A 115,343-nucleotide genomic window follows, 5' to 3' on the forward strand; every position below is an offset into this window, starting at 1 on the left:
CGGCCGCAAGAAGAGCGCACGGGTCACGGCCCGGCTGATCGTGCGCCGGGTCCGTGACCTGGCCGAACCCGCCGTCGTGGGTGAACAGGGCGAACTGTTCCCCGTCTGGCGCTACCACCCGTTCTTCCACGCCAACGCGGCCTGGCTGACCCTGTGGGCGATGACCTACAACCTGCTGCGGGCCACCGGTGCTCTGACCTCCGCCTTCCACGCCAAGGCCACCACCGCCACCCTCCGCGCCCACCTGATCCACGTTCCCGCCCGGACCGCCCGCTCCGCACGGCGCATCACCCTGCACCTACCGAACAACTGGCCCTGGCAGCACGCCTGGACACACCTCTTCGACACCGTCCACGGCCCAGCCGGCTGACCCGAACGTCCCTGCCCACCCCGCCCGCAAGGGCCCAACCGGAACCCAACACGTGGAAACGCTGGGCAGACCAGCCGCTACAGGCTGCCCAATCCAACGGCCGTCCCCCGGACCTCAGCCAGAAGATCACCCTCAGACCACATCGGTGGATCGAGGCTTAGGTGGCTGCGGGGTGCTGTTTGATCAGGGCTCGCGAGAGGATGCCTGCGACTTCCCCGGCACCGGTGTCCAGCGCGGCCAGGTTGGTGGACTCGTCCGGCTCGGTTTGCAGCGTGAATGAGCGCATGTAGCCGCCGAGTTCAGCACGCGTACGTGACTGGTGCGGGTCGAACCTGTCGATCTGGGTCAGTCTGGGATTTGACACACCGATTGCCACGACGATGGGCTCATGCTGGATCAGATCCAGTGCGCCCGTGAACCTCAGCAGGTCGGTGATCTGCTGAGGTAGTGCGTCGTGATCCAGGATTGAACCCAAGCCGTCTCGGGGGAGTGTGGCCCGCAGGGAGATCTGGCCGGTCTTGTGCAAGCGTACTTCCACCAGTTCCCCGGGCTGTGGGGCATCCCACGCACGGGGTCGGCTGGCGGGGATGCTGACGGCTGCATGCGCTTGGGAACTGGACGGCGTCAGGGCAACGTCGTTCTTGACCGCCCCGGTCCGGCGAATCCGGTCCACCAGCGATGTGCCGAACTGCTCTAGTTCCCGGGCCGAGTAGCCAGCGAACCCCACCGGAAGAACATGTACTTCCAGCAGAGGGACGCTAGCGCTGGCTCCGTCACGGGCGTCGTCGAGGCTCCAACGCAAAGAAGCGGGTTGCGTCAACGGCGTGAAGGACAGTGGAGACGGGCCTGACTCCAACTCCTTCACCTTCCGCACGACTTTAGTCATTAGTTCGGCGGTGTCGTGAAAGGAGTCACGGAACACTCCGGTGGCGTAGGCCTGCACGATGCGAGCGAAATTCTGCTGATCGTCCTCGAACGTGACGCCCAGCTTGCGGTAGACCAGACGGGGCTTGCCCGCTGTTTGGGCTGCCACCCACTCGTCGTGCGTGGCCGACTGCCCTGTCTCGGGGAAGACGTGACCGTAGGACGGCCCGAGCAAGAAGAGGCAGACATCTGCAGACTCGAGAGCTGCCAGGCAGGCTTCCCGGCTGGGCGTTGTCTGCGCGGAGAAGTCCTCGAACTGGACTGGGGTGTGCCCGAGAGCGCGAATGAGGCCGCCAAGGGCGTCGCGCTCCTCCTCAAGCCCCTTGCGGACACTGCTGATGAAAATCCTCACGCTACGGTGTCTCCACTGCTCAGGGGTTCCCCGTTGATAGGGAACCGGATGTCTGGTGACTGCGGTATACGGGGGTGCTTCATGGCTGAAGTCTCGGAAGAGGCGATACGCGCCTATTGGAAGGAGCACCGGGAACAGCTACGGCAGTGCGAGGTCCAACGCTCGACGCTCACCAACCTCCTGCTCGTCATCACGGCTGCGTTGAGTGCTCTAATTGTCCAGCAAAAGTTTTCGACTTACGTCATGCCTTTGTGTCTCTTCGTGGCCATGGCCGGAGGGTACGGGGCTGTGGCTGTGTCCAAGTATTACGAGCGGGCCTCTTATCATCTCTGCCAGGCGCGGGCCTTGACTCAAGATCTGGTAGACCGCGGAGTGCTGGGGTCTGACGAAAGACTGGTGCGTGCCAGGGCGGAGCACTACCGCCGATTTCCCCGACTGCATCGCATCCGCCTTCATAGCTTGTGGATGATTTTGCACCTGGCCATCGTTCTGTATGGGCTGTGCCTGCTCAGCGTGTGTGTGGCAGTGGCCTGATGCTGCCCGAAGGACGGAGCGGGCACGAAAAGGGGGTTCACCTTTGCGCGCGTGGCCGGTCGCTGCTCGCAATCTGCCTCGGCCCTGGCTTCTGCTTCGCAGGGAGGACAGTCCGCACAGCGCGTGCGCAAGCCTTCCTCCCGCACAACGTTAGCGTGTACGCCGGGGGCAGGAACTGCAAGTCACCATGGTCTTCACCCTCTTCGGCTGTGTCGTCACGGGCTCCGGGGGGAGGAGATCCATTGACGTGTTGTGGTCGAGTCCTCCCACTGAAAGTCGGTCTCGGCGGGGGGGGGGGGGGAGAGAGAGATGGTCATCGCTCACACTCCGTTCCACAGGCCGCCCGGCGTGAGCCCACCAGGGGCGAAGCCGCGAAGCGTGTCCTGGGCAGAGGTTGGTGGCAGGTGGTGCGACCGACGACGCGGTCACAGCGCTAGCGTTCGATGTGGTAGCGGCTTTGGGAGACGACGGCTTGGCGGAGTTTGGTGGTGAAGTCGGGGGTGCGGGCGATGCGGTCGACGCCGCCGGCCTTGCTCTGGCGCAGTGCGCTCTTGAAGTTCTGCTCCAGGGTGCCCGTCATGCGGGACATGAGCTCGTCGCTGAGGTGGTCGAGGTCGATGTTGAGCAAGTCCCGCGGGCTGGGCTGCCGTAGCCGGGTGAGGGTGTAGGCGGACATGGCAGCCAGCGGGTAGAGCCAGTTCTCGAGGGTTTCGCCCAGGAGCGGCCGGTCTTCGGCATATTGGGTGAGGAAGCCGCGCAGTCGCGTGTGGACGTCGAGGCAGAGGCGGTAGATGTCGAGGTCCTGGCGAGTGGAGAAGATCTTGGCGTAATGCTGGTCGTCCAGGAGCAGCGCGTCCGAGTGGCGTAGCGCGGTGTGTGGCTCGCGCAGGGCGAAGGCGGTGAACTCCCTCGCCATGCGGGCCATGCTGACGACGCGGTCGAGAGGGAATCCGAGGTTGCGGTAGTAGCCGGCGCGGCGTTCGTAGTAGTAGCTGCCAGCGTGCGTGAGGCTCTCCTCGATGTCCTTCTGGATGGATTCGGTGGCCCGTAGGGCGCCGGCCGGCAGCTGGGTCTGGCTGTTGGTGGCTCGGATGATGCGGTCGCGGGCGGTGCCAGATTCGGGCGCGACCACAATCTTGACCAGGAGTGAGCGGTCGCGGTGCTGGCCGCTGCTTTGAATGTAGCTGTAGATCTCGTGGCTGGTCTGCAGTCCGTTGACGATCTGGGGTTCCTTGATGACGATCTTCTTGCCCGCGATCTGGGCGGCATCGGCGACGACGGTGACGCCGTTGTTGAACCACCAGAAGTCCTCGCCAGTACCGGACTTGAGAGTCTGGCCGATGGCGTTGTTCACCGCGGTGGATCCGGCGTAGTCGCGCACGTTGGACTCGAACAGCTCCAGTCGCAGCGCCTCGTTGTCGGAGGTGATGAAGCGGTAGTACTCGTCCAGCCGGGCCAGGCACACGTAGCCCTCACCAAGTGAGGTGCTCATCGGGGTTTCGGTGAACACGAGCTGCGCGACTGCCTTGGCGCCGCGTGCGGTTCGTTCGCGAAGATCGGCAGCGTTGAGGTATTCGAGGTCGGCCGTGGTGTCGGACGTGATCTTCGCGAGTTCCCTGCGTAGCCGGTCTCCCTTGGCCTTGACGTTGGGGTGCGGGGTCTCGGCTGACTTGTTGGCATAGATGACCTTGATGCGGACCTGGGGAAAGGAGGAGGCGAGTTCCTCGAGGACGTGCAAGAAGCGTCGTGTGCGGTCCAGCAGTTTGGCGTTGGTGTGAGCGACCAGCTCCTCCTCATCCCGGTTCATGTCCAGCAGCGTCGGCAGATGGAAGTGCAGCTTCTCGATGACCGTTTCCTGGTAGCCCGAGTTGTTCTTGGCTTGCAGGATCACCAGCTCGATCTTGTCGGCCCGCGGCGACAGGAACTGATGGGCATCTGCGGTGATGTAGCGCTTATCCACGAAGGTCCAGATGCCGTCGATGCCGCAGTCGTGGGCCCCGTCCACGATGCCGTCTGCGATCTCGTCGTTATCGAGATCCCAGTCCTGCAGGGCCTTGTCGGCGGCGAAGAACGTGAAGAAGTCGTCCCTGCCCGTGCCCGGCGCCAGCTTCCGGTGCTGGTCCTCCAGGATTCGGTCCAGCAGCCGCTGGTCGTTGTTCTGCACCGACGTCATGCAACACCCCCACCGCACCATCAGAACCCGGACAAAAGGATGTTGGCAGGTTCGTGCGACGGTGAACACCCCGCGTACTTAGGCGAGTTGACGGGAAACATCTCCATGGAGCTGAGGGCGCAACATGCTGGCACCGGAAAACGGCCGCGTTGAAAGGACAGGCCGCGGTCGCCTTGTGGGATGACTGACGATCGACTGTGGACGGTTCAACCGGGAGGCTGCCTGCGCCGAGCCTCGAGCGGATGGCGCAGCGCGCAATGACCCGGTAGGTGCTTCTACTTGATGGCTCTTGGCCGAAGCGCGACGATGGAGGCAACGGAGCTCGCAACAGCTCCCCTCGATCAGTGAAAGGCGGTGCGTGAGGCGACGAGGCGGTCCGGCGGAGGCCTGAGTTCACAGACTCCTTTACTCGGCCGAGTACGCTCGACACTGACCTCGAAGAACGACCCGTCGTACGCCGCTCGGACCCCACCTGACTGGGGGTCAAGGGGTCGCAGGTTCAAATCCTGTCGTCCCGACCAGCTTAGATGCAGGTCGGAGGCCGTTCTCTCGTTTACGGGAGGGCGGCTTTTCGCCTTCCTGGAGGGCTGGTGGTCGCACTGTGGTCGCAGGCCGGGTTCGGGACTGGCTGGCGGTGGTGCAGGAGCCGGGTGGGGTGGGGGAGCGGAGCCGGTTGAGGGCTTCGCGGAGTCGTTGGATGTGGTCGCGTGGTGGTCGCAGTTGCTTCAGCCGGGCCTGTCGGCCAGCTTGTTGTTCGGCGGCGCCCAGGTGCGTCCCTTCGGTGGCCTCAACCTCTGGCCCGTCTCGTCCTCGAAGCAGATGTGGGCGCCCAGGTGGGCCGCGGTTCTTTTACCTGCGGCCACACCTCGGCCTTCCAAACCTCGATCGCCTCCCCGTCGCGCTCCAGGGCCCGCCGCACGGGAACCTGGGCACTCCAGCCGTGCCGCCGCAGCAGCTTCCACAACGCCCTGGATCGTGTAGCCGACGTGGAACATCCGCCGGATAACAGCTTGACCCGCTTCAGCGTCCAGCCCTGGAACCCGTCGTCGAAGCCGTGCGCGAGCGGACCGCGCCGTAACTCCCGCTCCAGCCGCCCCCACTGCGCAGGACTCAGCCGCTCCACCGACGCCGGCCCCGCCGAACGCAACGCATCGGCACCGCCCTGCTCCCACGCCCGCCGACAGCGCCGCACCGACAGCGCCGTCACCCGCAGAGGGCTCGCAGAAGAACAACATGCGGGCGATCGGTGCGTTGGCCTGCGAAGTCAAGTCTCAGAACCCACAAGTTAATTCCCTGCGAGCCCCGATCCCTCGCAACGGCCTCGGTCTTCTCGCCACGAGCGAACCGCTCAGTCGCCTCGAGGCGCACCCTCTGCCGCTTCTCCTGCCCCCTGGGCGTCAGCCCGCCCCCATGCGCGTACCGCATGACGACGTCGTACCGCAACGATCAAGAACCGTCACACGCGCGGACTCCACGAGTTCAACCGGAGTGATCGTCCCCATTCCCTGCCCGCAGGTTCGCCGAGTCGGCCCCAGTGATGGGGCCGCGTTGGGTGATTAAGTGCTATATGTTCTTGATCGTGCCTTATGTAGCCTTTAGTGTTCGCCGGGAGGGAAGCGCTGCGAGGTCCGAGTCCCGTGCCACCGTCCGGAAGCGAGGTGTGGAGCGCGTGCACGCGAGGTGCGGCTGCCGGCCCGTTTCGGGTCAGAATGGACGTCCCAGAGGGACGCGATGGCTGCGGGCGTTCGCTGTACTGCCGTTGCTGGCGTCGGTGCTCGCCGCTTGTGGCAGTGACGAGGGCTCCGATAGACCCGTCCTCAACTGGTACAACTTCCCCGACGACTCCGGTGCGCTCCAGAAGGCGGCCGACCGGTGCAGCCAGGCATCGGGCGGCCGCTACAGGATCAGCTACAACAAGCTCCCGCGTGCCGCGGACGGCCAGCGCCAGCAGCTCGTACGCAGACTCGCCGCCGAGGACGACTCGCTCGACATCCTGGGCCTGGACGTCACCTGGGCGGCGGAGTTCGCCGAGGCGCGCTGGATCAGGGAATGGACGGGGGCGGCGAAGCAGCAGGCTGTCGAGGGCACGCTGCGCGTACCGCTGCAGACCTCGACCTGGAAGGGCAAGCTGTACGCAGTCCCGTACAACACCAACACCCAACTGCTGTGGTACCGCCAGGACCTGGTGCCCACCCCACCCAGGACCTGGGCCGAGATGCTGGGCATGGCCGACGCCCTGGCCCGGCAGGGCAAACCGCACTTCGTGGAGATCCAGGGCGCCCAGTACGAGGGCCTGACCGTCTGGTTCAACACGCTGATCAACAGTGCGGGCGGCTCCATCCTCAACGCGAGCGCGACCGAGCCCTCCCTCGGTCCTCCTGCCGCGCGGGCCGCCGGGATCATGCGTGATCTGGCGAAGTCCCCGGCCGCGGACCCCTCCCTGCCCAACCAGATGGAGGACCAGAACCGCCTCGCCATGGAGTCGGGGGTGGCGGCGTTCGAGCTCAACTACCCGTTCGTCTATCCGTCGATGAAGGCGAACAACCCCGCACTGTTCAGGAACTTCCGCTGGGCGCCGTACCCCCGGGTCGACGCGAACCGCCCGGCGCGGCCCACCATCGGCGGCATCGATCTGGCCGTGAGCGCCTACTCGCGCCACCCCGACCTGGCCTTCGAAGCGGCCCTGTGCCTGCGCAACCGGGAGAACCAGCTCACCGCCGCCCTCGAGGGCGGTCTGCCGCCCACCCTGCGCGCCCTCTACGACGAGCCCGCGTTCATGAAGGAATACCCCTTCTCCAGGGAAGTGCTGGCCGCCCTGGAGTCGGCGAGCGTGCGCCCGCTCACTCCGGCCTACCAGAACGTGTCGATCGCGGTCTCCCACACGCTGTCTCCGCCGTCCGGGATCACACCGGAGAGCTCCATCGACACCATCAGGGAACAGATCGACGATGCCCTGCGATCCGAGGGTGTGATCCCGTGAACCACCTCCTCCCGCACGACTCCGTCAGCCGGCGCCGCGGTGCTCGGGCCTCGTCCTCGGAGGGCCCGAGATGAGCACGCGGGCGCAACCGGCCGGAGCTCCGCCGCCCCCCGAGGCGGAGACGCAGCAGGCAGGGCCGGACCGGGCGGCACTCTCGGCGGGCGCCAGGCAGGAGCGGCGGCTCGGCTGGCTGCTCTGCGCGCCCGCCGTCGTCGTCATGATCGCGGTGACCGCCTACCCCATCGGGTACGCCGTCTATCTGTCCCTCCAGCGGTACGACCTGCGCTTCCCCGGACGGGCGGAGTTCGTGGGCCTGAGCAACTACGGGGCGGTGCTGTCCTCCCCGTTCTGGTGGGACGCCTTCTGGGTCACGCTGTTCATCACCGCCGTGTCCGTGGCGATCGAACTGGTCCTCGGCATGGGGCTCGCCCTGGTGATGCACCGCACGATCTTCTGGCGCGGCACCGTACGCACCTCAGTCCTCGTCCCGTACGGGATCGTCACCGTCGTCGCCGCCTTCTCCTGGCAGTACGCCTGGACCCCGGAGCTCGGCTACCTCGCCGAGCTGTTGCCCAGCGGAGAGGCCCCCCTGACCGAGCAGTGGCCCGCCCTGTGGCTGATCATCCTCGCCGAGGTGTGGAAGACGACGCCGTTCATGGCCCTGCTGCTGCTCGCGGGCCTCGCGCTGGTGCCCGAGGAGACCCTGAAGGCGGCCATGGTGGACGGTGCCACCGCCTGGCAGCGCTTCACCAAGATCATGCTGCCGCTGATGAAACCGGCCATCCTGGTGGCACTGCTCTTCCGCACCCTGGACGCGTTCCGGATCTTCGACAACATCTACATCCTGACCGCCGGCGCCCAGGACACGGGCTCCTTGTCGATCCTCGGCTACGACAACCTGTTCACCGCGCTGAACCTGGGCATCGGGTCGGCGATCTCGGTGCTGATCTTCATCTGCGTCGCGATCATCGCCTTCACCTTCGTCAAACTGTTCGGCGCCGCCGCACCGGGCGCGGAGGTGAAGCGCTGATGGCCGCAGTAGGAAAGACACATGCCGCCCGATGGGGTGTCATGAACGTGGTGGTGGTGCTGTACGCCCTGTTCCCGGTGTGGTGGATCGCCGCGCTGTCGTTCAAGGATCCCAGCACCCTCACGGACGGCAACTACATCCCCAGGGACTGGACCCTGGAGAACTACCGGGGCATCTTCGACACCTCCGAATTCACCCGCGCACTGATCAACTCGATCGGTATCGCCCTGATCGCCACGGTGATCGCGGTCGCGCTGGGCACCATGGCCGCCTACGCGGTGGCCAGGCTGCGCTTCCCCGGCAAGCGGGTGCTCATCGGCATGTCACTGCTGATCGCCATGTTCCCCCCGATCTCCCTGGTGTCACCGCTGTTCAACATCGAGCGGATCGTGGGGATCTTCGACACCTGGGTCGGGCTGATCATCCCGTACATGACCTTCTCCCTGCCGCTGGCGATCTACACCCTGTCGGCTTTCTTCCGGGAGATCCCCTGGGATCTGGAAAAGGCCGCCAAGGTCGACGGGGCGACACCCGCACAGGCCTTCCGGATGGTCATCGTGCCGCTGGCCGCGCCGGGCGTGTTCACCACCGCAATTCTCGTGTTCATCTTCTGCTGGAACGACTTCCTGTTCGCGATCTCGCTGACTTCCACCGAGTCCGCGCGCACCGTGCCCGCCGCGATCGCGTTCTTCACCGGGAGCTCGCAGTTCCAGCAGCCCACCGGGTCGATCGCCGCCGCCGCTGTGGTCATCACCATCCCGATCATCGTTTTCGTCCTGTTCTTCCAGCGGCGGATCGTCGCCGGACTGACCTCCGGGGCAGTCAAGGGATGAACGGGCCGACCCGGAAGGCATGAAGGCAAGGAGGCACCACCCATGGCCGAGATCATCCTTGAGGGAGTCACCAAGCGTTTTCCCGACGGGGCCCTCGCCGTGAAGGACGTGGACCTCGACATCGCCGACGGCGAGTTCGTGATCCTGGTCGGTCCGTCCGGATGCGGCAAGTCCACCACCCTGAACATGATCGCCGGACTTGAGGACATCACAGAGGGCACCCTGCGCATCGGAGACCGAGTCGTCAACGACCTCGCTCCCAAGGAACGCGACGTCGCCATGGTGTTCCAGAGCTACGCCCTGTACCCGCACATGAACGTCCGGGAGAACATGGGCTTCCCGCTGCGCCTGGCCAAGGTGGACAAGGCCACCATCAACACCAAGGTGGAGGAAGCCGCCCAGATTCTCGATCTGTCCGAGCACCTGGACCGCAAGCCCGCCAACCTCTCGGGCGGCCAGCGCCAGCGGGTGGCCATGGGGCGGGCGATCGTCCGTGACCCCAAGGCGTTCCTGATGGACGAGCCGCTTTCCAACCTGGACGCCAAACTCCGGGTACAGATGCGTACCCAGATCTCCCGGCTGCAGCGGAGTCTCGGCACGACCACCGTGTACGTCACCCACGACCAGACCGAGGCGATGACGCTCGGCGACCGGGTCGTGGTCATGCGGCAGGGCCTGGTCCAGCAGATCGGCGCACCCGCCGAGCTGTACGACTCCCCGCGCAACATCTTCGTCGCGGGCTTCATCGGCTCCCCGGCGATGAACTTCCTGAACGCCACCCTGGAGGCCGGCGTCCTGCGCTCTCCCGTAGGCGATCTGCCCCTCGACGACCGTATGAGGCAGGCACTGGAACGGCAGAACGCGCCCCGCGACGTCATCATCGGGCTGCGACCGGAGGCATTCGAGGACGCGGCCCTGGCGCACGACCGGGACCGGAAGGGCCCGGCCTTCACCGCCACCGTGGAGGTACTGGAGTCGCTGGGCTCCGATGTGTACGTCTACTTCACCGCGGAGGGCGGGCCCGCGACGACAACTGAACTGGAGGAGCTCGCCACGGACTCGGGGCTGCGTGACACCGGCGCCCAGGCCGGGCAGCAAATCGTGGCCCGCCTGGACGCCGCCACGCGTGCCCGCGAGGGCGAACCGGTAGAGCTGCAGGTCGCCATGGCCAAGGCCCACGTGTTCGACCCGGCGACCGGAGCGAACCTTACGCATCCAGTGAGGGCGGACTGACGACGCACGAACGACGACAGCAGTGATCACCTGACGCCTCGTCGGCATCGCCCGACCCTGCCCGCGAGGTCATTCCGATGTCCTGAGACACCTCATTCCGATGCCCTGAGCGACCACATTGTCGTCCGCCAGCGCGAAGGGTCTTCGCAGGCGAGAGCCTGTGGGGGCCCTTTTGCCCACGGGTCGGCCGAGAAAAATGCTTGGACGCCGCGTACGCAGTCGCGGGACACTCCGTTCCCGGTCCGCTCTATTCGTACAGTGACGTGGGCGCCACTCTGTGTGTCCTTCCTGCCGGAGGACTCCCGAGCGGATGCACTCGCGCGAACCGATGCCGTGCGCGGGCGAAGACCACGGCACCTGCCCGCTGGAAAGCACTTGGCGGGCTGCCGTACGACAACACGGGATGGGGATGGAATCGCCTGCATCGCGCGAGGTCCCGCCGGGCAAGGGCCCGGTGCTCCTCGCGCTTCGTCATTACGGACGGGAACTGGCCCGGCTCCGGCGGCTGACGGTGCCGGGCATGCTGCTGCCCGCGCTGGGCAACATCGGCCTCTACTACATCGCGCCGCTGGTCGTCGCGAAGCTCGTCGGCCGTATCGCCGACGACGCCGGCAGCACCGTCGGCTCGGCGCTGCCCTACGTCCTCGGTTTCGCCGGAGTCATGCTGCTCGCGGAGACGCTGTGGCGCATCGGCCTGCACTGCCTGAACCGGCTCGACGCCCTCGGCATCGAGCACCTGTACATCATCGGCATGGACGAACTGTTCGCCAAGGACGCCGCCTTCTTCCACGACAACTTCGCCGGGTCGCTGACCAAGCGGGTGCTGAGCTTCGCCTCCCGCTTCGAGCAGTTCGTCGACACGCTGACGTTCAACGTCGTGGCCAACTTCGTGCCGCTGCTGTTCGGGGCGGTGGTCCTGTGGCGCTACGAACCGCTCCTCGTCGTCGGGCTGTTGGTGATGATCGCGGTGACGGCGCTGTGCGTGGCGCCCCTCATCCGGCGCCGCCAGGTGCTCGTCGGTCAGCGCGAGGCGGCGATCGCCCGGGTGTCGGGTCACGTCGCCGACAGCCTGATGAACATGGACACGGTCCGGGCGTTCGCCGCCGAGGAACGTGAGGCCGCGGAACACCGCTCCCGCGTCGCCGAGTCACGGCGGCTCTCACTGCGGTCGTGGGACTACGGCAACCTGCGCATCGACACGCTGGTCGCGCCCTTGTCCGTGCTGACCAACGTGCTGGGCCTGCTGCTCGCGGTCACGCTGGGCGGGGGTGGGAACGGCGTGGAGGCGGTCGTGGTCGCCTTCACGTACTACACCAACGCGACCCGGATCATGTTCGAGTTCAACCAGATCTACCGGCGGCTTGAAAGCTCGATGACGGAGGCCGCGCAGTTCACCGAACTGCTGCTGACCCCGCCGACCGTGCTCGACCCCGTCTCGCCGGAGCCGCTGCTGCCCCGCGGCGCCGACGTCTGCTTCGACAAGGTGACGTTCGCGCACGCGGGAGCGGAGACGCTCTTCAAGGGCCTCGACCTGACCGTGCCCAGCGGGACGAAGATCGGTCTCGTCGGCCGGTCCGGCGGAGGCAAGACCACCCTCAGCCGGCTGCTGCTGCGGATGACGGACATCGACGCCGGCCGGATCCTGATCGGCGGTCAGGACATCAGCAGGCTGCGCCAGGCCGACCTGCGCAGCCTGATCGCCTATGTGCCGCAGGACCCGGCGATGTTCCACCGCACGCTGCGGGACAACATCGCGTTCGCCCGGCCGGACGCCACCGACGCCGAGATCCGCCGCGCCGCCGAGGCCGCGCACGTCACCGAGTTCGCCGACGCGCTGCCGCACGGCTTCGACACCATGGTGGGCGAGCGTGGCATCAAGCTGTCCGGCGGACAGCGCCAACGGGTCGCCCTCGCCAGGGCGATCCTGCGCGACGCGCCGATCCTGCTGCTCGACGAGGCGACCAGCGCGCTGGACTCCGAGAGCGAACTCCTCGTCCAGGAAGCGCTGTGGCGGCTCATGGAGGGGCGCACGGCGCTCGTGGTGGCGCACCGGCTGAGCACCGTCGCCGGCATGGACCAGCTCGTCGTCCTCGACCGCGGACGGATCGTCGAGCAGGGAACGCACCAGGAGCTGCTCGCGTCGGACGGCGCCTACGCGAAGCTGTGGCAGCATCAGTCGGGCGGCTTCCTCGACGACAGCCCCGCCCGGGCCGACCTGCTGTGAACACGAGCCAGAGGGCTGGCCGAGGGCGAACAGCCGTCCGCCGCCAGCCCTCCAGGTGCCGAGGAGCACGGTCATCTCCACGGTCACGTGGTCGCCCGCCGCAGGGCCCCGCGGCTTGCGCACGGCGTTCCTGAGCGGCAACAGGCAGACGCGGTCCTTCGGAAACTGCGAGGTGGTGAAGTCGATTCCGCCGATCCGGGCCTCGACCGGGATCGCATCCCGGCCTGGTCGCAAAGGTTCACTCGGCCACCCACGTGAGTCCGTCCTCCGAGGCCACCAGACCGCCGGGGCGCAGCGGGGTCTCCTCCTCCAACGGGCCGCCGAAGAGGCCCCGTTCCTGCAGGACCGTGCCCTCCTGGAAGACCTGGCGGATCGAGGCGGACTCGAAGAGCGGATTGCGCAGGCCGTCGGAGTCCGGGAGCCGGCCGACGGCATGGTCGAGTTCCGAGGCGGTGGTCGTCAGCCGGGCACCCGCCTGTCCGGGCCCGGCGAGGGACGTGTCGCCGGAGGCCAGTCCGCCCACCAGGTCGACGAACGCCTCCAGTTCCGTCGAGTCGACGTGGGTGACCTTGCGTGCCTTCCAGAAGTACGACCGTTCGTCCTGATGCATGTCGTAGAAGGAGACCAGGAACTCGTGGAACAGGCCGTACTCGTGCCGGTAGCGGGCCTCGAACTCGTCGAAGAGGCGGCCCTCGTCGAGCGTTCCGGCGAGGCCGCTGTTGATGGAGCGGGCCGCGAGCAGGGCGCCGTACGTGGCGAGGTGCACTCCGGAGGACAGCACCGGGTCGACGAAGCACGCCGCGTCGCCGACCAGCACCATGCCGGGCCGCCACAACCGTGACTTCCAGTACGACCAGTCCTTGCGGACCCGCACCTGGTCGTACGGCGCCTCGGTGGCCTGCGGCACCCCGTGCAGGAGGTCCCGGACCTCCGGGCAGGAGTCGATCAGCCCGCGCCAGGCCGTCACCGGGTCCTGCTGGATCGCGGCGGCGTTGTCCCGGCCGACCACCGCTCCGACGCTGGTGAGGTCGTCCCTCAGCGGGATGTACCAGAGCCAGCCCTCGTCGAAGGCGGCGCAGAAGATGTTGCCGTCGTTCGGCTTCGGGAGCCGCGCGCCGCCGGCGAAGTAGCCGAACACCGCGATGTTCCGGAAGAAGTCGGAGTACGTCCGCCTGCCGCCGACCTCGGCGTGGATCCGGCTGCCGTTGCCGGACGCGTCCACGACGTAACGGGCCCGGGCCTCGCGGATCTCCCCGGCGGGGCCCGTCCAGTTGACGCCCCTGACGCGTTCCTCGTCGGCGAGTACGCCCTTGACCCGGCAGCTCTCCCGTACGTCGACGCCGACCCGGCGGGCGTTGTCCAGCAGGATCGCGTCGAACCGGGACCGCTCGACCTGGTAGGCGAACGAGGTCGGGTCGGCCAGCCGCGGGGACAGGGCGAAGGAGAACTGCCACGGGTCCCGGTTCCGGCCCCAACGGAAGGTCCCGCCGCGCTTCGGCTTGAAGCCCGCCCGCGCGACCTCCTCCTCGACGCCCAGGATGCGGCACACCCCGTGCACGGTGGACGGGAGCAGCGACTCGCCGATCTGGTACCGGGGGAACGTCTGCTGCTCCAGCAGGAGGACGCGGTGGCCCCGCAGGGCGACGGCCGTGGCGGCGGTCGAACCGGCCGGGCCGCCGCCCACGACGATCACGTCGAACTCCTCGCTCTCCCAGGTCTCTCCGGTCTCATGGTCGGGGTTCACTGCTCTCCTCCTGCGGTCGGCGCCGACGGAGCCTCCGTGCGGCCGAGGGAATTGATCCAGGTGCGGACGGCCGCCGCCGTGGTCCGGGTGTGTTCCCGCATGAACGAGAAGTGGTCGCCGGGGACGTCGACACGGGTGTGCGGCAGCGGCCAGGAGGTCCGCCACTCGTCCGGGGCCGCGCCCGCCTCCATCGCGGGCGTCGGCCGGGTGGCCCGAACCAGCAGGGTGGGGGTGGCGACCGGCTCCGGCTCCCAGTCCAGGAACATGCGGGTGTACGCGCCCAGCGCCGCCACCCCGGTGTCCTCGTCCCCGGTGAACTGGTTCCCGCCCAGGCGCGGCGCGATCACAGCGGGCAGGGACAGCAGCCAGTCCTTGTCGCTGTTGCCGTCGTTGATGAGGTACGTGTCGAGCAGCACCTGTCCGACGGGCGGGCTCCCCATGGCTTCGAGTCGCCGGGTCACCGCGTGGGCGACCGCGCCTCCGGTGCTCACGCCGACGATCACGAAGGGCCGGTCGCCGACGTGCCGCAGCACCGTCTCCGCGTGCGTCCGGGCGAGCGTGTCCCGGTCGGCCGGCACGGCACGGCCCGCTCCGATGCCGGGGTGCGGGAGTTCGAGGACGTCCAGTTCGCCCTGGAAGTGGGCGTGGAATCCGGCGAATTCACCACTGGGCGCGGCGAAGGGCGGGTGGTACCCGGTGAGGAAGACGAGTACCGGCCCCTCAGGGGAACCGTCGGCGCGCCGCAGCGGAGGCAGGGCGTGCTCCCGGCCGGAGTCAGGGCCGAAGGTCGGCATCGCCCAGGAGGCCGTGACCAGCATGTGCATCGCCGCGACCACCTGCCCGGCCTCACAGACCCGCCGGTAGAGCGAGGAGAGCGTCTGCGCCGGCCGGTCGTCCGTAGGCGCGCGCTCCGGTTCCGGTGCGACGTCGGGCAGGTCGTCCAGCAGACCGAGTACGTGGCGGGCCAGCCCGCGGGCCGTCGGGTGCTCGAACACCACGGCGGCGGACAGCCTCAGCCGCAAGGCCATGCTCAGCCGGTTGCGGACCTGGACCGCCATCAGGGAGTCGAAGCCCAACTCGGCGAAGGACTTGCCGGTAGGCAGCGCGTCGGCATCCGGGTAGCCGAGGACCGCCGCCACGTCGGCGCTCATCAACTCCGCGAGGGCGTCCTCCCGTTGGGCGGCGGGCAGCCCGGCCAGCACCTTGCGCCACGCACCCGGCTCCGAGAGCTGCTCTGCACCGGGCGAAGAGTCGGTACCGGCACCATCCCCGGTTCCGGCGGCCGGCCTGCGTGGCGGCACCAGTCCGCGCAGCAGCGGCGGCAGGGGTCCCCGGGCAGACCTGAGAGCCCCCCGGTCCAGCAGGATCGGCGCCAGCACGGGCTCGCCCGCGCGCAGCGCCGCGTCGAACAGGGCCAGGCCCTGCCCCACGGAGAGCGCCCGGAGCACATCAGCGGCCGCCCGGTTCGGGACACCTGAACCCGCACGTGCACCAGCCGTCCGGCTCGGGACCCCTGCGTCCCCACCGGCCATGCCGGCCCCGTGCTCCCACGGTCCCCAGGCCAAGGACACGGCGGGCAGCCCCAGTCGGGAGCGGTGCCGGGCCAGGGCGTCCAGGAAGACGTTCGCCGCCGCGTAGTTGCCCTGGCCGGCGCGGCCCAGCAGGCCGGAGACCGAGGAGAACAGGACGAACGCCGACAGGTCCAGGTCCCGGGTCAGCTCGTGCAGATGCCAGGCCGCGTCCGCCTTCGGCCGCAGCACCGCCGCCATCCGCTCGGGTGTCAGCGCGGCAAGGACACCGTCGTCCAGCACCCCCGCCGCATGCACCACGGCGGTCAGCGCGGGCGAGCACCCCTTGATCACCTCGGCGAGCGCGGCGCGGTCGGCCGCGTCACAGGCCACGATCCGCACCTCGGCGCCCAACTCCTCCAGCATGACGCGCAGTTCCTCGGCATTCGGCGCCTGTGGCCCCTGCCGACCGGTGAGCAGCAGGTGCCGTACGCCGTGGGAGGCCACGAGATGGTGGGCGACTTCCGCGCCCAGAGCGCCGGTACCGCCGGTGATCAGGACCGTGCCGTCCGGCCCGAAGCTGCCGCTCCTGGCGGAGAGGTCGCCGACGCCGATCAGGCGCGGCACCGCCAAGTGCCCGTTACGAACAGAGAGTTGACTCTCATCGCCGGCCACCGCCGCAGGGAGCAGCCGCAGCGATTCCGGCCGCCCGTCCACGTCGACGAGGACGACACGCCCCGGCAGCTCCGCCTGTGCCGCACGCACCAGCCCCCACACAGCAGCCCCGGCCGGATCCGGGTCGGGTGCGGTCGCGTCCCGCGTCACCACCAACAGCCGGGAGCCCGCCGTCCGAGGGTCGCCCTGCCAGTCCTGGAGGGTACGGAGCACCTTGCCGGTCAGCCGGTGTACGGCGGGCAGTGGATCGGCATCCGTCACCGGGCCGCCGTCGACGGCCGTGACGACGACGGTGTCCGGTTCGGGTGCGTCGGTCCCCACGACGTCGGGGAGCGACCCGCGCAGATCCAGCTCGTCCGGGCCCACCAGCGCCCAGCGTCCGCCGGTCACGGGCCGCCGCTCGTCCTCCGATTCCTCGACCGCGGTCCACTCGGGGCGCAACAGGGCCCGGCGCACGACGTCGGCCGCCGATTCGACCGTCTCGGCGGGGAGTGCACGCGTGGTCAAGGAGTCCACGTGCGCCACCGGGCGCCCCGACGGGTCGGTCAGGGTGACCGAGACCGCGTCCGTCCCGCTCGGAGTGATCCGTACGCGTACCTCCGACGCACCCGTCGCGCACAGGCGTACGCCGTTCCACGCGAAGGGCACCCGGACCGTGTCGGAGTCGGGTGCCGAGTCCGTGAGGAGCGGGGCGTGCAGGGCCGCGTCCAGCAGTGCCGGATGGATCCCGAACCGGTCGGCGTGCCCCAACTCGACGTCGGGCAGGCGGACTTCCGCGAATATCTCGTCGCCGCGCCGCCAGGCCGCGCGTACGCCCCGGAAGGCCGGGCCGTAGGCGAGGCCGCCGTCCGCGAGGCTGTCGTACGCGTGGGCGAGGTCGACCTCGGTCGCGTCCTGCGGTGGCCACACCGCCGGTTCCGTCTCCGGCCGGGCGGTCTCCGTGCCGCCGAGGAGCCCTGTGGCGTGCCGGGTCCAGCCGGGCTCGGAGTCGTCCGTGGCGGGCCGGGCGTAGCAGTCGACCGGGCGTCGGCCGCAGTCGTCCGCCGGGCCCACGACGACTTGGACGCGAACGCCCGTGGCCGCGGGCAGGATCAGCGGGGCCAGGACCACGAGTTCGTCGAGCGTGCCGCAGCCGACCTCGTCGCCCGCCCGTACGGCCATCTCCACGAAGCCCGTCGCGGGGACCAGGGCCGTCCCGCCGATCACATGGTCGGCGAGCCACGGGTGGGTGGTGGCGGAGAGCAGGCCGGAGAACACCGTCCGGTCGGTGTCCGGCACGGTGAACGCCGGGCCCAGCAGCGGGTGTTCGCGCGGATCCACGGCGGGGGCGGGGCTGCGTGGCGCGTCCAGCCAGTACCGCTGCCGTTGGAAGGCGTACGTCGGCAGGTCGTCCACGTGCCGTGCACCGCTGCCCGCGAACACGGCGGGCCAGGCGACGCGCGTTCCACGCACATGGAGCCGGGCCACGGCGGCGAGCAGGGTCTTCGGTTCGGGATCGCCACCGCGGGTGGCGGCGGCACACACCGGGGCGGGGCCCTCGTCGTCCGGGCCGGTCAGACAGTCCTCGGCCGCGGCGGTCAGCGCGGGACCCGGGCCGATCTCCAGGAACGCCGACACCCCGTTGTCCCCGAGCCATCGCAGGGCGTCGGCGAACCGTACCGGCAGACGGGCGTGCCTCACCCAGTACTCCGGTGAACACAGTTCCCCGGCCTCGGCCGGGCGGCCCGACACGGCCGAGACGACCGGGATCCGCGGCGGCCGGAAGGTCAGCCCCTCGGCGACCCGGCGGAAGTCGTCGAGCATCGGTTCCACGAGTGGCGAGTGGAAGGCGTGGCCGACCCGCAGACGTACGGTCCTGCGACCTCGCGCCTCGAACACCGCCGCCACGGCCAGCACCGCATCCTCCACTCCCGAAATCACCACCGAGCGTGGCCCGTTGACCGAGGCGATCGCCACCTGGTCGCCGAGCGTGGGGAGTACGGCGAGAACTTCCTCCTCCGTCGCGTGCAGCGCCACCATCGCACCGCCATCGGGCAGGGCGTGCATCAACCTGCCCCGGGCCGCGACGAGTTCCGCCGCGTCGGCCAGGTCCAGCACTCCGGCGACATGGGCCGCCGCCAGTTCCCCCACGGAGTGCCCGGCCAGGAAGTCGGCGCGCACTCCCCAGGACTCCAGCAGCCGGAACAGCGCCACCTCGAACGCGAACAGACCGGCCTGGGTGAAGTCCGTACGGTCGAGCAGGGCGGCCTCCGGCGCACCCGGCTCCGCGGACAGCACCACGTCGAGAGGGTGTTCCAGGCGGCCGTCCAGAGCCCGGCAGACCTCGTCGAAGGCCGAGCCGAAGGCGGGGAAGGCGGCACGCAACTCCGCACCCATACGGGTACGTTGAGAGCCCTGGCCGGTGAACAGGAAGGCCGTACGGACGCCGGTATCGGCGACGGCACGTTCCGCGCCCGTGCCGTCGGCGAGCGCCTCCAGCGCGGTCAGCATCCGCGCCCGGTCGTCGGCCGGAACCATCGCCCGGTGGGCGAGCGGGGACCTCGACACGGCCAGGGAGAAGCCGACGTCGGTGGACGACAGGTGGGGCCGGGCCGCCAAGTGGACGGCGAGACGGCGGGCCTGGGAACGCAGGGCGGCCTCATCGACGCCGGAGAGCAGCCAGGGCACCGGCACCTCTGCGGTGCTCGGTCCGGTGTCGGGCGGCCGCGGGGCCTCCTCCAGGATCACGTGGGCGTTGGTTCCGCTGATGCCGAAGGCGGACACGCCGGCCCGGCGCGGCCGGGAGGCCGTCACCGGCCAGGGGCGGGACTCGGCCAGCAGTTCCACCCGGCCTGCCGACCAGTCGACGTGCGGGGTGGGTTCCTCCGCGTACAGCGTGCGCGGGAGCTGCTCGTGCCGCATGGCCTGCACCATCTTGATGACCCCGGCGACACCGGCGGCCGCCTGGGTGTGCCCCAGGTTGGACTTGACCGAGCCCAGCCACAGCGGTGGCCGGTCCTCGGCCCGCCCCTGTCCGTACGTGGCCAGCAGGGCCCCCGCCTCGACGGGGTCGCCGAGCGTGGTGCCCGTGCCGTGTGCCTCCACCACGTCCACGTCGTCCGCGCTGAGTGCGGCGTCGGCCAACGCCCGTGTGATCAGGCGCTGTTGGGCCTGGCCGTTCGGTGCCGTCAGGCCGTTGGAGGCGCCGTCGGAGTTGACGGCGGAGCCGCGCAGCACGGCCAGGACCGGGTGGCCGTTGCGGCGGGCGTCGGACAGCCGCTCCAGCAGCACCAGTCCCGCGCCCTCGCCCCAGGCGGTGCCGTCCGCCGAGGCCGAGAACGACTTGCAGCGGCCGTCGGGCGAGAGAGCGCGCTGTCGGCTGAAGGCCGTGAACGGCTTGGGCGTCGCCATCACAGTGACGCCGCCGGCGAGGGCCAGGGAGCACTCGCCGGAGCGCAACGCCTGCGCCGCCCAGTGCAGGGCCACCAGCGAGGACGAGCACGCGGTGTCCAGCGTGATCGACGGCCCGCGCAGGCCGTACACGTACGAGATCCGGCCGGAGGCCACGCTGCCCGCCGAGCCCAGGGCCAGATGGGCCTCCAGCTCGTTCCGGGTCAGGCGGGCGGAGTAGTCGCCGTGCATCACACCGACGAACACACCCGTGTCGCTCTCGCGCAGCGCCGCCGGGGCGATGCCCGCCCGCTCCCAGACCTCCCACGAGGTCTCGAGCAGCAGCCGCTGCTGCGGGTCCATGGCCAGCGCCTCGCGCGGCGATATCCCGAACAGGCCCGCGTCGAACTCCGCGGCCCGGTGCAGGAATCCGCCGCTGCGGGTGTACGACGTGCCGACCCGGTCCGGGTCCGGGTCGTACAGGGCGGGCAGGTCCCAGCCCCGGTCGGCGGGGAAGCCCGAGATCGCGTCCCGGCCCTCCGTCACCAGGTGCCACAGATCGTCGGGGGAGTGCACGTCGCCGGGGTAACGGCAGCCCATGGCGACGATCACCACGGGGTCGTCCGCTCCCGTTCCCGCGGCGAGGTGCGGCACAGCTGTGGGCGCCGGGGTGAAGAGAATGTCGTGCACGTGCCGGCTCAGGGCGGCCGGAGTGGGGTGGTCGAAGATCAGCGTCGAGGGGAGCCGCAGCCCGGTCGCCTCGCCGAGCCGGTCGATCAACGTGACGGCTCCCGCGGACGTCAGCCCGAGATCGGTGAACGGGCGGTCGGCGTCGGGCCGTTCGTACGGTCCCTCACCGCACACCCCGGCCGTCTCCGCGAGCACCGCCTCGCGCAGGGCGCGTTCCCGCCCCTCTTGCGGGAGGGCGAGCAGTCGTCGGCGCAGGGCACCCTCGGCCGCCGTCGGGGAGGCGGGGCGGACCTCGGTCGCCGGGCGGGCCAGGTCCGGCAGGACCGCGTGGCGGGCGATCTTGCCGGACGCCGTACGTGGGACGGCCGCGATCTCGCGGATCTCGACGGGCAGCTTGTACGCGGCCAGGCGCCCCCGGCACGCGGCCAGTACCCGCCGCGGGTCGAACCCGTCCGGTCCCGGAACGACGTAGGCCACCGGGACCTCACCGAGGACGTCGTGCGGCCTGCCCACCACCACCGCGTCCCGCACGCCGGGACAGTGCAGCAGGGCCTGCTCGATCTCGGTGGGGTGGATGTTCTCCCCGCCCCGGATGATCAGCTCGCTGACCCGGCCGGTAAGGGTGAGATGGCCGTGCGCGACGCGCCGCCCCAGGTCACCGGTGCGGTACCAGCCGTCCCGCAGCGCGGCCGCCGTCGCCTCGGCCTGGTTGTGGTAGCCGGTCATCAGACTCGGACCCCGCGCCCAGATCTCGCCCTCGTCGCCGTCCGCGACATCGTTGCCAGAGGCCGGATCGACCAGCCGTACGTCCATCCCCGGGACCGGCGGCCCACAGGACCCGTCGACCCTCGGCCCGTCCGGCCGGTTCACCGCGATCATCCCGCAGGTCTCGGTACTGCCGTACGCGTCGAGCAGCGGCGCCCCCAGAAGGTCCTCCACCGCCCGCCGCAGGGCCGGCGCACTCGGGGCGCCGGCCACGACGCACGTCCGCAGACCCGCCAGGGGTGAAGTGTCCTCGGCTGCCGACGCCACCAACTGGTGGTAGACGGCGGGCACCCCGGCCAGGACGGTGTAGGAGCCGCCGAGGGATGCGTGAGGTGTGCGCAACTCCCTCAACAGGCCCCCGGGCGGCAGCAGTTCGCCGGTGATCCGGGCGCTCGCGCCGACCGCGGCGACCCCCAGGATCGCCAGCGAGTGCCCGAAGCTGTGGAACAACGGGAGCGGCCAGAGCAGCCGGTCCTCGGGCGAGAGCCCGAAGATCGGCGCGTAACAGGCAGCCACCGACCACAGGGCCGCGCGCTGCGTGGACAGCACACCCTTGGGCCGGTGCGTGGTGCCGGAGGTGTAGAGCATCCAGGCCGGCTCGTCGAGCCCGAGGTCGTCCCGGGGCGGCACGGCGGGCTCCGCCTCGGCCACCTCCTCGAAGAGAACCGTGCCCTCGGGGGCGTCCGACGGGACCGGATCCGTACCGGTGAGCAGGACGCGCATACGGCCGGGCACGGCACCCGCGCGGTGCAGCCGGGCGAGGTGCGCGCGGTCGGTGACGACGACCGAGGCCCCGCTGTCCTCCAGGAAGTGGTCGAGTTCGGCGTCCGAGGACCGGGGGTTGAGAGGGACGCCAACCGCCGCCGCCCGGACGGTGGCGAGGACGCTCTCCACCATCTCCACGCAGTTGCCCAGGCAGATCGCGACCCGGTCCCCGCGCCGCACACCCGCCCCCGCGAGATGCGCGGCCAGCAGACCGGTGCGCCGCTCCAACTCGGCGTAGGTGACGTCCCGTGCGTCGTCGGCGTACGCCACGCGCAACGGTGACCTCTCGGCATGCGCCTTCAGCAGTTCCGGCAACGGCCGGATCAGCTCGTCGCGCGTCATGTACCCGCCCCTCCGGCACGTGCCGCAGCACGGCCGCCGTCAATCCCCTTGCAGAGCAACGGTATTGAGCGTAGGGGCAGGTCGGCCGGATGATCGAATGTTTCGACGACCGGCGTTGCGGCATACCGACTCACAGCACCACCACCGAGCGCAGGATGTCGCCGCACCAGGACGACTCCAGCGCGCCGCCGCGCCCGAACACATCGGGCAGGGGCAGTTCGAGCTTCATCTCCGGGGGACCCCCGGACCACCGTGCCGGCCAGGTCGCGGGCGTAGAAGGCCTGCTTGTAGGTCTCCGGGCGGCCACCGCCTCGATCAGTACGTCCGCGCCGAACCCGCCGCTGGGGGTCAAGGCGAAGACCTCCATGTGGTGCACCCAGGCGTGGATGACGGTCTCGGCGAGGGGGAACGGTTCGTCGCGGTCCGGGGCCGATGCCCTTGCCCTCGGCGGGGTCGCAGGTAGCCGCCGCCTGTGCGCCCTGCGACCGCTGTGTTGGCGATCGGCTTGCTGACGGGAGGCGGCCTCCCCCTGCCATTTCGGAACGGAAGCGTGGAGAGGGCCGATCAGAACTACTTGATGAAATCGCCAAACTGAGGGGGTGTTGGGGCGGCCGGACACCGCCAGGGCGGCGGCGAAGAAGAAGCGGATGCGCACGCGGCTGGTCGACGGGGAGAAGGCGAACCGGAAAGCGGGTGTGGGGCTGGCGGCCGACTACGGCGCGTTACTGTCTCCAAGCGCGTTGGACAAGCCCCGCCGGAGCGGAAGGAGCATCACCATGCTTCAACGGGCAATGACTGGGCCCTCCGGTGCGCAACGGCCGTCCAAGTCTTCAAACCGAGATCGCCCGCATTGCTGGGGGTCAAGGGGTCGCAGGTTCAAATCCTGTCGTCCCGACAGTGTGAAGGGTCTTCGCAGGCGAGAGCCTGTGGGGGCCCTTTTCGTGTGGGTCGTTCCCGATCTTCGGGGTTGAGCACGCCGCTCATCGGCGCCTTTACTCGGAGGTTTGCGAGGATGCCGCTGCTGGACCTGGACCAAGATCACTGCGGGGCTGTCGACGAACTGGTCGGGGTTCCTGCGCGACTGGGACCGCTCGCTGCGCTCGGGGAACTACCCCGAGACTCCCCGGTACAACTATCTGCTGGCGGCCGCCCAATTGGGCCGCTATCTGGGGGAGTACTCGCCGGATCCGGACGCCGACGCGGCGGCCCCTGGCGACTCGGGCCGTGGCCGAACCGGCGTGGGAGAACCACGGCCAGGTCCACGTGGTCGATTCGCTCTTCGACGCCTACCGGCTCGCCGACCTCTTCGACTCGGTGTTGCCGACCCTCGGCGCCGCCCGCTACACCGGCGGGTTGTGGGTGGGCAAGTTCCTGAAAACGGTCACCTACCAGGAGGTCCGCAACCTCGACGGCAGCGCGATGCTGGGCGAGGCACGCGGTCGCCTGTCCCGGCTGGAACGCTTCGAGGGACATGCTCGCTCGGATGATGTGCGCGCGGCCAAGTACGGCGCGGCTCCGCTGAGTTGGGCGCCGCGGGCCGTCCAGAACCAGAGTCCGTCTTCGAACCTGGTTCAGACCGACCGCATCACGGCGGACATCGAGGGTCGGGACGCGTGAGACGCGGTGAGAAGAGCGCCGTGCACGGCTGAGGACGCCGCCCGGGTGGCATAGCGAGCGGTGTCCGGGGGCCATGCGTCACGTTCCTGGTGGATCAGGAGACAAACCGCGCCGTGCACGCCGGCACACAGCAGCCTGGCGGTTTCGGTGGTGCTCTCCACCGGTACTCCGGCATCGACACAGGCTGCGACCTTGTCCCGGAAGTAGCGGAAACACGCGTCCTCGTTCTGGCGACTGGCCTCGGTGGCCTCGCCATCCATCACCAGTCGGTACTGGGAGGGATGGCGAAGCCCGAATGCGATGTAGGCGACGCAGGTTTCGTAGAGCGCCGTCACCGGATCCGGGCCCCCCCGGGACACTGCTTCCAACTCGACGAACAGTGAACTCCACACACGGAGGCACGTGGCGTGGACGAGTTCCCTCTTCGAGGCGAAGTGGAGGTAGACGGCCGGCGGGGTGACTCCCGCGCTTGTCGCCACCGCGCGAATCGTAAGAGCGTCGGCGCCACCGTCTTCGAGCAGCTGATCGGCGATGTCGAGAAGCTGGTCGCGGAGCAGGCCGCCCTGGCCCTTGGGGGCACGAACGCGGGAGCCGGTCACAGAAAGGGGCCTCCGGACGACAGCGGCATCAGGATGTCTTCGGTTTGACGGCGGTGACGACCTGGGTCACCCGGGCGCACAGTTCGCCTTCGGTATCGTGCACGTCGACCTCGATGACGGTGTTGCGACCCACACGCAGGGGACGAGCTGTCGCGACGACGTCTGTGTGCGCCGGCCGAAGGAAGTGCGTGGTCGACTCCACGGTGGCCGGTGCGGCGCCGGCCGGACCGTTGAGGGCGGCGCACACGGCACCGCTCACATCGGCCAGTCCCATCAACGCGCCCCCATGGAGGCCGCCGCCCACCGTGGAGAGCGAGAGGTCGTGCGCCAGCGTGGCTCGAACGCCGGCTGCCGTCATCTCGTCGAACACGACTCCGAGGGTTTTGGCGTACGGCGCGAGTGCGTAGACGTCTTCGGTTGCGAGTGTGGGCACGGGCTGCTCCCATCTGAGTTAAGGACGATAAGTTATCGACGTTAACTCAGGCAGTCAACCCGGGACTTCCGACCGGCCGGCCGCCTGACACGGCGAATCGGGCATCTCCCCTTGCCGGGCAACCCCGGCCCCGTCCTCCTCGCCTGCACGGCAGGTTCGCGTGCTCCACACCGTGCACGACTGACGTACGACGGCTACGAGGAAGTCCTCTTGCGAAGAGCGGGGGCCGTGTCGCCAGGTGTTGTGCCGACGCGGCCCAGCGACCGGTCGGCCGTGCAGAGGACCAGGAACACAGCGGCCACACCGATGAGCACCCAGGCCATGGCATGCAGTCCGGAACTGGTGGCGCCGTCGCGGAAGAACACGGCGCTCGCCGCCGCCGCGAACAGTGCGCCGATGTACATGAACGTGCGCAGCAGTCCCGCGGACGAGCCCATGCGGGCTGGGTCGGCCTGCGCGTACAGGGCATTCTGGTTGGCCAGCCCGATCAGTCCGTGAGGGAGGCCGGCGACCGCACTGAGTACGACGAGCAGCCAGACCGGACTGTCGGCACGAAGGAGCAACAACGCCGCGCAGCCGAGGCATTGGAAGAGCGCGCCGGTGGCGAGTCTGCCCCGCACCCGGCTACGGCGTCCCGTGAGTGCGGTGACACCGATGGCCGTCGCCGACAGCGGCAGCAGAAGCAGCCCGGCCTGCGACGCGCTGAGTCCTCGGCCCTCTTGGAGCCACTGGCCGTAGCCGTAGAAGAAGGCGTACGACGTGGTGTAGGCGAGGCACTGTCGGGTGAACGTGGCGAGCAGCGGTACGTTCCCGCCCAGGACTCGAAGATCTATGAACGGCTGTTCGGTGCGGAGTTCGCGGCGGACGAACACGCAACCCGCGGCCAGGCCCAGCACCGGCAGATTCCAGTGTGCGACTGCCGGGTTCATCAGGAAGAGCATGAACGCGGTCAGTGAGCCGGCGAACCACAGCATGCCCGGTACATCGATGCGGGTCGCCCTGCCGGGGGGCGTCGCGCGTGGCAGCCACAGTGCGCCCAGGACAAGGCACATGAGGGACAGCGGCACGTTGATGCCGAAGATCAGATGCCAGCCACCCGTACCGATCAGCAGGCCGCCGAGGGCCGGGCCGACGACCGCGATGACCTGGTTGGAGATCGACAGCGCGGCGAGGACGCCACTCGGGCTCTTCCGGCCGGTGCGCTCGGACTCGGAGCGCAACAGCCACATGGACGCCGGGAAGGCCGCCGAGGTTCCGAATCCCAGGAGGACGCGGGAGGCGACCAGTACCCACAGGTTCGGAGCGAGAGTGCCGAGCAGTCCGGCCAGGCCGGCCAGCGCGGTGCCCAGCAGGTAGAGCCGACGCGGACCGAACGCGTCGACAAGTCGGCCGATCACCGGCTGGCCGACAGCCGTCGCGAGGTAGAGGCCGGAGACGAGCCATGCCGTCTGCGAGGGCGGCACGCCGAAGGCGCGGCCGATGGGGACCAACGCGACCGCGAGCATCGAGGAGTTGATGGGGTTGAGAATCGAGCCCAGGATCATCGGTGCGATCAGGCGACGGTCGAAGCCGGCCTTCTCCTCGCGACGCTGTCTGCGCGCGGCTGTCCGAGTCACGCCTGCGCCACCTTGTCGAGCAGAGCCATGGCGGTGATGACCGCCCGTACCTCCTCCTCGGTGCCGTGCTCTTGCCCCTGCGAGGTCGGACCGTATCCCTCCGCGAACGCTGTACGCGAGGGCGTCGCGAGACCCCCATGGAGGACGGGACAGGCGAGGAGTTGGACCACTTGCGCGGACGGGGTGTGCGCCAGTGCGAGTGCGGCGCCGACGGCGAGGTCGGCTCCCGCGCTGGTGTCGGCCACCGCGATTCTGGTCGGCCGGGAGGAGTGGCCGGTCAGCGCGGCCGCGTTGGCCCGCACCCACTGGACGGCGTTGACGGCATCGTCGTAGGCGCACGGGAACCGGTGCTCGGGCGCGAGGTGGTAGTGGACGGAGACGACGCTTCGCCCGGTCACATCGCGCAGCATCCGCGCCTGCCCGTCGTGTGTGTCGAGGTCGCCCTTCACGAAGCCGCCGCCGTGGAAGAAGAGCACGACGCAGTCGTCGCGTGCGCCGGGGTGGACGCGGATGGGGAGTGAGCGCCCGTCGAGTGGTGCGACTCTGTCGCGGGAGTCGTTCGCTCGCGGCGGTGTATCGGTCGGCACCGGCTGCGGCGCTGGTTGCCGCGCGTAGCGCCCGGAGGTCGGGCGGACCGGCCCGCCCCCGTTTCACGGTCGGCCATCAGCTGGGCGACCTGTGGATCGAGTCGATGGTGGGTCACAGCTGTGGGACCTCCGGTGCACGGGGGCGCGGAGACGCGGACACATGCGTTTCGAGGAACCGCTGGACCGCGGGGAGGACCGCGAAGTGGTTGTGGCCGGTGCCGGGCACGATGTCGAGGCGTACGTCGATGCTGTGTTCGCGCCAGTTGGCGCGCAGCGCGTTGATACGTTCGATGCGGTTGGTCCCCGCGGTCACGGGCCGGCGCTCGCCGTCCGGCGCGAGTTCGGCCGCCTCGGTGTCGTTCTCGCCGATGACCAGTTGCACGGGAAGGCCGCGCAGAGCTGCCGGGTCGGCGTCGGTCCCGAACTGTTCCTTCATGTCGGCCGTGCCGTGCCACCACGCGGTCGTGGGGTCGAGGAGGCTGACGCGCCCGGGGGCGCCCACCGACAGGGACGCCAGTCGTCCGGGGTGGAGGTAGGCGAAGCGGTGGGCGAACTGGCCTCCGCCGGAGAAGCCGTGGAGGTGGAAGCGGTCGGCGCGCACATGCCAGCGGGCCGCGGCCTCGTCGACCATGTGGAGCAGGGCTTCGTCGGGGCGGAATCCGGCAGGGGAGAGGAGCTTGTAGCTGTCCACGTCGTTCGGGCCGGTGATCCCGGCGGGGAAGAGCGGGGCGAGAACAACGCAGTTGTGGCGGTCGGCGAAGTCGGCGAAGGCATCGCGGAGTGCTTCGGCGCGGCGCCGTGTTCCGTAGACGGTGACCACCAGGGGGAGGGGTGGGCCGTCGGGGGCGTGGTCGGTGGGGACGTAGAGGCAGTAGGAGAAACGGGGGTCGCGGGCGAGGGCGAAGAAGGCGGTGCGGCCGGTGAGGAAGGTGATTCCAGGGTGCCCGACGGGCAGGTCCCAGGGAGCCAGGGGGCGCTCGGCGGTCATGCGTGGTGCTCCTCGTCCACGTCGCTCACGGCGAGGTCCATCAGGGGGGCGTACTGCTGGCCCGCGTAGCAGTCGCTGTCGTGCAGGTCGCCCTGGACTGTCGGGCGGCGGAAGGAGACCTTCACGGCGAGAGCCAGCGGGTGGTTGACGAGCAGGATGTCGGCGGGGTCGGCGCCGTAGAGGTCGGCGAAGAGGTCCCTGCTGAGGAAGCCGCTGGCGACGAGGGCGTCATAGGCGGCCTGGTCGTGGCACATGAAGTCGAAGGTGAGGGTGAAGGGGCCGGCGTTCTTGGAACGCACCAGGGAGCAGTAGTCGAGCAGAGTGGTCATGGGTTACAACTCCTCGGTGGTGGTGCGGAACAGTTCCGTAGGACTGACGCCGGGGACGACGTGGTTGAGGGTGAACCTGTAGAGGGGGCCGCGGTCCATCTCGGGCGGGGAATACGGGTAGGCGAGGGTGGAGACCAGCCCGTCGTACTCCGGTATGGGCAGGTGGCTGCTTGCATGCGCGACGAAGGTGGCGACCGCGTGGGCGGTTGCCTGGTCGGGTGCCGTCACCGTGATGAGGACGCCGAGTTCGCGGGGGCGCAGCGATTCCGGTTCTGCGGTGGCCAGTACGGCCCCGTCGCCGTAGAGACGGAAGTCGATGTTGACGTCGTCGGGGTCCACGACGCCGCCGAACACGTCGAGGATCTTGTCCGCGAAGTACTTCTTGGCGAAGGGGAGCAGGTCGGGCAGGCGCCGGATGACCACCTGGTCGCGCACTCCTGCGACGATGACGGTCTGGTAGCCGACGAGTTCGGCTCCTTCGAGTTTGTTGCTGTAGCCGTCCGCGGGGACGAAGCGCGCTCCGCGTGCCCGGACGGTGCGTTCGTCGACCGCCTCATAAGTGGCGTCGCTGGTGTCGAGGGTGCCCGACGGCTCCGTGACGCGATACGGGTCGGCGTTCTCGTACAGCGTGTGGGCGGCTACGGACCGGGGGGTGAGGCGGCTGCCTTCGGCGAGCGTGGTGACATCGAAGTGGTCGTCCCGCAGGTGCACGAGCAGGCCGTTGGCGGAGGGGGGTATGGCGCAGGCGGCGCCGCATTCGATGGTCTTGGCCATGTGCCAGGTCAGGCCGGGGTCGGCGCCGAGCATGCGGGGGAGTGCGGCGAAGAGCGCGGTGTCGCTGGCGCGTCCGGCCAGGATGACTTCGCAGCCGGCCCCCAGAGCCTCCTGGATGGGCTCGACACCCATCATGGCGACTGTGTGACTGCGAGTGAACAGCTCCCGGTCGATCTCGGGGGCGTGCGGCAGCGGCTGGAGACGGCCGGTGTCGTACAGGTGCTGGAGACGTTCGACCGGCTGGTCGGAGTAGATCAGCGCGAGTTTGAAGTGCAGGTTCTCCGCCGCGGCGATGTCGCGAACGAGGGTGGCCACGCGGTCGACTCCCGTGTCACGGCCGCTGGTGCCGCAGGATCCGATGATCAGCGGCACACCCAACTCGTCGCGGGCGGTGAGCAGCAGGCGCAGGTCGCGGGCGACGGCCTGGTCGGAGAGCTTGGGGCTTCCCGAGCCGAGTGCGGCCGGCCCGGAGTCGGTCGATCCGGCGTCACAAGCGATGACGTGCGGCCGGGCCTCGACGCCGCGTTGGAAGGCGGCGGCGTCGAAGCCGGCGCCGAGTGCTCCGGTGGGAGCGAGGATGCGCAACTCCATGGGGTCTGTGTCCTTCGTGAGGGGTGAGGGATGACTGTTCAGTGCGTGGAAGGAGCGATACGGCGGGCCAGGCGGGTGAAGACGGCGAAGGTGACCGTGGCGAACACCGCGCCGTTCAGGAGCATGAAGCGCCATCCGGTCGCGTCGACGGTGAGGCCGAGCAGGGCGGGGCCGAGTGCCGCACCGGTGGACGAGGCGACGGTGTACAGGCCGGTGTAGGTGCCCAGGACGTGTCTGCTGGGAGCGAGGTTCCACAACGCGACGAGGGCGTTGACGGCGAAGGCCGCGTAGCCCACGGAAGCGATCACCATGGCGATGACCGTGCCGGGAACCGTGGGGACACAGAAGCCGATGAGCAGGCCGACGATGAACACGCCGACGCCGTAACGCATGGCGCGCACCTGACCCAGCCGGGACGAGGCGTAGGCGAGGGGGACGACACAGACCAGGAAGGCGACGGCGCCGGGGAGCGCGAGCCCACCGGCCGAGCCGCGGGACAGGCTCAGTGCCTCGGTGCCGTACGGGGTCAGCAGCGCGCGCAGGGCGGACCACATGCCGGCGAAGCAGAAGATGCCGAGCATGAGCAGGGACCGGGCGCGGGACGGGTCGCGCACCATGTCCTTGATGACGGCCCAGGGTGAGGCGAAGTCGGCGGATGGTGGCTTCGCGACGGGGTGCGTCTCGGTGGCGGAAGGCTGACCGGTGTGCGACAGCGTGGCGGTGTGGTGCCGGCGGCCCAGGAAGAACCAGGACGTGGTGAGCAGCAGCAGCATGAGGACGGGCGGGATGGCGAACGCCAGGGTGATGCTGCGGTCGACGACGAGCAGGCTGATCAGGGACGAGACGACGATCGTGAGACTGACGCCGGCCTTCACGAATCCCTGGGCCCTGCCCCGGTGGGAGGGGGCGACGTAGTCGGAGACCAGGGTCTCCGTGATGCCCTTGAACGCGTTGGCCATGGCCGCGAAGCCGACGACGCACAGCATGAGCAAGGGCAGACTGTGCGTCCAGGGGATCAGGGCGAAGGGCACCGAGGCCAGGGCGGCTCCGGTCAGGATGATCGCCCATCGGCCCTTGCCGTCGCGTGCACGACGGTCGGACAGGAATCCCATCCAGGGCTGGATCAGGACCCCGAGGACGTTGTCCATGCCCATGATCAACCCGACGAGGCCGGCGGAGACGATGTACTGCCGCAGCTCGGAGGGGACCTGGGCGTCGTAGAAGTTCCACACCGATTCCTGGGCGAAGACGGCCAGGGTCACCCACAGGACCGACGTGGCGCTCATCCGCCGTGGGATGGCGGGTCTTCCCTCGGCTGGGGCGTCCGCGGGGGTGTCCTCAAGAGGCTCGGGCTGAGAGGCGATGTTGGGCATGGCGGCTCCTTTGCCATATGCCATAGCATGTACGTTGTGCGGCCGACCGATCCACCTGCCGGCAGATGGATCGGTATGCGCGCGGGTGCCTCTTCGGACTCAGCTATTTGCTATAGCGCTAGCGAGAGAGGACGGCCACTTCGGCGACTCTCAGTGCGAGAAACGCGCCGTGAGCAGGGAGGAGCTCGACGCCTGACTGTGCGCGTTCATCAGCTCTTCCGCACGCCTGCCGTTTCCGGCGGCGATGGCGTCGTAGATGGCACGGTGCTGGTGATAGCGCGCATCCACGGCGCTGCGCCGTTCGTCGCTGACCTCGGACAGGACGCTGTTGCGTCGTTCGTCCGCGCCGAAGGCGTCGACCATGTGCAGCATCTGCAGCAATGTCGCGTTCCCGCCGGCCTGGTCCACCAGGCTGTGGAACTGCCGCATGCAGTGCAGGATCTCCTCGATCAGCTTCCGCTCTTCGTCACTGCCGGGAATGAGTTCGACCGTCTGGCCGCGCAGGCGGTCGGCCTTGTCGAGGACGGCATGCATCTGCCGTCTCTGCTCCGCGGTCGACTTCTCCGCGGCCAGACGTGCGGCCAGTGCGCGAAGCGAGTCCCCGATCATGGAGAACTCCCGCAGCTCCTCCTTGGCGTACTTCGCGATGCGCACCGAACGTGGGCCGGTTCGCTCCACCAGTCGGTCCTGCTCCAGACGGCGCAACGCCTCACGTACCGGTGTCGCGCTGATGTCGAGAGACTCGGCCAGCCCCCGCTCGGTCACCTTCTGGCCCCGTTCGAGGACGCCCGAGACGATCGCCTCATGGATCGCCGTGTACGCCTGGTCACCCAGGGTCGCGGAGATCGTGAGCTGCGGAAGCTGTCCCATGAGCAGTACCGTATTTGCTACAGCAGAATTGTCAACCAGTTGCGGGCGGGTGAATTCCGGCGGGCCCTGGTGGCCGGCCGCCACCAGGCAACCGTCAAGGAACGCTCAGGTTCACTGCGGGCCGACCGTCAAGTGGCGTGTGAATGATGGGTCAGGTCATCCCGGAAACCAGTCAGGCCTGAGCTCTTGTGCCGGACGGGCGGTGACGGAAGGGCTGTCGAGCCGAGAAGAAGGACCCGTGAACAAGGTAATTGTCGCAGGCGGGCCGTCCCTGGTGCGGGCCGCGCTGACCAAGGTGATCGATGCGAGCGCCCCCCTGAGGGTGGCCGGCACCGCCGCGCACAGCAAGGATCTCAGAGACCTGCTCGATGCCGGCGTCGATGTGGACGTCGTCGTGCTCGACCGCTCCATCCACACCGGGGAACTGGACGGCTTCACTGCCCTGATCACCGAGATCTGTGCCGTGGCGAGGACCGTTGTCTTCGGCGCTCCCAGTGATCAGGAGGTCGATGCCCAGGTGCGTGCCGGCGCCACGGGCGTTCTCGCCGCGGATCTCAGCGCCTCCCAGCTCATCGCCGCCCTGGAAACCGTGTGCCGGGGCGGGCTTGTCGTCGCCCTGGGGACGGCCCCGGCTGTCAACAAGACGCAAGCACGGGTCACGCCCGCACTCACCCGGGATCTCTCCCTCCGAGAACGCGAGATCCTCACCATGCTGTCGAGCGGTCAGGACAGTGCCTCCATCGCCCGCGACCTGGGTCTCAGTCCCCTCACCGTGAAGACCCACATCACGCACATGCTCAGCAAGCTGGGAATCCGCCGGCGCGGGCACCTGATCGCCTTCGCCTATGAGAGCGGGCTCATCGTGCCGGGCATGACACCCACCGGTTTCATCGCCGCCCGGCTGCAAGCAGCCCCGTAGCCCCGCGCGGTCGGCAACTCGGGGAACGAGGAGTCGTGTTGCGCCCCCCGGCCACGAGCAGACGCACCGGTGACACGGTCCGAGGTCGGTTCACAGTGCCGCTGCGACATCACGAGGGACCGGCCAAGCCTGATGCGGTCTCGCAGCGGGAGTTCGGCTGCGAGACCGCATCAGGCTCCTGTCCAGAGGCGCGCGCCAGTCCTACGCCTCGCGTGTGCCCTGGTACATCTCGTCGATAAGGTTCTGGTATTCGCGTTCGACCACCGACCGCTTCAGTTTCAGGCTCGGGGTGATCTCGCCACGGTCCACATCCAGGTCGCGCGGCAGCAGTCGGAACTTCTTGATGGTCTGCCACCGCTGAAGCCCGGCGTTGAGTTGCTGCACGTACCCGTCGATCAGCTCGACCGTGGCGGGCGCCGCGACGACCTCCTCGTACGACATCCCGTCCAGGCCGTTCTCCCGGGCCCACTGGAGGATCGACGGCTCGTCGAGCGCGATCAGGGCGGTGCAGAAGTTCCGGTCGGCGCCGTGGACGAGGATGTTGGAGACGTACGGGCAGACTGCCTTGAACTGCCCCTCGACCTCGGCGGGCGCGATGCGCCGGTGCGGGTCAGCCGGTCAGGTGCCGTGCGTGGGTCATCACGGGCGATGGCCGCGCGGGAGCCGGATGGTGACGGTGGTTCCGACTCCCACGTCCGAGTACACGTCCACCTGTCCGTGGTGGGCGTGGACGATGGCCTCCACGATGGCCAGGCCGAGACCGGAACCGCCATACGCGCGGCTGCGACTGGCCTCGGCGCGCCAGAACCGCTCGAAGACGCGGGGCAGGTCTTCAGGGGAGATTCCAGGGCCGTTGTCGATGACACTCAGCTGTACGGTCTGACGGCTGAGGATGACCTCGACGCGCACGGAGGTCTGAGCCGGAGTGTGCTGGACGGCGTTGCCGACGAGATTGCGCAGGACCTGTTGCAGACGGGCGGCATCGCCGACGACGGGTGCGGGCAGTGTGGGTGCCATGGCGATGTCGCGTTGGGGGTAGATGATCTGGGCGTCCTCCATGACGCCGGCGGCCAGGACGGTGAGGTCCACGTCGTCCTGCTCGACGGGTCGGCCGGCGTCCAGGCGGGCGAGCAGCGCGAGATCCTCCACCAGCAGGCGCATCCGCCCCACTTCGTTCTCGATGTGGTCGAGTGCGGTCTCCAGGCCCGGACCGGAAAGGCCGCCTTGGCGGTGCAGATCGAGCCATCCGGAGATGGTGGACAGGGGAGTGCGCAGTTCGTGGGAGGTGTCGGCGGCCAGCGAGCGAACGGTCGCCTCCGCGCGGGCCTGGGCGTCGAACGCCCGGTTGACCGCCTTGGCCAGCAAGTCGGCTTCGCTGCCGTTGCGGTGGGTGGGCAGCCGTTCGGTCAGGGAGCCCGCGGCGATGGCGTCGGCGCTGCGGGCCATGCGGGCGAGCGGGCGCATGCCGAGGCGCAGAACGATGACGGACAGCCCCAGCAGCACCAGCAACGCGCCGCCGATCAAAGCCAGTTGCCGTCTGATGAGCGCGTCGGTGGTGGCGTCGTCGACGGAGGTGTCGATGGTGAGGATGACCGTCGCCGGTGCCACGGTGCCGTCGGCGGGCCCGCGGTCGATGATCAGGCCGGGACTGGTGATGCGTATGGCGCTGAGGTCGCCGCCCTCCAGGGTGACCACACGTCCCGTCGGTGCCGTCGCGCTGAGCGCGGCCACCTTGTCGGCGGCCCGGGACGCGGAGCCGGTGCTCAGCAGGACGCTGTTGTCCTCGTCGACGGCCACCGTGCCCAGGGGTGAACCGAGAAGGGCGCCGAGTTGGTCGGCATTGGCGGTCTGCGGTCCCTGGCCGATGACCCGCGCCAAACGCGCGGCGTTGGCCTTGAGGGTGTCCTGGTTGCGCTTGTCCAGGAAGTCTTCCAGGAGTAGAGCGCTGATGACGGCGCTGGCGACCAGGCCGACGACCAGGAGAACGGCCAGGCCGGCGAGCAGACGCAGGCGGACGCTGGAGGAGGCCCAGGGAAGACGGCCGCGGAGTCTCACGTGTCGTCCTGCTCTCGGAGGGTGTAGCCGACGCCGCGGACAGTGCGCAGCAGCGGCGTACGGCCATGGTCGATCTTGCGTCGGAGGTTGGAGATGAAACGCTCGACGACTACGGAGTCCCCGCCGAAGTTGTACTGCCACACGGCCTCGAGGATCTGGGCGCGGGAGAGGACCTGACCCTGGTGGCTCAGCAGGTAGTGCAGCAGACGGTATTCGGTGGGGGAGAGGTCGATGAGTTGGCCTGCTCGGCGGACTTCGTGGCGGGGGTCGTCGAGGGTGAGGTCGCCACACCGCAGGCGTGTCTCCTCGACGGCGGGAGTTCCGCTGCGAGCTCGGCGCAGCAGTGCCTGCAAGCGGGCGCCGACTTCGACGACACTGAAGGGTTTGGTGACGTAGTCGTCGCCGCCCAGGCGTAGTCCTCGGACCCGGTCTTCGACGGCGTCGCGGGCGGTGAGGAAGAGCACGGGTACGTCGATGGCGCGGGCGCGCAGCAGTTGGAGGATCTCGAAGCCGTCGGCGCCGGGGAGCATCACGTCGAGGACGATGACGTCCGGGAGGCGGCGGGCGACCTGGTCGAGGGCTTCGCTCAGGTCACCCGACGCGTCGACTTCGAATCCGGCGAACTGCAGTGCCGAGATCAGCAGGCGCCTGATACCGGGATCATCGTCGATGACGAGGACGCGGTCGGCGGCAGCAGGCGTGTTGGCGGCGTTCATATGTGCTCCTGGTGGCGGCAGCGGCCGCCCGACGTCTGCCGCTGCCGCCGGTGCAGCGGACTGGGTGGGTGCCCCGGTGGCGGCTCTGCTGATCATGGTTTCGTCACAGGCTTACCGGGGTGGATTCCTTGACGGGGGCGTGCGGGGCCGCCGGTTCGGGCGTGTGGAAGTTCTCGCCCTCGACGTCGAGACGGGGCAGCACGCGGTCAAGGCGTCGCGGCAGCCACCAGGCCCGGTCCCCGAGGAGCGCCAGGGTCGCCGGCACGAGGGTCATACGGACCAGGAAGGCGTCGACCATGACTCCGAAGGCCAGGGCGAATGCGATCGGCATGATATCGGCGTCGCGGGAGAACAGGAAACTGACGAACACCGAGATCATGATGAGCGCGGCAGAAGTCACCACACGGGCGGCGTTGCGGGCTCCGTTGAGGATGGCCGTGCGGGCGTCGCGGTGGCGGTTGTAGTCCTCGCGCATGGCGGAGACGAGGAACACCTCGTAGTCCATGGCCAGTCCGAAGAGCACGGACATCACGATGATGGGCACGAAGCTGGCCACCGGACCCTCGCTGGGCACGCCCAGCGGGCCGGCCAGCCATCCCCACTGGAAGACCGCGACGGTGGCTCCGAAGGCGGCACCCACGGACAGCAGGAACCCGATGGTCGCCTTGATCGGGATGGCGATCGACCGGAACGCGATCATCAGCAGGAGCAGCGAGAGGCCGACGACGACAATCACGAAGGGCACGAGTGCGCCGCTGAGCTTGTCGGAGACGTCGATGCTGACCGCGGTCATACCGGTGACGGCGACATAAGAGCCGCTGGACTGTGCCAACGGCTGCATCTGGGTGCGCAGCCGGGAGACGAGGTTGCCGGTCTCCTCGGACCGCGGTCCGGTGTCGGGGATGATCTGGATCCGCGCGGCCGTCTCGTCCTCGGCCATGTCGACACCGCTGACGTCCGCGACGCCCCGCACCCCTCCCAGCCCGTCCTCGACGGCGGCGGCCGTGGAGCTGACGGTGGCCGGGTCGTTGTTCTCGACGAGCACGACGAGGGGACCGTTGGCGCCGGGACCGAAGGCGTCGCTGATCACGTCGTAGGCCCGACGGCTGGAGTTGCTCGTGGCACTGGAACCCTCGTCGGTGAGTGCCAGTTTCAGCTCCATGCCGGGAACGGCCAGGGCGATCAGCGCGACCGTGCCCAGGATCAGGTTGCGTACGGGGTGGCGCAGGACGCCCTGGGTCCAGCGCACACCCATCGTGGCAGTCCGGCCGCTGTGCGCCGCCTGCCGCATGGCGCGCTTACGGCCCATGGACAGGAACCTGCGGCGCCGGGCCGCGGACCGGGGTGCCTTGGGCATGAGCCGGTGGCCGGCCATTCCCATCAGAGCGGGCAGCAGGGTCACCGCCGTGATGACGGCGACCGTGACCGCTCCGGCCGAGGCCAGACCCATGGAGGTCAGCATCGGCACACCGGCCACCGCCAGACCGGACAGCGCGATGAGGACCGTGGCCCCGGCGAAGATCACGGCGCTGCCCGCGGTGGCGGTGGCCGTGGCGATGGACTCCCGCACCGGCATACCAGTGCCGAGCTGGGCGCGGTGGCGGGAGACGATGAACAGGGCGTAGTCGATGCCGACGGCGAGCCCCAGCATGATCGCCAGGGTGGGCGCGTTGTCGGAGACGTCGAACGCCGTGGCCAGACCCATCATGGCGGCCATCGTGCCGACGATCCCGAGAACCGCGGTGATCAGCGGAAGCCCCGCCGCGAGCAGCGACCCGAAGGTGATCACCAGGATGACCAGGGCCACGCCCAGTCCGATCAGCTCACTGGGTCCCACGGGCGGATGCGAGGACTCATATGGCTCACCGCCGTAGATGGTCCTCAGCCCCGCCTGCCGGGCCTCGTTGCCCGCGGCCTTCACCGCGTCCAACGTGCCGGGCGGCACGTCGTCCTCCTCCTTGGTGGTGAAGGTGACCTCAGCCACCGCGGTGCGTCCGTCCTCGGAGACGGTGCCGCTCTCGGACGGGACACTGACCTCGCTCACCCCGGAGACCCGGCCCGTGGCCTCCAGTGTGGCCTCCAGGGACTTACGCAGATCCGCGTCGGTCACCTTGCGGCCGGTCGGCGCCTGGAACACGATCTGCGCCGACTGGACATCCGGCTCGGGGAAGTGCCGTTCCATCTTGGTCAGGGCCGTCTGGGCCGGTGAGCCGGGAATCGAGCTGCTGTCCGTGAAGGAGCCGGCGAAGGAAACCCCCAGACCGACCACCGCACCGAGGGCGAGGAGCCACCCGATCAGCATCCTCGGCCACCGGCGAGCACCCCACGCGCCCAGTCGGTACAAGAGCGTAGCCATCAATGATTCCCTCACTGTTCGGAAGACGACTCGCCACATCCTTCGCAGTGGACTTGACGACCGCCTCACGGGGAACTTGAGGGTTTTTTGACGGTTCGACCGCGGCACCGTCAGGTACGCTGGTCACCAGGCAGGGGACCAGGCCCTGTCTCCCCGATCTTCGCGGGCGCACGACGCCTGGCACGGCACCTCGCCGCACGGCCGCCTCACCCAAGTACGTCCAGTACGAGGGCGATGCGGCCGCACACCGATGCACCGCACCAGACGCCGCGCGCTGATCCGCGAAGATCGGAGAGACAGGACCTAGCCGGCGCTCCGCGTGACCGCGGACTGGTCCTTGGCGTGTTCCAGGCGCAGCGGGAGCCGCTCGGCGAGGTAGTCGATGAGTGCGCTGACACGTCGCGGGACATGCCCGTCCTCCTCCAGGAGGGCGTAGACGTCGGCGGCCGGTGTCGACAGGTGCGGCAGCACCCGGACGAGCTCGCCGCGATCCAGATGCGGCCTGACGTGCCACTCCGAGCGCATGATCACACCACGGCCCTCCAGGGCCCAGCCGGTCACCACGTCACCGTCGTTGCTGGACAGGCTGCCGTGCACCCGCACATGCCGGGGACGGTCCGCGTCCCCGAAGCGCCAGAGCGCGAAATCGCTCTCGTTCTCCCGCAGCACGATGCAGTTGTGGTGGGCCAGATCCTCGATGTCGGCCGGCGTGCCGTGCTCGGCGAGGTAGGACGGCGCCGCGCAGGGCACGCGCCGGTTCTTGGCCAGACGCCGCATGCGCAGTGAGGAGTCGGGCGGTATGCCCACGTGGACGGCCACGTCGAACTCACGCTGGTGGGGCCGTAGAGGCAGCGCGGACGTCTGCATCCGGACGTGCAGTTCCGGGTGGGCCGCGGCGAACTCGCCGAGCAGCGGCGCGATATGCGCGCGGCCGAGACCGAGCGTGGCCTCGACGACCAGGGACCCGCGCAACCCCCCTGCTGTGTCGGTGATCGTGTCCTCGAGCTCGCGTACCTCGTCGAGGATCGCCTCGACGCGCGCCGCGTACAGCTCGCCTTCCGACGTCAGCACGAGTCGGCGGGCGCCGCGCTGGACGAGCCGGACGTCCAGGCGGCGCTCCAGCGCGCTGAGGCGTTTGCTGACGACGGGCAGGGAGCAACCGAGTTCTCGCGACGCGGCCGTCAGGGTCTCGCTCGACGCGACGACGTGGAAGAACTGCAGGTCGTCCACGGCTGAACGGCTCTTGGACCAGGGGTGACCAGAGCGCCGAGAGCTTTCCATAGGGGAAAACGTACCTTGCCGGTTACGGGCTTGTAACGGGTGTCCCCGCTGGCCAAGGTGGGACCCAGTCGCGCCGTGACCGGAACGCCTCTGGACAGAGTGCTCGCCACCGGACTTGCGCATCGATCCGTGAACTGGGAGTGAATTCGTGCCGCAGAGTTATCGCATCGCAGCGATTCCGGGCGACGGGATCGGACGGGAGGTCGTCCCGGAGGGTCTGAGGTGCCTGCGGGCCGCTGCCGAGGTGCACGGGTTCGAACTGGACGTCACCGAGTTCGACTTCGCCAGCGCGGACTACTGGCTGAACCACGGCACGATGCTGCCGGGGAACTGGCGGGACGTACTCGGCGAGTTCGACGCGATCTTCTTCGGTGCGGTCGGATGGCCGGAGGTGGTCCCGGACCATGTCTCGCTGTGGGGCAGCCTGCTCCAGATGCGGCGGGGCTTCGACCAGTACGTCAATCTGCGCCCCGTCCGGCTGCTGCGCGGTGTACGCAGTCCGCTGCGCGACCACCAGCCGGGCGACATCGACTTCTACGTCGTGCGGGAGAACACCGAGGGCGAGTACTCCAGCATCGGCGGCCGGATCTTCGAGGGCACCGATCGCGAGACGGTGGTCCAGGAGACGGTCATGACACGGACCGGGGTCGACCGAGTCCTGCGCTACGCCTTCGAACTCGCCTCGTCCCGCCCGAGCAAGCACCTGACCTGGGCGACGAAGAGCAACGGGATCTCGATCTCCATGCCCTACTGGGACGAGCGCGCGACCGAGATGGCCGCCCGGTACCCCGACGTGACCGCCGACAAGGACCACATCGACATCCTCACCGCGAAGTTCGTCCTCCATCCCGACCGGTACGACGTGGTCGTCGCCAGCAACCTGTTCGGTGACATCCTCTCGGACCTCGGCCCGGCCTGCACCGGAACCATCGGCATCGCCCCCAGCGCCAACATCAACCCCGACCGCTCCTTCCCCAGCCTCTTCGAGCCGGTGCACGGGTCGGCGCCGGACATCGCCGGTCTCGGTGTCGCCAACCCTGTCGGCCAGATCTGGAGCGGCGCCATGATGCTCACCCACCTCGGCGAGCACGAGGCGGCCGCGCACGTCGTGGCCTCGATCGAGAGCGTTCTGGACGAGCAGCCCGATGTGGTCACCCCCGACCTCGGGGGCACGGGGACCACGGTGGGGCTGGGCAAGGCCATCGCGGCCCGGATTGCCGCGAGGCCACTCGTCGGCCACGACGGGGGAGCGGCGGCCGGCGACTCGGCCGGCCGCGCGGTCGAAGAGGGGGTCGCGGCGTCATGATCAGACCTGTCTCCGACCCGGTCGGCCTCGAAGTGCGCTGGGACCGGCTTGCCGCCGCCACCGACGAGGCGGCCTCCACCATGCTGCGCACGGCCTTCTCCACGATCATCCGGGAGTCGAACGACTACACCGTCGTCCTGATGGACCGCGCGGGCCGCACGATGGCCGAGTCACGGGCCGGCATCCCGGCCTTCGCCGCCCTGATGAGTTCGCTGACCGCGCTGGTCCTCGAACGGTTCCCGGCGGACGAGTGGCAGGACGGCGACAGCGTCATCACGAACGACCCGTGGATCGCCACCGGGCACCTGCCCGACATCGCCATGATCTCCCCGGTCTTCCACCGAGGACGGCTCGTCGCGTTCGCGGGCACCGTGGCGCACTCACCGGACATCGGTGGCACCCCCTCGATGAGCGCGACCGAGCTGCTCTCCGAGGGCATCCTGATTCCTCCGCTGCGCCTGTTCCGGGCCGGACGGGTCGAGCAGGGGGTCAAGGACCTGCTGCTGGCAAACGTACGACTGGCGGACCAGGTGTGGGGTGACCTGGAGGCGCAGGCCGCGGCACACGCCGTGTGCCGCCGACGCGCCCAGGAGTTCCTCACCGACTTCCCGGAGCCGGACTTCGAGGCTTTCGCGGACCAGGTCCACGCGGTGACCGACGCCGCGATGCGGGCGGGCGTCCGCGACCTGCCCGACGGCGTCTACCGAGCCGCCCTGGACGCGGACGGCGTCGAAGGCCACCCCACGCACATCGAGTGCGCGGTGACCGTTCGCGGCGAGGAGGTCGAGATCGACTACACCGGAAGCTCCCCCCAAGTGCCCTTCGCGACGAACTCGACGCTGAACTACACCCGCGCGTACTCCATGTATCCGCTGAAGATCCTGCTGGATCCGTCCACGCGGACCAACTGGGGCTCCTACCGCTCCATCCAGGTCTCCGCGCCGGAGGGCACGATCGTCAACCCGAGATTTCCCGCGCCCGTCGTGGCACGGCACCTCACCGGCCACCTCCTGTCCTGCGCGGTGTATCAGGCACTGGCTCCGGTGCTGCCCGACCGTGTCATCGCCGACAGCGGCGGTGCCCCCGCCCTGCGGGTCCGCTTCGCGGGGGTCGACGACTCCGGTCGGCCTTTCAGCCTCATGCTCTTCGCCAATGCGGGCATGGGCGCGTCCAAGGAGTCGGACGGGCTGGCCACCACCGCCTTCCCGACCAACTCCGGCGGCGGCAGCATCGAGGCCCTGGAGGCCGCGTCTCCGCTGCACTTCCTCCGCAAGGAGTTGCGTGCCGGATCGGGCGGACGGGGCCGACGCCGCGGAGGACTGGGCCAGACCATCGAGGTCCGCAACCCGACGAGCCGACCGGTGCAGATGGTGCTGCTCGGAGACCGCGAGCAGCATCCGGCGCTCGGACTGGCCGGCGGTGAACCCGGCGCCACCGCACAGGTCGTCCTGGACTCCGGCGAGCGCGTCCCACTGAAGTCGATCTCGCAGCTGGCCCCCGGCTCGTCCGTGGTCATCTCCTTCGCCGGCGGCGGCGGGTTCGGCCGCCCCGAGGAGCGCGAGCCCGAGCTCCTGATCGCCGACGAGATCGCCGGCTACACCGTCCCAGCCAGTCAGCAGAACCCGCGCACAGCCCGGACGGCGGGCGGAAGCGCACGTGAGGAGGTGGGCCGATGAGCCGCACGGTCCGGATCGGCGTCGACGTGGGCGGAACGTTCACCGATCTGCTGCTGCACGACCCGCGCCGGGCACTGATCCGGGCCGGGAAGCTGCCCACCACGCCCCACGCTCCCAACGAGGCCATCACCGCGGGGCTGGCCCGCCTGCTCGAGGAGACGTCCACGGCCCCCGGAGACGTCGCGGGCATCGTGCACGGCACCACGTTGGTGACGAACACCCTGCTGGAACGCACCGGAGCGGTAGTCGGTCTGCTGACCACCAGCGGGTTCAGCGACTCGCTCGAAATGGGACGGGAGACGAGGTTCGACACCACCGACCTGCTCGCCCGGCCGGCTCAGCCGCTGGTGCCGCGCCATCTGCGCCGCGGGGTACCGGGGAGGATCGCCGCGGACGGCAGTGACCTCGAACCGCTCGACGAGCGTGCCGTTCTCGCGGCTGTGCGGGATCTGGTGGACCAGGGCATCGAGGCAGTGGCCGTGGCCCTGATGCACTCCTACCGCAACGCCGGGCACGAGCACCGGGTGCGGGACCTGGTCGCGCGGGCCCACCCCGGCCTCCCCGTCACGCTCTCCAGCGCCGTGGCTCCGGTCATCGGCGAGTACGAGCGGGCCGGCACCGCCTGTCTGAACGCGTATGTGCAGCCGCTGATGTCGCGCTACCTCGACGGCCTGAGTGACGACCTGACCGCCATGGGGATCGACGCGTCCCTTCGCATCATGCTCTCCGGCGGTGGTGTCACGACCCTTGAGGACGCCAAGCGGTTCCCCGTACGGCTGCTCGAGTCGGGCCCCGCGGCCGGTGCCATCGCAGCCGCCGCGGTCGCCCGGACGCTGGGGGAGCAGGACGTCGTCTCGTTCGACATGGGCGGTACGACGGCGAAGATCGCTGTCCTCCAGGGGGGCAGGCCCAGGCTCAAGCACGACTTCGAGGCGGGGCGGGTCGACAAGTTGAAGCCCGGCTCGGGGCTGCCGGTGCGCCTGACCGTCGTCGACATGATCGAGATCGGTTCGGGAGGCGGCTCGATCGCGGCACCCGACGCACTCGGGCTGCTCAAGGTGGGACCGCGCAGCGCCGGTTCGGTACCCGGCCCCGTCGCCTACGGGCGTGGAGGCGAGCGACCCACCGTGACGGACGCCGACCTCCTGCTCGGCTATCTCGACGCGGAGAACTTCCTCGGCGGCGAGATGAGGCTCCGCACGCGAGAGGCCCACAAGGCGCTGACCCGTGAGGTGGCGGGTCCCCTGGGACTCGACACCGCTGACGCTGCCGCCGGGATTGTCGAGGTGGTCACCGAAAGCATGGCCGCCGCCGCCCGCATGCACCTGTCCGAGCAGGGCAAGGACCCCGCCGACTTCGCGCTGCTGGCCTTCGGCGGAGCCGGACCCGCCCATGCCTACGGGCTGGCGAAGTCGCTGAAGATCCCCCGAGTGATCGTGCCGATGCGGGCCGGAGTGATGTCCGCCTGCGGGCTCCTTGCCGCCGCTCCCACGGTCGACGAGGTCCGCAGCCTGCCGTCGCCTCTCGCCGACATCGACTGGTACCAGGTCGCCGCGCTGTACGACGAGATGACGTCCCGCGCCACCGAAACACTCCAGCCGGGAGACCCGCAGCTCGTACGAGTCCGCCGCTCGGCCGACATGCGTTACCTCGGCCAGGGCTTCGAGATCGAGGTCGGCGTGCCCGAGCAGGACCTTGGCCCAGCCGGTCTCGGACGCATCCGGACCGCCTTCGACTCCACGTACCGCGCCGTGTTCGGTCGTTCCCTCGGCGGGGCCGTGGAAGTCGTGAACTGGCGGCTTTCCATGAAACTGCCCGGTCATGAGTTGTCGACGGAGGGCGGCCATGCGCGACGAGGTGAGGCAGGCCGCGGTGTCCGGTCGGTCTACTTTCCGGGGCACGGGCTGCTTGAAGCCACCGTATGGAACCGCTACGAGCTCGTGCCGGGAACCGAGCTGACAGGTCCGGCGATCTTCGAGGAACGCGAATCGTCCTGCTCCTTCGGGCCGGACTGCCGGATCCGGGTCACCGACGACCTGACCCTCGTGGTCGAGGTCGACCGGGCCTGAACCCGATCTCCCTGGTCGTTCCCGAAGAGGGCAGCGTCGAGCAGCCGCCGAAGGCGGGGGACGCTCGGCGACCTCTCTGAGGACTGGCTGCCTCACTACGGCGAGAAACGGACCGACGCCGCTCACACAGGACGGACCTGGTTCGCACGCCGCGGGCCCGCTCGACATCGAGGAAGCGGCCCCCGGCCGTGCCACGGGAGAACTGTCTCTCACCCCCACGCCAACACCGACAACTATCCAGCAGCTGCCCGATATGGTGGCGGCGCGAAGGGACGACCCTTATGACGACGGTGTCAGCAGGGCAGCGCACACGAACCCGGCGCATCACGTTCCTGGTCGCTCTCGCGGTCTTCGCACAGGAGTCGACCTGGAACTTCTACGAATCCCAGGTTCCGCCGCTCCTGCGGGAGCACCTCACCAGCGCGGCCGTCGTGGGTCTGCTGATGGGCATGGACAACCTGCTCGGCATCTTCATCCAGCCGTGGATCGGTAACCGGTCCGACCGGACGAGGACCTCCTGGGGCCGGCGGATGCCCTACCTGGTGGTCGGGATGCCGATCGCCGCCGCGCTGTTCATCCTCATCCCGCACAGCGCGGCGTCCTTGCCGCTGTTGATCGTGGTGCTGTTCTCGTACGCGCTCGTCGCCAACACCTTCAAGCCGATCGCCGAGGCGCTCGTACCGGACTTCATCGCACCCGAGCGACGAAGCCGGGCCAACGCCGCAGTCAAGATCGCCTCAAGTATCACGGCCATCGTCGCCGCGCTCATCAGCATCTTCCTGGTCGACAACCATCTGAGCCTCGCGTTCGCGATCCCCGCGATCATCATGCTGATCTCGATCGGGGTGCTGGCGGCCACCGTGCGCGACAACCGGTCCCCGGCCTACCAGGCAGCGGTGGCCGAGAGCGATGAGGAGCACAGTGCCGAGCACACCGAGCCACGGGTCCGGGACACCTTCATCGAGATCCTCAAGGACACCGATCGCAGTCGGCTCCTGCTGCTCCTCGCGATTCTCCTCTTCGGCAGTGCATGGGCCGCGTCCCGGTCGTTGATGACGCCGTACGGGATGGAAGCCCTGGACATGTCACGGGGAGCCGCCGGCGGTCTCACCCTGCCCAGCGGTATCGCCTTCATCCTGGCGGCCTACCCGGCAGCCGTGCTCGCCGAGCGCTACGGACGGCTCCGGGTCATGGCCGTGGGCATGTCGGTCTTCGCCGGCGCCATGGTGCTGGGCACGCTCATCCAGACCCCGATGGGGGCCACCGTGGCCCTGTGCCTCGCGGCGGCCGGCGCGACCTGCTTCCTGGTCAACGCGGTGGTCGTCCTGTGGAACCTCGCACCCTCGGCACGGGTCTTCGGGACCTACGCCGGTATGTACACCGTCGGCTGGGCCGGCGGCGGCTTCCTGGGCCCGGCGGTGGTCGGCGGCATGGTCGACATCACCGGATGGCCCCTGATGCTCATCGACATCGCCACAGTCACCTCGCTGTCGATCATCGTCGTAGCCAGGATCGGTGTGCTTCAGCGGCGCACCGCCCTGACCCTCGCCAAGTGACCAGCCCATCCCCGCGGCGCAAGGCCGGCGCCGGACGCAGCCAGAGACGAGGAACCGTGCCCCGCATTCTGATCACCACGGACTACCTACGGCCCGACGACGAGGTCGATCACTACCTCCGGGCGCACGGCCACACGACGGTGCACGCCCCGCTGGTCGGCCGACGCGGTCCCGAGCAACTCGTCGCCGCCCTCGACGGGATCGACGCGGCGCTCGTCGGCCATGATCCCCTGACCGCCCAGGTCCTCTCCGAAGTTCCCCGCCTGCGCGCCATCGTGCGCACCGGCGTCGGCTACGACTCGATCGACATCGTCGCCGCGGGCAAGCTCGGCATCACGGTGAGCAACCTGCCGGGAATCAACGCGAACGCCGTGGCCGAGTACACCCTCGGTCTGCTGCTGACCGCCGCGCGGCGACTGGTGCAGAGCGCGGTGGGCGTCGCTGCCGGCCGGTGGCCGAGGGAGGACGGTCACGAGTTGCGTGGGTCGACGCTCGGCCTGGTCGGATACGGGGCGGCAGCGCGCGCCGTGGTGCCGCTGGCGCGGGCCTTCGGCATGGAGGTGCTCTGCACGACCGGTGTGCCGGAGGACGAACGGTCGGACCCGTCGGTGCGGTTCGTCGCGCTCCCCGAGCTGCTGGCGGCATCCGACTACGTATCGGTGCACACCGCGCTGACGGACCGCACACGCGGTCTCCTGGACGCTTCCGCCTTCCGGCGGATGAAGTCGACGGCGGTGCTGGTCAACACCGCGCGGGGGGCCGTCGTGGACGAACAGGCCCTTGCCGACGCCGTGCGCACCGGCGAGATCGCCGCGGCGGCGCTCGACGTGGTGAGCGAGGAGCCGCTCCCGGCCGACAGCCCGCTGCGGGACGTCGAGGGAATCGTCGTCTTCTCCCACCTCGCGGGCCAGACCGCCGAAGCCCGTGCGGCCGCCGGCCTTGAGGGTGCGGCCGAGGTGGTGGCCGCCCTCGCGGGCCGCCCCCGGTTCGCGGTGAACGCCCACCTGCTGCCCCACGCCCCCACTGCCCGGGTCGACGGGTGACACCCGCCCGCCACGTGCCCGGCACCGACAAGAAAGAGGAACATGGAAAACGAACGGGTTGCCCAGGTCAAGGTCCTGGCACCGACCGGCATGCTCGGAGCCGGCTTCCCCGAGGCCACGATCGAGCGAGGTCTGGCGCTCGGCGCCGATGTCATCTCCGTCGACGGGGGCAGCACCGACTCCGGTCCCTACTATCTCGGCGCGTCGCAGCCCAAGACCACCCGTGCCGCGGTCGCCCGTGACCTGCGAGTCCTGCTGAAGGCGGCGGCAGGCGCCGGTATCCCACTGATCGTGGGTTCGTGCGGCACCAGCGGAACCGACTCCGGTGTCGACTGGGTCGCCGGCATCGTCGCCGACATCCTGGCGGCCGAGGGACTCCGGCTGCGGGTGGCGCGCATCTACAGCGAGCAGGCGCCCGGCGCGCTCCTGAAGTGCCTGGACGAGGGCCGGATCCATGCCCTGCCTCCGCTGGGCGAACTGGAGCCGAAGACGTTGCAGAGCTGCGCACACATCGTGGGCGCGATGGGGCACGAGCCGATCGTCGCCGCGCTCGAGGCCGGTGCGCAGGTCGTGCTCGCCGGCCGCGCCACGGATACCGCCATCGCCGCCGCCCATCCGCTGATGAAGGGGATGCCTGCCGGGCCGACCTGGCACGCTGCCAAGATCATCGAGTGTGGCGGGCAGTGCACCAGCAATCCGCGCGCCGGTGGGGTGCTGGCCACCATCGACGCCGACGGCTTCACCATCGAGCCGCTCGATCCGACGGCCGCCTGCACACCGATCCTGGTCGCCGCCCACATGCTCTACGAGACGGTGGACCCGTTCCGGATGCGCGAGCCGGACGGCACCCTGGACGTCCGTCAGGCCGTCTACACCGCCCTGGACGACCGCACCGTGCGGGTCGAGGGTTCGCAGTTCCATGTCGCCGACCAGCACACCATCAAGCTCGAAGGCGCCCGGACCACCGGCTACGAGACGATGTCGTTCAGCGCGATCCGGGATCCGCACATCCTTGCGAACATCGACGACTGGGCCGATCTCATGCGCACGATGATCAGGCAGCGGGTGGAGCAGACGATCGGCCTCGGCGACGACAAGTACGCCTTCGACCTGCGTCTCTACGGGCACAACGCCATCCTCGGGGATCTGGATCCGGCAGAGGGTCCGCCTCGCGAGGTGGGAGTCATGCTCCTCGTCAACGCACCGGACCAGCAAACCGCCACCGCCGTCGCGAAGATCGCCAACCCTTTGATGCTTCACCTGCCGACGGCCGACATGGACTACTTGCCGAGCCTGGCGTTCGCCACCTCACCGGCCGAGGTCGAGCGCGGTCCGGCGTACGAGTTCGTGCTCAACCACGTCGTCGACACCCTCACCCCCACCGACATGTTCCGCACCGAGTTCGAGGAGGCCTCCCACCATGGCTGAGACCGCCCCCACCACCCTGGGCGACCTGGCGTACGAGGTCCGGTCCAAGAACGCCGGGCCGTTCTGGGTCACCATGGAGCTGTTCATGCGTGACGCGGACGGCTATCGCATCGCGGCCGACGAGGCGTTCCTCAACGAGGGCACGGTCGCCCGGCTCTACGGACTCGACGAGGCCGACGTGCGGATGTTCCGCATCCCGTCGCTGAACGTCGTCAAGATCTCTTTCCCCCGTCCCGTCAGCCAGGCGTCGCTGCGTGACCGTGACGTCCACTCCGGTCAGCACCACGTGCCGCTGGCGGTTCTGCCCGTGCCCGCCACCTGACACCCCCGGGAGAAAGGGCGGCGCCCGCGCGCGACGACGGTCACGGCCGGTGCCGGGGTCACCGCCGGCCCGGCGGTGACCCCGAACGCGCCTGCCGGACGCGGTCCTTCACCGGTCCACCCCCCACAAGCACCTGAAGGAGCAGTTCCTTGAACACACCTGCCATGCCCGAACCCGGTACCCGTCCTCGGGCCCGCGGCCGCCGTTCGGCAATGCTGACGGCACTGGTCGCGGCCGCGGTCGTGGGCACGCTCGGCAGCGCACCCGCCGCCCCGGCCGACACCACGCGCCCCACTCCCGCCGCCTGCCCGGGCCATCTGGAGGAGAAGGCCGGCTGCTACACCGGCCGGGACGCCAACGGCGCGTACTACACGATGGCCGTCCCCAAGCACTGGAACGGCTCCCTCGTCGTCCACGCCCACGGCGGTCCCGACTTCTCCTACGACGAGTCCACGACCACCGAGGACCTGGAACGCTGGGCGGTGATGGTCGACGAGGGCTATGCCTGGGTGGGCTCCTCGTACCGGCGCGGCGGTTACGGGGTCAGGATGGCCGCCGCCGACACGGAGAACGTACGCCGCCTGTTCGTCAGCCACTTCGGCCACCCCGACCGCACCTACCTTCATGGCCAGTCCTGGGGCGGCAATGTCGCCACCAAGGTCACAGAGACCTACGGCGGGAAGCGTGGCGCTTACGACGGAGTCCTGCTGACCAACGGCTTCCTGGCCGGCGGCTCGCGTGGCTACGACACGCGAGTGGACCTGCGGACGGTCTACCAGTACTACTGCCGCAACCTGCCCCGTCCCACCGAACCGCAGTACCCGCTGTGGCAAGGACTGCCCGCGGACTCCCCGATGACACCCGGCGAGGTCCACGGCCGCCTCCAGGAGTGCACCGGCATCGACTCCGACCCGGCCGACCGGACCGCGGAGCAGCAGCGCAACCTCGACGACATCCTGGCCGTCACCCGCGTCCCGGAACGCTCCCTGGCCACGAACATGCAGTACGCGGCCTTCCTCGTCCGGGACATCGTGTCCAACCGGCTCGACGGCCGTAACCCGTTCAGCAACCGTGGGGTCCGCTACGACGGTTCGCACGACGACAAGGCGCTCAACGCCGGCGTGGCGCGCTTCTCGGCCGACCCCACCGCGCGCCGCGACCTCTCCTACGACAGCGACCTCACCGGACGGATCGCACTCCCGGTCCTCACGCTGCACGCGATCGACGACCCACAGGTCTTCGTCGAGCACGAGGCGGCCTATCGCGTCACGGTCCAGGCCGCCGACCGAGGCGAGAACCTCGTCCAGACTTTCACGAGGGAGAGCGATCACAGCGCGCTCAGCAACGCCGAGTACGCCAACTCCCTGGCGACTCTGGACACATGGGCGCGCACCGGCCGGAAGCCCACCCCCACCTCGATCGCGCGTTCGTGCAGCGCGTTCGACGCCACCTACGGTGGTGGCTGCTTCTACGATCCGGCGTTCCGCCCCGCCCCGTTCGCCACCCGGGTCCGCCCCCGGCCCGGCGGCCTCCACTGGCCCGCCATGTCCGCCGCGCAGGAACAGGCGTGGAGCCGTATCGAGGGCGTGGGCATCACACCCTGAAGCCGCTCGGCGGTCCCGAATCCCCCGCTCTCCCGCAGCCGAGCTCGCACATCTCTCGCGCTGCCGACGGGTGAGGCGCTGCGACGTGTTGATCACTTCCTGGTGGGTCTCGGCGAGGAGCACGCTGTGGTCGGCGGACGGGAAGGGGCATTCGCGCTCAGGGATGTGGGCGCGTGCCGTACGGCGTCGACGCAGAACGGAGCGAGCCCCGTTGACCACGCTGGTTCGCAAGTACGCCTCGGGGGCCTCCAGGTGCGCGAGCCGACGGCCGTGGCGGCGCAGAAGCGCGGTGAAGGCGTCCTGTACCACGCCCTCTGCCGTCGGAAGGTCGTCCACCAAAAGCAGTGCCAAGTCGCACCAGCGCGAGTCGGCGGTGGTGGTAAAGCTCGCTGAAGCCGTGCTCGTCCCCGACTGCGGCCGTGCTGGGAGACGCTCCCTGCATGCTGAGGCGGTGTCCGACCGTAGGCCTGGTGCAAGAGGAGGCCGGCATTTTCGGAAGCGTCACCGCGACGCTTCGACCAGCTTGTTCGACTCGCGGCCAACTACAAGCGAGCTGGGGCCCGTTGGGGCAGACCGCTCAGCCGCCGGGGAGGCCATGGTCGCGGTGCGGCGGAACTCGCTCGGGTTGAGTCCCCGGATCCGTTTGAACGCCGCGCTGAACCCGAACGGGTCGGAGCAACCCACCGCGCGGGCGATGTCCGCGACGGTTGCGGACTCCTGCTCGATCAGTAGGTCTGCCGCGAGCGTCATGCGCCGGCGGGTGAGGTAGGTCAGCGGCGGTTCGCCGACCAGGTCGGCGAACCGCTTGGCCGGCGTCGAACGCGACACCCCGGTGCCTTCGGCCAGCGCGGCGACCGTCCACGCGAGCAGCGTCAGAGGATGCTGGGCAGACCTGTCAGATGCCGCAGTTCGGCGAGGACTTGGAGGTTGTCACGGAAGTGGACGGCTTGCCAGCCCTGCCGTCGGGCCGCGGCACAGTTGCCTGCGAGGTCGTCGACTAGCACGCAGTCCTCGGGGGTGACACCGGCCGCCTTGGCCGCCAGATCGAAGATCTTCGGGTCGGGTTTGCGGACGCCGACCTTGCATGAGTCGATGAGACAGTCGACCTCGCCGGCCGGGGCGACGATCGCCCGCCAGTACGGCTCCCACTCGACGACGTTGTTCGACAGGATGCCCACTCGGAACCCGTTGTCGCGGGCGATCCGCAGGGCGCACACCATCACCGGGTTGGCTGTGACGCCGTCGAACCACTGCTCGCCGAAGCCCTCCAGGCGGGCACGGCTCAGATCAAGCTCTGGGTGACGGCTCGTCAGGACACAGCGGAGACGACGCCCCCACTCGGCCTCGGTGAGGGCGGCGATCTCGACGGGCGCCAGGGTCGGCATGCCCATCTCGTCCGCGACCTCCTTCATAGCGGCCTGAAGTTGCGCGGGCAGAATGCCGGTCTTGCGGTGGTAGGCGTCGTACAACTCGTCCAGAGGTGGCGAGAGTACGCCGCCGAAGTCGAACCAGACCATGGGCAGGGGCATACAGAGAGCCCTCCTGTTCAGGGCGCTGTGGAATGAAGCAGTAAGGAGTTCGTGCGGCACGACATGCCTGCCGTGTCAGGCGGAGGGTTCAGCAGGCATGGGGCACCGGGGCCTGGGCTGAGGCAGGGACGAGGAACTGGCCGATGGGGCTGGTGCACCGCAGGGCGACCTCGGCTGTGGAGATCACGGTCTTCTCCTGGAGCATCTCCATACGGAAGACGGCCGCGCCCGGCGTCGCCCGGTCCTCGACCAAATCGGCCTGGCACACGGTGGGCAGTTCGAACTCACCGAACCGTGTGAAGGCGGCCGCGCAGTGCGCCAGCGTCAGCCGCCGGGGCGACAGGCCCAGCAGTTCGTGGGCCGCGTGCAGGGCGGTCTGCCGGTATGCCTCGAAGAACAGCGCACCGGGGATGTGGTCGAGTGGGTGGTCGAACAGAGCCGGATGCGCCTGGTCGACGATGACCTGGGCCACGACCTGGTGTCCGACGGCCGCCGCCTCCGCCAGGACGACGTTGTCGGGCGAGCGCCGCCCGACCGCGGCAGGGCTGAGCCGGCGGCCACTGGGGTGCGGGCGTGGAGTCTCCAGGTCGAGGGCGGCGCGGGCGCGTTCACGCAGCAAGTCCCACGCATCGTCGGGCATCCACTGGATGGTCATGGTCATGGATGAGGCGTCGTGGCCGTCGACAGCCAGCCGCATCTCCAGGGTGACGCCGACGAGCTCAGCGCCGCGGTGCTTCTCGCCCGTGATGGTGGCGGTCAGCAGCCCCCGCCCAGGCAGCCGCCCGATCTCCAGCGCTTTGGTGTCGAGGACAGTGAACTCGCCGGAGTTGAAGCTGAACTTGCGGTCCAGCGGGACGGCGCAGTGTTCGTGGGCGACCAGGATGGAGGTCTGTCGGAACACTTCGAGTAACAGAAGCGGATCGTAGGCGGCAGGAGTCACCAGGTGGTCGCTGTAGTAGCTGTGGACGCGTGGCAGTTGCGCCGCGACGAGGAATTCGTTGTCAGAACGGCGCTGAGTATCGGTCAGGAACACCTCGCAGATGGCGGCGCGGTGGACGAGCTGCCGGGAGACGGTTACCGCGTAGGACAGACCATGGTTTCCCGAAACGGACATGTGTTGGCACTCCCTCGAACCAGGAATGTTGAAAAGAACAGTGGTTCATCTGCGGACCATCATTACGCGTGCCAGGGCGGCGCATCCAGGGGATGACAACCCCCGCCGTTGGCGCCCATAAGGGCGTGGACCGCGCAGTTCCGGCGCGCGATCGAGACTCGCGTGGCTGGTGCACGGGGTTTCTGCCGCGCGGCAACCGGAGTGGCACGGGCTTTCCATGCGAGAAAACCTACCTTGTCAAATACGGGCTTGTAACGTGTGTCGCCGCTGGCCGAGGTGGGCTCACGCCACGATGCCGCGACGCGTCGGAGTGGGCGTCACGACCAAACGAGCACATCGATCACGCAGGCTGAGGAGTGGATTCGTGTCGAAGAGTTGTCGCGTCGCGGCGAGGCCGAGACGTCCTCGGAGGCAGGAAGGATTCCCGGTTTGAGGGATCCCTTGTCGGGCGAACGCCTCTAGCTGAGGGTCGAGCAGCGCGCAGAACCAGTGCGGAATGCAAGCGCCGATACCGTGGGCGGCAGGCGGTCCGCTCCGCGACGAGCCGGGTCCGCCCGTGCACCGTGAGCAGGGAGGCGCTCGATGTCGACGGCGGCGAAGGGCAAGGGAGTTGAGCGTCCGTCACGGACCGGGCCTTCGCGCGACGCGGCTGCCCGAAGTGGGGCATACATCGCTTCGGCACGGCCATCTACGCCGGCCCGTTCCGCCGCTGCGAGCGATCACCAATTTCGCCGGACGCGGTGTGCGGATGGTGTGCGGACCGTAGTGGTCGAGAATTCCGGGGCCGAGCCCGGAGAGAATGCGAAGTTGTCCATGTTATTTGCGAGGAAGAGACGATATATGCTCATTGCTACGAACCGACTGTTTGTGCCTGCAGAAAGCGCCGACGAATTTGAAGCTCATTTGCGGCACAACATGCGCACCTATCTGCCAGGCGTGAAGGGACGGCGGCGCAGCACGCTCCTAGGTCCGTCAGCGCCGATAATCCCTATGTTTCGGTCAACGAGTTCGACAGCGAGGCCGATTTTCGGGCCTGGATTGCCTCGGACTCGTTCAAGGAGGCTCATGCGCGCAACCAGGGTATTGCCCGGCATGTCACGAGCAATGCGGTGGAGACCTTTCGCCCCTCCGAGGATCTGGTGCTGATTGGGTGCCGACGGTGTCCGGATCCAGGCCGGTGCCGTCGGCGCACCAATTGCCGAAGTAGTGGTACGTCGCCAACCGCACCGACGACTCACAGAACGTCCACTCAGGACTCCTGCTGGTCGAAGATCTGTGTGCCGAGCACGGCGAGCAGTTCCAGTTTGGCGACCGAGTCGGTTCCGACAGCGGGGGTGAACCAGAGCAGTCGTTGCCGTCCGTCCTCGCTGAACAGGTTCAGGCAATTGACTTCAAGCAATCCGAGCTCTGGATGTATCAGGCGTTTTCTGTCGTGGCGGCGGAACGAAACATCGTGCTGGGCCCAGTGTTTGGAGAACTCGGGACTACGCGCGCTCAGCGCCGTGATCATGGCACGGACATCGGGGTCAGCGCCGCGCCGGGCCGAGGCCGCACGAAGGTCGGCCACGAAGGAGCGGGTGTGCTCGGCATGGTCTTCGGGCGGGTAGAGCGCTCGTGCTTTCGAGTCGGTGAACCACCGGTACAGGAAGCTCGCGGTCCATCCGGTCGTGGACGGCGGTGGACCGAGCAGCGCACGTGCCGCCGGGTTCTGTACGAGCATGACGCGCAGGTCGGTGACCACCTGGGCCGGCGTGTCCCCCAGGCGACGCATCAAGTCCAGCATGCCCGGGTGGACGTGGTCGGCCGGACTGCCGGACGGGGGCAGCCGACGGCCCGCCAGGGCAAAGAGGTAGTCGCGCTCGTCCCGGCTCAGTCGGAGTGCCCGGGCGAGCGCGGCGAGCATCTGCTCCGAGGGTTGGACGCCTGCCCCGCGCTCCAGTTCGATGTAGTAGTCGACCGAGACACCGGCCAGCTGAGCGACCTCTTCACGGCGAAGACCCAGTACACGGCGGCGCGGCCCGGTCGGTAGGCCGACATCCGCGGGTCGGATGCGATCACGGCGTGACCTCAAAAAGCCGCCCAGTTCCGAAAGATTCACACCACCACCCTGACCTGAACGCACTCGGCTTTCCAGGGGTTGGCGACCCCTGTTACGGCGCCGTCGCCAAGTCGGGCAGAGGCCGTGCGGCAGGGTGGATGCGGCCGGTGCCGTGCGACAAGGGCTGGCCCGTGCCGCGGTTGGCGTGGGCGATGATCTCCGCGGTGATGGAGATGGCGGTCTCCTCGGGAGTGTGGGCACCGAGGTCCAGGCCGATCGGTGAGTGCAGGCGGACCAGTTGCTCCTCGGGCACGCCGGCTTCCCGGAGCAGGTCGACGCGGTGGCCGTGTGTGCGTCGGGAGCCCATTGCGCCGACGTAGCCGACGGGGAGGGCGAGCGCCAACCGCAGCAGGGGGATGTCGAACTTGGCGTCGTGGGTCAGGACGCAGACGGCGGTGCGGGCGTCGGTCTCGATGGCCGCAAGGTAGCGGTGGGGCCAGTCGGTGACGATCTCGTCGGCGTGCGGGAAGCGGGCCTGCGTGGTGAAGACGGGGCGGGCGTCGCAGACGGTGACGTGGTAGCCGAGGAAGCGGCCGGCCTGACTCAGGGCGGCGGCGAAGTCGACGGCGCCGAAGATCAGCATGCGGGGGCGGTGCGCGTGGGTGTGGACGAGGACGGTCAACCTCCTGGGGCAGGCGTCGGTGTCGCCGCCGACCTCGATACGGGCGGTGCGGCCCGCACGCAGGAGCGCGCGGGCGTGCGCCACGACCACCTTGTCCTCGTTCTCACCGCCGAGGGTGCCGTCGTGGGGACCGCCGTCGGGGACGTGGAGGATGCGGCCGAGGAATTCGCCGGGGCCGTCGATGACTTGGGCCACGGCGCAGGAGCGGCCCGCGAGCACGGCCTCCAGGGCGGTGGCGAGGTGCGCCCCGGCGGCGGGCCCCACGCGCTGGACCAGGACCTCGATCTCACCACCGCAGGTCAGGCCGACGGCGAAGGCGTCGTCGTCGGAGTAGCCGAAGCGGGTGCGTACCGGTGGCCCGCCGTGTGCAAGGACGTGCTGGCACAGTTCGTAGACCGCCGCTTCGACACAGCCGCCGGAGACGCTCCCGACCGCGGTGCCCTCCATGTCGACGGCGAGCGCGGTGCCGACGGGCAGGGGTGCGCTGCCACTGACGTGAATGACGGTGGCGAGGGCGAAGGGGCGCGCCCTGCCGTACCACTGGTGCAATGTGTCCGCGATGTTCAGCATGGCAGGCTTTCCGTGAGGTAGGTGCCTTCACTTCAGGGGACCGCCGCCGCGCCTCGGGGGTGCGGTCGCGGCGGCGGTCCTGGTGTCCGGCGGTTGGCGTCGCACACCGCCGGACGCTGGGGAGCCCGGGGTGGTCTGGTGAGTGCACCGGCCGCCCGGGGGCTCAGAGCAGTGCTTCGGCGGTGATGGGCAGTTCGCGGATCCGGCGGCCGGTGGCGTTGAAGACCGCGTTGGCGATGGCGGGCGCCACTCCGACGATGACGATCTCGCCGAGTCCCTTGACGCCGATCGGGTCGGCTTCGTAGTCCTCCCCCTCGATGTAGATCGCCTTCATCTCAGGCATGTCGGCGTGGGTCGGCACGAGGTAGTCGGCGAGGTTGGCGTTGACGATCCTGCCGTCGCGGTGGTCGGTGACCGTGTGCTCCAGGAGGGCCTGGCCGATTCCGCCGACCATGGCCCCGATGGCCTGGCTGTCGGCGAGCCTCGGGTTGATGATCCGGGCGGCGTCGTACACGCCGACCATGCGCCGGACCCGTACCAGGCCGAGACGGGCGTCGACGGCCACTTCGGCGAAGGTCGCGGCGTAGGCGTAGAAGGAGAACTTCTCCGATTCCGGGGCCCCGGCGTACGAGCCCATCGCTTCGAGGTGGGTGCGGTTGTTGCGGGCCAGGAGGCGCTGGTACGTCTCCCCGCGGGTGGGCTCGTCCTTCACGGACAGCCGGCCGCCTCGTACCACCACATCGGCGGGGGCGACGCCGTACAGCGGTGAGTCCTCGTCCTTGACCGCGAGCGTGATCGCCTCCTTGCGCAGCTTGTCGCAGCCGTCCTGGACGGCGGATCCGACACTGGCCATGGTCCGCGAGCCGTGATGGCCGGGAGCCAGCGGCAGGATGGAGTCGCCGAGCCGGAAGGTGACCTGGCGCATGGTCAGGCCGAGGGCGTCGGCGGCGACCTGGGTCATGGAGGTGGCGGTGCCGGGGCCCATGTCGCTGGTCGCGGACTGCACCAGGGCGGTGCCGTCGGCGTCGAGCCTGGCCGAGGCCTGGGCCGCGCTGCGTGCGGTGTCGTAGACACCGGCGGCCATCCCCATACCGATGAGCCAGTCGCCGTCACGTATCGAGCGGGGCTCGGGGTCGCGGCGGTGCCAGCCGAACTCGCGGGCGCCCGTGCGGTAGCAGTCGCGCAGGCGGCGGGTGGAGAACGGCAGCCCGCTGGACTCGTCGTCGGCCGGTTCGTTGCGCAGCCTCAACTCGATCGGGTCCAGGCCCAGTTCGTGGGCGAGTTCATCCACGGCCGTCTCGACGCAGAACGCGCCGCTGGAGTAGCCGGGGCCGCGCATCCAGGTGGGCGTGTTCACGTCCAGCGGTACATGCTCGTACACCTGGCGGACGTTGGGCGTGCTGTAGAGCATCCGGCCGGCGGCGAGAACGTCTTCGCTGTGCGTTTCGTAACGGGAGGACTCGGTGCGGACGTCGTGCGTCGATGCGGTCAGGCGGCCCCGCCGGTCGCTGCCCAGCCGCAGGTCGTACTCGTATGCGGGCCGGAATCCCACGCCGAAGTATGTCTGCCTGCGGGTGAGGACGAGCTTTACGGGGCGTTTCACCTCGCGGGCGGCCAGGGCCGCGATGGAGGTGTGCACCCAGGTCCGGCCGCCGCTGCCGAAGGCGCCGCCGACGGCCGGCGAGATGACGCGGATGCTGTCCGGCGGCATGCCGAACTCGGCGGCCATGGTCTCCACGGTGCCCTGCACATGCTGGGTCTTCTCCCAGAGCGTGAGCTTGTCGCCCTCCCAGCGGGCGACGGTACCGGCCGGCTCCATCGGGTTGTGGTGGTTGCGGGCCATCCGGTACGTCAGGTCCAGCCGGACCGGGGCGGATTCCAGGGCTGCGTCGGCGTCGCCGCGCGCATAGGTCTCGGGATCGTCCGCAGGGTCGGCGGCGTCTATGTCGGTCGAGGGAGGCTGGGTGTCGTAGGAGACCTTTACCATGCCCGCGGCGTGCTGTGCCACCTCCAGCGTGGTCGCCACCACGACCGCGACGGGCTGTCCGAAGAACCGGACCCGGTCGTCCTGGAAGGGGCGCAGCGCCTCACCCGGTGGGTATCCCGGTTCACGGGGCGGCAGCTTGGGCGCGTTGAAGTGGCTGATCACCTTCACGACGCCGGTCTGGGCTTCGGCGGCACGGGCGTCGATGTCGGTGACACGGCCGCGTCCGACACTGCTGTCGACGACAACCGCGTGCACGACCCCGTCGGGGCTGTTGTCTCCGGCGTACTTCGTTCTCCCGGTGACCCTCAGCCGTGCGTCGACCCGGGGCACCGGCGCGCCGACGGCTGCCTGTGGCTGGCTCACTTGGTGCCTCCTACGGTGCGCAACTGGCGTTCGACGGTGCGTTTGAGCAGCTCAGCCTTGAAGCCGTTGTGCTTGAGGGGACGCGCCCCGTCGGTCGCGTGCTCGGCGGCCTCGGCCCACAGCCGGTCGGAGGGGCGTTCGCCGATGAGGTGGCGCTCGACGGCGGGCAGTTTCCAGGGCACGGTGCCCACGCCTCCGGCGGCCACATACGCCTCGCGGATCACTCCGCCGCCGATGTGCAGGGCGACGGCCGCCGAGGTGAGCGCGAACTCGTAGGACTGCCGGTCGCGCACTTTCAGGTAGCCGGATTTCAGGGGGCGCGGGTGGGCCGGGATCTCCACGGCCGTGATCAACTCGCCTGGCCGGACGGCCTGTTCACGGTTCGGGGTACTGCCCGGCCGGAGCAGGAAGTCGGCGAAGGGCAGGCTGCGTTCGCCGTCCGGGCCCAGCAGGTGCACGGTCGCCTCCAGTGCCGCGAAGGCGACGGCGACGTCGGAGGGGTGGGTGGCCACGCAACTGTCGGAGGTGCCCAGGATCGCATGGCTGCGGTTGTAGCCGTGCAGCGCGGCGCATCCGGCGCCGGGCTCGCGTTTGTTGCAAGGGGCGGTCACGTCACGGAAGTAGGTGCACCGGGTGCGCTGCATGATGTTGCCGCCGATGGTGGCCATGTTCCGCAACTGGGCCGAGGCGCTCAGCTCCAGCGCCTCGGAGATGACCGGGAACAGGGTGCGGACCTTGGCATGTGCGGCGGCCTCCGCCATCCGCACGAGTGCGCCGATACGCAGGCCACCGCGCTCGGTGACGGTCACCTCGCGCAGCGGCAGCGCACTGATGTCGACGAGCGTGTCGGGGTGTTCGACGGTCTCCCGCATGAGGTCGACGAGCGTGGTGCCACCGGCGATGTAACGCCCGCCGCGCTGCCCGGAGTTGAGTGCCTCACGCGTGTCCGCGGCCTTGGTGTAGGTGAAGGGATACATGGGATCAGCCCTTCCGGCCGGCGGCCTGCTCGACCGCGCGCTCGATCTTCACGTAGCAGCCGCAGCGGCAGAGGTTGCCGCTCATCCACTCCCGGATCTCCTCCGGAGAATCGGTGTGACCCTCCTGGATGCAGCCCACGCCGGACACGATCTGTCCCGGCGTGCAGAAGCCGCACTGGAAGGCGTCCTGGTCGATGAACGCCTGTTGCAGCGGGTGCAGCCGGTCGCCCTTCGCCAGGCCCTCGATCGTGGTGACCTCGGCGCCCTCGAGACGCACCGCCAGCGTCAGGCAGGAGTTGACCCGGCGTCCGTCGACCAGCACCGTGCAGGCGCCGCAGGCCCCGGCGTTGCAGCCCTTCTTCGAACCGGTCAGGCCAAGGCGCTCGCGCAGCAGGTCGAGGAGCGAGGTGCGGTTGTCGATCGTGACGGTGTGCCGGACGCCGTTGACCGTCAAGGAGACGCGGCTGCCGGGAGCAGCCTCGGCAGCCACCGCCGCCTCGGTGCCGAGCGGAGGCGGCCCGGCGACCAGGCCGCCGGCCACGACCGTTCCGCCGATGGCCGTGCTCGTGGCGATAAAGGTACGTCGCGACGGCGCGGAGGGGGACGCAGGGGGGTCGGCGGTTGAAGTCAAGGCTGGGTCGGGACGTTCGGTGGACATGTCCACGCTCCCTCGGTGTGAGTACGGGTGGTCGTGAAGGGTGTGGCGGTGGTCGCGTCGATCGCGAGGGTGCACCGGTTGCTCAGGCGGGCTGTTCCAGGCAACGGGAGGCAGCCAAGGGGGCGTGACGTCGGCCATCAGGGCGGATTCGGCGACCGGAGGGCGTCGAGCACGGCGGGCAGGTGACTCCGGGCTCGGCACGCAGACCGGCTCGCCCCAGCCGTGGACCGGCGAGAACGGCCCGCGTCACGCACGAATCAGCTGGACTGGAGCGAGGGCACTGAGGGTGAGCAGGCGGTTGTCCTCGGATGGAGTGGCCTTGGCGAGCGGCGCGACGTCTTCGTGCGTGTCGAGATGTGCGCATGACGCCCAAGGCTCCGTCGGCCGTGTGTGGTTCGAGGGCCAGGTCGTCAAGCCCATCCGCTCGTCGGGCCACCAGGACGAAGTCGCAGTCGGCGACCGGGGAAAGGGTTCGGGGCACCCACCCAGCCTTCATTACTTGACTCACCGTCATCCAGAGGCTGTTGTACCAAGCATGTTTATATCCGCCCCGACGGACATCCCGACGAACATGCGGTGGCGTCCGCACCCGGGTCACGGCCGGTTCCTCCACTGAGCCGCCGGGCCCGGCTGATGGGCATCGTGCGGGGAAGACGCTGTGGCGGCTGCGGGACAGGACGCTGCCGTCACCCACGAATCCCAGCGGCACCAGTACCCGATGTGCGGGCCAACCGTGATCGCAGCCGGGCCCCCGCTCGAACCCGGGCAGCGCACCACGTCGCTTGTCACCCAGTGCCTGGGCGGTACCCTCGGCTACCGCGCCATCTGCCCCCATGTCACAGCCGCCGTCCTCTCGTCCGGCGACCGCTACCTCGTCTGCACCGATGGTCTGACCGACCCGCTGCCGACGGACGTGCTCGACGAGGTGATGCGGGAGCACGACGACGGCCGGGCGGTCTTCGAGCTATGGAAGGCCGCCATCACGGCGGGCGGCCCCGACAACATCACGCTGGCGGTGGTACGCATCGGGGGCGAGTAGGGGAGGCCCCTGCCGCCCCATTCGGAGACCGGCGAGGTGGTTGACGGTGCTGACAGCGGCAGTCGGCACTGGTAGACAAGCGAGCAGGTGTCCTCGGCGTGTTCCTTGGTTTTAGTCACACACTTCCAACGGCCGCCGCGGGCGCCGTGGTTACGACCGCACCGCATCGCTCGGGGTGGCCGCGGCAGTGTCCCTGGTCACAGGCGGGTGGTGAACCGGCCGTCGGGCAGTTTCCGCAGCCAGCCGCGGTCGGTCAGTCTGACCAGTTTCCCGCGCAGTGGTTCCAGCTTGGCTCGTTGACGTCCACTCCCAGCATCTCGCCGACCTGCCGGGCCATGACCGGTCCGGCTGCCTGCCGCACGGCGGCGAGGATGCGCTGGTAGTCCGGCGGGAGCATTACCTCCTCCACGTCTGGCTCGCGGTGTGGGATCAACATCACCGCTCGTCCACCCACCTGACCGGGCGTCGGCGCGTCCGCAGCACGCTCCTCGGCGAGCTGCTCGCTTATCCGCTCCAGGACCTTTTCGGCGACAGCGAGCTCGTCGCGCTCGGCCCGCACCTCCGCCAACTGCTTGGCCAGCCGTTCTTCGAGTTCGTCCAGTTCCGCGCGCCGCGCGGTGATCCGTTCCAGCAGCTCGGGATCCATGCACCGGATCGTAGAAGGCCGCCCGGCCACCTCGAGCAGGAACCGGCGAGTCAACCGCTGACGGACGATCTATGCCGCTGGCTGTTGGTCGGCCGACGGCGCCGAGCGCGGCTGCCAGGGCCGGTCAGCCGACGATGGGCTCGTCGGCGAGGTAGGGGGGCGCAGGCTCGTACTGGATGTACCGGCGCACCGCGCGGGCGTGCTCGCGGCCATGCAACCGGCCCACCAGCCAGAGGGCGCTGTCAATCCCGGCGGACACGCCCTGGCTGGTGATCAGATTCCCGTCCACGACGTAGCGGGCGTCGCGGACGACAGTGACGTCACCGCGCGCCTCGAGCGCGTCCTCGTAGCTCCAGTGGGTGGCGACGCGCCGCCCGCGCGCGGGCCCGGCGGCGTGCATGAGCACCGCGCCGGTTGCACACGCTGCTGACCCAGGAGACCTGTCCCGCGGTCTTGGCGATCCAGCCGGTGACGACCGGGTTGTGCGGCTCTGTCTCGCGAGCCCCGCGTCCACCGGGGACCAGCAGTACATCGAGGGGCGGGTGGTCGCCGAATGTGTGGTCGGGCAGGACACGCATGCCCTTGCTGCAGCGCACGGGCCCAGACTTTTCGGAGATCAGGACGGCGGTGTCCACACCGTCGCGCAGCATCGAGGACACGGTGAACACCTCCCAGGGGCCGACGAAGTCCAGCTCCTCGGCATCGTTTGTGCGCAGTCGTCTTACGAGCACGTGGACCAGCAGCGCCACCGAGGCGGCGGCGAGCACCGGTTGCAGCGGAGCGAAGTACGACAGGGCGCCGCTGACGCCGATGGCCAGCACGACGAGCTTGTTGCAGATCGGACAGCCGACCGCGAAGGCGGACAGCAGTCCCGCGCCGAGGGCGCGAGCGGTCCGGGGGCGCTCGGGTGGCCCGGCCGCGGGGACGTCGGCCGGGCCGATGCGGACGTACGTGGCCACCAAGAGCCCCTCCAGCACGGAACTGACCAGCCACACCGGGTAGTTCCACCACAGCACTGGAGTCATCCGCGTGTAGAAGGGAGTCACTACCACGCCCGTCGGCACGCCGATGACGAGTGCGGCGATCACGGTGACCGCTGCCGCCACCATCCATCTGCGGGCGGGCCAGGTGCGCATGGGGCTGCTCCTCGGGATCGGGCCGCCGACCGGACGGCACGGCAAGCCGGGGAGCCTGACAGCGGCCTCCGGTCGGCGGCTGGCAGCCATGCTAAGGCACTAATTGAATTAGTAGCAATGAGGGGCTGGATCAGTGGCGAGACCGAGGTGCGGCGACGCGGTGGCCGTGGGCGAGGCCCGTCATGCGCCGCTGGTGGGAGCGTGTGTCGATGCGTCCGTGCAGCAGCAGGCGGCGCGCCACCGCTCCTCATCCTCGAGTGCCGCGCGCCTGCCCCTGACGCGGGCCGGCGGAGGGCGTCGGCTCTGGTGTCCGCTGACCAGCCGGGCTGTGCCGTAGTGGATCGAGGTGAGAAGTAGGGCGCTGATCGATATCGCTATCGCGGTCATGGGGCCAATGCCCAGTTCACAGGGTTTCGCGTGTGTCCTTCTGCGCGGCGCGCAGCTCGGCGATTTCCTCGCGCAGCTTGTCCAGCTCGAAGTGCGCCACGGGTGAGCCGACGGAGCTGCTTCGCCGTGATGCGTGCAGGCCTCCGCGCGTCATGAACCACATCATCAGGCCCATGCCGATCGGGCAGGCCAGGAGTAGCAGTGGATACAGGAACTGAGGCATGAGGGCCTCCCGGTGGACTGCGGGGGGCGCTCATCGAGCCCGCTCTACCTACTAAGTAGTTTAGGTAATTAAGAGCGATGGCGCCAGTCCGGGCTCATTTGATCGCGCGGCGTGATGGATTCGTTGCTGAGGGCGTCTCTAGATGGGGGTGGGACTGGTTGGCCGTGGTGCGGCCTGCGAGGTCGATGGCTGGGTGTTCGCGTGCGGGCCGGAGGCGATGCGCTTGCCTTTATCTACTAAGACGCTTAGCGTCTAGTTCGGTAGCCGACACTCGATCTCCAGCGGCCGCCTTCGTTCCGCCCGCTGTGAGCCCGCCCTCAAGGGACGCCACCGGTCGCCGGTGGGGAGTTGGTCATCCCGCATGACTCTCCTTGCCTCCGTAAGTCTCGGGGTGACCGCATCGAATGGGAAAGGGGAGCCATGCGGTCAGGAGAGTCTCCACGTCCATCGCCGTCGACGGGCGGTGCCCTCGAGGATCTGATGCGTGAGCGGCTCGGCCGACAGTGCGTGTATGTCCCGTCGTGCCGACTGGCCGTGTACCTGGCACTACGCCGCTGGTGCGCTCCTGGTGGAAGCGTGCTGATGTCGCCGGTCAACGACGACGTGATGGTGTTCGTCGTGCTGGCAGCCGGGCTGCGTCCCGTTATGGCACCGGTGTCCCCTCGGGACGGGAACATCGACATCCGCGCGGTGCCGGAATCGACCTGGCGCAGCGTGGACGCGGTGCTGACGACCAACGTCTACGGCATGCCGGATGGCGCGGATGAACTGCGCACTCGGTGCGACCGCATGGGTATTCCCCTCCTTGAGGACGCGGCACACGCGATCGGTACGACGGTGGGAGACCGCCCGATCGGCACCTTCGGAACAGCCGCGGCTTTCAGCCTGGGCAAGCATGCGGGGGCGACCGGTGGCGGATTCCTGGCGCTGGAGGATCCAGCGGACCGCAAGGCGCTGGAACAGCTGCGTGATGAGCTGTTGACGCCGAGGCGGCTGCATCGCGACTTGGCGTACGCGCTGCGCCCTCTCTCCCGCGCTGCGGTACAGCGGCTCCATCTGGTCCGACCCGTATGGAGGACCATGCGGACCCTGGGGCTGTTGGAACGCGAACGCTTTCGCATGGAGCTCCAAGAACGGCACTTGCGGGAGGCCGCGGGCCGCAGTCCGGACCTGGGAGCCTTCGACCGCTGGGTGCGAGTCGATCTGCACGGATACCGCAGCGAACACGGACGCGTTCTGCAGCGCACCCTGAGGCGGCGGATGAGTGGCCTGGACGCGGACCTGTCTCGGCGGCATGAGGGTACGAGGCTGCTGGGCGGCACTGTCTGGGCTGCCGCGGGTGTGCGGGGCGCGGTTGCGGAGGGGGTGCGGGATCGCCACGTGCCGCCGCTGTTCCGTGTGCCCCTGATGGTGCGCGACCGGGACAAGCTGGTGGCACGTCTGGAGCGGTGCGGTGTCGTGATCGGGTACCTGTACGACCCGCCCTTGGACGACTTCGCCGGACCCGAGTTCGTGGAGCCGTCCCCGGCGCCTGAAGCGGCCCGCTGGTTCGCGGCGCACGCGCTGCCGGTGGACCCCCTCCTGGCGCGGAGGATGATGCGCCTGCTGCAACGGGAGGCTCCGCAGCCGGCGGATCCGTTTCCGGGCCCGGCCCTCCGCGACCAGGCGCCGCGAATGTGACTCCCGGCCTCGGCCTCCTCTTGGCCTTCGTTGGCCGATCGCCTCCTGTCCCAAGCCGCCGGGGAATACTGCTGGGGCGTATGGACCGGCTGGATCAGGCTGAGGCCGAGCAGGCGTCGCCGGGCTATCACGACGGCAAGGACGCAGTCCTCGAGCGGCTCCGCCGTATCGAGGGTCAAGTCCGAGGCTTGCAGCGCCTGGTGGAGGAGGACCAGTACTGTATCGACGTCCTCACCAGGTCGCGGCCACCACCAAGGCCCTCCAGGCGGTGGCGATGCAACTGCTGGAAGATCACCTCGGGCACTGCGTCCAGGACGCCGTTACCGCCGGGCGAGACGAGGCACAGGACAAGGTCGCGGAGGCTACACGGGCCATCGCCCGACTGCTGCGCACCTGAGATTTGCCCTTCGCCTGGGTGGGCTGTGGGCCGTCTCGGTGTGAAAGCACATCAGAGACGGTGCGCGGAGAAGCTGTAGAGCCGGGCAAGGTCCGCGGACTGACCGCCGCGCTCAGGAACGCGCACGCATCCGCAGCGAGAGGGCTCCCGTCGGCGTGGGCGCCAAGTGGTGACCGGCGTGAACACCCGCCCTGAGCAGGGTGACGGCCAGGGCGAACGTGGCGACGATTGCCAGCAGGTGGGGCGGACTCCACAGCACCGCGTCCCGGCCGAAGGCGGTGTGCCAGGCCTCGTCCGCCGGAGCCGAGATCCCGATGGCTCCGGCGGACACGACCGCCCACCTCAGCAGCGGATCCGTCAGGGCCGTACGCAGGCCTCGGCCGCGGATCCTCCCGATCCCCCACCACGCGGTTGCGGCGAGGGTCACCATGAGGGAGCCGTAGGGCAGTACGTGCGGTGCGCTCCAAAAGGTGTCCCGGCCCACGTCGGTGCAGGGAGTCGTCCCAGTACATGCTGAACAGTGCCAGCAGCCCGCCCGCTGCCGCTGCGATGAGCTGGTTCATGTTCCCCGCCCGCCTCCATGGTTGACGACGTTCGATACGGCTCACCTAGGGATATAGGTGAACCTGCCGTGGAAGGGTGTTGTTGGTGACTTCCGGGTTACCCCGGGTGCTGCCCGCTGCGCCGCCAGGTGTGCCGGCGAGCCCAAGGGGTTCGGGCCGGCTGGCCGCGCTGGGGCTGGCGTTCGCTGACCACGATGCGTACGGCCCTCGGCCTGCTGCTTCTGCTCGCGCTCGCCGCCGTGCCCGGTTCCCTCGTACCCCAGGAAGCGCGGCAACCGGCGCAGGCCGCGGACTTCCGCAAGCGCTACCCGGATCTCGCCCCGCTCCTCGGCAGGCCCGGCTTTTTCGACGTCTATTTTTTCGACGTCTATGTGTCGCCCTGGTTCGCCGCCGTCTACCTGCTGCCCTTCATTTCGCCGGCCGGCTGCATCGTGCCCCGAGCAAGGCCGATACCGGCTTGCCCCGTGACACTTGCGTTCAGTTCCTGGTCGTACGTGGGTCTGAGCGGCATGAGGTCGCGCAGTGGAGACCTGCACAGCACTCAGCTAAGTTCACTAGTAAATTAACCGTAGTCGGCGGCCGAGTGGTTACGGTGAGATGTCACCCTCATGGGGATCGGTTTCAGGGGTGGGCCCGACCGGCTTTTCCCGTCTGCGCTGCCGCCGCTCCCTCCATGCCAGTTCTACTGTCAGGATCACCACAAGGGCCACGATCAGTGCCGTCGCGAGGGTGCTGATGGTGGAGATGCCTGACAGGAACCCGTTTTCCCCTTTGACGTCCGAAGCGATGTGAAGGGTGCTGGTGATGCTGCTCGGGGCGTAGGCGTCGCTGTATCCGGTCATGTCCCCCTCCGGTCCCCCGCTGTTGGGGGTGTGCGACACCTACGTTACCCGAGTGAATCTAAGACCCTTAGTAGATGCTGCTATCCGGGCCCGCGTCTCAGTGGCTGTGTCCGTCTTCCGTGTCGTCGGCCTCGGCGTCGGTTGACGCGCTCGTCTCCGGTGCCGCGGATTCGGCGTCGGCAGCCGGGGACTCCTCCGTGGTGGCGTGCTCGTCGGACGTCTCCGTACCCTCCCCATGGCTGTGTCCGCTCTCTCCGGACGGCTCGCCCAGAGCGTCCGCCACTGCCTGCAGCCCGAAGAAGCTGACGGCTGCGGTGAAGAGGACGGCCAGCCCCATGGGGCCGAAGATGCGGCGCCAGGACGACTGGGCGTCCTTGAGCACGAAGGCGATGAAGGAGACCGTTATCCCCAGGGGGACGAGAACGGCCCCGCGGTCCGGGAAGTCCTCGAAGTGCTGCAAGCCGCCGCTGAGCATGCCGATGCCGAACGAGAGCAGCAATGAAGCCCCGATGACGAGGATCGCGCGCCGCAGCGCGGGCCGGTCGGTGGCGAGAAGAAACTCGTTGACCACTGTCGCGGCCAGGAATACCAGGACACCGATGACGGCGGTTTTCGTGTATCGGGCCGGATCCAGTGGGTGGTGGACCACGGCGCCGCTGATGAGGCCCGCCCCGACGAAGTACAGCACGTATCCGATGTAACGGCCCGCGAGCGGTGCGGGCTTGCGGGCGCGCCGCCGTCCGCGAGCGCGGCGGGCGGCCGCTCGGCCGCCCTCGGTGTGCTGCTGGGGTGCGGAGGGGGCGGGGCGGTCGGTGACTAGGGACAAGGCAGGGCCTTTCGGCGACTCGTAGTACGCGAGGTTCGGGAAGGAGGTGATCGCAGGCGGAAGCGCCACGGCAGCGCGCAGCCGCGGTTGAGGGGGAGCGGGTGCGTCGCTGCTTGGCTGGGTCAGGGCGGGCGAAGCCCTGCACGGAGCTGGAAGGTGCGCTCGTGAACAGCGGTCAGGACGGGGCGCGCCCCCGTCTGTCTAAATGCGCAATACGGATGTTGCGGTCACAGAATCGGTGACCAGGTCCACGACGCCGGCCCTCGTGCCGGAATGTGGCAACAGGCGACAGGGTGCGGTCACTTCGAGTGGCGAGTTGCTGGGCGGAGGCGCATTGAGGGCCTCATTCGGCTGGTTCGGGGCGCAGTTGTGCATGGAATCCGCGAACTCGCCGTCCCCGTGCTGGGAGTGCTCGCCGTCGGCCGGAGGCTCCGGTTCATCCACGGGAAGTGACGCGGTGACGCCCGCTGAGAGGTGCCCGGCGGCACTCTCTCCATGCAGTCCATGAGTGAACAGCAGGCTGAACAGCAACAATGCGAGCCACAGCAGACGCGACAGCTGCGGAGCCCGGGTACGGGCTCGCGGCGGGGCTGTGGCCGTCCGTTCCGTGAGCACGGCGTGATCATAGCGAGTCCGGGCGACGCTGCGCCGTCGACTTCAAGGTCGCCCGCTCCGATATGGCGCCGCCTCCCAGCACCCGGCGTCGGCGCTCTTGGAGTCATACGCCGCGCCGCTAATGGAGACGCTATGAATTGACAGAGACAGAGTGTCTCGAGCTGGTCATTGTCATGAGGCCCCGGACGGAGATCCGGAGCGCCCGACGCGACGGGAAGGACGCCGGCGTGGCCGGCTCACTCCATCGGCGGTGCGCCTCGATCGTCTCGTTCCACAGCTTCGGCACCGGATCAGTGTACGGGGCGACGATACCGATACACTCTGGTTGACATCGTAGACATTGTGTCTCGTAAACTGCGGCTGCCGGAGCTGCGGCACCGGCCGCGGGTCCAACGGCCGCGGGCCCAACGGGTGCGTGATGAACCGCATGACATCCACGCACCGTGAGGGACACGCACATGGCTGGCTCACCTTCTCGCCCCGACGCCGCCGGTCATGGGCCCGGCCCCGCGGCGCATCCCGGCGTGCCGTGCTGGGCGAAGACGCTGGCGATCGCCGCCGGTGCCGCCCGCCGGTGACGAGCGTCAGGCGTACCCCGAGCCTGAGTACCGCGGGGGAGGAGAGGCACATGCCTGCGAGGATGCCGCCGCCGTAGGGCAGGTAGGCGACGCCGGCCGTGAGCGGACCGTAGTGAAGAACGGTCTGCAGGAGCGATCCGGAGCCCGCGGTGGCGTAGGAGAGGACCGCAGATGCGCGCTTCCGCTGAGGGGGGCGTCTGTTCGGCCTCGCGAAGCTGGGTCAAGAAGCAAGCGGTGCCAGTTCGGAGAAGGTCTTGCCGCCGTCACGCGATTCGTACACGCCCGTCATCGTCGCTGCGAGGACGTGGTCGGCGTTCACGGCGGTCAGCGCCTGGGGCTGCCCACCGGGCACGGCCGTGAGCTCCTTCCACGACTTGCCGCCGTCCGCGCTGCTGCTCAGCTTCCCGGACGTGTCGATGCCGAAGAGGGACTTCTCCGCGGGCCAGGACACAATCGCCTGCACCGGCTCGACGCCCTTGGCGAAGGTACGGCCGCCATCAGTGCTGGTGACCACACCCTCCGCCGTGGTGGCCAGCAGCTTCTCCCCGGCGGGGCTCACCGCGAGGTCGAGGGCCTCCGGCGTCGCCCGGTCGTCCCAGCTCTTGAGGTCGCTGCTGACCCGGATCCGGCCGCCCTCGTATCCGTAGACGGTGCCCTTGGCCGAGTCCAGAGAGTGGAAGTCGGCCTCCCCGGACAGAGACCGGGATGTCCAGGTGCGGCCCGCGTCCTTGGTCTCGATCAGGCCGACGTTGCCGGGACGGTCGCTGCCCGGGGCGCCGTGTCCGCTGGCGATGAAGGTGTTCTCACCGGTGATGGTGAAGCCCATGAAGTCGTCCTTGCTGTCGCCGACGAGCTTCGGCTTCTGTCCCTTGACCACGGTGTAGAGACCGCTGTGGGTGGCGACGTACACGCGTCCGTCAGCGGGATCGACACCCAGGCCGTGCACATGGGACAGAACCCCCGAAGGCTGCGATTCGCTCGCTGCGGCCCCCGTCTCCGAAGAGCTGTCTCCGCATGCGGCGAGGACCAGAGCGGCGACGGACGCGCCCGCGATGGCGAGCAGGGGACGGGCGGCGGGGCGTGCGGTCACGGAAGTTCCTCGGGTGGTACGGCGATTGGCGCTCAAGGCCTGCTGGCGGCGAAGAACGGCATGGAGTCCAGGGGGACGATCTCGACGTTCTTGCCGGTGCGGGGCGCGTGGATGGCCTTGCCGTTTCCGACGTACATGCCGTTGTTCTGGGTGCTGTTGTACCAGTAGATGATGTCGCCGGGTTGCAGGTCCGACTTGGCCACCTTGCGGCCGGCGTCGTACTGCTGCTGGACCGTGCGCGGCAGTGAGACGCCCGCCGCGTGCCAGGCCGCCGAGACGCTGAACGGCGGCCCATCCATCTGCACCCCCTTTCGCGACCACTGGCGATCGTGACCGAGGTTACCGCTGAAAAACTAACAGACTTAGTTATCTAGAAGATAGGGTGTGTGTCGACCGGCCGAGGGAAATCGGCCCGGCGGCGAGACGGAACGGCACCGCCGCTCTCGGGCACGCCGGAGAACAGGAGCTGTCGTGTCCATCGCGCAGTGCTCGGCCCGCCCTGCGCCGTGTCGCCGCCTGCTTAGGTCGCCCGAGGAGTGCCTGCCCCGCTCGGCCACTGGAGGCAGGTAGTGGCGGACCGGGGGGACAGTCACCCAGGAGCCTGGGCCGGGTCGACGTGTACGGGTAGCCCGTCGCGGTCGATCCCTCGCAGCCCGGTGCTGGTTGTTCGTCGGCACTCGGGATTCCCGGCGAGATTCTCCGCCGGTGCAGGCGGAGCCGTTGGCGCCTCCGCGGGACCTGATCTGAAGTGCTGCCGTCGGCGCTCCGCCGCCCTCAGCCCCGCTCTGGCGGCCCGGGTCTCCGCTCGGCGGAACTGGCGGCCGGCTCTGCCCTCCAGTGCGCCAACGCCCTGCCCGCCGGGAACCACCACCCCGATGGGGCGGGAGGCGGCGGCTCCGGAGCGGGACCGGTGGCGGAGCTTACGGAATCACCACAAACCTCTTCATGCCATCACCCGGCAAGTGGCCCTACGTGCGGGCCCTGCCCGCAACACGCGACAGTCCCAGACGAGGAGAACCAGTGAGTCGCTCATCCCTGCTCGACCCACCCGCCGACACCACGTCGGCGGGTCGTCGGCGAATAGGCCGTCGTGTCGCGCTCGTGGCCGGGGCGGTGGGTGTCGGTTTCGGCGGGCTGTATCTGGTGGGCCTGCTGGTCTCGGGTGACGATGTCCCCGCGGGCACACGGGTGAGCGGTGTGGACATCGGGGGGCTGAGCAGCTCGCAGGCGCGAGAGAAACTGGACAGCAGCCTGGGCGGGGCCTGGTCGGAGCCGGTGAAGGCGCGCCTCGGCGACAGTGACGGCACCGTCCGCGTGTCCGGCATCTCTGTGGACGGTGAGGAGACGGTCACTCAGGCCGCGCAAGCGGGGTCCGACCCGTTCACCGTGATCGGCCGCCTGTTCACGAGCGGTGACCGCGAGGTCGAGCCGGTGATCCGCGTGGACGCGGCGAAGGCCCGCGCGTCACTGGCCGGTGAGGCGAAGACGTACGACCGGAAGGCACGGGAGGGCGCCGTCACCTTCCACGCGGGCGAGCCGGTGCCGACGCGGCCGGTCACCGGGCGGTCCCTGGACGTGGACGGCGCGGTCGAGGCGCTGGCTTCGGCGGTCCCGGGCCAGGGAAAGGAGCCGGTGCGGCTGCCGGTCCGTACGGCCGAACCCCGGGTCGGCACGGCGGAAGTGAACCGCGCGATGAAGGAGTTCGCCACCCCGGCGATGTCGGCGCCGGTCACGCTCACCGCGGGCGGCCGGGAGATCGAGATCAGCGCGGCGACGCTCGGTAAGCACCTCACCATGAAGCCGGACGGGGACAAGCGGCTGACCGCCGTACTGGACGGCAAGGGGCTCCTGGCCGATCCGGCGGTGGCGAGTCCGCTCGCGCCGGCCACCGACGAGGCGGTCAACGCCAAGCTGCGCCTGGACGGCGGGCGCGTGGCGGTGGCCTCGGACGGCCGGACCGGACAGGAGGTCACGGCCAAGGCGCTCCAGAAGGCTGTACTGCCGCTGCTGACAGAGACCGGGGCTGCCCGCACCGGGGCGGTGGACACCGAGGCGGTGCAGCCCAAGCTGACCCGCGACAACGTCGGCCGGCTGGGCATCAAGGAGCAGATGTCGACCTTCACGGTCGACTTCGAACCCGCCCCCTACCGCGTCACCAACATCGGCCGTGCCGCGGAACTGATCAACGGGTCGGTCGTACTGCCGGACGAAACCTGGAGCTTCAACCGCACCGTGGGCGAGCGGACCGAGGCCAACGGGTTCGTCGAGGGCATCATCATCAACAACGACCAGTTCGAGAAGGCGGCCGGAGGCGGTGTCTCCGCCGTCGCCACCACCGTCTTCAACGCCCTCTTCTTCGCCGGAGTCAAGCCGGTGGAGTACGGAGCGCACTCCTTCTACATCGAGCGCTACCCGGAGGGCCGGGAGGCGACGGTGGCCTGGGGCAGCCTCGACCTGAAGTTCAGGAACGACTCGGGCAACGCCATCTACATCGACGCACGCGCCACGGACACCTCGATCGCCATCACCTTCCTCGGCACCAAGAAGTACGACGCGGTCGAAGCGGTCAAGGGCCCGCGCACGAACGTCAAGCAGCCGGCAACCCGCGAGGGAGCATCCGGAGAGAAGTGCGTCCCGCAGACCCCGCTCGAAGGCTTCAACGTCGCGGTCGACCGGGTCTTCAAGGACGGCGGCAAGGAGGCCAAGCGGGAGACCTTCAAGACGCGCTACGTGCCCCGCGACGAAGTCACCTGCGACTGAGCGACGGCCGGGTGAGAGCGCCGGACCCGGCGGCGCTCTCCTGGGCCGGAGCCGGTCGACAGGGTCTCGCGCACCGTGGTCGGCCGCGTGAGCGGCCCAGGGGAGCCGCGCGAGGACTTTCGGCCGAAAGTGCGGGAATGAAGCATTTCCGTGCACCACGTGCCGACTGGGTCTGCCTCAGTCTCCGGAAGTGCGGTGTTCACCGCCGGTCGCGTGATGTGGAGCACCGATAACGGCTCCGGCGTGTGCCCGGGCCGCCGGAGCAAATCGCGCTGCTTCAGGCGTCCCAGGGCGGGACTACCGACCCGTCCGGCCGTTGGTCAAACGGGCTCGACGGCCTTCGGCGGAGTGCCCTTGCGCCGCGCCCGCCGCGTGATGGCGAGGGTGAGCACCATCATGGTGACGATGGCGGCGATCGAGAGAAGAAAGGCCGGCGAAGCGGGGGATGAGGCCGTGGCTCCGGCGATCACGTATGCAGCGGTGCCGGGCAGCACACCGAGCGTGGTCGCGGCCGTGAAGGACCACGGGCGCACTCCGGAGAAGGCAGCGGCGAAGTTGACCCCCTGGAACGGCACGCCGGGCACGATGCGGAGCAGCAGCACGCTGACGAAGCCCTGATCGGTGAGACGGCGGTCGAGGGCAGCGAGGATCTTCCTCTTCAACAGCGGCTGAAGCGCCTCCCGGCCGAGGCTGCGGCCGAGCCCGAAGGCGAGCACCGCGCCGAGAGTGGTACCGATCACAGCCAGCGCCAGCCCCTCGGGGATACCGAAAAGGGCCCCGGCGGCGACGTTGAGCACCGGCTTCGGAAAGAAGGCGAGGGTGCTCAGTGCGAAAACCACGGCGAAGGCCGGGCCGGCCCAGATACCGGGCACCACGGATGTGAAGCCTTGGGAGAGCAGCCGCTCCGGGTTCCACACCAGCAGGGAACACGCAGCAGCCACGAGCAGCGCGACGAGCAGCGAGAGGCGGGCTCTTGGCTGCACCTTCGGCATCTTCTTCGTCTTCCTTGTCCGGTACGGGGCGGCATGGCAAGCGGTGACGGAAACGGTCGGACCTTCCGGCCTCTGCTCGGAAGACCCGGAGCGGCATGGGCGTGACCGACGGGACCAGAGCTGGTCGAGAATCCCCTGCATCTGATTGACCTCGGCGGACTGGTTCTTCACCACATCGTCGGCGAGCTTCTCGACAACAACATTACGGCCGCTTTTCTGCTCGTCCTTCGACGTCTCGCTCACACCCATGAGGCTCGGTCATCATTTCCGCGAACCCGCGGTGGAAGCCGTGCCTTGGCGGCTAGCCATGAGGTCCTTCCCTTTCCGCTCAGAAGCTGTATTCGGCCGACCTGCCAGCGAACTGGGACTCCCGTACCCCCTTGCGAGCCGCGATGGGGTCGAACATCAAGCCCCGCCCCACCACAGGCCCCGCCTGTGCTCCGTCTGGTTGTACCCGGGCCGTTGGAGCCAGGACCAGTTACTCAACTACTAAGTTTCTACGCAGTGTAGTAGTTTTTCCTGCGTGGACGCCGACATGCGCTCAGCCGCATACCCGAGCCCTGCCCGACTCGCCCCCGGCCAGATCCCCGCCGGGCCGCCGAGTCCGGTGACGAGAGACGCCCGCCCACAGGCGCACGACGGCCTTCGAATACGGTCCATGGACCCTGACGACCTCCCCTTCGTGGTCGCCGAGCACCTGAGGCACTTTCCGGACAGCTTCTTCGCCCGCCTCGGGCCGAAGTTCCTGACCGCGTACAACGGGACCTACCTCACCGGTCCGGACGCGTGCGCCTACATCGCGGAGGTGGATGGGCAGCCGGTGGGCTTCCTCATCGGCGGGACCGACCCTGCGGCGCACCACCGCCATGTGCTGCGCGACCACGGGCGCGGACTGCTGTTCCGCGCTCTGGGAAGCCTGTGCCTGCGGCCCCGTCTCGCGCTGCACTTCCTGCGTACTCGGCTGGTGCGCTACGGCCGCAAGCTGATACCGAACCGGGCGGCCCGGCAGACTCCCGCCGCCGGTCACTCTGGCGTCACCGCTGTCCTGGACTACGTCGTTGTGGCCGAGCACGCCCGCTCCCATGGCATAGGGGCTCGGTTGATCGCACGGTTCGTGAAGGACGCCACCGATGCGGGCTGCGCGCGTGTCACTCTCGTCACCGCCGCCGAGGGCGGGGCCGGACCCTATTACGACCGGCTCGGCTGGCGGCGGCAGGGAGAGATCCGCACGCCCGAGGGCCGCCTCCTCCTCATGTACGACCTTCCGCTGAACGAGGGCGCGACGCCAGAGCGACACTGAGGTACCGGTCCTGGCTGACCAGCCCCGAACAACCAGATCATCCCCGTACCGGGATCGCGGCCGTGCCCGGCGCGGGTGCCCCGGAAGCACTCCAGGAGACTCTGCTTGACCAGCCACGCACCGGAGACGGAGCGCACGCGCGCCCACCTCCACCACCCGAACAGGGACACGGCAGCATCGGCCCGCGAGGGTGGGCGGCGCCGGAAGCTCGCCCTCGGCAGCCTGGCGCTGCTCTTCATGACGGCGCTTCTGGCCGGCGGCTGCTCGTCTTCGTCGGCGTCGGGTGCCGACAGCTCCGACGGAACGTCGGCGCGGCCCTCCGAGAATTCCAGCCCCACACCCACACCGTCGCCCACACCGTCCCTGGATGCCGCCGTCGAAGAGATCACGGACGCACAGTGGTCCCGCACGGTGGCGGCGGGACTGTGGCGCAAGGGCTGTCCCGACGTCCGCGACCAGCTGCGCCGCGTGGAGATGAACTACGTGGGCTTCGACGGCGAGATACACCGCGGTGTCCTCGTGGTCAACGCCGATGTGACGGCCAGCGTCGTCCGCATCTTCACGCGACTGTTCGAGGAACGCTTCCCCATCCGCCGTATGCAGCCGATGGAGGCTTACGACGGAGACCTCGACGCCAGCCTGGCCGACGACAACACCTCCGCGTTCAACTGCCGCCGCCCCGACCAGATCAACGCCCCGTTCAGGGAGTCCCCGCACGCCAACGGCCGCGCGATCGACATCAACCCCCTCGAGAACCCGTGGACCAACCTGCGCACCAAGAAGTGGTCGCCGAGTTCCAAGTACGCCGCGCGCACCGAGGGGCCGGGCAAGATCCTCAAGAACGGTCTGGTCTGGCGGGAGTTCATGGAAGAGGGATGGATCTGGCAGGACATCAAGGTGCCCGACTACATGCACTTCGACACCGGGTACCCGTCCAAGCCCTTCAAGGGCCCGTCAGCCACCCCCTCCAGCTCCACGGCCGAGGAGACAACACCCGCGGGGTGAGTGGGGGAGACCGGTCGGCGGCGTGAGGGCGTGCGCCCCGGACGCCGCCGACGTCGCCGTCCGTACCCGCTGGGCCGTGACGCGGGCTGCGCCTGCCGTTGGACCTGGTCGGGTCTGCCAGCGGGTTGTCACTCAGAGACGACACAGGCACGACCTTGTCGATCACCGCTTGGCGGAGGCTCGTGGGCGCGGGTCGTCGGCGTCCGTCACGTCCGGTGCCGTCACAGCCGTGTCCCTCATGAGGTGGTCAGCCCGCCGGTGCAGGCGGCGCCCGGCTCGGGAGTCTGCGATTTTACGGCGTGGTGCGCGATTGAGGTCGGGCCGTGCCCGCCTGGCGGGTTGTCTGGGGGTTGATCACCGCATGGCGGCACGGTCGGAGACCAGGCCGGCGGTTGCCGAGTAGGTCTCGTCGAAGTACTCACGGCGTCCGATGTACCGCTGGAGGGACCGCCACTGCTTGTGCTCGGCGTTGGCGTGCTCGACGCAGATCCGCTCCGAGGACTGCTGCTTTCGTACTTCCTCCCAGGCGGCGGTCTTCTCCGGCGACGTGCCCTTCCTCGGCTTGGGTGGCGGGGCCTGCACCCGGTCAGGGAACTCCTTGGCCAGCCCCCGGTACCCGGCATCGACCTTGGCCTTGACCTCGGGGAATTGCGTGAACAGGTCGGCGATGCCCTCGGTGCGCACGGCTGTTTGATCGTGCATGCGGCCGGGCCGGAAAGCCCCGGCCCACAGCGTCCGGCCGTGCCCGTCGGTGATGACGGTGGCCTTCTTGGTGTTCTGCTTCTTCTTGCCTGAGACGAAGGCGCGGCGGCCGGGCGTGTTCGCGCGCGGGCGGCGCACCTGGACCTCGGTGCCGTCCAACCGCAGCTCGACTCCTTCGGACGCGGCGTAGGCGAAGACATCGGCCAGAGTGCGAATCCGCAGGTCGAGCCGACCCGGTACGGCACACCCCCGGGCTGCCAACAGAGGGCGGATCTCGTGCACCGCCCGGGTGGCGGTGGAGCGGTCTACTTCGTAGAACAACGCGAGGGCCGCGTGTGGGAGCTGGAAGCGCAGCACCACCAGGGTCACGATGACCCGGTCGACGAAGACCAACTCATGGTCGGGCCCGGCGCCCTTGGCACGCAGACGCTCATGACCTCGGCGTTCACGCAGTCTGGAGTTCTGCTGGGCCATCCACGGATCGGCCAGCTCCTCGATGATCCTGCCGAGGTGTTTCCGGGAGATGCCGGTGCAGATGCGATGCGAGAAGGCGGTGCGGGCCAGGTATTGCGTCACAACAACACCCAACCCGCACGGCCCTGTTCACGTCCTGGACGAGGCGCGATCGTACCGCACCACGCCGTAAGACCTGCGCGTCATTGATCGTCGAGGAAGAGCTCTTCGATCCTCAGGGCGAAGAGCTTGGCGAGACTGAAGGCGAGGGGAAGGCTTGGGTCGAACTTCCCTGTTTCGATGGCGTTGATCGTCTGCCTGGACACGCCGGCACGCTGAGCCAGGTCTGCCTGGGTCCAGTTGCGTTCAGTCCGAAGGTCTTTGAGGCGGTTCTTCATCGGTACCTCAGGTTGCCAACGGCGTAGGCGATCAGGTAGACGATCCCCAGAAGCACGGGGAACATTCCAGCGTCGGCGTCGAAGGCAATTAGGTCGGCGGCGTCAGCGACGACATAGGCCATTCCGCCGACAAACCCCGCTCCGAGGGAGATCGCCAGCGCATCCAGCATGATCTTTCGCTGCAACTCATCCATTTCTCGGAGAAGGCGGGCGTGCGCGACGATCATTCCGATGCCAACGGCAAGGCTGGCGGCAACTGCAGCCCAGCTCGCCACCGGCTGCGAATCCCACAGGCTGGGGAAGCTGGCCAAGGCAAGGGTTGCCACCCAGGCGAGCGTCCAGAGGGCAAGCCGAGCGGTCGCCTTGATCTCGTTGCGTGCTTTCACGGGTGCTCCCTCGGCACGATTGTCAAACACACTTGACACGCTACAAGGTGCCTCGCCGTGATGTCAAGTGTGCTTGACATCGAGTGCCGCCTAGCTACTTGCCCCTGAAGAAGTCGTTGGTGCCGTTGCGTTGGCCTATGGGGAGAGCTGGTCCGGGCTGTCGGCGGCCGCGACAGTTGAGCTGGGTCGTCGGCGGCCGGGGGTGGTGGCGGTGTTGCGTGTCGCGGGAGTACAGGACACGTGGTGGGAGGTGCTGCCGGAGCAAGCCCGGCAGCTACCGGTCGAGCTGGCCCAGATCGATGCGTACCTGGACGACGAGCGATTCATCGCCCCGTGGCGGGAAGTGTTCGTTGCTCGACATCGGCAACCGTCTTGTGCCGGCCGGACCGTGTGGCGGGCTGGCCGCTTTTGACCGCGTCGCGTCACTCGCAGTGCCCTCGCCGGGGCAAGTCCGAGGACGCCAGGTAGTTACTGGTGCTCGTAGCGAGGGTTCAGCCGACGATAGCCGGACAGTCAGGACATGGTCTGCTCGATCACCCTCCTGCGGCGGACCGGTCGCTGACCGGACTCGATGACCGCGCGGGCGATCCGGATTCCAACGCGCCCGCCGCGCAACCATCTTCAATAGGCCCCGGCAGTCGTGGGCCGTGTCGGCGTGCAGGCCTCGGCCTGCTCAAGAGCGAAGGTGGCCCCGGCGCTGCACGCTCGGATTTGCTGAGTGCCGACCGGCCGGATCAGCCGGTTCTCCGCGATGACCGCCCTTGGAAAACAGCATCTCGCTGCGCACGGATCGAGTTCGCCGAGGTCACGCTCGCCACTGCGGAACGGATCGCCTGGTTCAACTACCAGCGCCTGCGCATCGCGATCGGTGATATCCGCCCGCGAAGCCGACCTCTCCGTTCAGTAGCCCCAACTCGGGGCTGAAGTCGACGCGTAGAGCGGCCACCAGTCCGGGATCGATTCACCTGAGAGGGGTGTCGAGGGCACGCGGCGCTGGGAGGGTAGGGGGCTCGACGAAGACGTTCCTTTGAACGACTCGCACCGCTAAACGGGGGTCTCGACGGCACGTCGGCCAGAGTGGCCTCAGAGCGCAAGGCCCGCATGCATGTTCCAACTTGCTGGCTCTTGGCCGAAGCGAGACGATGCGAAAAGTCAGAGTTCGTTGCGTTCCCCTCGACGGGCGGAAGGCGGTGCGTGAGGCGACGAGGCGGCCCGGCGGAGGCCTGAGTGCACAGAGTCCTTTACTCGGCTGAGTACGCTGGACAGTGACCTCGAAGAACGATCCTTCGCACGCCGCTCAGACCCCACCTGACTGGGGGGCAAGGGGTCGCAGGTTCAAATCCTGTCGTCCCGACCAGCTTTGATGCAGGTCGGAGGCCGTTCTCTCGATTTCGGGAGGGCGGTTTTTCGTGTGTCTGGAGGGCTGGTGGTCGCAGTGTGGTCGCGGGCCGGGTGCCGGACCGGTTCGCGGTGGTGCAGAAGGCCATGCGGCACGCACTCGGCGACCAGCCGATCACCGTCACCAGCGGCTTCCGGTTGTACACCTGCAACAGTGCCGTGGGCGGTGCCAGCAACAGCCGCCACCTGTACGGCGATGCCGGCGACCTCGGTGCCGGCCCGCACTCCCTGTGCACCCTCGCCAAACAGGCCCGCAACCACGGATTCCGGGGCATCCTCGACCCGGCCACCCCGGCCCCCGGCCACGACGACCACACGCGCGTCTACCACCGAACCAGTCCCTACTGGCTGGCGCCCACGGGCGGCATCTGAGGGCGGGCCGGATGAGAAGCGGGTTCGCCGGCACGCAAGGGGGAACTCGCTCGCGGTAATCCCGCAGGCGGACACCGCGTGGCCGGGAACGCAAGGCCCACGCAAACCTTCGGATGCCCCGCCCTTCGGCGCCGATATCGCCCACACTGGTGAGTGCCCCGCTGAGTCACCATGGCGCTGGTCGGCTGTCCATGGGCCGCAGGGTCTTCAAACCTGGGCGAGGGCTCAGTTCTCCGGCCGCTGAGGGCCGCGGTCGGCCACGGGCGTTGCCGGTGCCTATCGATCCGGTCCCGGCTCGTCGGAAAGCAACCGTGCGATCCCCGCGGGACTGAACACGTCCTGTGTGCCGAGGGCGACACCGCCGTGCAGTCCTGAGTTCCCCTTCAGCTGGGTCGCGGTGATGGTCAGCTTGCGGGTGGCCAAGGGCAGGGCGCGCTGGTACACGGCGGCGCGTACGGCCGAGACGAGGTCGTCCCGGAGTTCACTGAGTGGGCCGGCGAGCACCACGGTGCGGGGATTGAACATGTGCACCAGCATGGCCACCACCTCTCCGATCTCCGTGGCTGCCTGGCGTACGGCATGCAGCGCGGTCGGATCGCTGTCGGCGATGCGCCGGGCGAGCTCGCGGGTGCCGAAGAGTGGGTCGTCGGTGGTCACTTCCGGGATGCCGAGGCCCCGCAGCACCGCGCGGTGGGAGGCCAGGGCGCCGACGCAGCCGACGTTCCCGCAGGCGCACAGGACGTTGCCGCCGCCTACGGCTCTGATGTGCCCGATGTCGCCGGCCGCCCCGTCGGCGCCGCGGTACACGTCACCGTCGGCGGTGATGAGCCCCGCGCCGATGCCGGTCGCGATCTTGAGGCAGAGCAACGGGGTCTCGAGCCGAGCCTGGGTGACCTCGCCCATAGCCATCAGGTTGACGTCGTTGTCCACGACGACGGGACAATGGAAGCGCTCCCGCAGGTGTTCCGCCACCGGGTAGCCGTCCCAGCCCGGCATCCCGGTGGGTTGAACCGCGCAGCCCTGTTCGAAGTCCACCGGACCGGGCAGGCCGACGACGACCGCACGCACGCGGCCGGGATCGCGGTGGTTCGATTCCAGCAGGCTTTGGAGCCGTTCCGCCACCGCGTTCAACACCGCTTGGGGACCGGCGTCGATTCGGACACCCACAGTGTCTCGCGCGATCATCCGCCGAGTCAGATCGGCGATGGCGACCTGTGACTCCGCGGTGTCGACGTCCACCACAGCGACCGTCCCGGCCTGCGGGCTGATGGTCAGCACACGGGGTGGTCGGCCCCGGACGGACCGCCTGGACTCGACCTCCTCCAGGATGCCGGTGCCGACGAGATGGTCGACCTGCTGACCCACGGTCGAGCGGGCCAGGCCACTGCGCCGGGCGATCTCCGCCCGGTTGGTTGCCGCCCCGGACACCACGAGTCCCAGCACCCGGCGCAGCGCCAAGGGCACCGCCGCGGACGCCGACGCCACATGTTCCTCGGTGTAACCATCATCTTTATGCATTCCCATGAACGTAATGGTGCCGCCTTATGCCCGTCAATGAGGGCCTCGGAAGGTAGATCCATAGGCGCATGAACTGGGCATGTTGGTCGTATTTCTACCTCCATTAGGCCTGAAAGAAAATTAAATGCCCCCTCTTGTGCTCTTCAGCCGAACTAAACCATGGTGATGCGCAACGCGGCTCTCCAGCCGCAGCAGAAGGTTGAACGATGGAGGTGCGCCGATGCCGGGTTCGATCCGGGCTGTAGTGGTGGGGACCGGGATGATCGGTGCCGTGCACGTTGCCGCCGTCCGTGCCGCCGGCGGCGAACTGGCCGGAGTGGTGGCCTCGACCCCCGAGCGAGGCGCGCAGGTCGCCAAGGCCTGGCATGTGCCCGCCCGTCACCCGGACTTCGAGTCCGTCCTCGCTGATGACGGTGTCGACGTGGTGCACGTCTGCACACCCAACGCCCTGCACGTGCGGCAGGTGGAGGCAGCCCTCGCCGCGGGCAAGCACGTGATCTGTGAGAAGCCGCTCGCCACGTCGGCCGCCGAAGCGGAACGCCTGACTCGACGGGCCGAGGAAGCGGGCCTGATGCTGGCGGTCCCCTTCGTCTACCGCTATCACCCGCTCGTCCGGGAGATACGTGAGCGTCGGCTGCGCGGCGAGTTCGGCGCCTGGCAGCTGATCCACGGCAGTTACCTGCAGGACTGGATGCTGTCCGAGAACGCCATGTCCTGGCGTGTCGACCCGGCCGTCGGCGGCCCCTCCCGGGCGTTCGCGGACATCGGCTCGCACTGGTGCGATCTCGTCGAGTGGGTCGCCGGAGTGCGCTTCACAGAGGTGTCCGCGCGACTCGGCACCACGGTCGCCACCCGGCCCGCCGGTACCGACACGAGTTTCAGCACCGCCGTCGGCGGGCCGCGTGTCGAGGTTCGCACCGAGGACGTCGCGACCGTACTGCTGCGTACCGGAGACGGTGTCCTTGGCACGCTGACGGTGTCCCAGGTGTCGGCCGGCCGCAAGAACCGGCTCTGGTTCGAGCTCGATGGTTCGGCCGCGAGCGCCGTCTTCGACCAGGAGAACCCCGAGACCGTCTGGCTCGGCGCGCCGGACGGAGCCCGCGTGCTGTTCCGGGACCCGAACCACGGCTCACCCGAGCAGCGCCGGCTCTCCCGCCTGCCCGCCGGTCATGCGCAGGGCTACGCCGACTGCTTCAGCTCCTTCGTCGCCGACGCCTACGCGGCCGTCCGTGGTGCGACGCCCGACGGCCTGCCCACCGGTGCCGACGGGGTCCGCTCGGCCCACATCGTCGAGGCCGCGCTGAGCTCCGCCGCATCGCTCGCCTGGACAGACGTCACCACCACACGCGTTGGACCGGAGGTCACCGCATGAAACTCGGCATGCTCACCGCCTGCCTGCCCGGGCTCTCCCTCGCCGAGATCGCCGCCTGGGCGGGCGAGGCAGGGTACGAGGCCCTGGAGGTCGCCGCCTGGCCGATCACCGGAGGCCGCGACTTCGAGGCGGCACATCTCCCGGTGACCGGCTTCGACGACCGCGCGGCCGACGAGACCCGGGCCCTCATGCAGCGCCATGGCCTCGGTATCTCCGCCCTCGCCTACTACGAGAACAACCTCCACCCCGACCCGGACCGGCGATCCGACATCCACGACCACCTCAAGGCGGTCGTGGACACGGCGGCCCTGCTCGATGTCCCTTACGTGGGCACCTTCGTCGGCCGCGACTGGACCCGCCCGGTGGCGGCGAACCTCGAAGAGGCCGAGAAGGTCTTCCCCGACCTCGTCGAGTACGCGGGGGAGAAGGGCGTCCGGATCATCATCGAGAACTGTGTGATGGAGGGCTGGCACCCCGACGGCTACCCGGGCAACCTCGCGTACTCGCCCGAGCTGTGGGAGTGGATGTTCTCCCTCGGCCTCTACCTCAACTGGGACCCCTCCCACCTCACCTGGATCGGCATCGACCCGGTCACCACGATCGCGCCGTACGCCGACCGGATCGTCCACGCCCAGGCCAAGGACCTGCAGGTCCTGCCCGGCAGGGTCGGCCGCTACGGCTTCTTCGGCAAGGCGGTCCGCCGCCAGGACCCCTGGGACACGGGCTGGTGGCGCTACCGCGTACCGGGCCGCGGCGACGTCGACTGGAACGCCGTCGTCGACGCCCTGTACGAGAACGGCTTCACCGGCACCCTGTCCGTCGAGCACGAGGACCCCGTCTGGGGCGGCTCCGAGGACCGGGTCAAGACCGGGCTGGAGATCGCGCACCGGACGCTGCGGCCTCTCATCGTTGCCTGACGCATCGTCAACCTTCAACGGATTGCGGGACATTCATGGATCGGCAAGCAGCACGGCACCGCATCGGGATCCTGGGCGCCGGCAACATCTTCGGCCGCTACGCCGAGGGCCTGAGGCTCTTCCCGGAGCTCGAAGTGGTCCGTGTGGCCGACGTCGACACGGCGCGCGCCCGGCAGGTCGCGGCCGAGTACGGCATACCGGCCTGGGGCGACGGCGACGAACTGCTCGGGGACCCGTCCGTGGACATCGTCGTCAACATCACCCCGCCGCAGTTCCACGCCAAGACCGTCATCGCCGCGCTGGAGAACGGCAAGCACGTCTACGTCGAGAAGCCGCTCGCGGCCACCGTCGAGGAGGCCCGCGAGGTCCTCGACGCCGCCACGAGCAGTACGGCGCTGCTCGGGTCGGCTCCTGACACCTTCCTCGGCAGCGCCGTGCAGACCGCCCGGCACGCGATCGACACCGGCCGCATCGGCGAGGCCGTCGGCGCCACCGCCTTCGTACGGTCCAGCCGAGCCGAGACCTGGCACCCGGACCCGCGCGCCTTCTACGGCCCCGGCGGCGGCCCCGTGCTCGACATGGGCCCCTACTACCTGGCCGCGCTAGTCAACTGTCTCGGCCCGGTCGCACAGGTGTCCGCTGCCACCCGTGTCGGATCGCCGACGCGCAGGGTCACCAGCCCCGGGCGTGTGGTCGACGAGGTCACCGTCGAGGTCCCCACCCATGCCTCGGCCACCCTGACCCTCGCCTCCGGAGCCCTTGTCACCACCCTGATGAGCTTCGACGTCTGGGACACCGAACTCCCGCGCATCGAGATCTACGGCACCGAGGGCACCCTCGCCCTGCCCAACCCGAACTTCTTCGACGGTGATGTGCGCCTCAAGCGCCACGGGGACGAGGAGTGGCAGGTACTCACTCCGGTCACCGAGCTCTTCGGCGCCGTGGGCACGTCCGAACAGCACCGCCGCGGACTCGGAGTGCGCGACCTCGCCGACGCGATCGAGGGCGGCCCGCACCGTGCGAACCCGCGGTTCGCCTTCCACACGCTCGAGGTGCTGGCGAGCTTCGAGACCTCCCAGCGGGAGAGGCGTTTCGTCGACCTGACGAGCAGCTGTGAGCGCCCCGAGCCCCGCCCCACCACCCTTGCCACCCACCGAGAGGACAGCACACCGTGAAGCCCAGGCAGGACCGCCTCGCCATCAACCCCCTGCAGTGGGTCGCGAGCGCCGACGGCTGGATCGACCCCACACTCGCCCCGCCGCTCGAACGGCAGCTCGAAGTCATTCGCGACGCGGGCATCAGGGCGCTGCACAGCGCCGTCCCCGCCGACCTGACACCGAAGGAGTACGCCGCACGGCTCGCCGAGTACGGCATCAGCCCGGCACCCGGCTACATCCCGGTCCGTCTCACCGACGACGCGACCGAACGGCAGACCTTCCGCGACACCGCCGCCCGTGTCGCCGCACAGCACGCGGCACTCGGTGTGCCCACCGTCTTCCTCGCCATGGGGATGGCCAAGGACGCCGAACGCGTGGCCCGCCCGGCCGTCGGCCACCTCGCCGAACGTGACCGGCTGGAACGGGTGCGGGACCTCCTGGCCGAGATCGCCACGATCATCCGCGCGGAGGGAATCACCCCGGCCTTCCACCCGCACGTGGGCACCTGGGCCGAGACGGACGAGGAGACCCGTTTCATCCTCGACACCGTCGACGCCTCCGTCCTCGGCTTCGGACCCGACATGGGCCATCTGGCCTGGGCGGGTGCCGACCCCGCGCAGCTCGTCCGCGACTACGCGGACCGGGTGGCGAGCGTCCACATCAAGGACCTGGACCTCGGCCTCGCCGCCCAGGCGCGGGAGGCGGGCTGGGACTACCGCAAGACGGTACTGGCGGGGCTGTGGTCGGAGCCGGGCCACGGAAACGCCGACATCGAGGGCTTCGTCGGCGCGCTGCCCGACGACTTCGACGGCTGGCTGATCGTCGAGGTCGACCGGGGCGCCCGGCCGACGGCGGAGGAGAGCGTGCGGCTCTGCGGGGAGTGGACGGAGCGGCAGGCGTAGCCATGACCGGCTTACGCGACACACGAGTGGTACCGGCAGTGCACGGCCGGCAGCGGGGCGACCCGGGGGACACACAGGAGCCGAAGGTTTTGAGACAGGTGGAGAGAACATGCGCAAGACAATGGCGTTCGTCGGCGCCGGACTTCTGACAGCGACGATCACGGCCTGCGGCGGCGGTACCCAGGCCGCCGGCACGGACAAGACCCTCACCCTCGCCGAGTCGGTCACGGCCACGCCGTGGGACCTGGCCAAGGCGAGCATGGGACCCGAGTCCCAGTACTACCAGCCCGTGTACGACACCCTGATCCGGCTGAACACCAAGGGGGAGCCGACCCCCAACCTGGCCACGTCCTGGTCGTACGACAAGGCCCAGACGACCCTGACGCTGAAGCTGCGCAAGGGGGTCAAATTCACCGACGGCACCCCGCTCGACGCCGACGCGGTCAAGAAGAGCCTGCTGCACACCAAGAGCGGCACGGCCAGCGCCGCCGGCGAGATCCAGGACATCGCGGGAGTCGACGTCGTCGACGCCCAGACCGTCGCCATCAGGCTGAGCCACCCCACCGCGGCCCTGCTGCCCGCGCTCGGCCAGGTCTCCGGCATGATCGCCGGCCCCAAGGCGCTGGACAACCCCAGGACCCCGGTCGGCTCGGGACCGTACAAGCTGGACACGGGCGCCTCCACCGCCGGGCAGACCTACACCTACGCCCGCAATCCCGACTACTGGAACGCGAAGGCCTTCCCCTACGACAAGATCGTCATCAAGTACCTGGGCGATCCGACCGCACGCACCAACGCCCTGATGTCCGGCCAGCTCGACGGTGCCACGCTCAACCTCAACCGGGTCAAGACGGTCCAGGGCCGGGGTCTGAACGTGGTCACCTACCAACCCGGCGACATCGAGGGCCTCTACATCTGGGACCGAGGCGGCAAGAAGGTGCCCGCCCTCGGCAAGTTGAAGGTGCGTCAGGCGCTGAACCACGCGTTCGACAGGCAAGCGATCATCAAGTCGGCCAAGACCGGCCTGGGCACCTCCACGACGCAGATGTTCGCCAAGGGTGAGGACGGCTACCAGGCCGAGCTCAACGACAAGTACCCATACGACCCGGCGAAGGCCAAGGCACTGCTCGCGCAGGCCGGCTACCCCAACGGCTTCGCCGTCACCCTCCCGGACCTCTCGGCGAACTTCCCGCAGGAGCAGGCCGCGCTCACCCAGTCCCTCAAGGACATCGGCATCAAGGTCAAGCTGGACACCGTGCCCGGCGACCAGGTCTTCAGCGCCATGCTGTCCGGCAAGTACCCGATGTCGTACTTCAAGCTCGGCGCGCCCACCGCCTGGGACAAGGTCCAGTTGCAGCTGACGAAGAAGTCGACCTGGAACCCCTTCAAGTACGGCGATGCCCAGGCCGACGACCTCGTCGCCCGGATCGGCAGGACGACCGGGGCCGAGCGCGAGGCGCTCTTCACGGAGCTCAACACCTACGTCGTCGACCAGGCGTGGAACGCCCCCTGGAGTGTCATCGCCAACGCCTACGCGACCGCGAAGGACGTCAAGGTGACTCCGCAGCCCGGCACCCAGTACCCGCCGATCTACAACTACACGCCGGCGAAGTAGTCGCCGGTCCGTTCCGGCACGCGGAAGGAGGAACCGACCGTGCTCGTCTTCCTGTTCCGGCGCATCGCCGCCGGCGCCGTCCTGGTGGTCGTCGTGGCCACCGCGACATTCCTGCTGCTCAGCCTCACGGGTACCGATGTCGCCCGCAACGTACTGGGCGAGACGGCATCGCGGTCCGCGGTGGCCGCCAAGAGCCACGAACTCGGACTGGACCAGCCTCTGGTGGAGCGCTACTGGCACTGGGCCGAACAGGCCCTGCGGGGAAACCTGGGCAGTTCGTGGTTCACCGGCGACCCGGTGAACCAGTCCCTGACGGACACCCTGCCCGTCACCCTCTCCGTGGTGATCGCCGGAATGCTGGTCGCGGCGGTGCTCAGCGTGGTGCTGGGCACCGTGGCGGCCCTGCGCGGCGGCTGGGTGGACCGCCTCGTGCAGTTCGCCTCGGTGCTCGGCACCGCGGTGCCGAGCTTCCTGATCGCCCTCGTCCTCGCCGTCACACTGGCCGTCCGGCTGGACTGGCTCCCGGCCACTGGCTACGTCGACCTCGCCGCCTCGCCCGGCGGCTGGCTTCGCTCCATCACCCTGCCCGCCCTGTCCCTGGCCGTCGGCGCGACCGCCGCCACCGCGATGCAGGTGCGCGGCGCCCTGATCGACGTCCTTCGGGCCGACTTCGTACGCACCCTGCGCAGCCGCGGGCTGGCCACCCGCAGTGTCGTGTTCCGGCACGCGTTGCGCAACGCGGCACCGCCGGCCCTGACCGTACTCGCCCTGCAGTTCATCGGCCTGATCGGCGGCGCCGTCGTGGTGGAGAAGGTGTTCGGTCTGCCCGGCATCGGCTCCCTCGCCAACTCGGCCGCCGTACGGGGTGACGCACCCGTGCTGCTCGGCACGGTCGTGGTCACCGTCGTGATCGTCGTCGCCGTGAACCTGCTGCTGGACATCGCGTACGGCTGGCTCAACCCCAAGGTGCGTGTCTCATGACCGATGTGGCCCAGATTCCGGCCCCGGGGCGCGACCGCCTCCTGCGCCGGGCACTGCGCGACCCGCTGGCAGTCGTCTGCCTGGTCGTCCTGGCCCTGGTGATCGCCGCGAGCCTCGCGGCGCCACTGCTCACCGGCCACGCCCCGGACCACAGCGTTCTCGCGGACACGCTCGCCCCCATGTCGGGCACCCACCCGCTCGGCGGGGACGGCGTCGGCCGGGACGTGCTGTCCCGGCTGCTGTACGGCGGCCGCACCAGTCTCGTGGGCGGCACCCTCGCCGTCCTCGTCGCCTTCGCGGTGGGCGGCCCGCTCGGACTGGTCAGCGGCTACTACCGGGGCTGGTTCGACGCGACGGCCGGCTGGATCACCAACGTCGTGATGGCCGTACCCGCGATCATCGTGATGCTCGTGGTCATGGCGGCCGTCTCGCAGGACCTCAATGTCGCCATGATCGTCCTCGGCGTCATCATGGCCCCGATGGTCTTCCGCCTCATCCGGGCCTCGGTGCTCGCGGTGCGCGAGGAACTGTACGTCGACGCCGCCCGCGTCTCCGGCCTCGGCGACGCGCGGATCATGCGCCGGCACATCCTGCCCGTGGTCATCGCGCCGTCCGTCATCCAGGCGACCCAGGTGTTCGCCGTGGCGATCGGCATCCAGGCGGGCCTCGCCTTCCTCGGTCTGGGCAAGGCGTCCCAGGCCAGCTGGGGCGCGATGCTGGGCGACGCCTTCACCAACGTCTACAACGCGCCCGCGCTGCTGGTCTGGCCCGGTGCGGCGATGGGCCTGACCATCCTCGCGTCGAGCCTCGTGGGCAACGCGGTGCGGGACGCACTGGGCCCGGCCGAGCCCCGGACGGCCAAACGCCGCACACCGGTGGGGCGCAAGGCGGGCACGGCCTCCGCGCCCGCTCCGGACCGCCTCCTCACGGTGTCCGGTCTGCGGGTCGCCTACGGCGAGAAGAGGGTCGTCGACGGAGTGAGCATCACCGTCGAACGCGGCGAAGTCCTCGGCCTGGTGGGCGAGTCCGGCTCCGGCAAGAGCCAGACGGCGTTCTCCGTCCTCGGACTGCTGCCGAACGAGGCCGAGGTGAGCGCCGAGCAACTCGTCTTCGACGGCACGGAGTTGCTGAGTCTGGACCTCAAGGCGCTCAACGCCCTGCGGGGGCGCGGCATCGCGTACATCCCCCAGGAGCCCATGTCCAACCTGGATCCCTCCTTCCGTATCGGGTTCCAGCTGATGGAGCCCATGCGGGGGCACCTGGGGCTGTCCCGGGCCGAGGCCCGCGCCAAGGCCCTCGAACTCCTCGCCCGGGTCGGCATCCCGGACCCGGAACGGGTGTTCCGGTCCTACCCGCACCAGATCTCCGGAGGCATGGCCCAGCGGGTCCTCATCGCCGGCGCCGTCTCCTGCGACCCACGGCTGCTGATCGCCGACGAACCCACCACCGCGCTCGACGTCACCGTCCAGGCCGAGGTGCTCGACCTGATGCGCTCGCTCCAGCAGGAACGCGAGATGGGCATGATCCTCGTCACCCACGACTTCGGTGTGGTGGCCGACATCTGCGACCGGGTCGCCGTGATGCAGCACGGCCGCATCGTGGAGACCGCGCCGGCCGGGCAGATCTTCGTGGCACCGGAGCACCCCTACACACGGATGCTGCTCGACTCGACACTCGAAGGCGGCCCGGCACGTGGTGAACTGCCCGCTCCCGCCAAGCCCCTGAAGGAGGTGACGTCATGACGTCCGAGGCGTCCCCGCTCCTCGAACTCGACGACGTCGTCGTGGAGTACCCCGGCAAAGGCCGGCGCAAGAAGCCCTTCCGCGTGCTGCACGCGGTCTCGCTGTCCATCGCGCCCGGTGAGACGCTCGGCCTGGTCGGCGAGTCCGGCTCCGGCAAGACGACCCTGGGGCGGGCGGTCCTCGGCCTCGCTCCCGTCACCGGCGGGGAGATCCGCTACGCGGGACGGCCCGTCTCCCGGCTCGGCAAGCGGGAACGCCGAGCTCTGAGCAAGGACATCCAGGTCGTCTTCCAGGACCCCTTCACCTCGTTGAACCCGGCGATGACGGTCATGGACATCCTCGCCGAGCCGCTGCTCGTCACCGGTGTCGCCCGCGCAGAGGCGGAACGCCGCGTACAGGAACTGCTGGATCACGTCCACCTCCCCCCGGACGCGGCCCACCGACTGCCCCGCGAGTTCTCCGGCGGCCAGCGCCAGCGCATCGCCATCGCCCGTGCCCTGTGCCGGGACCCCAGGCTGATCGTCTGCGACGAACCGGTCAGCGCACTCGATCTGACGACCCAGGCCCGGGTGCTCGACCTGTTCATCGAGATCCAGGAGGCGACCGGGGTGGCGTACCTCTTCGTCACCCACGACCTGTCCGTCGTACGGCACATCAGCCACCGGGTGGCCGTGCTGTACCGCGGCGAGATCGTGGAGACGGGCGACGCCGCCCAGGTCACCGAGCGCCCGGAACACCCCTACACCGAACGGCTGTTGCTCGCCGCCCCGGTACCGGACCCGGAGCGCCAGGCGCAACGCCGGGCGGAACGGCTGAAGTCGGCCGCCTCGTGACCGGCGCCCTGGACACCCTCACCCGCTACCTCGCCCTGTGCGACGTCCCCAGGCGCGCGGAGGGCGAGTTGGAGGAGCTGTTCACCGAGGACGCCGTCTGGGAGGGCGGCGGCGCCGTGTACGGGGAGCGGTTCGGACGAACCGAGGGCCGCGAGGCGATCGTCGCGATGCTGTCGGCGTATCTCCCGCCCAACCCCCACCTCCGCACGAACGTGCACCTGCTCCTCCCCGGCACGTGCACCACCACGGGTTCCACGGTGTACGGGAGTTGGCCGATGCAGCAGCTCTCACGCTACGAGTCGGGGGACACGGAGGTCATGGTCGCCCAGCTCGACGTGACCTTCCGGCTCGACCCGGACCGGGCCCGTATCTCCGTCTTCCGTACCGAACGACTGTTCAGCGCACCGCTGACGGAGGAGCGATGAACGACCGCACGATGCTCCTGACCTGCTATGCCGACACCCACCGCTACGGCTGGCACCACGTGGACCTGTTCACCCACGACAGCACGGGCCGCGAGGTCAACTGGGTGCACTGGACCGTCGACGAGGACGGCCCCGAAGGCGCCGACAGGGCGACCGCCCGCGTCGAACCCGCCCTGCGCCGCACCAGCGACTGGCGGCACGGGGTCAGCGCCGACGGGAGCGAGTACTGGACCGCACAGGCATCCTGGGGCGACTGAGATGTGCCTCGTCTACATCCTCGACGACGACGAGGAGCTGAGCGAGTCGCTCGCCTGGCTCCTGGAGTCGGTCGGTATCCCCTCGGAGCGCTTCCGGGACGCGCGGACCTTTCTGCGCTCCTACGACCGCGGACGTCCGGCCTGTCTGGTCCTCGACGTCCGGATGCCCGAACTCAGCGGCTTCGACGTCCAGGAACTGCTGAACGAGACGGGGGCGCCGCTGCCGGTCGTCTTCGTCTCCGCGCACGGCGACATCCGGATGTCCGTGCGCGCGCTGCAAGGCGGCGCCGTCGACTTCCTGGAGAAGCCCTACGACCCCCAGCACCTGCTCGACGTCGTGCAGAACGCCCGGCGCACGGCCCGCGAGCGCTTCGCGCGCGAGACGCGACAGGCCGGCCTGCGCGCCAAGCTCGAGTCACTGACCGCACGCGAGAGGGAAGTCCTCGCGCTGTCCGTCGAGGGGGTCCCCAACAAGCAGATCGCCGGGCGGCTCGGCATCAGCACCAAGACCGTCGACGTCCACCGGGCCCGGATCCGGGAGAAGACCGAAGCCGAGAGCATGGCCGCCCTGGTCCGGGACGTACTCCGGCTGGAGGCCCGGTGACCTTGAGGCCCGGTGACTAGGAGAACACCCGTGGACGACCTCACCCCCTCGGACTTCCGGGCACTGACCCGGGCCCTGAAACACTGCGTACTGCTTCACGACGCCCACACCTTCGAGATCCTCTGGGCCAACCCGGCGGCCTGCGAACTGCTCGGCCGGCCGCTCGACGAGCTGAAGCCGCTCAAGGCCCCGGACATGAGCAAGAACGCCCGCCAGTACAGCCGGGAACTCGGCCACCGCTGGCTGGGCCAGGCCGTGGAACACGGCGTCAGCGCCACCGAGTGGTGTTATCGCGCCAAGAACGGTGAGGAGATCCTCACCGAGGCGATCGCGATCCGCGTCGAACTCGCCACCCGCACCGCGGTGATGGTCCAGTTCCGGGACATCGCCGAGGAGAAGGCGGTGCGACAGGACCTGCGGCGCACCGAGAGCAGACTGCGCGCCTTCCTCAGCGGCCTGGCCGAGGGGATCGTGGTCCTCGACGACACGCACCGCGTGCTCTTCGCCAGCGAGTCGGCCGTCCGGCTGCTCGGCCGGGGACTGGACGGCGCGGACTTCGCCGCCTACTGCTGCGACGGGCCGGTACCCGAGCGCGAGGGCCGCTACCGCTTCGCGGCGCCGGGCCGCGAACCCAGCTGGTACGCCGCGACCTGCCAGCACATCGAGATCGAGAGCGACCTGCGCGGCCGGATGCTCCTCTTCTACGACATCACCGACCGGGTACGCGAGGAGGAGCAGCACCGCCGCGACACCCAGCACGTCGACCACCTGGCCCGCTACAACGCCATGGGCGACATGGCGATGGCCATCGCCCACGAGGTGAGCCAGCCGCTGGCGGCCGCGTACAACTTCGTCGAGGGCGCCCGCGGCCGGCTCGACCGGGACACCGGCTCCCGCGACGAGTCCGTGGCCTGGGGGCTGGACAACGCCGTACGGCAGATCGAACGGGCCCGGCGGATCCTGGGCAGCCTGCGCGCCTACGTCGGCCGCCTGGAACAGTTCGCCCGGCCGACCGACCTCAACGCGATCGTGCGCGACTGCGCGTACTTCATCGGACTGCGGGCCCGGGAACACCAGGTGGACGTCGACTTCGACCTCACGACCGAGCCGCTCCCGGTCCTGTGCGAGCACGTGCTCATCGGGCAGGTCGTCATGAACCTGGCCTTCAACGCGGTGGACGAGATGGCCCGTTGCCCGCGACCGGAACGCCGGGTGGAGATCGTCACCCGGCGCGCCGAGGACGGCTGCGCCGAACTCGCCGTCCGGGACCGGGGACACAGCCCGCCACCCGACGAGCGGATCTTCGACGGCGTCTTCACCGCCAAGGCGAACGGCAGCGGCATCGGCCTCGCCCTCAGCCACCGCATCCTCACCCGCCACGGCGGACGCATCGACGTACAGGCGAACGAGCCACGCGGCGCGGTCTTCCGCTTCGCGCTGCCGGCCGCCCGACACCCGCAGGACCCGACCCGAACGGAACTGTCATGACCACCCGATACCAGCACGCCGTTCTCGTCGACGGCACCGGAGCGGCCCCCGTGGCCGACGCGATGCTCGTCGTCGACGACGACGGACGCATCGTCCATGCGGGCCCCGCGGCCGGCGCGCCGCCGCCCACGCCAGGCGCGACCACCGTGGATCTGGGGGGCCGGACGGTGCTTCCCGGCTTCATCGACGCGCACGCGCACCTGTGCATGACCCCTGAACGCCGCCCGGCTGCTGCGTCTTGACGACCGGCTCGGCTCCTTGGAGGCCGGAAAGGAGGCCGATTTCGTGGTGGTCGACGGGAATCCGGTGCACGACATCGCCGTACTCGGGCGACCGGAGAACATTCTCCTCGTCGCGCAGTGGGGTGTCGTACGGAAGAAGCTTCTGTGACCACGTCCGGTAGGGGAAATCACCTGCCCGATGCGGTCAAGTCCCAATGGCAGCAGCCCGATTACCGCGCATAACGTGGTGCCACGGCGCGGCGGACCGCCTTCCGGCAGTGCGAGGAGAATCCTTATGACGCAAATTGATCGAGTCCTGGAAGTGGTGGCCGCACGGCGCGCCGAATTCGAGGAGAAACAGCATGTTCCGTCGGATGTGATCGCCGAATTCAAGCGGGCCGGAATCTATCGCGCCGGTGTTCCGAAGCGTTTCGGCGGAGACGCCCTGCCGCCCGCGGAGTTCCTGCGTCTCGTCGAGCGGATATCGTCGGTCGACGGTTCGGCCGGCTGGGTCGCGAGCTTCGGGTCGTCCGCCGTCTATCTGGCGGCGCTTCCCCTCCGGACACAGGCCGAACTGTACGGGGACGGGCCCGATGTGGCCTTCGCGGGCGGCCTCTTCCCCGTACAGCCCGCGGAACGAGTCGACGGCGGCTACCGGATCTCGGGTCGCTGGAAGTTCGCGAGCGGTTGCAAGGGCGCGGACGTCCTGGGTGTCGGTATCAAGGCGGGCGAGGACAGGACGGGCCGGCCCCGTACCGCCGTGCTGCGGCCCGAGCAGGTGGAGATCGCCGAGAACTGGGACGTCATCGGCATGCGCGGCACCGGTAGCCACGACCTGGTGGTCGACGGCGCGATCGTGCCCGAGGAGTGGACGTTCGTCCGCGGCGGCGAACCCACCGTCGACGAACCGCTGTACCGCTATCCGACCGTTCCCTACGCCGCCCAGGTCCTGGCCGTTGTCGGCCTCGGTGTGGCCCGTGCCGCGCTGGACCACGTCATTGCCCAGGGGGGCCGCTCGGGCTACACCGGTGCCCCCAAGCCCGCCGAACGTGCCACCTACCGCATCGCGGTCGGCCAGGCGGAGGCCCAACTCCGGTCCGCACGCGCCTTCTTCTACGAGGCCACGGAGGAGGTCTGGCAGACGGTGGAGGCAGGCGATCCCGCGACCCCCGAACAGGCCAGCCTGCTGCGGCTGTCCTCCGCACACCTCGCCAAGATCTCCTTCGAGGTCGTCCGGGGCGCCTACCAGCTCGGCGGCATAGCCGCCATCGCCACCGGCAGCCCTCTGGAGCGCCACCTGCGCGACGCCTCGGTCCCACCGCAGCACGCCTTCCTCCAGGAGGGCATGTACGACGGTGCCGGCGCGGTCCTCATGGGCGTGCCGCCCTTCCCCGGCTACCTCTGACAGATCCGGCCACCTCTGACGGACAGGAACCCCCATGCCCGACCCCGCGAACACACCCCTGCGCGTCCTCTTCTGCATCGGCGTCAACCAGAACTTCTTCGACCTGCCCACCGGTCAGGGCAAGACCGTCTGGGACGGATTCACGACCATGCTCGGCCGGCTCCACGAGCTACCGGGCGTCACTGTCCTCGGCACGATCGACGACGACCAGCACATGGTCGGGCCGTCCGACTCCTGGCCCTGGACGTGTTACGTCCTCGCCGACGTCGTCGACCAGCCGACCGTCACCGCGGCCTGCAACCTCCTGCGCACCGTCCAGGTCGGCGAGCACGGCCTGTGGCGCTACATGAAGATCGAGGCGCGCCTCGGCCGCCCGCTCCCGGAACCGGAGGCCGCCCGATGACCCCGCGAGCCGCCTCCACCGGCGCTGCCTCCCTGGTCGCGTCCGACCGCGTCGCCGGAACCCTCTACACCGACCCGGACCTCTTCGAACAGGAGATGGACCGGATCTTCCACCGCACCTGGGTGTGGGTCGCGCACGAGAGCGAGATCGCCAGGGCGGGCGACTTCAAGACGGCCTGGGTGGGTCGGCGGCCGGTCATCGTCAGCCGTGACCGCCGCGGCGGGATCAACGTCCTGCTCAACCGCTGCCGGCACCGCGGCGCCAGCGTCTGCGAGACGCCGAAGGGCAACGGCAACGGCTTCACCTGCCCGTACCACGCCTGGTCGTACGCCCTGGACGGCAGCCTGCGCGGCATCCCGTACCCCGAGGGCTACGAGGACGTCGTGGAGAAGAAGGACCTGCCGCTGCAACGGCTCAAGGTCGGCACGTACGCGGGCATGGTCTTCGCCAGCTTCAGCGACGACATCGAGCCGCTGGAGGACTTCCTCGGCGGGGCCCGGCTGTGGATCGACCGCTTCATGAAGCAGGGTGCCGGCTACCCGATCAAGGTGCAGGGCGAGCACAAATTCCGCTTCAACGGCAACTGGAAGATCCAGCTGGAGAACACCACCGACTGGTACCACTTCCCGATCGTGCACCGCTCCTGGATGTCCTCGGTCGACGCGGAGACCGCGAGCATGCTGTCGATCATGACCGACGAGAGTGCGGTCACCCACGCCCTCGGCAACGGCCACAGTGTGTCGGTCTCCGTTGCCGGACACGCCGATCTCGACGTCGACGACGGCACGGAGAAACTCCAGGACCGTTTCCGTCACATCGTCGAGGAGTTGTCCAGGGACATGCCGCCGGAGAAGGTGCGGCGCATCGTCCGGTCCCTGCACGGCGCCGGGTTCAACCTGAACCTGTTCCCGAACGTCGCCATGTCGATGGCCTTCTTCCGGGTCCTGCGGCCGGTCTCGGTCACCGAGACGGAGATCCGGCATGTCGCCCTCGGCCTGCAGGGCGGTCCGGAGATCGTCAACCGCGAACGGCTGCGCATCCACGAGCACTTCCAGGGCCCGTTCGGCTTCGGCAGTCCGGACGACGCCGAGGCGTGGAACCGCGTCCAGCGCGGGGTGGCCGGCGGCGTGGACATGCCGATCCTGGTCAACCGCGGTCTCGGCCGCGAGAAGCCGAACGACCTCGGACAGCCCACCTCCCACGCGACGGACGAGACCGGGATGCGGGAGGCGTACGCGATGTGGAACAGGATGATGACCGATGGCGACTGAATCCCCCACGGCCTCCACGGCGATGGTCGCGGACCTCCCGCTGGACGACCCCCGCGCCCTGTCCGCCGTCTCGCTGATCTGGCGCGAGGCCCACCTCCTGGACGCCCGCCGCTACGCGGAGTGGGACGAACTGTGGGCCGAGGGCGGCGAGTACGTCGTCCCCATCGACCGTGACGCGACCGAATTCGCCTCCCGTCTCAACCTCGTCTACGACGACGACCGGATGCGGCGGATGCGCATCGAGCGCCTCACCGGCGGACACTCCATCTCGGCCGCCGCGGCTGCCCGTACGGTCCGTTCCGTCTCCCGCTTCGTCGTGACCGGGCGCGCCCAGGACGCGATCGAGGTCTGCTCGGCGCAGGTTCTGGTCGGCTACAAGCGCGAGGAGACCTTCGTGCTCGCCGCCGACGTCACCCACCGTGTCGTGTTCGGCGCGGACGGCCCGCTCATCGCCCGGAAGATCGTGCGGCTCGTCAACTCCGAGGACAGCGTCACGGCGTCGGGATTCCTGCTGTGAGCCCGCACGAGGAGGACGTCCGTCGCGTCGCGTTGGTCACGGGCGGGGCGGGTGGCCTGGGGGCCTGCATCGCCGGGCGGCTGTACGACCGGGGCTACCGCGTCGCGGTGACCGACCTGGACGAGGAGGCCGCGGCGAAGACCGCGGCGGAACTCGACCCGGAGGGCCGCTACGCCGTCGGGCTCGCCCTGGACGTACGGGACAAGGACGCCTTCGCGCGAGTCCGCGATCAGCTCGACGAACGCTGGGGCGCCGTCGACGTGCTGGTCAACAACGCCGGGCACTCCAAGGTCGAGTCCTTGATGGACATCGGCCCCGAGAGTTTCGACGCGGTCGTGGCGACCAACCTCAACGGCACCTTCTTCGGCTGCCAGGTCTTCGGCGCCTACTTCGCCGCCCGAGGCTACGGACGCATCGTCAACATCTCCTCGCTCGCCGGCCAGAACGGCGGCACGGCCACCGGCGCCCACTACGCGGCGGCGAAGGGCGGAGTGACCACCCTGACGAAGGTCTTCGCCCGCGAACTCGGCGGGCACGGAGTGACGGTCAACGCCGTTTCCCCGGGCCCGCAGGACCTGCCGGTCGTCCGCGAGACGGTCCCCGCCGATCGCCTCGCCGCGATCGAACAGTCCATTCCCGTACGGCGGTTGGGCCGCCCGAGGTTCATCGCCGACATGGTCGTCCTGCTCGCCGCCGAGCACGCGGACACAGTCACCGGGGCCTGCTGGGACGCCAACGGCGGCCTGTACATGCGCTGACAGCGCCGTCAGCTCCCGACCCGAAAACATAAGGCGGACGGATGTTCACTGTCACCGTCACCGACACCCACGACGAAACCGCCACGATCAAGGTCCTCCGGCTCGTCCGCTCCGACGGCGTCGCCCTCGCCCCCTACCCGGCGGGCGCACACCTCGACGTGACCGGGCCCACGGGGGTCACACGGCCCTACTCGCTGTGCGGCCCGCCGGACGACACCGGCGCCTACACCATCGCCGTCAAACGCGAGGAGAACTCGCGTGGCGGGTCCCAGGCCCTGCACGACAAGGTCGAACCCGGCATGGAACTGACCGTCGGCACCCCCCGGCAACTGTTCGGCCTCGCCCCACAAGCGGCCGAGCACCATCTCGTCGCGGCCGGTGTCGGGATTACGCCCCTGTTGGCGATGGCGTACGAACTGCACGGCAGGGGAGCGGAGTTCACGCTCCACTACGTCGCCAGGAGCCGGGCGGAAGCGGCCTTCGCCCACCTGCTGGAGGAGACCGCCTTCGCCGGGCGTGTGATCCGCCACTTCGGGCTCGGCCGGCCCGCGGCACGTGAGGTGCTCGCCCGCGCGCTGACCGGTCTGCCGGCGACCGCACACGTCTACACCTGCGGACCGCACGACTTCATGACGTACGTCGGTGAAGTCGCCGCTCGCCACGTGCCCGAGGAGCAGATCCACTCGGAGCTGTTCCAGGCAGCGCCGCAGGAGGCCTCGGGAGCGGACACCGGCTTCGAGGTCGAGCTCGACACCGGCGAGGTCTACGCGGTTCCGCCCGACAGGAGCATCGCGGAGGTGCTGGAGGAGCAAGGCGTCCCGCTGGAGACCTCCTGCCGCGAGGGCATCTGCGGGACCTGCGTCCTGCGGGTGATCGAGGGCGAACCCGACCACCGCGACCACTGCCTGTCCGCCAAGGAGAAGGCGGCCGGTGACCAGATCGCCGCCTGTGTGTCACGGGCGAGGTCACCGCGGCTGGTCGTGGAGCTGTGGTGAACAACCGGAGCGCATCCGGCGTCCCGAGCGCGCCAGGCGTCCCGAGCACACCGGATATCCCGAGCACACCGAGCACACCCAACACTCCGAGGTACGAAAACGACAGGAAGGGCGAAACGGTGCCCCCCAGCCGAACCGACTTCCGGGAGGCGATGGCCCACCTCCCGGCCGCCGTCAACATCCTCACCACAGACGGGCCGAACGGCCGTTGCGGCATCACCCTCAGCGCCGTCTGCTCGGTGACCGACGATCCGCCGACCGTCCTGGTGTGCGTGAACCGCGCCAGCGCCATGCACGACGTCTTCAAGGCGAACGGGCGGGTGGGGCTCAACGTCCTCGGCGGGGACCAGCAGGAACTCGCCCTGCACTTCGCCGGAGCCACCGACGTGGCCATGGCCGACCGCTTCGCCTGGGACGTCTGGGACCGCACCCAGGAGGTACCGGTACTCAAGGACGCCCTGGTCACGGCGGTCGGCACGATCAAGCACACGGTCCCCATGGGCTCCCACAGTGTGCTGTTCGTCGACATCGGGCAGATCCGCGCCCGCTCCGGCGGCCAGAGCCTCGTCTACTTCAACCGGGCGTTCCACCGGCTCGGAGCCACACCACTCGTACCCGAAGGCGCGCAATCGTGACCGGCCCCCGCACGGCCACGGTCGAGGACGCGCTGCGGCAGGTGGCGCTGACCGAACCGGAGATCCGGGCCTGGGTCCGGGTGGACGCCGACGGTGCCCGCGCGGCCGCACTGCGGGCACCGGCCGGGCCCCTGCACGGCATACCGTTCGGGGTGAAGGACATCATCGACGTCACTGGACTCCCCACCGAGTGCGGCTCCCCGCTGCGCCGCGGCCGGACGGCCACGAGCGACGCCTGGCTGGTGGAGCGGCTGCGCCTGGCCGGCGCCGTACCGCTGGGCAAGACGGTCACCACCGAGTTCGCGTACTTCCATCCAGGCCCGACCCGCAACCCCCACGACCACGGCCGCACCCCGGGAGGCTCCTCCAGCGGCTCGGCCGCCGCCGTCGCCGCGGGCGTGGTGCCCCTCGCGCTCGGATCGCAGACCGCCGGCTCGCTCACCAGACCCGCCTCGTTCTGCGGGGTCGCCGGGTACGTCGCCCCTGTGGGCGCCTGGCCGACGCGGGGCTTCACCGGACTCAGCCCGAGCCTGGACGCGCCGGGACTGCTCACCGCCCGCGTCGCCGACCTGGCCCCGGTGATCGAGGCGGTCGACGGCACCACGGCCGAAGACCCGCGATCCATACGGGTGTTGGCATGGCCCGGCACCGAACTGGCCGACGTCGAGCCGGCGATGCTCGATGCCCTGGAGCGCACCGCCGGCACGCTGGGGGCCACCGACCTGGGCCGTGCCGTCGGCACGTACCGACTGGCTGAAGCGCATGCCGTCGTCATGGCATACGAGGCCGCCCTCGCGCTCGCCGCCGAGGCCGAGCACCCCGAGTCGCTCAGCGGGCAGCTGAACGAACTCCTGGAGCGCGGCCGCAGGACCACCGACGGCGATCACCGCGCCGCGCTCGCCCTCGCCCGCACGGCGCGCATCGCCGTCCTGGAGCTCCTCACCCGCGCCGACGCGATCCTCGGCCCCGCCGCACCCGGCCCCGCCCCGTACGGTCTCGACGCCACCGGCACCCCCGTCCTCAGCCGCCCTTGGCAGCTGCTCGGCCTGCCCGTGGTGACCGTCCCCGGGCACCGTGACCCGTACGGCATGCCGCTCGGCCTCCAGCTCATCGGTCACCCCGACCGTGTGGGTCGGCTGCTGGGCGTGGCGCGCGCCGTCGAGGAGGCCATCCAATGAGGATCACCGCCTTCGAGACCGTCCCGTACGCGATCCCGTACGTCACAACCCCCGCGCTTCGCGAGCGGCGAGGTACACAGTGCCGAGCACGTGCTCGGCAGGATCCACACCGACGAAGGACTCGTCGGCGTGGCCGACGCGCCGCCCCGCCCGTTCGGGCGGCAGGTCCCTGAGACCGCTCAGGCCGCCTTCAGCGCGGGAATGGTCCGGATCTTGTCCTCAGTGAGACGGGACTGGTCATCTGTAGACGCCGCATCCCTCGGCGCGTGGACTGCTCCAAGCGGACGTGTTGGCCCGTCCAGTGCTACGGCGAGGTGGAAAGGTGCGGGGAACGGAGCACGAGCAGGGTGATCTCGCTGGGGGCGAAGACGCGGAACGGCGGGCCCCAGAAGCCGGTGCCGCGGCTGGTGTAGAGGAGGGTGCGGGTGCCGTGGTGGCTGAGGCCGGCGAGGGCGGGCTGGTCGATGCGGACCAGGTGGTGGAAGGGCCATATCTGGCCGCCGTGGGTGTGGCCGGAGAGTTGGAGGTCGATGCCGTCGGCTGCCGCCCGGTCGACGAACTTGGGCTGGTGTGCCAGGAGCAGGACGGGTAGGTCGGGGTCGGCGCCGTTCAGGGCTCCGGCGAGGTGGGCGCGGTGGCCTGCCAGGCCGGAGGACTCGGCGGTGACATCGTCCACGCCGGCTACCACGAGGGTGTCGCCTCCGCGTTCGAGCAGCAGATGGCGGTTGCGCAGCGGCTCCCAGCCCAGTTCGTCCATCAGGTCGACCCAGCCCTGGGCCTCGCTGTAGTACTCGTGGTTGCCGGTGACGTAGACCCGGGCCCGGGTGGCCCGCACCGTGGCGAGTGGGGCGGCCTGGGCGCGGCGGCGTTCGGCCGTGCCGTCCGCGATGTCGCCGGTGTGGCAGACCAGGTCGGCTTCCAGCGTGTTCACCGTCTCGCACACCCGTGCCGACCAGCGAGCGCGATCGAGCGGGCCGTAGTGGGTGTCGGTGATGAGGACGACGCGGGTGCCGTCCAACCCGGCACCCAGCCGCGGGAGTTGTACGTCGAGGCGGCGCACGCGTGGCACGCGGCGGGCCTCGGCGTATCCCCAGGCGAGCAGTACGGCGGTGATGCCGAGGACGGCCCATGTGACGATTCGGGCCCGGTCCTGACTCTCGCCGACGCCGGCCATGGTCAGGGCGAATCGCAAGAGGACGCCGAGCAGAACGGACCAGGTGAACAGAACCCAGCTGGCGCCCAGCAGGGTGTCACCGACGATCGCCGCCCGGTCCTGCTGGCGCCGGCCGTGGCCGCGTCCCATCGCGAGCGGCATACCAACGAGGCCGAGGGCGAACAGGGCGGTGCCGACCAGCGCGACGGGCAGCGGCCAGTGCTGGCCGGCGTGCAGGAGCACCCAGCAGGGCACGGCCCACAGCAGGACGGGGGCGATCAGGGGGATGTAGCGCATCAGGCGGTGCAGTCGGCTCTGCCGCGGAGCTTGCACCTCGCTGTCGGTGGGTCGGGTGTCGCTGGTGTCGGTCACGCTTCCCTCTCTGACCAGGCTGCCGTCTCGCGCACTGTATCCAATCGTCCTCGGGCCGTCCGGACCGGCATTCATGGGCGCGGGGCCCTTGGGGCGAAGGGCTCTCTGCGGGATGGCAAGCCTCCGCCGTAGAGCCTTGAAGCGCTCCGGGTCCGATGGAGGCTCCGGACTGTCCCGAGTTGGGTGGAGTCGAGTTGTTTGGTTTCAGGCTGCCGGTCGCCATCGTGGTGATTGCTGGCACCTGCACCCGGGCAAGTCATTGCGCGTTGTTGTTCGGGCTGCCGTGCCGCGTCTGTGAGGTGACTCCCGTGGGGCTGGCCTCGGCCATGATGCAGTCACCGGAGGGTCTGCTTGCCGGACTTTTTGCAGCAGTGGGGCGGTAACCCGTCTCGGCCGAACCGTCGAGGCACATGCCGCCGAGCCTGGCTTCCATCGTCACGCGACTGCGGAAAGACACGAACCGGGCCGGAGTCCGATCACGGACCTACCCCCAAGTCGACCTGTCAGCTGCCGTCCGGGCAGCGACCGGGTTGTCGGCGACAGATGCCGACCGCGATCGGTGTGGGTCGGGGTCGCTTCAGCGCTGTGATCGTCCTGCTTGATCTGCATGACGCCAACTGGATTCCTGACGTCACGTCGAACTCGTCACTGCGGAATGGGTCGCCAGCACCTGCGCAGCGCGATCAGTGATATCCGTCCGCGCCGGATGACGCTCCCGGCACGAGCGCCACCGGCCGGTTCGTCGGCATCGTGGATCCCTCACTCGCCACTGGCGTGCGGCCCACGGCAATTGTCGAACCGTCAGTGGCCGGGACCGCCTCGACTTTGACCCGAGAAACCGACCAGTTTACGATGTAGTCGAAACCGATCGGTTTCCAAGTGTCTGCATGTCTGGAAACGCCAGTGATCCTCGGAGGGGTGAGCCGAGTCGAGAGGTCCACCGCTCTTCCGGGGCGCTCACGCGCCGAGCGTTGAACGTACCGAGGAGCTCGGCCCGCAACGGTGCCGTCCGGCCTTCCTCTGATGCAGTCGTGTTGTCGAGATCGGAGTAGGCTATGCATGAAACTCACCCCTTCCGCGTCCTGCGCGCGAAACCGCTGTGGATCGCCAACGGTGTCATCACGGGTGTCCTGGCGCTGTTGTTCACCGTGTTCTATGTCGGCGCCAGCATCGACCCGGTCGATCACATGAAGAAGCTGCCCGTCGGGCTGGTCAACGCCGACAAGGGGGTCGACGCCGGTGGTAAGCAGGTCAACCTGGGCAGGCAGATCACCGAGTCGATCGAGAAGTCCACCGTGGGCGGGGACAAGATCGACTGGAAGGTGATGGACGAGAAGGAGGTGAGGGCCGAGCTCGGCGAGGGCAAGGTGTTCGGCGCGCTCGTCGTGCCCGCCGACTTCACCTCCTCCGTCACCGCACTGGCCGACGCATCGGCCACCGGGACCCCGGTCCGTCCGACGCTGACGGTGCTGACCAACCAGTCCGCCGGCAGCCTGGGTTCCAGCCTGGCGCGGGCGGCGACGACGGAGGCGGCCGAGAGCGCCTCGCTCCAAGTGGGCAAGGAGCTGACCGCGCAGAACGGGTCCGGGCAGGCGAAGCTGCCCGCCGCGGCGCGCGTCCTGCTCGCCGACCCGGCCGCCGTCACGGTCAAGGACGGGCATCCACTCGACTCGCACAGCGGTCTGGGTCTGACGGCCTTCTACTACGCGCTCGTCCTGGTGGTCTGCGGCATGCTCTCCGCCAATGTCATCAGCGGCCAGGTGGACCACGCCCTCGGCTACACCCACAACGACATGGGCCCTCTGCGCCTGCACCGCCCGCTCATCCGGGCGACCCGGGTGCAGACCCTCGCCATCAGCAGCACCCTCATGGTCGCTCTGTCTCTGCTGATGGGGACCCTGGTCATGGCGGGTGCGGTCGGCGTCATGGGTATGGACGCCGCCCATCTGCCGATGCTGTGGCTGTTCTCGGTGTGCGCCATCGCGGTCTCCGGGATCGGTGCGCTCACCCTCCTTGCCGTCTTCGGCACGCCCGGCATGCTGATGGTCACGCTGGTCTTCATCGGGATGGCGGTGCCGACTGCCGGCGCCACCACCCCCATCGAGGCACTCCCCGGCTTCTACCGCTTCCTCGCGGAGTTCGAGCCGCTGCGGCAGATCACCGGCGGTCTCCGCTCGATCCTCTACTACGACGCCCAGGCCGACGCGGGCCTCGCTCGGGGCTGGGTGATGATGGCCGTCGGCCTCGTGGTGGCCGTGCTGTTCGGCTTCGGGGTGACGGGCTGGTACGACCGCAAGGGGCTGCACCGTATCCCCGCCGAGAAGAAGCCTGAGGAGACTGCTGTCGCGGTGTAGCGGAGACGTGGCCGCAATCGGTAAACTGATCGGTTTCAATTTCGAGAAATCCGAGTTAGCCTCACAGTATGACCACACAGGCGAAGCCGACCTCCCGAGAGCGGCTGCTGGAGGCGGCGGCCACGCTCGCCTATCGCGAGGGCGTGAGTATCGGCGTCGAGGCGTTGTGCAAGGCGGCGGGGGTGTCCAAGCGCTCGATGTACCAGCTGTTCGAGAGCAAGGACGAACTGCTGGCGGCGAGTCTGGAGCGACGAGCCGGTTCCTACGCGGCCTGGCTCCTGCCGGCGGCGGGCGATGGCCGGTCACCCCGCGAGCGGATCCTGTACGTCTTCGAGCGGTTGGAGTCGCAGGCGGGCGCGCCCGAGTTCCGAGGCTGTCGGTACCTGGCTGTACAGATCGAGCTCAAGGATCAGAGCCACCCGGCGAGCCGGGTGGCAAGCCGGACCAAGAGGAACCTTGAGGGCTTTTTCCGTGCCGAGGCCGAACAGGGCGGTGCGAGCGATCCCGACTTGCTGGCCCGTCAACTGATCCTGGTCTTCGACGGCGCCAGTGCCCGTGCCGGGATCGGCGCCGACAACCTGACAGGGCTCATCGAGCCCACCGCGGCCACCCTGCTCGATGCGGCAGGCGTTCGCTGACACATCGCCTGTCGCGCAGCCTGGGGGAGACGGATGTGCGCCGAAATGGAGCGTCGGCTGCGGTCCGTCCGGCCAGAGAGGCGCTCGCCGGCTGCCCGTACTCGCTCACCTCGGCGTCCACCAGGACGGTCACCGGCAGTATGAAGTTGCCGAGCTTCGGGTGGATGGCGTTGCGGTGCAGGCCATCACGCCGAGTCCCGCGGTCACCGCGACCGTCTTGTGCGCCACCACCGAGATCCGCTCATTGGGGAAGCGGTCCGTCTCCTGGGGAAAGCCGCCCGATTGAGTGCGCGGTAGCCGCCGTCGCAGTGCCCGGGCCGAAGCTGCGGGCGGCGTGGTTGGCCTGCTCGTCGGTCTGCTGGAACTCCTGGCTGGCGGCTGCGGGCGGGGGAGCGGCAGTTGTCGCGGTTCAGCCGGACCGCCATCGCGATCAGGGGGCGGGTGCCGGGCAGTGCGGACTGTGCGTGTTCGCGCTCGCCGGCCAGGACGGGGTGGTACAGGCCGACCGCGGCCGCGTCGTCCGCCAGGTACAGCTGGCGCGGCCAGGCCGCGTCGATCACCGCCGCGGGCTCGTGACGTCACCGGCCCTGCGCCGGGCGAGACGGCCGCACCGATGGGTGCGCGGTTGGCTCCGCCGAAAGCCCGGGCTCCGCCGACTGCCCTTCGACGTCGCGCGCGGCAATCAGCCGACCTGTTTGTGAGTCCGATTTCCAAACTTACTATGGTTGCCGGTGCGCTTCGGAGCAAGGCTCTCTCCCGTGCCGTCGGAAGATCGGATGGCGGATCGGCCGGTAGGTGGCCGCCGGCCTGGCCCCGCGATTGGTTCCATGCTTGAGCTTGCGCTTGGAAACCGATCGGTTTACGGTGGTGGAAACCGATCGCTTTCTCGCTGTGGAGGTAGTCATGACAGCACTGAAGGGCGCGAGCGTCTTCGTCACCGGAGGCAGCCGCGGTATAGGCAAGGCACTGGTGGAGGAGCTCTACGCGCGCGGCGCCGGCAAGGTGTACGCCACGGCCCGCGACCCGCGCAGCGTGACGCATCCCGACGCGGTCCCGGTGGCGCTGGAGGTCACCGACCCGGCTTCCGTGGCGGCGGCGGCAGCGCAGGCGCAAGACGTCACCGTCCTGATCAACAACGCCGGCGCGTCGGTGGGTGCGTCCTTCCTCGAGTCGCCGGTCGACGACGTGCGCCGGGAGTTCGAGACCAATTTCTACGGCCCGCTGCTGGTCGCCCGGGCCTTCGTGCCGGTCATCGAGCGCAACGGCGGTGGCCACATCCTCAACGTGCACTCCGTGCTGTCCTGGCTGGCCCTCGGCGGCTCCTACAGTGCCTCCAAGGCCGCTCTGTGGTCGCAGACCAACTCCCTGCGCCTGGAGCTGCAGCCGCGCGGCATCGCTGTCACCGGACTCCACGTGGGATACGTGGACACGGACCTGGCGGCCGGCGTCGACTCCCCCAAGTCCCACCCGCGTGACGTCGCCGTACTCGCCCTCGACGGCGTCGAGGCGGGAGCGCACGAGGTGCTCGCCGACGACATCTCACGGGACGTCAAGGTGGGCCTGGCCGGGGACCTGGCAGGACTGTACCCCCAGCTGTCGAAGTAAGACCGAGAACGGAGCGAGGGGGCCGCCCTCGGGCCATGGCGTCGCCACCCTTCCCGCCGGACGTACGTGAGTCTCCCAACCGCAGTTCACACACAAGGAGTCGGCGAGATGCCCAGCCCGGAGTCACGGCCCACGATTCACATTCCGGGGACCACCAGCCACACCATCGCCTCGCGCGGAAGACGCCACAGTCACGAGGGAACGCTGCGCTACCTCAAGGCGGGCACCGGTGCTCCGCTGGTCCTGCTGCACACCGTGCGCACGCAGGCCGAGCACTTCCGCTTCCTCATCCCGTTGATCTCGGACCACTACACCGTGTACGCCCTCGATCTCCCGGGGATGGGGTACTCCGAGATCGTGCCCGGTGCGTCGTACCAGGAGCCGGAGATGCGCGTGGGCGTCGAACGGCTCCTCACCGAACTCGACCTCCAGGATGTGACGTTGGTCGGTGAGTCCCTGGGGGCGGTGCTCGCCCTGACCACCGCGGCCGATCTGCCGGAGCGGGTACGGCGCGTCGTCGCGGTGAACGCGTACGACTACCGTGACGGGATCGCCCGGTCCGGTCTCCTCGCCCGCATGGTGATCGGCGGCATCATCGCCCCGGGGGTGGGCCCGGTGATCGCCCGGCAGGAGCCAAAACCGGTCCTTCGCAGGATCCTGCGGGGCGGCGTGGGCGACAAGACCGCTTTGCGGGATGACTACCTGGACGAGCTTCTCCAGGTAGGCAGGCGTCCTGGTTACCCGACCGTCGCCCGGGCCCTGTACCGGAACATGCCCAGCCTCATCGCGGCCCGCTCGCGCTACCCCGAGGTCAAGGCCCCCATCCACCTCGTCTACGGGGAGAGGGACTGGTCCCGGCCCTCGGACCGGGAAGCCAACAAGAAGCTGCTGCCGACCGCCGACTTCACGCAGGTGCCGGGAGCGGACCACTTCATCTCACTCGAGAGGCCGGAGATAGTGGCCGACCTGCTGGCCTCGGTGGCTTGATCAACTCGCGCCTGTTGCAACGATCCCTGGAATCCGCCCTGGTACTTGAGGGCGAGCACCTTCCGAGCAGCGGTTGCGGCGCGGGAACGCGATTCACCACCGCCCACGCCTGGTCCGACGTGTCGGCCGACTTGTTGGACTCGGTGCCGTGACAAGCCCGAGGTCCCTGTGACCACACCCATTCGGGGGTGGTGCGTGAAGGAGGTCGACTCCACCATGTCGTCCGGATGACGTCGTGGCAGGCAAAGGAGCGGCACATGACGGAGATGCTGATCGAGTTCGATGTTCCGGCGGAGATGCGTGACGGCACGGTGCTGCGCGCGGATGTCTACCGGCCTGGCGGTACGGGACCGTGGCCGGTACTGCTGAGCCGGCTGCCGTACGGCAAGCAGACGCCCGTGGCGGCCATCGGGCTCGATCCCCTGGCGGCGGCCCGGCGCGGCTTCTTGGTCGTCGTACAGGACACCCGGGGCCGGTTCGCCTCCGAGGGGGAGTGGGAGCCCTGGACGTACGAGGAGAGCGACGGTTACGACACCGTACGGTGGGCCGCCGCCCTGCCCGGTTCGAACGGTTCCGTCGGCATGTGCGGCGGCAGCTACTTCGGCAACACCCAGTGGATGGCGGCGCTGGCGAAGCCGCCGGAGCTGAAGGCGATCGCCCCGTTGATCACGTGGTCCGATCCGGACGACGGCTTGTGGACGCGCGGCGGCGCGATCGAGCTCGGCATCACCGCGCCGTGGTCCCTGATGCAGGGCGCCGACACCCTGATGCGCCGTCACCGCACCGACCCGGACGGACTCGTGAGCAGTATCACCAGGCTCGTACAGGATCTGGACGGCCTGGCGAGCGGTGGTTACGGGGAGCTGCCCGCCGGGCGGTTTGCCGCGTTCGCCCGGCATGATCTCCCCGAGCTGGGCTACGAGCGTTCCCGGCGGGAGCCCGACTGGGCGCGGTCCTGCAATGTCGCGGGCCGGCACGACGAGGTCGACCTGCCCACCTTCCAACTCGGCGGCTGGTACGACATCTTCGCCCAGGGCACGCTCGACAATTTCACCGCGATGCGTCGAGCCGGCCGCTCCGCCACGCTGATCATGGGCCCGTGGACCCACACCAACTGGCGGCACGTGGTCGGTGACGTCAACTTCGGGTTCGGCGCCCACTCCGACTTCATGGGCATGCGGGGACGCGTGCACGACATGCAGCTCGACTGGTTCGAGCGCACGCTCGGCGAAGGCGACGGCGAGGTGCCCGAGCCCGAGCCGGACATGGGCACGGTGCTGCTGTTCGTGATGGGGATCAACCAGTGGCGCGAGGAGACGGAATGGCCCCTGTCGCGGGCGGTGGACACGGACTTCCACCTGCGCACGGACGGACGCCTGACGCAGGAGCCGCCGTCCACCGCCGAGCCGGCCCAGGAGTTCACCTACGACCCCATGGACCCGGTGCCCACGACCGGCGGCGCGCTCCTGATGTCCGACGAGTTCCGCCCCGGGCCCCTCGACCAGACGGCCGTGGAGAGGCGCGAGGACGTTTTGGTCTTCACCACCGAACCGCTCACCGAGGACGTCGAGGTGACCGGCCGCGTCCGGGCGGTGCTCTTCGCTGCCACGGACGGACCCTCGACCGACTGGGTGGCACGCCTGTGCGACGTCGACGAGAACGGTGTCTCCCGCAATGTGGCCGACGGCATCGTGCGGGTGCGCGTGGCGACACCGGGCGAGGCGGCCGAGCACGCCGTGGACCTGTGGTCGACCAGCATCGTCTTCCGGACGGGCCACCGGATACGGGTCCAGGTCACCTCCAGCAACTTCCCCCGCTGGGACCGCAACCTCAACACGGGCGAGCCCGAGGAGAGCGCGACCACGGCCCGAGTGGCCCGGCAGCAGGTCTTCCACGATCCCGACCGACCGTCCCGCATCGTCCTGCCCGTGGTGCCGGCCTGACAGGTGGCGTGGGAGATCCAAACACGGACGACGTCATCTCGCCCGGGGCGACCCTGCCCTTCGGTTCGTCGATCACCGGGGCCGTCCACGACGACGGGGTCGAGCTCATTGGCGAAGGGCGTCGTCGGGTTCGAGCCGGTCCCGCAGTGGGCCGTCGGGGCTCGGAGCCTTCCGCCGACCTCGGGGCCACCGGGCGGGCGCGGAAGGCAGAAGACAGTCACAGGACCAGTCAACTCGCCTGCCTTCAACGGGACTTCCCGGGCATCCTCCAGCCGCACCGGCGGAGGGGAGCTTGGGATGGGCCCGGCCGGACTGCCCGGCGTCCGACGTCTGAGGTCGTCAGTTGCTTGGTGCAACGTGCTAGTTTTAAAGCATGTTGGGCCGGACCTACGAAAATCAGCTGTGCTCCATCGCTCGGACCCTTGAGGTTGTCGGCGAGCGCTGGACCTTGCTGATCATTCGCGATGCGCAGCTTGGCCTGCGCCGGTTCGAGGAATTTCAGGACAGCCTGGGTATTGCCCGCAATGTGCTTACCAACCGCCTCTCCAAGCTGGTCGACGAGGGTTTGCTGGAGCGGGTCTGCTATCAGGAGCGGCCCGCCCGCTATGAGTACCGGCCGACGGCCAAGGCCAAGGACTTGCTCACCGCCGTGCTTGCCTTGATGCACTGGGGCGATGAGCACGCCGAGGATCCGGCCGGCCCGCCGCGGATCACCAGCCATGTGGGATGCGGGGGCAACGTTCGGGACCAGCTTGTGTGCACCGAGTGCGGACAAGCGGTGAGGCCGGACGCCGTTCTCCTGCTTCCCGGCCCGGCGCTTACCGACTCCCCGGCCTGACATCCCAAACGTTCCTAGATGGACTTGCCACCTCTGGTGCCCCGGCTGTAAGTCGTGCCCTTGCTCGCGAATGCGACCATCGCCGAGCGCCTGCACACGCTGAGGTGGGCGTCTCCGCAGATCACTTGCTGGGGCGGGCGATGGCGTCGGCGTCCGACCTCGGCGAGTTCGCCGCGACGCGCACGTTTTGCCACGGGCAGCGCTCAGTTGTCACGGGGTGGCGTCCAGGAGGGGAGACCCGAAACTTGGTCGGTCGATCCCAGGTGCGACACGGGGTGATTGACGTATGTGTCGACTTCGGGAACCTGCCGCGCAGAAACTGCTGATGCGACGCCGAGTGGTCCGGTGAAGCGACTCCGCACGGCATGCGGCATCTGCCCGACGGGCCGCGAGCCGTCAGGCTCTTGGCGGAACCGGCGCCCGATCGGCGTCCTGACCCGCGCGGGCCTTCGGGTCTGCTCCGGCCGGCCGTGCATCCAGCCGCCGCTGGTGCCGAGCGGGGCCCGGTGGGCTCGTCGGCGCGCGGGACGATGCCACACCCGTCGCGTACCCACCGGAGCCTTGGCCGGTACCTGCTCCTGCACCACTGACCACGCCTCGCTCAGCGGGGCGTCGATGCCAGCCCTTGGACCGCAAGACCCGCGCCCGCCCCGCTCCGCTTTCATCCCCGGTGTCACGGCCGCACCGACCGCACGATGGCCCATAACTGCTTGGCGAGTGCAGTGCTCCTCTGGCTCTGACCGGACAACTCGGCCGCCTGCGTCCTGATGTCCTCGCCATGTCCTCGCCGAACTCCCGCCGTTCCGCGGTCGGCTCACCACCTTGCGGATACCTCATGCATCGGGACGTATGGCGACGACCAAACCGTGTCAACCCCGCGACATCGCGTCGACAACCTCAGTAGTTGTTTCACGCAACTCGCAACGCTAGAGTGTGAGTTGCTTCATGAAACTTGCTCTTCCCGCTCCCGTGAGGTGATGCCCGATGGCCAAACAGAACAAGCTGGACGACCATCCCACCGTCATCCAGGTCCGCCAGCGGCGCGACCGCGACTCCGCCCGGCCCGCCGAGCCGCTGGATGCGGCATGGTTGCGGCAGCTGTGTCTCGACGCGGGTGCGGACGACGTTGGTTTCGTCGAGATCGACCGGCCCGAAATCGTCGACCAGCGAGCGGACCTGGGCGCCGCGTTGCCGGGTGTCCGAACGTTGATCAGCTTCGTTGTCCGAATGAACCGGGAGAACATCCGCACTCCGGCGCGCTCGGTGGCCAACCTGGAGTTCCACCACAGTGGTGACCACACCAACGAGGTGGGCCGGCGAGTGGTGGCCGAGTTGGAGGCGATGGGTGTGCGCGCCCTCAACCCCGCGATGGGTTTTCCGATGGAGATGGACAAGTTCCCCAGGAAGACGTGGGTCGTCGGACACAAGCCGGTCGCCGTGGCGGCCGGACTCGGCAAGATGGGCATCCACCGCAACGTCATCCATCCCAAGTTCGGCAACTTCGTCCTGCTGGGCACCGTGTTGATCGACGCCGAGATCAGCGACCAGTCCCGGCCTATCGAGTTCAATCCCTGTCTGGAATGCAAGCTGTGTGTGACCGCCTGCCCGACCGGGGCGATCGCCTCCGACGGTCACTTCGACTTCTCCGCCTGCTACACGCACAACTACCGCGAGTTCATGGGTGGCTTCGGTGACTGGGTCGAACAGGTGGCTGACAGCCGCGACGCCGCCGACTACCGCTCGCGAATGGATGACAACGAGACCGCGTCCCTGTGGCAGAGCCTGTCCTTCGGCGCCAACTACAAGGCGGCCTACTGCATGTCGGTCTGCCCGGCGGGCGAGGACGTCATCGGTCCCTGGTTGGACGATCGCAAGTCACACCTGACCGACGTCGTCCGCCCACTGCAGAACAAGGAAGAGACCATCTACGTCGTCTCGGGTTCCGACGCCGAGCAGCACGTGGCCCGCCGGTTCCCGCACAAACGCACGAAACAAGTAGGGCAGAGCCTGCGAGCGAGCAGCATCGAGGGTCTGGTGGAAGGCATGCCTGTGGTCTTCCAGCGCGAGCAGGCCGAAGGGCTGTCCGCGATCTACCATTTCACTTTCACCGGCGCCGAGTCCCGCCAGATCACCGTGACCATCCGCGACCGCGAACTCGACATCGCCGAGGGGCATCAGGGCAAGCCGGATCTCAGGATCACCGCCGACGCCCGCACCTGGCTGCGTTTCCTCACCAAGCAGTCAGTGCTGCCGTGGGCGCTGCTGCGCGGCCGGATCAAGCTGCACGGCTCGCCGAAGCTCCTGCGCGCCTTCGGCCGCTGCTTCCCGTCCTGATCGTTCTTGACGTACCGGACCGCCGGTCATCACCGCGAAAATGGAAGGCCGATCATGAGCACTCTCCGCGCCGAGGTCGAGCGCGACCTCGTGTTGGAGCGCAAGGAAACGGTGGCCGAAGGTGTCGCGCTGCTGACGTTGCGCGACGCGGAAGGCCGGCCGCTGCCGGAATGGGAGCCGGGAGCACACGTCGATCTGATGCTGCGAGCGGACCTGGTCAGGCAGTATTCACTGTGCGGGGACCCGGGGGATCGGTCCCGTCTTCAGGTCGCGGTGCTGCGTGAACCGACAGGCCGGGGTGGGTCGAGCTATGTGCACGACGTGCTCTCCGAAGGTGAGTCGGTGCGCGTTCGCGGGCCCCGCAACAACTTTCCGCTGGTGACGGCCAAGCGCTACCTGTTCATCGCAGGCGGGATCGGGATCACCCCGATCCTGCCCATGGTGGCGGCCGTCGACGCCCGCGGTGCCGACTGGCGCCTCGTCTACGGAGGTCGTACCCGAGCGTCGATGGCGTTCCGCGAGACTCTGCAGCGGGCTTACGGAGAACGGGTGAGCCTGCGACCGCAGGATGAATACGGGCTGCTGGACCTGTCTTCGCTGCTCGGCCGACCGCAGCGGCGGACAGCCGTCTACTCCTGTGGCCCGGAACCGCTGCTCGCGGCGGTCGAATCCGGCTGCGAGAAGTGGTCGAGCGGAGCCCTGCACGTGGAGCGCTTCGCCCCGAAGAACGACGTCACCGACGGGCCGCGCACGACCTTCGACGTCGAGCTCGCCCAGTCCGGCAGGACTCTGCTGGTCTCTGAGGACATGTCCGTTCTCGAGGCAGTCGAAGAAGCCGGTGTGTCGATGATGTCCTCGTGCGAGGAGGGAATCTGCGGAACCTGCGAGACGACGGTGTTGTCCGGGGAGATCGACCACCGCGACTCGGTCCTGAACGAACAGGAGCGAGCCGCAGGCAACACAATGATGATCTGCGTCTCCCGAGCCAAGGGCGACCGCCTGGTCCTCGACCTCTGATCCAGCGCGGGATCGGATGACCGGGCCGCGGCCCACCGCCAGCCGGAATCCGCACCTGGACCGTGATGGGTGACTGGAACCGCGAACCCAACACGCTCCAGACCCAACGTGGTCGGCACAAGGGCATGTCCCACCGGGCCACGCACATGGGCTCCGCGGGTTCGGCTCCGGCCACTTCGCTGTGCTGTTTCGCCGTCCGGCGGTGTCCGGGAGACGTCTTTGGCGCGGAGTCTCTTCCCCTGCGTGCTCAGTGGTGGCCAGGACCCCGCGCACGAGCGCCGTGCGCCGGGCCGGCGACCGCGCCAGGTGTGCGGCGGTGCGGGTGCGTCGGTGGAGCATGACGTCGGACATCGGCCAGTGGATCACCGCCATGGAGATGGTCGGCTTCTTCTCGGCATCGCGCACCAGGCGCGGCGCGGCATCATGGCGCCGAAGGCCCGCTCGTGGGCGCGCTGCCGGCCACCTCGTCCGGCAGCGCACTACCGATCGCGTAGCCGTGCGCGCTCCCGGCCCTCATGACCACGGCGAGATCAGGCCGGGCACGTCGGCGCGGTACCTCTGACGCGCCCGGGGTCTCCTCGCC

At 69.3% G+C, this 115,343-nt stretch carries 92 protein-coding genes and 8 pseudogenes; 57 read left to right on the forward strand and 43 right to left on the reverse strand.

Annotated features, from left to right (window positions below):
* Positions 1 to 370 (forward strand): transposase (locus tag ACTWQR_RS13925; protein WP_443227336.1); only part of this gene is annotated, 370 nt, incomplete at its 5' end.
* Positions 371 to 527: 157 nt separating this feature from the next.
* Here the strand turns inward: ACTWQR_RS13925 and ACTWQR_RS13930 are convergent.
* Positions 528 to 1,646 (reverse strand): DUF4062 domain-containing protein, encoded by a 1,119-nt coding sequence (locus ACTWQR_RS13930; RefSeq protein ID WP_443227337.1) that lies wholly within the window; start codon positions 1,644 to 1,646, stop codon positions 528 to 530.
* Between the two features lie 81 nt (positions 1,647 to 1,727).
* Between ACTWQR_RS13930 and ACTWQR_RS13935 the strand changes: the two genes are divergently transcribed.
* Positions 1,728 to 2,180, forward strand: a complete 453-nt coding sequence (locus tag ACTWQR_RS13935) for a hypothetical protein (RefSeq protein ID WP_443227338.1) — start codon at positions 1,728 to 1,730, stop codon at positions 2,178 to 2,180.
* 433 nt (positions 2,181 to 2,613) lie between these two features.
* Here the strand turns inward: ACTWQR_RS13935 and ACTWQR_RS13940 are convergent, their stop codons facing one another.
* The gene (locus ACTWQR_RS13940; protein ID WP_443227339.1) at positions 2,614 to 4,353 is read right to left on the reverse strand and encodes an AIPR family protein; all 1,740 of its coding nucleotides are present in this window, start codon (positions 4,351 to 4,353) and stop codon (positions 2,614 to 2,616) included.
* 787 nt (positions 4,354 to 5,140) lie between these two features.
* Positions 5,141 to 5,560 carry a winged helix-turn-helix domain-containing protein gene (locus ACTWQR_RS13945; RefSeq protein ID WP_443227340.1) on the reverse strand — a complete coding sequence of 140 codons (420 nt, stop codon included), beginning with the start codon at positions 5,558 to 5,560 and terminating at the stop codon, positions 5,141 to 5,143.
* Positions 5,561 to 6,124: 564 nt separating this feature from the next.
* Between ACTWQR_RS13945 and ACTWQR_RS13950 the strand changes: the two genes are divergently transcribed.
* The 5 genes from ACTWQR_RS13950 (at position 6,125) to ACTWQR_RS13970 (ending at position 12,653) form a co-directional block, all read left to right on the forward strand.
* Positions 6,125 to 7,333: an ABC transporter substrate-binding protein gene (locus ACTWQR_RS13950; RefSeq protein ID WP_443227341.1), complete on the forward strand. Its 1,209-nt coding sequence runs from the start codon at positions 6,125 to 6,127 to the stop codon at positions 7,331 to 7,333.
* Between the two features lie 70 nt (positions 7,334 to 7,403).
* Complete coding sequence (locus tag ACTWQR_RS13955) at positions 7,404 to 8,363, forward strand: carbohydrate ABC transporter permease (protein WP_328766685.1); 960 nt, start codon at positions 7,404 to 7,406, stop codon at positions 8,361 to 8,363.
* Positions 8,363 to 9,196 (forward strand): carbohydrate ABC transporter permease, encoded by an 834-nt coding sequence (locus ACTWQR_RS13960; RefSeq protein WP_033328427.1) that lies wholly within the window; start codon positions 8,363 to 8,365, stop codon positions 9,194 to 9,196. Before ACTWQR_RS13955 ends, ACTWQR_RS13960 begins: the two co-directional genes overlap by 1 nt.
* A gap of 42 nt (positions 9,197 to 9,238) precedes the next feature.
* Positions 9,239 to 10,429: an ABC transporter ATP-binding protein gene (locus tag ACTWQR_RS13965; RefSeq protein WP_443227342.1), complete on the forward strand. Its 1,191-nt coding sequence runs from the start codon at positions 9,239 to 9,241 to the stop codon at positions 10,427 to 10,429.
* Positions 10,430 to 10,838: 409 nt separating this feature from the next.
* Positions 10,839 to 12,653, forward strand: a complete 1,815-nt coding sequence (locus ACTWQR_RS13970) for an ABC transporter ATP-binding protein (RefSeq protein WP_443227343.1) — start codon at positions 10,839 to 10,841, stop codon at positions 12,651 to 12,653.
* Between the two features lie 87 nt (positions 12,654 to 12,740).
* Here the strand turns inward: ACTWQR_RS13970 and ACTWQR_RS13975 are convergent.
* From ACTWQR_RS13975 to ACTWQR_RS13990, 4 genes and pseudogenes are all read right to left on the reverse strand, one after another.
* Positions 12,741 to 12,887: pseudogene (locus tag ACTWQR_RS13975) on the reverse strand (DUF1905 domain-containing protein); the annotation flags it as partial.
* Positions 12,888 to 12,891: 4 nt separating this feature from the next.
* Positions 12,892 to 14,397, reverse strand: coding sequence for a tryptophan 7-halogenase (locus ACTWQR_RS13980; RefSeq protein ID WP_443227344.1), 1,506 nt, complete (start codon positions 14,395 to 14,397; stop codon positions 12,892 to 12,894).
* Complete coding sequence (locus tag ACTWQR_RS13985; RefSeq protein WP_443227345.1) at positions 14,394 to 22,511, reverse strand: type I polyketide synthase; 8,118 nt, start codon at positions 22,509 to 22,511, stop codon at positions 14,394 to 14,396. Before ACTWQR_RS13985 ends, ACTWQR_RS13980 begins: the two co-directional genes overlap by 4 nt.
* 145 nt (positions 22,512 to 22,656) lie before the next feature.
* Positions 22,657 to 22,854 (reverse strand): annotated as a pseudogene (locus tag ACTWQR_RS13990) (S-(hydroxymethyl)mycothiol dehydrogenase); the annotation flags it as partial.
* Positions 22,855 to 23,735: 881 nt separating this feature from the next.
* Between ACTWQR_RS13990 and ACTWQR_RS13995 the strand changes: the two are divergent.
* Complete coding sequence (locus ACTWQR_RS13995; RefSeq protein WP_443227346.1) at positions 23,736 to 24,128, forward strand: histidinol dehydrogenase; 393 nt, start codon at positions 23,736 to 23,738, stop codon at positions 24,126 to 24,128.
* Here ACTWQR_RS13995 and ACTWQR_RS14000 read toward each other — a convergent pair.
* The 9 genes from ACTWQR_RS14000 to ACTWQR_RS14040 all read right to left on the reverse strand — a co-directional run bounded on the left by ACTWQR_RS14000 (position 24,083) and on the right by ACTWQR_RS14040 (position 32,288).
* Positions 24,083 to 24,727: a TetR/AcrR family transcriptional regulator gene (locus ACTWQR_RS14000; RefSeq protein ID WP_443227347.1), complete on the reverse strand. Its 645-nt coding sequence runs from the start codon at positions 24,725 to 24,727 to the stop codon at positions 24,083 to 24,085. The genes ACTWQR_RS13995 and ACTWQR_RS14000 overlap by 46 nt on opposite strands.
* Positions 24,728 to 24,755: 28 nt before the next feature.
* Positions 24,756 to 25,160 (reverse strand): PaaI family thioesterase, encoded by a 405-nt coding sequence (locus ACTWQR_RS14005; protein WP_443227348.1) that lies wholly within the window; start codon positions 25,158 to 25,160, stop codon positions 24,756 to 24,758.
* A 194-nt stretch (positions 25,161 to 25,354) separates the two neighbouring features.
* On the reverse strand, positions 25,355 to 26,704 hold the full coding sequence (locus tag ACTWQR_RS14010; RefSeq protein ID WP_443227457.1) for an MFS transporter: 1,350 nt from the start codon (positions 26,702 to 26,704) through the stop codon (positions 25,355 to 25,357).
* A 68-nt stretch (positions 26,705 to 26,772) separates the two neighbouring features.
* On the reverse strand, positions 26,773 to 27,252 hold the full coding sequence (locus tag ACTWQR_RS14015; RefSeq protein ID WP_443227349.1) for an alpha/beta hydrolase fold domain-containing protein: 480 nt from the start codon (positions 27,250 to 27,252) through the stop codon (positions 26,773 to 26,775).
* A 223-nt stretch (positions 27,253 to 27,475) separates the two neighbouring features.
* Complete coding sequence (locus tag ACTWQR_RS14020; RefSeq protein ID WP_443227350.1) at positions 27,476 to 28,351, reverse strand: poly(aspartic acid) hydrolase; 876 nt, start codon at positions 28,349 to 28,351, stop codon at positions 27,476 to 27,478.
* A complete protein-coding gene (locus ACTWQR_RS14025; RefSeq protein ID WP_443227351.1) occupies positions 28,348 to 28,680 on the reverse strand; it encodes a DUF4387 domain-containing protein in 333 nt (110 codons plus the stop codon). Before ACTWQR_RS14025 ends, ACTWQR_RS14020 begins: the two co-directional genes overlap by 4 nt.
* A 3-nt stretch (positions 28,681 to 28,683) precedes the next feature.
* Complete coding sequence (locus tag ACTWQR_RS14030; protein WP_443227352.1) at positions 28,684 to 30,045, reverse strand: acyclic terpene utilization AtuA family protein; 1,362 nt, start codon at positions 30,043 to 30,045, stop codon at positions 28,684 to 28,686.
* Positions 30,046 to 30,083: 38 nt separating this feature from the next.
* On the reverse strand, positions 30,084 to 31,418 hold the full coding sequence (locus tag ACTWQR_RS14035; protein ID WP_443227353.1) for an MFS transporter: 1,335 nt from the start codon (positions 31,416 to 31,418) through the stop codon (positions 30,084 to 30,086).
* Positions 31,419 to 31,568: 150 nt separating this feature from the next.
* Positions 31,569 to 32,288, reverse strand: a complete 720-nt coding sequence (locus tag ACTWQR_RS14040) for a GntR family transcriptional regulator (protein ID WP_443227354.1) — start codon at positions 32,286 to 32,288, stop codon at positions 31,569 to 31,571.
* Positions 32,289 to 32,526: 238 nt separating this feature from the next.
* Between ACTWQR_RS14040 and ACTWQR_RS14045 the strand changes: the two genes are divergently transcribed.
* Complete coding sequence (locus tag ACTWQR_RS14045) at positions 32,527 to 33,207, forward strand: response regulator transcription factor (RefSeq protein WP_443227355.1); 681 nt, start codon at positions 32,527 to 32,529, stop codon at positions 33,205 to 33,207.
* A 201-nt stretch (positions 33,208 to 33,408) separates the two neighbouring features.
* Here ACTWQR_RS14045 and ACTWQR_RS14050 read toward each other — a convergent pair.
* From ACTWQR_RS14050 to ACTWQR_RS14070, 5 genes and pseudogenes are all read right to left on the reverse strand, one after another.
* Positions 33,409 to 33,804 (reverse strand): annotated as a pseudogene (locus ACTWQR_RS14050) (long-chain fatty acid--CoA ligase); the annotation flags it as partial.
* 42 nt (positions 33,805 to 33,846) lie between these two features.
* A complete protein-coding gene (locus ACTWQR_RS14055; RefSeq protein ID WP_443227356.1) occupies positions 33,847 to 35,262 on the reverse strand; it encodes a sensor histidine kinase in 1,416 nt (471 codons plus the stop codon).
* Positions 35,259 to 35,978: a response regulator transcription factor gene (locus ACTWQR_RS14060; protein ID WP_443227357.1), complete on the reverse strand. Its 720-nt coding sequence runs from the start codon at positions 35,976 to 35,978 to the stop codon at positions 35,259 to 35,261. The genes ACTWQR_RS14055 and ACTWQR_RS14060 overlap by 4 nt, the downstream gene beginning before the upstream one ends.
* Positions 35,979 to 36,081: 103 nt before the next feature.
* Positions 36,082 to 38,334, reverse strand: a complete 2,253-nt coding sequence (locus ACTWQR_RS14065; protein WP_443227358.1) for an MMPL family transporter — start codon at positions 38,332 to 38,334, stop codon at positions 36,082 to 36,084.
* 303 nt (positions 38,335 to 38,637) lie between these two features.
* Complete coding sequence (locus ACTWQR_RS14070; protein WP_443227359.1) at positions 38,638 to 39,564, reverse strand: LysR family transcriptional regulator; 927 nt, start codon at positions 39,562 to 39,564, stop codon at positions 38,638 to 38,640.
* Between the two features lie 199 nt (positions 39,565 to 39,763).
* On the opposite strand from ACTWQR_RS14070, the gene ACTWQR_RS14075 reads away from it, so the two are divergent.
* The 8 genes from ACTWQR_RS14075 (at position 39,764) to ACTWQR_RS14110 (ending at position 50,619) form a co-directional block, all read left to right on the forward strand.
* Positions 39,764 to 40,921, forward strand: a complete 1,158-nt coding sequence (locus tag ACTWQR_RS14075; RefSeq protein WP_443227360.1) for a tartrate dehydrogenase — start codon at positions 39,764 to 39,766, stop codon at positions 40,919 to 40,921.
* Positions 40,918 to 42,597, forward strand: a complete 1,680-nt coding sequence (locus ACTWQR_RS14080; RefSeq protein WP_443227361.1) for a hydantoinase B/oxoprolinase family protein — start codon at positions 40,918 to 40,920, stop codon at positions 42,595 to 42,597. The genes ACTWQR_RS14075 and ACTWQR_RS14080 overlap by 4 nt, the downstream gene beginning before the upstream one ends.
* The gene (locus ACTWQR_RS14085; protein WP_443227362.1) at positions 42,594 to 44,666 is read left to right on the forward strand and encodes a hydantoinase/oxoprolinase family protein; all 2,073 of its coding nucleotides are present in this window, start codon (positions 42,594 to 42,596) and stop codon (positions 44,664 to 44,666) included. The genes ACTWQR_RS14080 and ACTWQR_RS14085 overlap by 4 nt, the downstream gene beginning before the upstream one ends.
* Before the next feature lie 281 nt (positions 44,667 to 44,947).
* Positions 44,948 to 46,222 (forward strand): MFS transporter, encoded by a 1,275-nt coding sequence (locus ACTWQR_RS14090; protein ID WP_443227363.1) that lies wholly within the window; start codon positions 44,948 to 44,950, stop codon positions 46,220 to 46,222.
* Positions 46,223 to 46,278: 56 nt separating this feature from the next.
* On the forward strand, positions 46,279 to 47,265 hold the full coding sequence (locus ACTWQR_RS14095; RefSeq protein WP_443227364.1) for a phosphoglycerate dehydrogenase: 987 nt from the start codon (positions 46,279 to 46,281) through the stop codon (positions 47,263 to 47,265).
* A gap of 42 nt (positions 47,266 to 47,307) precedes the next feature.
* The gene (locus tag ACTWQR_RS14100) at positions 47,308 to 48,693 is read left to right on the forward strand and encodes an acyclic terpene utilization AtuA family protein (protein ID WP_443227365.1); all 1,386 of its coding nucleotides are present in this window, start codon (positions 47,308 to 47,310) and stop codon (positions 48,691 to 48,693) included.
* Positions 48,686 to 49,015, forward strand: coding sequence for a DUF4387 domain-containing protein (locus ACTWQR_RS14105; RefSeq protein WP_443227366.1), 330 nt, complete (start codon positions 48,686 to 48,688; stop codon positions 49,013 to 49,015). Before ACTWQR_RS14100 ends, ACTWQR_RS14105 begins: the two co-directional genes overlap by 8 nt.
* Before the next feature lie 164 nt (positions 49,016 to 49,179).
* Positions 49,180 to 50,619: a DUF6351 family protein gene (locus ACTWQR_RS14110; protein WP_443227458.1), complete on the forward strand. Its 1,440-nt coding sequence runs from the start codon at positions 49,180 to 49,182 to the stop codon at positions 50,617 to 50,619.
* Between the two features lie 501 nt (positions 50,620 to 51,120).
* Here the strand turns inward: ACTWQR_RS14110 and ACTWQR_RS14115 are convergent.
* The 3 genes and pseudogenes from ACTWQR_RS14115 to ACTWQR_RS14125 form a co-directional block, all read right to left on the reverse strand.
* A pseudogene (locus ACTWQR_RS14115) lies at positions 51,121 to 51,483 on the reverse strand (helix-turn-helix transcriptional regulator); the annotation flags it as partial.
* An 8-nt stretch (positions 51,484 to 51,491) separates the two neighbouring features.
* On the reverse strand, positions 51,492 to 52,148 hold the full coding sequence (locus tag ACTWQR_RS14120) for an HAD family hydrolase (RefSeq protein WP_443227367.1): 657 nt from the start codon (positions 52,146 to 52,148) through the stop codon (positions 51,492 to 51,494).
* Positions 52,149 to 52,236: 88 nt separating this feature from the next.
* Positions 52,237 to 53,262 (reverse strand): ScbA/BarX family gamma-butyrolactone biosynthesis protein, encoded by a 1,026-nt coding sequence (locus ACTWQR_RS14125; RefSeq protein WP_443227368.1) that lies wholly within the window; start codon positions 53,260 to 53,262, stop codon positions 52,237 to 52,239.
* A gap of 935 nt (positions 53,263 to 54,197) precedes the next feature.
* On the opposite strand from ACTWQR_RS14125, the pseudogene ACTWQR_RS14130 reads away from it, so the two are divergent.
* Positions 54,198 to 54,323 (forward strand): annotated as a pseudogene (locus ACTWQR_RS14130) (antibiotic biosynthesis monooxygenase family protein); the annotation flags it as partial.
* A gap of 188 nt (positions 54,324 to 54,511) precedes the next feature.
* Here the strand turns inward: ACTWQR_RS14130 and ACTWQR_RS14135 are convergent.
* From ACTWQR_RS14135 to ACTWQR_RS14155, 5 genes are all read right to left on the reverse strand, one after another.
* Positions 54,512 to 55,360 (reverse strand): helix-turn-helix transcriptional regulator, encoded by an 849-nt coding sequence (locus ACTWQR_RS14135; RefSeq protein WP_443227369.1) that lies wholly within the window; start codon positions 55,358 to 55,360, stop codon positions 54,512 to 54,514.
* A gap of 52 nt (positions 55,361 to 55,412) precedes the next feature.
* Positions 55,413 to 56,552, reverse strand: coding sequence for an XdhC family protein (locus tag ACTWQR_RS14140; RefSeq protein ID WP_443227370.1), 1,140 nt, complete (start codon positions 56,550 to 56,552; stop codon positions 55,413 to 55,415).
* A gap of 163 nt (positions 56,553 to 56,715) precedes the next feature.
* Positions 56,716 to 58,902, reverse strand: a complete 2,187-nt coding sequence (locus ACTWQR_RS14145; protein ID WP_443227371.1) for a xanthine dehydrogenase family protein molybdopterin-binding subunit — start codon at positions 58,900 to 58,902, stop codon at positions 56,716 to 56,718.
* A complete protein-coding gene (locus ACTWQR_RS14150) occupies positions 58,899 to 59,879 on the reverse strand; it encodes an FAD binding domain-containing protein (RefSeq protein ID WP_443227372.1) in 981 nt (326 codons plus the stop codon). Before ACTWQR_RS14150 ends, ACTWQR_RS14145 begins: the two co-directional genes overlap by 4 nt.
* Positions 59,880 to 59,883: 4 nt before the next feature.
* Entirely contained in the window at positions 59,884 to 60,537 is a 654-nt protein-coding gene (locus ACTWQR_RS14155; RefSeq protein WP_443227373.1) for a (2Fe-2S)-binding protein, read from the reverse strand.
* Positions 60,538 to 61,195: 658 nt separating this feature from the next.
* On the opposite strand from ACTWQR_RS14155, the gene ACTWQR_RS14160 reads away from it, so the two are divergent.
* Positions 61,196 to 61,576, forward strand: coding sequence for a PP2C family protein-serine/threonine phosphatase (locus tag ACTWQR_RS14160; RefSeq protein ID WP_443227374.1), 381 nt, complete (start codon positions 61,196 to 61,198; stop codon positions 61,574 to 61,576).
* A gap of 253 nt (positions 61,577 to 61,829) precedes the next feature.
* Here ACTWQR_RS14160 and ACTWQR_RS14165 read toward each other — a convergent pair whose 3' ends face one another.
* From ACTWQR_RS14165 to ACTWQR_RS14175, 3 genes and pseudogenes are all read right to left on the reverse strand, one after another.
* Positions 61,830 to 62,222, reverse strand: a complete 393-nt coding sequence (locus ACTWQR_RS14165) for a hypothetical protein (RefSeq protein WP_443227375.1) — start codon at positions 62,220 to 62,222, stop codon at positions 61,830 to 61,832.
* Between the two features lie 124 nt (positions 62,223 to 62,346).
* A pseudogene (locus tag ACTWQR_RS14170) lies at positions 62,347 to 62,953 on the reverse strand (DJ-1/PfpI family protein).
* An 808-nt stretch (positions 62,954 to 63,761) separates the two neighbouring features.
* A complete protein-coding gene (locus ACTWQR_RS14175) occupies positions 63,762 to 63,968 on the reverse strand; it encodes a hypothetical protein (protein WP_443227376.1) in 207 nt (68 codons plus the stop codon).
* 420 nt (positions 63,969 to 64,388) lie between these two features.
* Between ACTWQR_RS14175 and ACTWQR_RS14180 the strand changes: the two genes are divergently transcribed.
* Positions 64,389 to 65,648: a DegT/DnrJ/EryC1/StrS family aminotransferase gene (locus ACTWQR_RS14180; RefSeq protein WP_443227377.1), complete on the forward strand. Its 1,260-nt coding sequence runs from the start codon at positions 64,389 to 64,391 to the stop codon at positions 65,646 to 65,648.
* 80 nt (positions 65,649 to 65,728) lie between these two features.
* A pseudogene (locus tag ACTWQR_RS14185) lies at positions 65,729 to 66,045 on the forward strand (metal-sensitive transcriptional regulator).
* Between the two features lie 112 nt (positions 66,046 to 66,157).
* On the opposite strand, the gene ACTWQR_RS14190 reads toward ACTWQR_RS14185, so the two are convergent.
* On the reverse strand, positions 66,158 to 66,475 hold the full coding sequence (locus tag ACTWQR_RS14190; protein ID WP_443227378.1) for a hypothetical protein: 318 nt from the start codon (positions 66,473 to 66,475) through the stop codon (positions 66,158 to 66,160).
* Positions 66,476 to 66,802: 327 nt separating this feature from the next.
* Between ACTWQR_RS14190 and ACTWQR_RS14195 the strand changes: the two genes are divergently transcribed.
* Entirely contained in the window at positions 66,803 to 67,174 is a 372-nt protein-coding gene (locus tag ACTWQR_RS14195) for a cytochrome c biogenesis protein ResB (protein WP_443227379.1), read from the forward strand.
* A 21-nt stretch (positions 67,175 to 67,195) separates the two neighbouring features.
* Here ACTWQR_RS14195 and ACTWQR_RS14200 read toward each other — a convergent pair whose 3' ends face one another.
* The 4 genes from ACTWQR_RS14200 to ACTWQR_RS14215 all read right to left on the reverse strand — a co-directional run bounded on the left by ACTWQR_RS14200 (position 67,196) and on the right by ACTWQR_RS14215 (position 70,858).
* Positions 67,196 to 67,450: a hypothetical protein gene (locus tag ACTWQR_RS14200; protein ID WP_443227380.1), complete on the reverse strand. Its 255-nt coding sequence runs from the start codon at positions 67,448 to 67,450 to the stop codon at positions 67,196 to 67,198.
* A 97-nt stretch (positions 67,451 to 67,547) separates the two neighbouring features.
* A complete protein-coding gene (locus ACTWQR_RS14205) occupies positions 67,548 to 68,345 on the reverse strand; it encodes a hypothetical protein (RefSeq protein WP_443227381.1) in 798 nt (265 codons plus the stop codon).
* A 1,344-nt stretch (positions 68,346 to 69,689) separates the two neighbouring features.
* A complete protein-coding gene (locus ACTWQR_RS14210) occupies positions 69,690 to 70,559 on the reverse strand; it encodes a F510_1955 family glycosylhydrolase (protein WP_443227382.1) in 870 nt (289 codons plus the stop codon).
* Between the two features lie 32 nt (positions 70,560 to 70,591).
* The gene (locus ACTWQR_RS14215) at positions 70,592 to 70,858 is read right to left on the reverse strand and encodes a C40 family peptidase (protein WP_443227383.1); all 267 of its coding nucleotides are present in this window, start codon (positions 70,856 to 70,858) and stop codon (positions 70,592 to 70,594) included.
* A 721-nt stretch (positions 70,859 to 71,579) separates the two neighbouring features.
* Here ACTWQR_RS14215 and ACTWQR_RS14220 point away from each other — a divergent pair.
* A complete protein-coding gene (locus ACTWQR_RS14220) occupies positions 71,580 to 73,319 on the forward strand; it encodes a VanW family protein (protein ID WP_443227384.1) in 1,740 nt (579 codons plus the stop codon).
* Positions 73,320 to 73,639: 320 nt separating this feature from the next.
* Here the strand turns inward: ACTWQR_RS14220 and ACTWQR_RS14225 are convergent, their stop codons facing one another.
* The gene (locus tag ACTWQR_RS14225) at positions 73,640 to 74,554 is read right to left on the reverse strand and encodes a VTT domain-containing protein (protein WP_443227385.1); all 915 of its coding nucleotides are present in this window, start codon (positions 74,552 to 74,554) and stop codon (positions 73,640 to 73,642) included.
* A gap of 415 nt (positions 74,555 to 74,969) precedes the next feature.
* Here ACTWQR_RS14225 and ACTWQR_RS14230 point away from each other — a divergent pair, with 415 nt between their 5' ends.
* Positions 74,970 to 75,611, forward strand: a complete 642-nt coding sequence (locus tag ACTWQR_RS14230; RefSeq protein WP_443227386.1) for a GNAT family N-acetyltransferase — start codon at positions 74,970 to 74,972, stop codon at positions 75,609 to 75,611.
* Positions 75,612 to 75,716: 105 nt separating this feature from the next.
* Positions 75,717 to 76,616, forward strand: a complete 900-nt coding sequence (locus tag ACTWQR_RS14235) for a M15 family metallopeptidase (RefSeq protein ID WP_443227387.1) — start codon at positions 75,717 to 75,719, stop codon at positions 76,614 to 76,616.
* Between the two features lie 354 nt (positions 76,617 to 76,970).
* On the opposite strand, the gene ACTWQR_RS14240 is transcribed toward ACTWQR_RS14235, so the two are convergent.
* The 3 genes from ACTWQR_RS14240 to ACTWQR_RS14250 form a co-directional block, all read right to left on the reverse strand.
* Positions 76,971 to 77,894 (reverse strand): transposase family protein, encoded by a 924-nt coding sequence (locus ACTWQR_RS14240; RefSeq protein ID WP_443227388.1) that lies wholly within the window; start codon positions 77,892 to 77,894, stop codon positions 76,971 to 76,973.
* Between the two features lie 80 nt (positions 77,895 to 77,974).
* The gene (locus ACTWQR_RS14245) at positions 77,975 to 78,169 is read right to left on the reverse strand and encodes a helix-turn-helix transcriptional regulator (protein WP_443227389.1); all 195 of its coding nucleotides are present in this window, start codon (positions 78,167 to 78,169) and stop codon (positions 77,975 to 77,977) included.
* Positions 78,166 to 78,555 carry a hypothetical protein gene (locus tag ACTWQR_RS14250; protein ID WP_443227390.1) on the reverse strand — a complete coding sequence of 130 codons (390 nt, stop codon included), beginning with the start codon at positions 78,553 to 78,555 and terminating at the stop codon, positions 78,166 to 78,168. The genes ACTWQR_RS14245 and ACTWQR_RS14250 overlap by 4 nt, the downstream gene beginning before the upstream one ends.
* Positions 78,556 to 78,766: 211 nt before the next feature.
* On the opposite strand from ACTWQR_RS14250, the pseudogene ACTWQR_RS14255 reads away from it, so the two are divergent.
* Together ACTWQR_RS14255 and ACTWQR_RS14260 are read left to right on the forward strand one after the other, a co-directional pair.
* Positions 78,767 to 78,952: pseudogene (locus tag ACTWQR_RS14255) on the forward strand (ISNCY family transposase); the annotation flags it as partial.
* Positions 78,953 to 79,863: 911 nt separating this feature from the next.
* The gene (locus ACTWQR_RS14260; protein WP_443227459.1) at positions 79,864 to 80,325 is read left to right on the forward strand and encodes a D-Ala-D-Ala carboxypeptidase family metallohydrolase; all 462 of its coding nucleotides are present in this window, start codon (positions 79,864 to 79,866) and stop codon (positions 80,323 to 80,325) included.
* A 276-nt stretch (positions 80,326 to 80,601) separates the two neighbouring features.
* On the opposite strand, the gene ACTWQR_RS14265 is transcribed toward ACTWQR_RS14260, so the two are convergent.
* A complete protein-coding gene (locus ACTWQR_RS14265; RefSeq protein WP_443227391.1) occupies positions 80,602 to 81,843 on the reverse strand; it encodes an ROK family protein in 1,242 nt (413 codons plus the stop codon).
* A gap of 220 nt (positions 81,844 to 82,063) precedes the next feature.
* Here ACTWQR_RS14265 and ACTWQR_RS14270 point away from each other — a divergent pair, with 220 nt between their 5' ends.
* The 22 genes from ACTWQR_RS14270 (at position 82,064) to ACTWQR_RS14375 (ending at position 101,519) form a co-directional block, all read left to right on the forward strand.
* Entirely contained in the window at positions 82,064 to 83,215 is a 1,152-nt protein-coding gene (locus tag ACTWQR_RS14270; protein WP_443227392.1) for a Gfo/Idh/MocA family protein, read from the forward strand.
* Positions 83,212 to 84,132 (forward strand): sugar phosphate isomerase/epimerase family protein, encoded by a 921-nt coding sequence (locus ACTWQR_RS14275; RefSeq protein WP_443227393.1) that lies wholly within the window; start codon positions 83,212 to 83,214, stop codon positions 84,130 to 84,132. The genes ACTWQR_RS14270 and ACTWQR_RS14275 overlap by 4 nt, the downstream gene beginning before the upstream one ends.
* Before the next feature lie 35 nt (positions 84,133 to 84,167).
* A complete protein-coding gene (locus ACTWQR_RS14280; RefSeq protein WP_443227394.1) occupies positions 84,168 to 85,307 on the forward strand; it encodes a Gfo/Idh/MocA family protein in 1,140 nt (379 codons plus the stop codon).
* Positions 85,304 to 86,191, forward strand: coding sequence for a sugar phosphate isomerase/epimerase family protein (locus tag ACTWQR_RS14285; RefSeq protein WP_443227395.1), 888 nt, complete (start codon positions 85,304 to 85,306; stop codon positions 86,189 to 86,191). The genes ACTWQR_RS14280 and ACTWQR_RS14285 overlap by 4 nt, the downstream gene beginning before the upstream one ends.
* A gap of 109 nt (positions 86,192 to 86,300) precedes the next feature.
* Positions 86,301 to 87,806, forward strand: a complete 1,506-nt coding sequence (locus ACTWQR_RS14290; RefSeq protein ID WP_443227396.1) for an ABC transporter substrate-binding protein — start codon at positions 86,301 to 86,303, stop codon at positions 87,804 to 87,806.
* Between the two features lie 39 nt (positions 87,807 to 87,845).
* Positions 87,846 to 88,787, forward strand: a complete 942-nt coding sequence (locus tag ACTWQR_RS14295; RefSeq protein WP_443227397.1) for an ABC transporter permease — start codon at positions 87,846 to 87,848, stop codon at positions 88,785 to 88,787.
* Positions 88,784 to 90,529: a dipeptide/oligopeptide/nickel ABC transporter permease/ATP-binding protein gene (locus ACTWQR_RS14300; protein WP_443227398.1), complete on the forward strand. Its 1,746-nt coding sequence runs from the start codon at positions 88,784 to 88,786 to the stop codon at positions 90,527 to 90,529. The genes ACTWQR_RS14295 and ACTWQR_RS14300 overlap by 4 nt, the downstream gene beginning before the upstream one ends.
* Positions 90,526 to 91,362 carry an ATP-binding cassette domain-containing protein gene (locus tag ACTWQR_RS14305; protein WP_443227399.1) on the forward strand — a complete coding sequence of 279 codons (837 nt, stop codon included), beginning with the start codon at positions 90,526 to 90,528 and terminating at the stop codon, positions 91,360 to 91,362. Before ACTWQR_RS14300 ends, ACTWQR_RS14305 begins: the two co-directional genes overlap by 4 nt.
* Positions 91,359 to 91,787, forward strand: a complete 429-nt coding sequence (locus tag ACTWQR_RS14310; RefSeq protein ID WP_443227400.1) for a nuclear transport factor 2 family protein — start codon at positions 91,359 to 91,361, stop codon at positions 91,785 to 91,787. Before ACTWQR_RS14305 ends, ACTWQR_RS14310 begins: the two co-directional genes overlap by 4 nt.
* A complete protein-coding gene (locus ACTWQR_RS14315) occupies positions 91,784 to 92,044 on the forward strand; it encodes a hypothetical protein (protein ID WP_443227401.1) in 261 nt (86 codons plus the stop codon). The genes ACTWQR_RS14310 and ACTWQR_RS14315 overlap by 4 nt, the downstream gene beginning before the upstream one ends.
* Before the next feature lies 1 nt (position 92,045).
* Positions 92,046 to 92,648: a response regulator transcription factor gene (locus tag ACTWQR_RS14320; RefSeq protein WP_443227402.1), complete on the forward strand. Its 603-nt coding sequence runs from the start codon at positions 92,046 to 92,048 to the stop codon at positions 92,646 to 92,648.
* A gap of 30 nt (positions 92,649 to 92,678) precedes the next feature.
* On the forward strand, positions 92,679 to 94,136 hold the full coding sequence (locus ACTWQR_RS14325; protein WP_443227403.1) for a PAS domain-containing sensor histidine kinase: 1,458 nt from the start codon (positions 92,679 to 92,681) through the stop codon (positions 94,134 to 94,136).
* Positions 94,133 to 94,378, forward strand: a complete 246-nt coding sequence (locus ACTWQR_RS14330; RefSeq protein ID WP_443227404.1) for an amidohydrolase family protein — start codon at positions 94,133 to 94,135, stop codon at positions 94,376 to 94,378. Before ACTWQR_RS14325 ends, ACTWQR_RS14330 begins: the two co-directional genes overlap by 4 nt.
* Before the next feature lie 16 nt (positions 94,379 to 94,394).
* Positions 94,395 to 94,526: a hypothetical protein gene (locus ACTWQR_RS14335; protein WP_443227405.1), complete on the forward strand. Its 132-nt coding sequence runs from the start codon at positions 94,395 to 94,397 to the stop codon at positions 94,524 to 94,526.
* A gap of 126 nt (positions 94,527 to 94,652) precedes the next feature.
* On the forward strand, positions 94,653 to 95,762 hold the full coding sequence (locus ACTWQR_RS14340) for an acyl-CoA dehydrogenase family protein (RefSeq protein WP_443227406.1): 1,110 nt from the start codon (positions 94,653 to 94,655) through the stop codon (positions 95,760 to 95,762).
* 34 nt (positions 95,763 to 95,796) lie between these two features.
* Positions 95,797 to 96,165 carry a hypothetical protein gene (locus ACTWQR_RS14345; protein WP_443227407.1) on the forward strand — a complete coding sequence of 123 codons (369 nt, stop codon included), beginning with the start codon at positions 95,797 to 95,799 and terminating at the stop codon, positions 96,163 to 96,165.
* Positions 96,162 to 97,436, forward strand: a complete 1,275-nt coding sequence (locus ACTWQR_RS14350) for an aromatic ring-hydroxylating oxygenase subunit alpha (RefSeq protein ID WP_443227408.1) — start codon at positions 96,162 to 96,164, stop codon at positions 97,434 to 97,436. The genes ACTWQR_RS14345 and ACTWQR_RS14350 overlap by 4 nt, the downstream gene beginning before the upstream one ends.
* Positions 97,426 to 97,953, forward strand: coding sequence for an aromatic-ring-hydroxylating dioxygenase subunit beta (locus ACTWQR_RS14355; protein ID WP_443227409.1), 528 nt, complete (start codon positions 97,426 to 97,428; stop codon positions 97,951 to 97,953). The genes ACTWQR_RS14350 and ACTWQR_RS14355 overlap by 11 nt, the downstream gene beginning before the upstream one ends.
* The gene (locus tag ACTWQR_RS14360) at positions 97,950 to 98,711 is read left to right on the forward strand and encodes an SDR family NAD(P)-dependent oxidoreductase (protein ID WP_443227410.1); all 762 of its coding nucleotides are present in this window, start codon (positions 97,950 to 97,952) and stop codon (positions 98,709 to 98,711) included. The genes ACTWQR_RS14355 and ACTWQR_RS14360 overlap by 4 nt, the downstream gene beginning before the upstream one ends.
* Positions 98,712 to 98,752: 41 nt before the next feature.
* Entirely contained in the window at positions 98,753 to 99,706 is a 954-nt protein-coding gene (locus ACTWQR_RS14365) for a PDR/VanB family oxidoreductase (RefSeq protein WP_443227411.1), read from the forward strand.
* A 119-nt stretch (positions 99,707 to 99,825) separates the two neighbouring features.
* A complete protein-coding gene (locus ACTWQR_RS14370; protein WP_363282775.1) occupies positions 99,826 to 100,341 on the forward strand; it encodes a flavin reductase in 516 nt (171 codons plus the stop codon).
* Positions 100,338 to 101,519 carry an amidase gene (locus ACTWQR_RS14375; RefSeq protein WP_443227412.1) on the forward strand — a complete coding sequence of 394 codons (1,182 nt, stop codon included), beginning with the start codon at positions 100,338 to 100,340 and terminating at the stop codon, positions 101,517 to 101,519. Before ACTWQR_RS14370 ends, ACTWQR_RS14375 begins: the two co-directional genes overlap by 4 nt.
* Positions 101,520 to 101,823: 304 nt before the next feature.
* Here the strand turns inward: ACTWQR_RS14375 and ACTWQR_RS14380 are convergent, their stop codons facing one another.
* Positions 101,824 to 103,044 carry a metallophosphoesterase gene (locus ACTWQR_RS14380; protein WP_443227413.1) on the reverse strand — a complete coding sequence of 407 codons (1,221 nt, stop codon included), beginning with the start codon at positions 103,042 to 103,044 and terminating at the stop codon, positions 101,824 to 101,826.
* Between the two features lie 1,055 nt (positions 103,045 to 104,099).
* On the opposite strand from ACTWQR_RS14380, the gene ACTWQR_RS14385 reads away from it, so the two are divergent.
* The 8 genes from ACTWQR_RS14385 (at position 104,100) to ACTWQR_RS14420 (ending at position 114,760) form a co-directional block, all read left to right on the forward strand.
* Positions 104,100 to 105,398, forward strand: a complete 1,299-nt coding sequence (locus ACTWQR_RS14385) for a DUF3533 domain-containing protein (protein ID WP_443227414.1) — start codon at positions 104,100 to 104,102, stop codon at positions 105,396 to 105,398.
* 68 nt (positions 105,399 to 105,466) lie between these two features.
* The gene (locus ACTWQR_RS14390) at positions 105,467 to 106,036 is read left to right on the forward strand and encodes a TetR/AcrR family transcriptional regulator (RefSeq protein WP_443227415.1); all 570 of its coding nucleotides are present in this window, start codon (positions 105,467 to 105,469) and stop codon (positions 106,034 to 106,036) included.
* 903 nt (positions 106,037 to 106,939) lie between these two features.
* On the forward strand, positions 106,940 to 107,641 hold the full coding sequence (locus ACTWQR_RS14395; RefSeq protein WP_443227416.1) for an SDR family oxidoreductase: 702 nt from the start codon (positions 106,940 to 106,942) through the stop codon (positions 107,639 to 107,641).
* A gap of 108 nt (positions 107,642 to 107,749) precedes the next feature.
* Positions 107,750 to 108,628, forward strand: a complete 879-nt coding sequence (locus tag ACTWQR_RS14400) for an alpha/beta fold hydrolase (RefSeq protein WP_443227417.1) — start codon at positions 107,750 to 107,752, stop codon at positions 108,626 to 108,628.
* Positions 108,629 to 108,885: 257 nt separating this feature from the next.
* A complete protein-coding gene (locus ACTWQR_RS14405; RefSeq protein WP_443227418.1) occupies positions 108,886 to 110,571 on the forward strand; it encodes a CocE/NonD family hydrolase in 1,686 nt (561 codons plus the stop codon).
* A gap of 373 nt (positions 110,572 to 110,944) precedes the next feature.
* Positions 110,945 to 111,409 carry a winged helix-turn-helix transcriptional regulator gene (locus tag ACTWQR_RS14410; RefSeq protein WP_443227419.1) on the forward strand — a complete coding sequence of 155 codons (465 nt, stop codon included), beginning with the start codon at positions 110,945 to 110,947 and terminating at the stop codon, positions 111,407 to 111,409.
* A 984-nt stretch (positions 111,410 to 112,393) separates the two neighbouring features.
* Entirely contained in the window at positions 112,394 to 113,743 is a 1,350-nt protein-coding gene (locus ACTWQR_RS14415; protein ID WP_443227420.1) for an SCP2 sterol-binding domain-containing protein, read from the forward strand.
* Between the two features lie 54 nt (positions 113,744 to 113,797).
* On the forward strand, positions 113,798 to 114,760 hold the full coding sequence (locus tag ACTWQR_RS14420; RefSeq protein WP_443227421.1) for a PDR/VanB family oxidoreductase: 963 nt from the start codon (positions 113,798 to 113,800) through the stop codon (positions 114,758 to 114,760).
* The last annotated feature ends 583 nt before the right edge of the window (positions 114,761 to 115,343 follow it).

Source organism: Streptomyces sp. 2A115, assembly GCF_052245575.1.
Taxonomy (GTDB): domain Bacteria; phylum Actinomycetota; class Actinomycetes; order Streptomycetales; family Streptomycetaceae; genus Streptomyces.

Bases quoted from the DNA above. Each gene is read 5' to 3' on its own strand.
- ACTWQR_RS14215 (WP_443227383.1), bottom strand. From the start codon at position 70,858: ATGGATGGGCCGCCGTTCAGCGTCTCGGCGGCCTGGCACGCGGCGGGC.
- ACTWQR_RS14290 (WP_443227396.1), top strand. From the start codon at position 86,301: ATGCGCAAGACAATGGCGTTCGTCGGCGCCGGACTTCTGACAGCGACG.
- ACTWQR_RS14155 (WP_443227373.1), bottom strand. From the start codon at position 60,537: ATGTCCACCGAACGTCCCGACCCAGCCTTGACTTCAACCGCCGACCCC.
- ACTWQR_RS13940 (WP_443227339.1), bottom strand. From the start codon at position 4,353: ATGACGTCGGTGCAGAACAACGACCAGCGGCTGCTGGACCGAATCCTG.
- ACTWQR_RS14305 (WP_443227399.1), top strand. From the start codon at position 90,526: ATGACGTCCGAGGCGTCCCCGCTCCTCGAACTCGACGACGTCGTCGTG.
- ACTWQR_RS14085 (WP_443227362.1), top strand. From the start codon at position 42,594: ATGAGCCGCACGGTCCGGATCGGCGTCGACGTGGGCGGAACGTTCACC.
- ACTWQR_RS14315 (WP_443227401.1), top strand. From the start codon at position 91,784: ATGAACGACCGCACGATGCTCCTGACCTGCTATGCCGACACCCACCGC.
- ACTWQR_RS13935 (WP_443227338.1), top strand. From the start codon at position 1,728: ATGGCTGAAGTCTCGGAAGAGGCGATACGCGCCTATTGGAAGGAGCAC.
- ACTWQR_RS14405 (WP_443227418.1), top strand. From the start codon at position 108,886: ATGACGGAGATGCTGATCGAGTTCGATGTTCCGGCGGAGATGCGTGAC.
- ACTWQR_RS14340 (WP_443227406.1), top strand. From the start codon at position 94,653: ATGACGCAAATTGATCGAGTCCTGGAAGTGGTGGCCGCACGGCGCGCC.
- ACTWQR_RS14230 (WP_443227386.1), top strand. From the start codon at position 74,970: ATGGACCCTGACGACCTCCCCTTCGTGGTCGCCGAGCACCTGAGGCAC.
- ACTWQR_RS14320 (WP_443227402.1), top strand. From the start codon at position 92,046: ATGTGCCTCGTCTACATCCTCGACGACGACGAGGAGCTGAGCGAGTCG.
- ACTWQR_RS14030 (WP_443227352.1), bottom strand. From the start codon at position 30,045: ATGGAGTTGCGCATCCTCGCTCCCACCGGAGCACTCGGCGCCGGCTTC.
- ACTWQR_RS14190 (WP_443227378.1), bottom strand. From the start codon at position 66,475: ATGGTGACCCTCGCCGCAACCGCGTGGTGGGGGATCGGGAGGATCCGC.
- ACTWQR_RS14275 (WP_443227393.1), top strand. From the start codon at position 83,212: ATGAAACTCGGCATGCTCACCGCCTGCCTGCCCGGGCTCTCCCTCGCC.
- ACTWQR_RS14200 (WP_443227380.1), bottom strand. From the start codon at position 67,450: ATGACCGGATACAGCGACGCCTACGCCCCGAGCAGCATCACCAGCACC.
- ACTWQR_RS14120 (WP_443227367.1), bottom strand. From the start codon at position 52,148: ATGCCCCTGCCCATGGTCTGGTTCGACTTCGGCGGCGTACTCTCGCCA.
- ACTWQR_RS13985 (WP_443227345.1), bottom strand. From the start codon at position 22,511: ATGACGCGCGACGAGCTGATCCGGCCGTTGCCGGAACTGCTGAAGGCG.
- ACTWQR_RS14180 (WP_443227377.1), top strand. From the start codon at position 64,389: ATGCGGTCAGGAGAGTCTCCACGTCCATCGCCGTCGACGGGCGGTGCC.
- ACTWQR_RS14410 (WP_443227419.1), top strand. From the start codon at position 110,945: ATGTTGGGCCGGACCTACGAAAATCAGCTGTGCTCCATCGCTCGGACC.
- ACTWQR_RS14330 (WP_443227404.1), top strand. From the start codon at position 94,133: ATGACCACCCGATACCAGCACGCCGTTCTCGTCGACGGCACCGGAGCG.
- ACTWQR_RS14245 (WP_443227389.1), bottom strand. From the start codon at position 78,169: ATGAAGAACCGCCTCAAAGACCTTCGGACTGAACGCAACTGGACCCAG.
- ACTWQR_RS14140 (WP_443227370.1), bottom strand. From the start codon at position 56,552: ATGCTGAACATCGCGGACACATTGCACCAGTGGTACGGCAGGGCGCGC.
- ACTWQR_RS14365 (WP_443227411.1), top strand. From the start codon at position 98,753: ATGTTCACTGTCACCGTCACCGACACCCACGACGAAACCGCCACGATC.
- ACTWQR_RS13965 (WP_443227342.1), top strand. From the start codon at position 9,239: ATGGCCGAGATCATCCTTGAGGGAGTCACCAAGCGTTTTCCCGACGGG.
- ACTWQR_RS14110 (WP_443227458.1), top strand. From the start codon at position 49,180: ATGCCCGAACCCGGTACCCGTCCTCGGGCCCGCGGCCGCCGTTCGGCA.
- ACTWQR_RS13955 (WP_328766685.1), top strand. From the start codon at position 7,404: ATGAGCACGCGGGCGCAACCGGCCGGAGCTCCGCCGCCCCCCGAGGCG.
- ACTWQR_RS14065 (WP_443227358.1), bottom strand. From the start codon at position 38,334: ATGGCTACGCTCTTGTACCGACTGGGCGCGTGGGGTGCTCGCCGGTGG.
- ACTWQR_RS14100 (WP_443227365.1), top strand. From the start codon at position 47,308: ATGGAAAACGAACGGGTTGCCCAGGTCAAGGTCCTGGCACCGACCGGC.
- ACTWQR_RS14415 (WP_443227420.1), top strand. From the start codon at position 112,394: ATGGCCAAACAGAACAAGCTGGACGACCATCCCACCGTCATCCAGGTC.
- ACTWQR_RS14300 (WP_443227398.1), top strand. From the start codon at position 88,784: ATGACCGATGTGGCCCAGATTCCGGCCCCGGGGCGCGACCGCCTCCTG.
- ACTWQR_RS14025 (WP_443227351.1), bottom strand. From the start codon at position 28,680: ATGACCACTCTGCTCGACTACTGCTCCCTGGTGCGTTCCAAGAACGCC.
- ACTWQR_RS14090 (WP_443227363.1), top strand. From the start codon at position 44,948: ATGACGACGGTGTCAGCAGGGCAGCGCACACGAACCCGGCGCATCACG.
- ACTWQR_RS14400 (WP_443227417.1), top strand. From the start codon at position 107,750: ATGCCCAGCCCGGAGTCACGGCCCACGATTCACATTCCGGGGACCACC.
- ACTWQR_RS14345 (WP_443227407.1), top strand. From the start codon at position 95,797: ATGCCCGACCCCGCGAACACACCCCTGCGCGTCCTCTTCTGCATCGGC.
- ACTWQR_RS14265 (WP_443227391.1), bottom strand. From the start codon at position 81,843: ATGCATAAAGATGATGGTTACACCGAGGAACATGTGGCGTCGGCGTCC.
- ACTWQR_RS14175 (WP_443227376.1), bottom strand. From the start codon at position 63,968: ATGCCTCAGTTCCTGTATCCACTGCTACTCCTGGCCTGCCCGATCGGC.
- ACTWQR_RS14280 (WP_443227394.1), top strand. From the start codon at position 84,168: ATGGATCGGCAAGCAGCACGGCACCGCATCGGGATCCTGGGCGCCGGC.
- ACTWQR_RS14080 (WP_443227361.1), top strand. From the start codon at position 40,918: ATGATCAGACCTGTCTCCGACCCGGTCGGCCTCGAAGTGCGCTGGGAC.
- ACTWQR_RS13960 (WP_033328427.1), top strand. From the start codon at position 8,363: ATGGCCGCAGTAGGAAAGACACATGCCGCCCGATGGGGTGTCATGAAC.
- ACTWQR_RS14105 (WP_443227366.1), top strand. From the start codon at position 48,686: ATGGCTGAGACCGCCCCCACCACCCTGGGCGACCTGGCGTACGAGGTC.
- ACTWQR_RS14385 (WP_443227414.1), top strand. From the start codon at position 104,100: ATGCATGAAACTCACCCCTTCCGCGTCCTGCGCGCGAAACCGCTGTGG.
- ACTWQR_RS14035 (WP_443227353.1), bottom strand. From the start codon at position 31,418: ATGCCCAACATCGCCTCTCAGCCCGAGCCTCTTGAGGACACCCCCGCG.
- ACTWQR_RS14020 (WP_443227350.1), bottom strand. From the start codon at position 28,351: ATGACCGCCGAGCGCCCCCTGGCTCCCTGGGACCTGCCCGTCGGGCAC.
- ACTWQR_RS14040 (WP_443227354.1), bottom strand. From the start codon at position 32,288: ATGGGACAGCTTCCGCAGCTCACGATCTCCGCGACCCTGGGTGACCAG.
- ACTWQR_RS14350 (WP_443227408.1), top strand. From the start codon at position 96,162: ATGACCCCGCGAGCCGCCTCCACCGGCGCTGCCTCCCTGGTCGCGTCC.
- ACTWQR_RS14420 (WP_443227421.1), top strand. From the start codon at position 113,798: ATGAGCACTCTCCGCGCCGAGGTCGAGCGCGACCTCGTGTTGGAGCGC.
- ACTWQR_RS14270 (WP_443227392.1), top strand. From the start codon at position 82,064: ATGCCGGGTTCGATCCGGGCTGTAGTGGTGGGGACCGGGATGATCGGT.
- ACTWQR_RS14195 (WP_443227379.1), top strand. From the start codon at position 66,803: ATGCGTACGGCCCTCGGCCTGCTGCTTCTGCTCGCGCTCGCCGCCGTG.
- ACTWQR_RS14150 (WP_443227372.1), bottom strand. From the start codon at position 59,879: ATGTATCCCTTCACCTACACCAAGGCCGCGGACACGCGTGAGGCACTC.
- ACTWQR_RS14395 (WP_443227416.1), top strand. From the start codon at position 106,940: ATGACAGCACTGAAGGGCGCGAGCGTCTTCGTCACCGGAGGCAGCCGC.
- ACTWQR_RS14390 (WP_443227415.1), top strand. From the start codon at position 105,467: ATGACCACACAGGCGAAGCCGACCTCCCGAGAGCGGCTGCTGGAGGCG.
- ACTWQR_RS14010 (WP_443227457.1), bottom strand. From the start codon at position 26,704: ATGATCCTGGGCTCGATTCTCAACCCCATCAACTCCTCGATGCTCGCG.
- ACTWQR_RS14165 (WP_443227375.1), bottom strand. From the start codon at position 62,222: ATGGATCCCGAGCTGCTGGAACGGATCACCGCGCGGCGCGCGGAACTG.
- ACTWQR_RS14060 (WP_443227357.1), bottom strand. From the start codon at position 35,978: ATGAACGCCGCCAACACGCCTGCTGCCGCCGACCGCGTCCTCGTCATC.
- ACTWQR_RS13970 (WP_443227343.1), top strand. From the start codon at position 10,839: ATGGAATCGCCTGCATCGCGCGAGGTCCCGCCGGGCAAGGGCCCGGTG.
- ACTWQR_RS14125 (WP_443227368.1), bottom strand. From the start codon at position 53,262: ATGTCCGTTTCGGGAAACCATGGTCTGTCCTACGCGGTAACCGTCTCC.
- ACTWQR_RS14355 (WP_443227409.1), top strand. From the start codon at position 97,426: ATGGCGACTGAATCCCCCACGGCCTCCACGGCGATGGTCGCGGACCTC.